At 57.8% G+C, this 113408-nt stretch carries 110 protein-coding genes, 1 pseudogene and 1 riboswitch (2 of these 112 running past the window's edge); of the genes and pseudogenes, 66 read left to right on the top strand and 45 right to left on the bottom strand.

What is annotated here, in order from left to right; genetic code table 11:
* The 3 genes from F6Y09_RS20900 to F6Y09_RS17360 form a co-directional block, all read left to right on the top strand.
* On the top strand, nucleotides 1-197 hold the 3' end of the coding sequence (locus F6Y09_RS20900; RefSeq protein ID WP_425481861.1) for an ATP-dependent DNA ligase. The gene continues 265 nt to the left of window position 1, outside the view; only the last 197 of its 462 coding nucleotides appear in the window; its start codon lies beyond the left edge, outside the window; its stop codon occupies nucleotides 195-197.
* A gap of 65 nt (nucleotides 198-262) precedes the next feature.
* Nucleotides 263-1330, top strand: a complete 1068-nt coding sequence (ligD, locus tag F6Y09_RS17365) for a DNA ligase D (RefSeq protein ID WP_152208197.1) — start codon at nucleotides 263-265, stop codon at nucleotides 1328-1330.
* A 290-nt stretch (nucleotides 1331-1620) separates the two neighbouring features.
* Nucleotides 1621-2115, top strand: a complete 495-nt coding sequence (locus tag F6Y09_RS17360) for a Ku protein (protein ID WP_179959454.1) — start codon at nucleotides 1621-1623, stop codon at nucleotides 2113-2115.
* 427 nt (nucleotides 2116-2542) lie between these two features.
* On the opposite strand, the gene yghU is transcribed toward F6Y09_RS17360, so the two are convergent.
* From yghU to F6Y09_RS17320, 8 genes are all read right to left on the bottom strand, one after another.
* Nucleotides 2543-3412 carry a glutathione-dependent disulfide-bond oxidoreductase gene (yghU, locus tag F6Y09_RS17355; protein ID WP_152208195.1) on the bottom strand — a complete coding sequence of 290 codons (870 nt, stop codon included), beginning with the start codon at nucleotides 3410-3412 and terminating at the stop codon, nucleotides 2543-2545.
* Between the two features lie 108 nt (nucleotides 3413-3520).
* The gene (locus tag F6Y09_RS17350; protein WP_152208194.1) at nucleotides 3521-4825 is read right to left on the bottom strand and encodes a TRAP transporter large permease; all 1305 of its coding nucleotides are present in this window, start codon (nucleotides 4823-4825) and stop codon (nucleotides 3521-3523) included.
* Nucleotides 4815-5309 carry a TRAP transporter small permease gene (locus F6Y09_RS17345; protein ID WP_152208193.1) on the bottom strand — a complete coding sequence of 165 codons (495 nt, stop codon included), beginning with the start codon at nucleotides 5307-5309 and terminating at the stop codon, nucleotides 4815-4817. Before F6Y09_RS17345 ends, F6Y09_RS17350 begins: the two co-directional genes overlap by 11 nt.
* A gap of 81 nt (nucleotides 5310-5390) precedes the next feature.
* Nucleotides 5391-6401, bottom strand: coding sequence for a DctP family TRAP transporter solute-binding subunit (locus tag F6Y09_RS17340; protein WP_152208192.1), 1011 nt, complete (start codon nucleotides 6399-6401; stop codon nucleotides 5391-5393).
* 257 nt (nucleotides 6402-6658) lie between these two features.
* On the bottom strand, nucleotides 6659-7396 hold the full coding sequence (locus F6Y09_RS17335) for a 3'-5' exonuclease (RefSeq protein ID WP_152208191.1): 738 nt from the start codon (nucleotides 7394-7396) through the stop codon (nucleotides 6659-6661).
* Entirely contained in the window at nucleotides 7396-9273 is a 1878-nt protein-coding gene (locus tag F6Y09_RS17330) for a putative nucleotidyltransferase substrate binding domain-containing protein (RefSeq protein ID WP_152208190.1), read from the bottom strand. Before F6Y09_RS17330 ends, F6Y09_RS17335 begins: the two co-directional genes overlap by 1 nt.
* 71 nt (nucleotides 9274-9344) lie before the next feature.
* A complete protein-coding gene (locus F6Y09_RS17325) occupies nucleotides 9345-10730 on the bottom strand; it encodes an ATP-binding protein (RefSeq protein WP_152208189.1) in 1386 nt (461 codons plus the stop codon).
* A complete protein-coding gene (locus F6Y09_RS17320) occupies nucleotides 10721-11410 on the bottom strand; it encodes a response regulator transcription factor (RefSeq protein ID WP_152208188.1) in 690 nt (229 codons plus the stop codon). The genes F6Y09_RS17325 and F6Y09_RS17320 overlap by 10 nt, the downstream gene beginning before the upstream one ends.
* Nucleotides 11411-11566: 156 nt before the next feature.
* Between F6Y09_RS17320 and F6Y09_RS17315 the strand changes: the two genes are divergently transcribed.
* From F6Y09_RS17315 to F6Y09_RS17275, 9 genes are all read left to right on the top strand, one after another.
* The gene (locus tag F6Y09_RS17315) at nucleotides 11567-12256 is read left to right on the top strand and encodes a thermostable hemolysin (RefSeq protein WP_179959453.1); all 690 of its coding nucleotides are present in this window, start codon (nucleotides 11567-11569) and stop codon (nucleotides 12254-12256) included.
* Nucleotides 12240-13757, top strand: a complete 1518-nt coding sequence (locus tag F6Y09_RS17310; RefSeq protein WP_152208187.1) for an AMP-binding protein — start codon at nucleotides 12240-12242, stop codon at nucleotides 13755-13757. The genes F6Y09_RS17315 and F6Y09_RS17310 overlap by 17 nt, the downstream gene beginning before the upstream one ends.
* The gene (locus F6Y09_RS20375) at nucleotides 13744-14427 is read left to right on the top strand and encodes an iron-containing redox enzyme family protein (protein WP_152208186.1); all 684 of its coding nucleotides are present in this window, start codon (nucleotides 13744-13746) and stop codon (nucleotides 14425-14427) included. Before F6Y09_RS17310 ends, F6Y09_RS20375 begins: the two co-directional genes overlap by 14 nt.
* Nucleotides 14414-15199, top strand: coding sequence for an SDR family oxidoreductase (locus F6Y09_RS17300; RefSeq protein WP_152208185.1), 786 nt, complete (start codon nucleotides 14414-14416; stop codon nucleotides 15197-15199). Before F6Y09_RS20375 ends, F6Y09_RS17300 begins: the two co-directional genes overlap by 14 nt.
* Entirely contained in the window at nucleotides 15196-15855 is a 660-nt protein-coding gene (locus F6Y09_RS17295) for a tetratricopeptide repeat protein (protein WP_152208184.1), read from the top strand. The genes F6Y09_RS17300 and F6Y09_RS17295 overlap by 4 nt, the downstream gene beginning before the upstream one ends.
* Nucleotides 15856-15970: 115 nt before the next feature.
* Nucleotides 15971-16176: riboswitch (cobalamin riboswitch) on the top strand.
* Nucleotides 16177-16313: 137 nt separating this feature from the next.
* The gene (locus F6Y09_RS17290) at nucleotides 16314-18134 is read left to right on the top strand and encodes a TonB-dependent receptor domain-containing protein (protein WP_152208183.1); all 1821 of its coding nucleotides are present in this window, start codon (nucleotides 16314-16316) and stop codon (nucleotides 18132-18134) included.
* Between the two features lie 30 nt (nucleotides 18135-18164).
* A complete protein-coding gene (locus tag F6Y09_RS17285) occupies nucleotides 18165-19049 on the top strand; it encodes a cobalamin-binding protein (protein WP_152208182.1) in 885 nt (294 codons plus the stop codon).
* Nucleotides 19036-20010 carry a FecCD family ABC transporter permease gene (locus F6Y09_RS17280; protein WP_152208181.1) on the top strand — a complete coding sequence of 325 codons (975 nt, stop codon included), beginning with the start codon at nucleotides 19036-19038 and terminating at the stop codon, nucleotides 20008-20010. Before F6Y09_RS17285 ends, F6Y09_RS17280 begins: the two co-directional genes overlap by 14 nt.
* Nucleotides 20010-20774, top strand: a complete 765-nt coding sequence (locus F6Y09_RS17275) for an ABC transporter ATP-binding protein (RefSeq protein ID WP_152208180.1) — start codon at nucleotides 20010-20012, stop codon at nucleotides 20772-20774. The genes F6Y09_RS17280 and F6Y09_RS17275 overlap by 1 nt, the downstream gene beginning before the upstream one ends.
* A gap of 39 nt (nucleotides 20775-20813) precedes the next feature.
* Here F6Y09_RS17275 and F6Y09_RS17270 read toward each other — a convergent pair whose 3' ends face one another.
* A complete protein-coding gene (locus tag F6Y09_RS17270; protein WP_246180581.1) occupies nucleotides 20814-21023 on the bottom strand; it encodes a tyrosine-type recombinase/integrase in 210 nt (69 codons plus the stop codon).
* Between the two features lie 42 nt (nucleotides 21024-21065).
* Here F6Y09_RS17270 and F6Y09_RS20895 point away from each other — a divergent pair.
* The 5 genes and pseudogenes from F6Y09_RS20895 to F6Y09_RS17245 form a co-directional block, all read left to right on the top strand.
* Nucleotides 21066-21161 (top strand): annotated as a pseudogene (locus F6Y09_RS20895) (TetR family transcriptional regulator); the annotation flags it as partial.
* 27 nt (nucleotides 21162-21188) lie between these two features.
* Nucleotides 21189-21992, top strand: coding sequence for a methyltransferase domain-containing protein (locus F6Y09_RS17260; RefSeq protein ID WP_152208179.1), 804 nt, complete (start codon nucleotides 21189-21191; stop codon nucleotides 21990-21992).
* Between the two features lie 273 nt (nucleotides 21993-22265).
* Nucleotides 22266-26012 (top strand): AsmA family protein, encoded by a 3747-nt coding sequence (locus tag F6Y09_RS17255; RefSeq protein WP_152208178.1) that lies wholly within the window; start codon nucleotides 22266-22268, stop codon nucleotides 26010-26012.
* Nucleotides 26002-26292, top strand: a complete 291-nt coding sequence (locus tag F6Y09_RS17250; protein WP_152208177.1) for a BON domain-containing protein — start codon at nucleotides 26002-26004, stop codon at nucleotides 26290-26292. Before F6Y09_RS17255 ends, F6Y09_RS17250 begins: the two co-directional genes overlap by 11 nt.
* 50 nt (nucleotides 26293-26342) lie before the next feature.
* A complete protein-coding gene (locus F6Y09_RS17245; protein WP_152208176.1) occupies nucleotides 26343-27563 on the top strand; it encodes a cation:proton antiporter domain-containing protein in 1221 nt (406 codons plus the stop codon).
* On the opposite strand, the gene F6Y09_RS20890 is transcribed toward F6Y09_RS17245, so the two are convergent.
* Nucleotides 27480-27809, bottom strand: a complete 330-nt coding sequence (locus F6Y09_RS20890) for a DUF3135 domain-containing protein (RefSeq protein WP_152208175.1) — start codon at nucleotides 27807-27809, stop codon at nucleotides 27480-27482. The genes F6Y09_RS17245 and F6Y09_RS20890 overlap by 84 nt on opposite strands.
* A 395-nt stretch (nucleotides 27810-28204) precedes the next feature.
* On the opposite strand from F6Y09_RS20890, the gene F6Y09_RS17235 reads away from it, so the two are divergent.
* The 11 genes from F6Y09_RS17235 to F6Y09_RS17185 all read left to right on the top strand — a co-directional run bounded on the left by F6Y09_RS17235 (nucleotide 28205) and on the right by F6Y09_RS17185 (nucleotide 39793).
* Nucleotides 28205-28399, top strand: a complete 195-nt coding sequence (locus F6Y09_RS17235; RefSeq protein ID WP_152208174.1) for a hypothetical protein — start codon at nucleotides 28205-28207, stop codon at nucleotides 28397-28399.
* A gap of 130 nt (nucleotides 28400-28529) precedes the next feature.
* A complete protein-coding gene (locus F6Y09_RS17230) occupies nucleotides 28530-28781 on the top strand; it encodes a hypothetical protein (RefSeq protein WP_152208173.1) in 252 nt (83 codons plus the stop codon).
* A gap of 1 nt (nucleotide 28782) precedes the next feature.
* Nucleotides 28783-29421, top strand: a complete 639-nt coding sequence (locus F6Y09_RS17225) for a cbb3-type cytochrome c oxidase subunit II (RefSeq protein WP_152208172.1) — start codon at nucleotides 28783-28785, stop codon at nucleotides 29419-29421.
* Complete coding sequence (locus tag F6Y09_RS17220; protein WP_152208171.1) at nucleotides 29418-30236, top strand: c-type cytochrome; 819 nt, start codon at nucleotides 29418-29420, stop codon at nucleotides 30234-30236. Before F6Y09_RS17225 ends, F6Y09_RS17220 begins: the two co-directional genes overlap by 4 nt.
* Before the next feature lie 25 nt (nucleotides 30237-30261).
* Nucleotides 30262-31386 carry a c-type cytochrome gene (locus F6Y09_RS17215; RefSeq protein ID WP_152208170.1) on the top strand — a complete coding sequence of 375 codons (1125 nt, stop codon included), beginning with the start codon at nucleotides 30262-30264 and terminating at the stop codon, nucleotides 31384-31386.
* A 12-nt stretch (nucleotides 31387-31398) separates the two neighbouring features.
* Nucleotides 31399-33636, top strand: a complete 2238-nt coding sequence (locus F6Y09_RS17210; protein WP_152208169.1) for a heavy metal translocating P-type ATPase — start codon at nucleotides 31399-31401, stop codon at nucleotides 33634-33636.
* 153 nt (nucleotides 33637-33789) lie between these two features.
* On the top strand, nucleotides 33790-34908 hold the full coding sequence (locus F6Y09_RS17205; protein WP_152208168.1) for an App1 family protein phosphatidate phosphatase: 1119 nt from the start codon (nucleotides 33790-33792) through the stop codon (nucleotides 34906-34908).
* On the top strand, nucleotides 34905-35753 hold the full coding sequence (locus F6Y09_RS17200) for a DUF6544 family protein (RefSeq protein ID WP_152208167.1): 849 nt from the start codon (nucleotides 34905-34907) through the stop codon (nucleotides 35751-35753). The genes F6Y09_RS17205 and F6Y09_RS17200 overlap by 4 nt, the downstream gene beginning before the upstream one ends.
* 54 nt (nucleotides 35754-35807) lie before the next feature.
* Complete coding sequence (locus tag F6Y09_RS17195; protein WP_152208166.1) at nucleotides 35808-36761, top strand: M23 family metallopeptidase; 954 nt, start codon at nucleotides 35808-35810, stop codon at nucleotides 36759-36761.
* Between the two features lie 46 nt (nucleotides 36762-36807).
* Complete coding sequence (tenA, locus tag F6Y09_RS17190) at nucleotides 36808-37476, top strand: thiaminase II (RefSeq protein ID WP_152208165.1); 669 nt, start codon at nucleotides 36808-36810, stop codon at nucleotides 37474-37476.
* Nucleotides 37477-37606: 130 nt separating this feature from the next.
* Nucleotides 37607-39793 (top strand): OsmC domain/YcaO domain-containing protein, encoded by a 2187-nt coding sequence (locus tag F6Y09_RS17185; RefSeq protein WP_152208164.1) that lies wholly within the window; start codon nucleotides 37607-37609, stop codon nucleotides 39791-39793.
* 21 nt (nucleotides 39794-39814) lie between these two features.
* On the opposite strand, the gene F6Y09_RS17180 is transcribed toward F6Y09_RS17185, so the two are convergent.
* Nucleotides 39815-41104, bottom strand: a complete 1290-nt coding sequence (locus F6Y09_RS17180; RefSeq protein ID WP_152208163.1) for a cation:proton antiporter — start codon at nucleotides 41102-41104, stop codon at nucleotides 39815-39817.
* Between the two features lie 135 nt (nucleotides 41105-41239).
* Here F6Y09_RS17180 and F6Y09_RS17175 point away from each other — a divergent pair, with 135 nt between their 5' ends.
* Nucleotides 41240-42418 (top strand): magnesium transporter, encoded by a 1179-nt coding sequence (locus F6Y09_RS17175; RefSeq protein ID WP_152208162.1) that lies wholly within the window; start codon nucleotides 41240-41242, stop codon nucleotides 42416-42418.
* 25 nt (nucleotides 42419-42443) lie between these two features.
* Here the strand turns inward: F6Y09_RS17175 and modC are convergent, their stop codons facing one another.
* Genes modC through modA form a run of 3 tightly spaced genes read right to left on the bottom strand, consistent with a single transcriptional unit; the run spans nucleotide 42444 to nucleotide 44946 of the window.
* Nucleotides 42444-43547: a molybdenum ABC transporter ATP-binding protein gene (gene modC, locus F6Y09_RS17170; protein WP_152208161.1), complete on the bottom strand. Its 1104-nt coding sequence runs from the start codon at nucleotides 43545-43547 to the stop codon at nucleotides 42444-42446.
* Nucleotides 43544-44230, bottom strand: a complete 687-nt coding sequence (modB, locus tag F6Y09_RS17165; protein ID WP_152208160.1) for a molybdate ABC transporter permease subunit — start codon at nucleotides 44228-44230, stop codon at nucleotides 43544-43546. The genes modC and modB overlap by 4 nt, the downstream gene beginning before the upstream one ends.
* On the bottom strand, nucleotides 44230-44946 hold the full coding sequence (gene modA / locus F6Y09_RS17160) for a molybdate ABC transporter substrate-binding protein (RefSeq protein WP_152208159.1): 717 nt from the start codon (nucleotides 44944-44946) through the stop codon (nucleotides 44230-44232). Before modA ends, modB begins: the two co-directional genes overlap by 1 nt.
* An 82-nt stretch (nucleotides 44947-45028) precedes the next feature.
* On the opposite strand from modA, the gene F6Y09_RS17155 reads away from it, so the two are divergent.
* From F6Y09_RS17155 to F6Y09_RS17085, 15 genes are all read left to right on the top strand, one after another.
* Nucleotides 45029-45304 carry a YrhK family protein gene (locus F6Y09_RS17155; RefSeq protein WP_152208158.1) on the top strand — a complete coding sequence of 92 codons (276 nt, stop codon included), beginning with the start codon at nucleotides 45029-45031 and terminating at the stop codon, nucleotides 45302-45304.
* Nucleotides 45305-45489: 185 nt separating this feature from the next.
* Nucleotides 45490-45723, top strand: coding sequence for a hypothetical protein (locus F6Y09_RS17150; RefSeq protein ID WP_152208311.1), 234 nt, complete (start codon nucleotides 45490-45492; stop codon nucleotides 45721-45723).
* On the top strand, nucleotides 45723-47084 hold the full coding sequence (locus F6Y09_RS17145) for a DUF2254 domain-containing protein (protein ID WP_343031149.1): 1362 nt from the start codon (nucleotides 45723-45725) through the stop codon (nucleotides 47082-47084). Before F6Y09_RS17150 ends, F6Y09_RS17145 begins: the two co-directional genes overlap by 1 nt.
* A 237-nt stretch (nucleotides 47085-47321) precedes the next feature.
* On the top strand, nucleotides 47322-48500 hold the full coding sequence (locus F6Y09_RS17140) for an efflux RND transporter periplasmic adaptor subunit (RefSeq protein ID WP_152208156.1): 1179 nt from the start codon (nucleotides 47322-47324) through the stop codon (nucleotides 48498-48500).
* 38 nt (nucleotides 48501-48538) lie between these two features.
* Nucleotides 48539-51676, top strand: coding sequence for an efflux RND transporter permease subunit (locus F6Y09_RS17135; RefSeq protein ID WP_152208155.1), 3138 nt, complete (start codon nucleotides 48539-48541; stop codon nucleotides 51674-51676).
* Between the two features lie 179 nt (nucleotides 51677-51855).
* Nucleotides 51856-53448, top strand: a complete 1593-nt coding sequence (locus F6Y09_RS17130) for a PQQ-dependent sugar dehydrogenase (protein WP_152208154.1) — start codon at nucleotides 51856-51858, stop codon at nucleotides 53446-53448.
* 43 nt (nucleotides 53449-53491) lie between these two features.
* On the top strand, nucleotides 53492-54379 hold the full coding sequence (locus tag F6Y09_RS17125; RefSeq protein ID WP_152208153.1) for a mechanosensitive ion channel domain-containing protein: 888 nt from the start codon (nucleotides 53492-53494) through the stop codon (nucleotides 54377-54379).
* Between the two features lie 40 nt (nucleotides 54380-54419).
* Nucleotides 54420-55811, top strand: a complete 1392-nt coding sequence (locus F6Y09_RS17120) for a sensor domain-containing protein (protein WP_152208152.1) — start codon at nucleotides 54420-54422, stop codon at nucleotides 55809-55811.
* A gap of 101 nt (nucleotides 55812-55912) precedes the next feature.
* Nucleotides 55913-56200, top strand: coding sequence for a YkgJ family cysteine cluster protein (locus F6Y09_RS20370; protein WP_246180592.1), 288 nt, complete (start codon nucleotides 55913-55915; stop codon nucleotides 56198-56200).
* Nucleotides 56201-56526: 326 nt separating this feature from the next.
* Entirely contained in the window at nucleotides 56527-57684 is a 1158-nt protein-coding gene (locus tag F6Y09_RS17110; RefSeq protein ID WP_152208150.1) for a ShlB/FhaC/HecB family hemolysin secretion/activation protein, read from the top strand.
* Nucleotides 57685-57850: 166 nt separating this feature from the next.
* Entirely contained in the window at nucleotides 57851-59404 is a 1554-nt protein-coding gene (locus F6Y09_RS17105) for a glucan biosynthesis protein G (protein WP_152208149.1), read from the top strand.
* Between the two features lie 29 nt (nucleotides 59405-59433).
* Nucleotides 59434-59688, top strand: a complete 255-nt coding sequence (locus F6Y09_RS17100) for a hypothetical protein (RefSeq protein WP_152208148.1) — start codon at nucleotides 59434-59436, stop codon at nucleotides 59686-59688.
* Nucleotides 59681-61834, top strand: coding sequence for a glucans biosynthesis glucosyltransferase MdoH (gene mdoH / locus F6Y09_RS17095; protein WP_152208147.1), 2154 nt, complete (start codon nucleotides 59681-59683; stop codon nucleotides 61832-61834). The genes F6Y09_RS17100 and mdoH overlap by 8 nt, the downstream gene beginning before the upstream one ends.
* Before the next feature lie 48 nt (nucleotides 61835-61882).
* Entirely contained in the window at nucleotides 61883-63463 is a 1581-nt protein-coding gene (locus tag F6Y09_RS17090; RefSeq protein ID WP_152208146.1) for an OpgD/OpgG family glucan biosynthesis protein, read from the top strand.
* Between the two features lie 15 nt (nucleotides 63464-63478).
* Nucleotides 63479-64261, top strand: a complete 783-nt coding sequence (locus F6Y09_RS17085; protein ID WP_152208145.1) for a pseudouridine synthase — start codon at nucleotides 63479-63481, stop codon at nucleotides 64259-64261.
* Between the two features lie 12 nt (nucleotides 64262-64273).
* On the opposite strand, the gene F6Y09_RS17080 is transcribed toward F6Y09_RS17085, so the two are convergent.
* From F6Y09_RS17080 to F6Y09_RS20195, 6 genes are all read right to left on the bottom strand, one after another.
* A complete protein-coding gene (locus tag F6Y09_RS17080; protein WP_152208144.1) occupies nucleotides 64274-64450 on the bottom strand; it encodes a DUF1328 domain-containing protein in 177 nt (58 codons plus the stop codon).
* A 173-nt stretch (nucleotides 64451-64623) separates the two neighbouring features.
* On the bottom strand, nucleotides 64624-65688 hold the full coding sequence (locus F6Y09_RS17075; RefSeq protein WP_152208143.1) for an endonuclease/exonuclease/phosphatase family protein: 1065 nt from the start codon (nucleotides 65686-65688) through the stop codon (nucleotides 64624-64626).
* Nucleotides 65689-65722: 34 nt separating this feature from the next.
* Complete coding sequence (locus tag F6Y09_RS17070) at nucleotides 65723-67015, bottom strand: TRAP transporter large permease (RefSeq protein ID WP_152208142.1); 1293 nt, start codon at nucleotides 67013-67015, stop codon at nucleotides 65723-65725.
* Nucleotides 67012-67557: a TRAP transporter small permease subunit gene (locus F6Y09_RS17065; protein ID WP_152208141.1), complete on the bottom strand. Its 546-nt coding sequence runs from the start codon at nucleotides 67555-67557 to the stop codon at nucleotides 67012-67014. The genes F6Y09_RS17070 and F6Y09_RS17065 overlap by 4 nt, the downstream gene beginning before the upstream one ends.
* Before the next feature lie 168 nt (nucleotides 67558-67725).
* A complete protein-coding gene (locus F6Y09_RS17060; protein WP_152208140.1) occupies nucleotides 67726-68808 on the bottom strand; it encodes a TRAP transporter substrate-binding protein in 1083 nt (360 codons plus the stop codon).
* 165 nt (nucleotides 68809-68973) lie between these two features.
* The gene (locus F6Y09_RS20195) at nucleotides 68974-69186 is read right to left on the bottom strand and encodes a hypothetical protein (RefSeq protein WP_179959452.1); all 213 of its coding nucleotides are present in this window, start codon (nucleotides 69184-69186) and stop codon (nucleotides 68974-68976) included.
* Between the two features lie 27 nt (nucleotides 69187-69213).
* On the opposite strand from F6Y09_RS20195, the gene F6Y09_RS17055 reads away from it, so the two are divergent.
* From F6Y09_RS17055 to arcC, 4 genes are read left to right on the top strand one after another with little or no spacing between them, the layout of a single operon-like run.
* The gene (locus F6Y09_RS17055; RefSeq protein WP_152208139.1) at nucleotides 69214-70662 is read left to right on the top strand and encodes a YfcC family protein; all 1449 of its coding nucleotides are present in this window, start codon (nucleotides 69214-69216) and stop codon (nucleotides 70660-70662) included.
* A gap of 44 nt (nucleotides 70663-70706) precedes the next feature.
* The gene (locus tag F6Y09_RS17050) at nucleotides 70707-71936 is read left to right on the top strand and encodes an arginine deiminase (RefSeq protein ID WP_152208138.1); all 1230 of its coding nucleotides are present in this window, start codon (nucleotides 70707-70709) and stop codon (nucleotides 71934-71936) included.
* Nucleotides 71937-71953: 17 nt separating this feature from the next.
* Complete coding sequence (locus F6Y09_RS17045; RefSeq protein WP_152208137.1) at nucleotides 71954-72955, top strand: ornithine carbamoyltransferase; 1002 nt, start codon at nucleotides 71954-71956, stop codon at nucleotides 72953-72955.
* Between the two features lies 1 nt (nucleotide 72956).
* The gene (gene arcC, locus F6Y09_RS17040) at nucleotides 72957-73862 is read left to right on the top strand and encodes a carbamate kinase (protein WP_152208136.1); all 906 of its coding nucleotides are present in this window, start codon (nucleotides 72957-72959) and stop codon (nucleotides 73860-73862) included.
* Nucleotides 73863-73926: 64 nt separating this feature from the next.
* Here the strand turns inward: arcC and F6Y09_RS17035 are convergent, their stop codons facing one another.
* Nucleotides 73927-75135 (bottom strand): ammonium transporter, encoded by a 1209-nt coding sequence (locus F6Y09_RS17035; protein WP_152208135.1) that lies wholly within the window; start codon nucleotides 75133-75135, stop codon nucleotides 73927-73929.
* Nucleotides 75136-75543: 408 nt separating this feature from the next.
* On the opposite strand from F6Y09_RS17035, the gene F6Y09_RS17030 reads away from it, so the two are divergent.
* Together F6Y09_RS17030 and F6Y09_RS17025 are read left to right on the top strand one after the other, a co-directional pair.
* Nucleotides 75544-75990 (top strand): META domain-containing protein, encoded by a 447-nt coding sequence (locus F6Y09_RS17030; RefSeq protein ID WP_179959451.1) that lies wholly within the window; start codon nucleotides 75544-75546, stop codon nucleotides 75988-75990.
* A 349-nt stretch (nucleotides 75991-76339) separates the two neighbouring features.
* On the top strand, nucleotides 76340-77092 hold the full coding sequence (locus F6Y09_RS17025) for a ParA family protein (RefSeq protein ID WP_152208133.1): 753 nt from the start codon (nucleotides 76340-76342) through the stop codon (nucleotides 77090-77092).
* 97 nt (nucleotides 77093-77189) lie between these two features.
* Here the strand turns inward: F6Y09_RS17025 and F6Y09_RS17020 are convergent, their stop codons facing one another.
* From F6Y09_RS17020 to F6Y09_RS17000, 5 genes are all read right to left on the bottom strand, one after another.
* Nucleotides 77190-77924, bottom strand: coding sequence for a sulfite exporter TauE/SafE family protein (locus F6Y09_RS17020; RefSeq protein WP_152208132.1), 735 nt, complete (start codon nucleotides 77922-77924; stop codon nucleotides 77190-77192).
* A gap of 98 nt (nucleotides 77925-78022) precedes the next feature.
* Complete coding sequence (locus tag F6Y09_RS17015) at nucleotides 78023-79348, bottom strand: DASH family cryptochrome (RefSeq protein ID WP_152208131.1); 1326 nt, start codon at nucleotides 79346-79348, stop codon at nucleotides 78023-78025.
* A 156-nt stretch (nucleotides 79349-79504) separates the two neighbouring features.
* Nucleotides 79505-80254: an SDR family oxidoreductase gene (locus tag F6Y09_RS17010; protein ID WP_152208130.1), complete on the bottom strand. Its 750-nt coding sequence runs from the start codon at nucleotides 80252-80254 to the stop codon at nucleotides 79505-79507.
* A 30-nt stretch (nucleotides 80255-80284) separates the two neighbouring features.
* Entirely contained in the window at nucleotides 80285-81412 is a 1128-nt protein-coding gene (locus F6Y09_RS17005; protein ID WP_152208129.1) for an alkene reductase, read from the bottom strand.
* 68 nt (nucleotides 81413-81480) lie between these two features.
* Nucleotides 81481-82068, bottom strand: a complete 588-nt coding sequence (locus F6Y09_RS17000; RefSeq protein WP_152208310.1) for a TetR/AcrR family transcriptional regulator — start codon at nucleotides 82066-82068, stop codon at nucleotides 81481-81483.
* A 74-nt stretch (nucleotides 82069-82142) separates the two neighbouring features.
* Between F6Y09_RS17000 and F6Y09_RS16995 the strand changes: the two genes are divergently transcribed.
* From F6Y09_RS16995 to F6Y09_RS16975, 4 genes are all read left to right on the top strand, one after another.
* Nucleotides 82143-83255: an S-(hydroxymethyl)glutathione dehydrogenase/class III alcohol dehydrogenase gene (locus tag F6Y09_RS16995; RefSeq protein ID WP_152208128.1), complete on the top strand. Its 1113-nt coding sequence runs from the start codon at nucleotides 82143-82145 to the stop codon at nucleotides 83253-83255.
* A gap of 162 nt (nucleotides 83256-83417) precedes the next feature.
* Nucleotides 83418-84113 (top strand): TVP38/TMEM64 family protein, encoded by a 696-nt coding sequence (locus F6Y09_RS16990; protein WP_152208127.1) that lies wholly within the window; start codon nucleotides 83418-83420, stop codon nucleotides 84111-84113.
* A 55-nt stretch (nucleotides 84114-84168) separates the two neighbouring features.
* A complete protein-coding gene (locus tag F6Y09_RS20625; protein ID WP_246180579.1) occupies nucleotides 84169-84615 on the top strand; it encodes a hypothetical protein in 447 nt (148 codons plus the stop codon).
* 47 nt (nucleotides 84616-84662) lie between these two features.
* Entirely contained in the window at nucleotides 84663-85361 is a 699-nt protein-coding gene (locus F6Y09_RS16975) for an SDR family NAD(P)-dependent oxidoreductase (protein ID WP_152208126.1), read from the top strand.
* A gap of 27 nt (nucleotides 85362-85388) precedes the next feature.
* Here F6Y09_RS16975 and F6Y09_RS16970 read toward each other — a convergent pair whose 3' ends face one another.
* The 7 genes from F6Y09_RS16970 to F6Y09_RS16940 form a co-directional block, all read right to left on the bottom strand.
* Nucleotides 85389-86135 (bottom strand): amino acid ABC transporter ATP-binding protein, encoded by a 747-nt coding sequence (locus F6Y09_RS16970; protein WP_152208125.1) that lies wholly within the window; start codon nucleotides 86133-86135, stop codon nucleotides 85389-85391.
* Nucleotides 86132-86806: an amino acid ABC transporter permease gene (locus F6Y09_RS16965; RefSeq protein WP_152208124.1), complete on the bottom strand. Its 675-nt coding sequence runs from the start codon at nucleotides 86804-86806 to the stop codon at nucleotides 86132-86134. Before F6Y09_RS16965 ends, F6Y09_RS16970 begins: the two co-directional genes overlap by 4 nt.
* A gap of 25 nt (nucleotides 86807-86831) precedes the next feature.
* The gene (locus F6Y09_RS16960) at nucleotides 86832-87587 is read right to left on the bottom strand and encodes an amino acid ABC transporter substrate-binding protein (protein WP_152208123.1); all 756 of its coding nucleotides are present in this window, start codon (nucleotides 87585-87587) and stop codon (nucleotides 86832-86834) included.
* A gap of 68 nt (nucleotides 87588-87655) precedes the next feature.
* Complete coding sequence (locus F6Y09_RS16955) at nucleotides 87656-88831, bottom strand: ADP-ribosylglycohydrolase family protein (RefSeq protein ID WP_152208122.1); 1176 nt, start codon at nucleotides 88829-88831, stop codon at nucleotides 87656-87658.
* A gap of 129 nt (nucleotides 88832-88960) precedes the next feature.
* On the bottom strand, nucleotides 88961-89311 hold the full coding sequence (locus F6Y09_RS16950; RefSeq protein ID WP_152208121.1) for a DUF3147 family protein: 351 nt from the start codon (nucleotides 89309-89311) through the stop codon (nucleotides 88961-88963).
* An 85-nt stretch (nucleotides 89312-89396) separates the two neighbouring features.
* The gene (locus F6Y09_RS16945) at nucleotides 89397-90245 is read right to left on the bottom strand and encodes a sterol desaturase family protein (RefSeq protein ID WP_246180578.1); all 849 of its coding nucleotides are present in this window, start codon (nucleotides 90243-90245) and stop codon (nucleotides 89397-89399) included.
* Between the two features lie 14 nt (nucleotides 90246-90259).
* On the bottom strand, nucleotides 90260-90916 hold the full coding sequence (locus tag F6Y09_RS16940; RefSeq protein ID WP_152208120.1) for an ArsR/SmtB family transcription factor: 657 nt from the start codon (nucleotides 90914-90916) through the stop codon (nucleotides 90260-90262).
* Nucleotides 90917-91017: 101 nt separating this feature from the next.
* Between F6Y09_RS16940 and F6Y09_RS16935 the strand changes: the two genes are divergently transcribed.
* The 4 genes from F6Y09_RS16935 to F6Y09_RS16915 all read left to right on the top strand — a co-directional run bounded on the left by F6Y09_RS16935 (nucleotide 91018) and on the right by F6Y09_RS16915 (nucleotide 94652).
* Nucleotides 91018-91749, top strand: a complete 732-nt coding sequence (locus tag F6Y09_RS16935; RefSeq protein WP_246180577.1) for a GGDEF domain-containing phosphodiesterase — start codon at nucleotides 91018-91020, stop codon at nucleotides 91747-91749.
* A gap of 175 nt (nucleotides 91750-91924) precedes the next feature.
* Entirely contained in the window at nucleotides 91925-92866 is a 942-nt protein-coding gene (locus F6Y09_RS16925) for a DUF3179 domain-containing protein (protein ID WP_152208118.1), read from the top strand.
* 116 nt (nucleotides 92867-92982) lie between these two features.
* Nucleotides 92983-93831: a cytochrome c peroxidase gene (locus F6Y09_RS16920; RefSeq protein WP_152208117.1), complete on the top strand. Its 849-nt coding sequence runs from the start codon at nucleotides 92983-92985 to the stop codon at nucleotides 93829-93831.
* 71 nt (nucleotides 93832-93902) lie between these two features.
* On the top strand, nucleotides 93903-94652 hold the full coding sequence (locus F6Y09_RS16915; protein WP_179959450.1) for a DUF6969 family protein: 750 nt from the start codon (nucleotides 93903-93905) through the stop codon (nucleotides 94650-94652).
* Between the two features lie 24 nt (nucleotides 94653-94676).
* On the opposite strand, the gene F6Y09_RS16910 is transcribed toward F6Y09_RS16915, so the two are convergent.
* The 4 genes from F6Y09_RS16910 to F6Y09_RS16895 form a co-directional block, all read right to left on the bottom strand.
* Nucleotides 94677-94988: an EthD family reductase gene (locus F6Y09_RS16910; RefSeq protein ID WP_152208116.1), complete on the bottom strand. Its 312-nt coding sequence runs from the start codon at nucleotides 94986-94988 to the stop codon at nucleotides 94677-94679.
* A 97-nt stretch (nucleotides 94989-95085) separates the two neighbouring features.
* Complete coding sequence (locus tag F6Y09_RS16905; RefSeq protein WP_152208115.1) at nucleotides 95086-95346, bottom strand: anti-sigma factor family protein; 261 nt, start codon at nucleotides 95344-95346, stop codon at nucleotides 95086-95088.
* Nucleotides 95340-95960, bottom strand: a complete 621-nt coding sequence (locus tag F6Y09_RS16900; protein WP_152208114.1) for an RNA polymerase sigma factor — start codon at nucleotides 95958-95960, stop codon at nucleotides 95340-95342. Before F6Y09_RS16900 ends, F6Y09_RS16905 begins: the two co-directional genes overlap by 7 nt.
* A gap of 168 nt (nucleotides 95961-96128) precedes the next feature.
* Nucleotides 96129-96728 carry a TetR/AcrR family transcriptional regulator gene (locus F6Y09_RS16895; RefSeq protein WP_152208113.1) on the bottom strand — a complete coding sequence of 200 codons (600 nt, stop codon included), beginning with the start codon at nucleotides 96726-96728 and terminating at the stop codon, nucleotides 96129-96131.
* Between the two features lie 175 nt (nucleotides 96729-96903).
* Here F6Y09_RS16895 and F6Y09_RS16890 point away from each other — a divergent pair, with 175 nt between their 5' ends.
* On the top strand, nucleotides 96904-97458 hold the full coding sequence (locus F6Y09_RS16890; protein ID WP_152208112.1) for a carboxymuconolactone decarboxylase family protein: 555 nt from the start codon (nucleotides 96904-96906) through the stop codon (nucleotides 97456-97458).
* A gap of 56 nt (nucleotides 97459-97514) precedes the next feature.
* Here the strand turns inward: F6Y09_RS16890 and glcF are convergent, their stop codons facing one another.
* The 8 genes from glcF to dctP form a co-directional block, all read right to left on the bottom strand.
* Nucleotides 97515-98723 carry a glycolate oxidase subunit GlcF gene (glcF, locus tag F6Y09_RS16885; protein WP_152208111.1) on the bottom strand — a complete coding sequence of 403 codons (1209 nt, stop codon included), beginning with the start codon at nucleotides 98721-98723 and terminating at the stop codon, nucleotides 97515-97517.
* A 15-nt stretch (nucleotides 98724-98738) separates the two neighbouring features.
* Entirely contained in the window at nucleotides 98739-99797 is a 1059-nt protein-coding gene (gene glcE, locus F6Y09_RS16880) for a glycolate oxidase subunit GlcE (protein WP_152208110.1), read from the bottom strand.
* Nucleotides 99790-101268, bottom strand: coding sequence for an FAD-linked oxidase C-terminal domain-containing protein (locus tag F6Y09_RS16875; protein WP_152208109.1), 1479 nt, complete (start codon nucleotides 101266-101268; stop codon nucleotides 99790-99792). Before F6Y09_RS16875 ends, glcE begins: the two co-directional genes overlap by 8 nt.
* A 46-nt stretch (nucleotides 101269-101314) precedes the next feature.
* Nucleotides 101315-101740: a GlcG/HbpS family heme-binding protein gene (locus F6Y09_RS16870; RefSeq protein ID WP_152208108.1), complete on the bottom strand. Its 426-nt coding sequence runs from the start codon at nucleotides 101738-101740 to the stop codon at nucleotides 101315-101317.
* A gap of 33 nt (nucleotides 101741-101773) precedes the next feature.
* Nucleotides 101774-103978: a malate synthase G gene (locus tag F6Y09_RS16865; protein WP_152208107.1), complete on the bottom strand. Its 2205-nt coding sequence runs from the start codon at nucleotides 103976-103978 to the stop codon at nucleotides 101774-101776.
* Nucleotides 103979-104048: 70 nt separating this feature from the next.
* Nucleotides 104049-105593 (bottom strand): TRAP transporter large permease, encoded by a 1545-nt coding sequence (locus F6Y09_RS16860; RefSeq protein WP_152208106.1) that lies wholly within the window; start codon nucleotides 105591-105593, stop codon nucleotides 104049-104051.
* Nucleotides 105590-106294 (bottom strand): TRAP transporter small permease subunit, encoded by a 705-nt coding sequence (locus F6Y09_RS16855; RefSeq protein ID WP_152208105.1) that lies wholly within the window; start codon nucleotides 106292-106294, stop codon nucleotides 105590-105592. Before F6Y09_RS16855 ends, F6Y09_RS16860 begins: the two co-directional genes overlap by 4 nt.
* A gap of 86 nt (nucleotides 106295-106380) precedes the next feature.
* Complete coding sequence (dctP, locus tag F6Y09_RS16850) at nucleotides 106381-107496, bottom strand: TRAP transporter substrate-binding protein DctP (RefSeq protein WP_152208104.1); 1116 nt, start codon at nucleotides 107494-107496, stop codon at nucleotides 106381-106383.
* Between the two features lie 272 nt (nucleotides 107497-107768).
* Between dctP and F6Y09_RS16845 the strand changes: the two genes are divergently transcribed.
* The 7 genes from F6Y09_RS16845 to F6Y09_RS16815 all read left to right on the top strand — a co-directional run.
* Nucleotides 107769-108512 (top strand): FCD domain-containing protein, encoded by a 744-nt coding sequence (locus F6Y09_RS16845; RefSeq protein ID WP_152208103.1) that lies wholly within the window; start codon nucleotides 107769-107771, stop codon nucleotides 108510-108512.
* Between the two features lie 27 nt (nucleotides 108513-108539).
* A complete protein-coding gene (locus F6Y09_RS16840; protein ID WP_152208102.1) occupies nucleotides 108540-108908 on the top strand; it encodes a CidA/LrgA family protein in 369 nt (122 codons plus the stop codon).
* Nucleotides 108901-109632, top strand: coding sequence for an LrgB family protein (locus F6Y09_RS16835; protein ID WP_152208101.1), 732 nt, complete (start codon nucleotides 108901-108903; stop codon nucleotides 109630-109632). The genes F6Y09_RS16840 and F6Y09_RS16835 overlap by 8 nt, the downstream gene beginning before the upstream one ends.
* Nucleotides 109633-109700: 68 nt before the next feature.
* A complete protein-coding gene (locus F6Y09_RS16830; protein WP_179959449.1) occupies nucleotides 109701-110783 on the top strand; it encodes a TRAP transporter substrate-binding protein in 1083 nt (360 codons plus the stop codon).
* Between the two features lie 118 nt (nucleotides 110784-110901).
* Complete coding sequence (locus F6Y09_RS16825) at nucleotides 110902-111306, top strand: DUF4864 domain-containing protein (RefSeq protein WP_246180576.1); 405 nt, start codon at nucleotides 110902-110904, stop codon at nucleotides 111304-111306.
* 316 nt (nucleotides 111307-111622) lie between these two features.
* Nucleotides 111623-112597 carry a TAXI family TRAP transporter solute-binding subunit gene (locus F6Y09_RS16820; RefSeq protein WP_152208305.1) on the top strand — a complete coding sequence of 325 codons (975 nt, stop codon included), beginning with the start codon at nucleotides 111623-111625 and terminating at the stop codon, nucleotides 112595-112597.
* Nucleotides 112598-112680: 83 nt separating this feature from the next.
* Nucleotides 112681-113408 carry the beginning of a TRAP transporter permease gene (locus F6Y09_RS16815; RefSeq protein WP_152208100.1) on the top strand. The gene runs 1459 nt beyond the window's last position, so only the first 728 of its 2187 coding nucleotides appear in the window; it begins with the start codon at nucleotides 112681-112683; the stop codon falls past the right edge of the window.

Below are 113408 nucleotides of genomic sequence, written 5' to 3'. Positions count from 1 at the left end.
GCCGTTCGACCTGGATAAAAACCAAATGTACCCGCCAGGAAGAGTTTGTAGTTGGGGGCTTTACGCGGGCTTCCGGTCGAAGGCAGGGCTTCGGTTCGCTGTTGTTGGGAGCTTATGATGACGACCAGCTCGTGTACGCGGGGGAGTCGGGTCCGGGTTCAGTAGCCGGCAACTCACCGCGTTGTATCAGACCATAGCCGCCATTGAGACCGAAACAATGCCCTTCGTCAGTCTGCCACCGGAGGCGGAAGGTGCCCGTTGAATCGAGCCCCAAATTGTGGTGGATATAGAATTTACCGAAAGAACCGAAAGTGGGGTGCTCCGGCATCCGGTATTCCGGGGCCAGAGAGAGGATAAGACTGCAAGGGAGATCACCATGACCAATCGTCCCCGCGCGTCGGAACCATCTTCCAGGATCGACAAACCGGATAACCAGCCTCTGGTCGCCGATGTGCCGATTACCCATCCCGAGCGACTGCTCTATCCTGACCAGGGTATTACCAAGGCAGACGTTGCCCAATTCTATGAAGATATAGGGCAGTGGATACTCCCCCATTTAAATGATCGGCCCTTATCTTTGCTCCGTTGTCCTGACGGCCTGGCCGGCGAGTGTTTCTTCCAGAAGCACCCTGATAAAAACTTTGCCAAGGACGTTCCTCGCGTGGCGATCCCGGAAAAAAGTGGAGGCTATTCAGATTATGTATACCTGAATTCGGTGACCGAGCTGGTCTGGCTGGTGCAGTTCGGGGTGCTCGAGTTTCATCCTTGGGGTTGCCGAATCGATGATCTCGAGCGCCCGGATACGCTCATCTTCGATCTTGACCCCGATCCGGATTTGCCCTGGAAAGTAATTGCCGATACTGCAACAGGGCTTCGTGAGCGTTTGACAACCCTTGGTCTCACCAGTTTTCTTCAGGCCACCGGAGGCAAGGGGCTTCACCTGATCGTGCCCATTACGCCCAAACTGGACTGGGACAAGGTCAAGGCCTTTGCGCAAGCAGTCTCGCAAGCCCATGCGGGGGATTCACCGAAAACCCTGACCACCAATATGTCAAAGAGCAAACGGAAGGGAAAAGTGTTCATCGACTACCTTCGTAACGGGAGGGGTAGTACCAGTATTGCGCGCTATTCAACCCGGGCAAATGCTCATGCGACTGTAGCGACACCTCTTCGCTGGGATGAACTTAGCCGCGGTGCGTCATCAAATCGATACACGGTTACCAACCTGCGTCGACGTCTCAGTGCCCTTAAAGCGGACCCATGGGAGAGCTATGAGGAAGCCCGGGCTCCCATCACCCGAACCACGCTGAAACGAGTAAATCTGGAGTAAAACGAATGGCAAGAAAAACACCAGAAGAGCAGGCCGGCAGCGGGCCAAGATGGTGGCTGATCGAGGGGTCAGAAATTTGCAGCATTTGTGAGGCAGCCGTTCAGCCCGAAATACTGGAGTTCTGCGCGGCATGCGATCAGGGAATTTGCCCACTTTGTCTCGGCGAAGTTGAGTCGACAGGATCGGTTTCATACCCGGCCTGCGGGGGTGAATATCAGCAGGAAAGTGGCAAGGGGAACGATTGATGACAGCACGGGCGAGCTGGAAAGGCGTATTATCTTTCGCCGACATTGAAGTTCCTGCCCTATGAAGCCATAGACCATCGCTGGTACGACAGACCCTATTATCTGGGCCCTGATGACTCCCTGGATGCTTATACCGCACTTGCCGAAGCGCTGAAGACAACCAGGCGGGAAGGGTTGGCGCACTGGGTTATGCGCAACAAGGAATACCATGGTGCACTTCGACTTTTCCAGGGCTACCCCATGCTGATGTCACCGCGCTCGCAGGAACAGGTTGTGTCTATTGATGAGCTTGAGGCGACGAAAGGTAAACCCCTGGATCAAAGGGAGCTGAACATGGCACGGCAGTTGATCAGTATGTTGGAAGCGCGTTTTGATCCTGAAGAATATCAGGATGAATACAGGGGTCGGGTGCTGGAGTTAATAGAGAAAAAACAGAAAGGCGACCGTATCAAACGCCCCAGGCAAAGACCTGAAAAACCGATGGATGATATCTCGAAGGCGCTTGAAGCCAGTCTGGAAGGAATGGAAAATGGTAGATAGCCAGGGTCAACCCCTACGCTGAGGTTACTTCTGTGAGAAAGAGAATCGGGCGCTTGAGCAGGATGAAATCGTTCGCGAATACCCCGTCGACAAGTCTCAGTTCGTGATTGTTGAAGACGAAGAACTGGAGGACCTGGCGAGCTTGTGGCCCGCCTGGCACTGGGTCTGCAGCATGAGCAACAACATCAGGAACTCCAATCCTCTCAACCTGTCGAGCCCCAAGCCATGGAATGGCTCGATTATGAGGCCGGGTTGGAATTCATGTCTTTTATCGAGGACAACGGCCAGCGTCCCAACGGCCTCCCTCGAAGGGCTGAAAAAAGTAGCTGGTTTCGGCGCATCTTATCTGGAAGCGGACATTAATGGGCTATTACACCTGGCAAGAGGTTCTCAGGGGGACTGAGCCCTCATGCCGGGTAATACCTCACTAACTCCCCTCTACTTTGTCCTGCGTCCGCTTCTCAAAATCACTGGCATCGTGCCGTTCATGTAGCTGCTCGCTGGGTTCGCCCCAGGTGCGGTTTACCATCCGGCCCCGTTTTACGCCGGGCCGCTGGCCGACTTCTCCGGTCCACCTCAATAGGTGCTTGTAGCTGTGCGCTTCCAGAAACTCTGCCGCTTCATACACCTTGTTGGTCACTAACGCGCCGTACCAGGGCCAGATAGCCATATCGGCAATGGTGTACTGGTCGCCGGCGATATACCGGTTATTCGCCAACTGTCGATCGAGCACGTCCAGTTGCCGTTTTACTTCCATGGTGAAGCGGTTGATGGGGTATTCGTACTTCTCCGGCGCATAGGCGTAAAAATGCCCGAAACCGCCGCCAAGGAAGGGTCCGCTGCCCATCTGCCAGAACAGCCAGTTCATGGCTTCGGTGCGTTGGGCGATGTCATGGGGCAGGAACTCGCCAAATTTTTCAGCCAGATAAAGCAGGATGGAGCCGGACTCGAATACCCGGATGGCGGGCTCGGTACTGTGGTCCATCAGGGCGGGAATCTTGGAGTTGGGGTTTACGCCAACAAAGCCGCTACCAAACTGCTCGCCTTCGGTAATCCGGATCGGCCAGGCGTCGTACTCGGCGTCCTTGACGCCTTTCTCCAGCAGTTCTTCGAACATGATGGTGGCCTTTACCCCGTTTGGGGTGGCCAGTGAATACAGCTGAAAGGGGTGTTTTCCCACCGGCAGTTCTTTGTTATGGGTGGGGCCGGCAATCGGTCGATTGATGTTGGCGAAGGTCCCGCCGCTTTCAGCATCCCATTGCCAGACTTTTGGTGGCGTGTAGGTTGGATCGCTCATGAATAAGAGCCCTCGTTGGTCAATGTGTGATTTGAAGTGACTGGAAGGGTAGCGGTTCCAGGTGCGGGTTCCCATGAGTTTTACCCACGACTTCCCGCTGATCTGCGGTTACCACGGCCCCACCACATACCCGAGTTTTTCCGGCAGCCAGAGCGCAATGCCCGGAATCAGCATGACCAGCAACAAACTGACGGTCATGGCGGCGACAAATATCAACGCCCAACCAATAGTGTGCTCCAGGCGGATGTTGGCGATACGGGTGGTGACCATCAGGTTAACAGCCACAGGCGGCGTGAATTGGCCGATCGCAATGTTCATGGCCAGCAGGATACCGAACCAGATCGGATTCCAGCCGAAATGGTTCATCAGGGGTAATACGATAGGAATCAGGATCAGGTAAATCGATATGGCGTCCAGCAGCATGCCGGCAATCAGCACCAGTACCATCACCAGGCCAAGCAGCACCCAGCCATTATCAGACAGCGACAATAGTGCGTCGGCCAGGTGCTGGAAAGTACCAAGGGTGGAGCCTGCCCAGGCGAAAATGCCGGCCAGGGCAATAATGAACATGACAACGCCAGAGGTAACGGCGGCCTCCGTCATCAGGTTCCACAGGTCCTTGAGGCTGAGGTTGCGATATACCAGGCAGCCAATAATCACCCCATAAGTGACGGCGACCACTGCTGCCTCGGTAGGTGTAAACAGGCCGGAGCGCAGGCCGCCAAGAATGATTACCGGGGCAAACAGCGCCGGTAATGCAGCTTTGAAGCTGGGCCAGAAGGGTGGTCGTACGGCGATTTCCGGGTCTTCCCAACGGTATTTTTTTGCGAAGTAAAGTGCGGGGACGAGCAAAGACAGCCCGGCGAGCACGCCCGGAAACAAACCGGCGGCAAACAGTGCCCGCAAATCCACGCCCGGCACCACGATAGAATAAAGAATCAGGGCGATGGAGGGTGGGATCAGGATCGCGGTGGAGGAGGAGGCCGCGATCAAAGTGGCGGAAAACGGCTGCGGATAACCGGCCTTGCGCATACTGGGCAGCATAACCATCGCCACCGCTGCTGCGTCCGCCGGGCCAGAACCACTCATGCCGCCCATAATCAGGCAGACCAGTACCGCCACCACGGTCAGGCCGCCATGTCGAGGGCCGATGATGGCCTGGGCGAAACGCACCAGGCTGGCGGCCACTCCGGCGCGTTCGAAAATCAGGCCGGTGAGAATAAACAGGGGGATCGCAATCAGCGGGTATTTGGCCACGCTGTTGTAGGTATTGGTGCCAAACGTCGCCAACATGTCCGGAGGCAACCCGGTGAGGATGCCAACTGCGCCACCAACGCCCAAGGCAATCGCCACCGGCACCCCCAACAGTAACGCCACCAGGAAGGCACCGATCATCAGCAGGTCAGGATTCATGAATTACCCCTGGCTCTTGCTTGCCCCTGAGGCGATCGATGAGATTCTGGGTCAGCCGAATGATGATGGCGCCAGCCAGTAACGGCAGCCAGATGACGTAAACCCAGTTCGGCAGCCCCAGCCCCGGTGACAGCGACTCCCACTGGTATTCCTGCAGTGTCAGTACGCCGCCATACCAGGCGGTCAGGCCCAGCACGAAGACACCGGCCAGCCACTGCGCCACGTAAACGACTTTTCTCGCCCGTGGCGGCAGGTAGTGCTCGATCAGTTCGATGCGAATGTGCTGGTTATGGCGTGCCGCCACCGCGGCACCGCCAAAGGTGACCAGTACCAGCAAAAACACCGAGAACTCTTCGGTGAAAGCAAAGGAGGCATCGGTGGCATAGCGCACGATTACGTTGCCGAGACTGATCACGCAGATCGCAATCAGTGAAAGGGTCGCCAGCCAGGCTTCAGGCTTGAACTTCGGGGGTCGGGTGGGCATGGGTACTCCGGTTAAGCCGGTTCATCCGGTCCAGACAATAGCGCGCCCGCCGAGGTTGGCGGGCGCCTGGGCCTGTCAGCTTTACTGCCGGCTGTTGGCAACCGCTTCCTGGGCCATTTTCACGAGGTCTTCGCCGATGCGGGGCGTCCACTTCTCATAAACGGATTGGGTCGCCTCTACAAAGGCATCGTGTTGTTCCTGGGTCAATTCGGTGACCTGGACGCCACGTTCTTTAATGCCTGCCAGGGTGGCGTCAAGCTCGGCACGGGATTTCTCGATCTCCCATTCGCCTGCATCAACGGCAGCCTGCTTGAGCAATTCCTGGTCTTCCGGGCTGAACTGGCCCCAGACCTGGTTGCTGACCGCAAACACCAACGGGTCAGCCATGTAACGCCAGAGGGTCAGGTGCTGCTGGCCTACCTGGTCGATGCGGGCCACATCGAAGACCGACAGTGGGTTTTCCTGGCCGTCAACGGCGCCGGTGGTCAACGCTGGCTTGGCATCGGCCCAGCTCATCTGGGTCGGGTTGGCGCCCAGGGCGGTGAAGGTGTCCTGGAACAGGGGCGAGCCGACAACGCGGATTTTCAGGCCTTCCACATCGGAGGGTTCGTGGATCGCCCGCTTGGAGTTGGACAACTCCCGGAAGCCATTCTCACCCCAGGCCAGCGGGGTAACGCCGCGTTTTTCGATGGCCGCGAAGATGGCTTCGCCGGCCTCGCCCTGGGTAATGGCATCAATCGCGTCATAGTCCGGCATCAGGAAGGGCAATGAGAACAGATTCAGTTCTGGCACCTGGGGTGACCAGTTGATGGTAGAGCCCACGGCCATATCAATAATGCCGGATCGCATGGCGGAGAACTCTTTGGTCTGATCGCCTGAAACCAGCTGGGAGTTGCTGTAGATCTTCATATTGATACGCCCGTCAGAGCGCTCCTTCACCAGCTCAACCCACTTGTCGGCAGCTTGTCCCCAGGGAAAAGCCGAGGGCAGCACGGTTGATACGGTGTATTCGTCCTTGTACTGGGCGTGGGCGATGGAAGTGAATAACAGGGTAGCGGCGGCAGCGGCAATAAATGTGCGACGTTTCAGCATATCGGTATCCTTTTTATTGTCATTGGTACGGCAGTGGCCTGATCACAATTGGCATCTGCAGTAGGGGAGTATAGGAGGGGTTTTCCTCCGGCGGCAAAATAAAACCGTCATCACGCCAAACGCTCACCCCGCAATATCCCCACGGCTTGACGGGCATCGCCCAGCGCTTTCGCCAGCGCGGCCAGAATGTCTCTCGAGGCTACTGACCCTTGCGGAGAAAAGCAATCAGGCAGCGGGTGAGGTCAGGGGATGAGCGGTCAGAACCAGAGATCGCCGATGGGGGTGTCCGGACTGAAATGATACTGGATCTGGGCTTGCAACAACTCCGCTGAGGCCAGGGCGTCTGTCAGGGCATGGTGCGGTGGGTAATGGGGTAAACCGTAGCGGCTGCGGCTGTCGCCCAGGCGTATGGAAAGTGGTGCTTTACCGCGCAGACGGCCAAACCAGTTGGGTTGCCGGTTCGGGTGCAGGTGGGCTTCTATGGCCATGGTATCCAGCACCGGGAACTCAATGCCCTCCTTTAAACGCCACCTTAAGGCCACATCCAGAAAAGGTCGCTCAATGCCCCGGTGATGTACCACCACAACCTTACCCGCCAGTGCTGTCAGTAAGTCATCCAGGACCTCGGACAAATCCGGGGCCGCGTTGATGTCGCTGTGGGTGATGCCGTGAATGGTAATGGAACCTTTGTGCAGGGGCAGCGGAGGCCGCACCACCCAGTGTCGGGCGTCACGGCAGCGAATGCGACTGAGCGACATGGGCACCAGACCAATACTGACAATGGAGTGGGTGTGGGGATCAAGCCCGGTGGTTTCAAAATCCAGAGCGACCATGGGCACCTCGGATATTGGCGTTTCCGGTGCCACCGTGCCAGCCTCATAAAACGCTTTCAGGCGGGGGTCCTTCGTCTGCTCGCTGAGCAGCTTCAAACGTGCTGGCCAGTCGATCACTGCCAAACGGTCGATGGGGTTGCCGGAGGTATCAGGTAGCGTCATTACTGGAGGCTTCGTGCTGCTGGGGCATGGTATCGGTAGCGCAAAAATTTCTGGCCACTGCTGAGTATCTGAAAGGCATCCTTGAGGTTGCGTCGCTCGAACGTTGACAGGTCCTCCGGGCGGACGTTGTTGTCCGGTTGCTGGCCGGCCTCGATGGCAGCAGCCTGGTGCCGTATCCGCACGATTGCAATGAACTCCATCGCGTCCCGCAGGTTCTCGACGCTGCCGTGGGGCAGCAGCTGAGTTTCAGCAATGGCGCGCAACCGGGCAAAGGAATTCTGGGCCTTGGAGCCGCAGGCCAGTGCGTGCACGCGGATCAGATCGGATAGCGGCGCGGTGCCGCGACGCTTGAGGTTAATGGTATCGTTCTGTTTGCCGTCCTGCTCCATCACAAAGGTGCGGAAAAAACCCAGCGGCGGAGTGCGGTTCAGGGCGTTGCGGGCCAGTAAAGCGAGAAAACGCTGGCTCTTTTGGGCTTTCTCCGCAACCAGGGTTTTCAATTGCTCGGTGTAAACGGTATTACCGTAGATGCCCTCAAGATCGAAGAAGATGTTGCTATTTAACAGTGCTTCTGCCTTGGGATTGTCAATCCAGTCAGTGAAATAACTCTTCCAGACACTCAGTGGCTGCCGCCATTTGGTGTTGGTGGCCATGATGTCGCCGGTGCAGTAGGTGTACCCACAGGAGGCTAAACCGTCGCTGACAAATTTCGCCAGTGCCTTGAAGTATTCGTCGTGCTCGGCCGGATCAAAGCTGTCGTCCAGCACCATGGCGTTGTCCTGATCGGTAACGACGAGTTGTTCGTCCCGGGCCATGGAACCCAGCGCCATGAAGCAATAGGGTACGGGTGGTGGCCCCAGTTTTTCCTCGCCGAGGGCCAGTAAACGCTGGCAGAAGCTGCGACCGATACCGGCCATCGCACTGCCGATCATATGGGAGTTGGCGTCTTCGTTAACCATGCGCACATAGCTGTCACGGACATCTTTGCTGACCGCTATCAGGCCCTGCACATTCTTCTGACGGAAAATGTTACTGACGACAAACAGGGTACTCTGGGATTCGTACTTTACGATATCCGACAGACCGATAATGCCTCGGGGCTCACCATTGTGCACCACGGGCAGGTGGTGAATGTTGTTATGCAGCATCAACAGCATGGCCTCGAATATAAACGCTTCGGAGTTGATGGTGATCAGGCCTTCGGTCATGATGTCTGCAACGGGCGTTTCTGAAGGCAGAGCTTCCGTGAGTGCTCGGGTACGCAGGTCACGGTCGGTGATGATGCCCTTCATGACCGGCTTGCTGCCGGATTCGTCCATCAGTAGCAGCGCTGATACGCCATGCTCGGTCATGATGCGGGCGGCTTCCTGCAATCTTACGGTAGCAGGTGCGGAAACCGTCTCCCGTGAGAGCAGCCGGGTCACTTTGGCGGTCATCAGATTGCTGGATTTGCCCTGTCGCTCGACTGCTGTGCGCAGGCGGGTGCGGTCTTCGATCTCGACAAAATCCGCGAAGCTGTCCTCGGTCTCCCAGAGTTCCTGAAACTCTGCTGCCGGAATGCAGTAGATCAGCGTGTCTTCCAGAGCCTTGGCGGGGAAACGCACCATCTTGCCCATCATCAGGCCGAACTGGCCGAAGATATCGCCTTCGGTGAGGCGGTTGTAAAGTTCACCGGAGCGCCGAAACACTTCAACTGCGCCGCTGCGAATGTAGTTCAGGTCGGTGCTGGACTGGCCAAATTCCAGAATGGTCGAGCCTGCACGGTAATAGGCGACTTCCACCTGCGTGACAAGTCGGTCCAGAATGGCGTCCGGCAGTTGGTCAAAAGGCTCATGTTGGGCCAGATGGTTGCGGATTTCGATGAGTTCGGCTTGCATGATCCGTCCCTGTTTGGGTGAGCTGGCTTAAATTAACCGCTGCAGTCGGCGAGCGCAAATCGTGCATTCCCTTATGCCAGCGGTAATACTACCCGAACGCAGAGTCCGGAGTGTCCGTCAGCCCGCCCATCCAATACCAGCGAGCCACGGTGCAATTGAGTGATGCGTTGCGCAATGGCCAGCCCCAGACCGGCCCCGCTGCCTTTGCGCTGGTCAAGCCTCACGTAGCGATCCAGGGCACGTGCCCGTTCCGCCTTGTCGATGCCGGGGCCGGAATCACAGATCATCAGCTCGCAGTGTTGTGGAAACTTTTGCAACGAGACGTCGATGGCAGAATTGCAGGGACTGTGCTGGATAGCGTTGGATACCAGGGCGCGGATCAACGAAGCAATAAGGGCCTCGTTGCAGTTTACCCGGCAGGCGGAGGGGGCGTCTTCGAAGGACAGCTCAATGGTATGCGCTATCGCCAGTGGCGCAATGTCGGCAAGCGTGTCTACCACAAGAGCTCCCAGGTCTGTCGGTGTGGTGCTTGATGAAAACTCCGGCTCTACTCTTGCCAGTTGCAGCATTTGCTCGACCAGATGGGACATCCGGTCAACCGACTCCAGCAAAGCACCGAAGGTTTCCGGCTGCACCGGCAGGGCCTGTTCGAGGTTGAGCCGCAGGGCGGCAAGGGGGGTTCTGAGTTCATGGGCGGCGTCGGCCGTGAAACGGCGCTCCCGTTCAAGGGTGTCATCCAGTTTTAGCAACAGCCCGTTAACCGCTCCGACCAGACTGCGCACTTCATGGGGTGCCATTGACTCATCCAGGGGTTGGATGGTTTCCGGTGCCATGGTCCGGACCCGTTGTTCAAGGCGGGCCAGGGGGCGGAAAGACCAGCGTATTGCCAGCCCAATGGCGAGCACCAGAACCGGCAGCACCAGCAACAATGGCAAGGTGTTACCCAGGGCCAGCTCACGGCTCAGCTCCTGACGAATGTCGTCGCGCTGGGCCGAGCGGATAAAAAAGCCGGACTGCGGGTCCTGAATCAGAAACGTGCGCCAGCGGAAGCCCTCGCTTTCTATCCAGCCAAAGCCGGGGGCCAGGCTGGGAGACCCGGCTTCCCTGCGTGAGGATTCCAGCAACGGCTCTCCTGTCGGAGACCAGACCTGGAAAGCTATTTTCTTTTCATATTTATGGCCCCGGCCGTTGGGCAGAACCTCATTGCTGTCCTCCTCATCCGTAACGGGCGTCTGCAACAAAGTGTCCTGCAGGATTTCCCGGAGCTTTTCGGGCGACTGGTCTGTTTGAAGGTCTCGCACCAGACCCTGGACGATGCGGGTATTCTGGGCCAGCTCCGCATCAAAAATTTCCTCCAGCTCGTGGTTACTCTCGATGTAGCTCCAGGCCGCAGCGACCAGTGCCAGCAGAAGCACCAGTACGGTTACCGTAATGGTGAGGGTCCGGGTCATAGACATGATGTGGGATCACACTCGGCCGCTACTTTTGAGTCCAGCATGTAGCCGACGCCGCGAACGGTTCTGATCAGGGGCTTGCCGAGCCGCTTGCGCAGGTGGTGTATATGGACCTCCAAGGCGTTGCTCTCCACGCCTGCATCCCAACCATAGAGCTGATCCTCAAGTCGCCGGCGGGTGGCGACGCGGTTCGGGTGCCGCATGAGGTAATACAATATCTGGAACTCCGTCGGTGACAGCGCCACCGGCCGGGCATCCACCGTCAATTCGCTGGTGGCAGGATCCACCACCAACCTGCCAACGCGCAGGGTGGCGCTGGCGTTGCCGTCGGAGCGTCTGCGTATGGCGCGTATACGGGCGTTAAGCTCGTCCATGGCAAAAGGTTTGGTGAGATAATCGTCGGCGCCCGCGTCCAGGCCAGACAATTTGTCGCTCAGGTCGGCGCGGGCGGTGAGAATGATCACCGGTGTTTTGACGCCCTGGGCGCGGGCACTGTGCAACACCGTAAGGCCGTCCTTGAATGGCAAGCTAAGATCGAGAATCACAATATCAAAGCTTTCATTGAGCAGCGCACTTTCGGCTTGATGGCCGTCATCCAGCCAGTCGACAGTATGGTTCTGGCGCAGCATGGTCGCGATGGTTCGACCCAGCAGCGGGTCGTCTTCAACCAGCAGTATTCTCACGACGAAGTCCTTGGTCTGTGGCGTGTCATCAGAGTGGCCAGTGAAATAGAGCGGCCAGTGCAATCATGAAGGTGTCGATGTTTTCATGCCCACCTTAAGTTTCATTTAAGACAGCAAGGCTAGTCTCGGGGCATGAAACCTGAGGAGCCGTGCCCGATGTTTGACACCCCTGTGCCCTTTATCCTGGATACCGCACCGCCTAACGGTGTGGTTGCCACCACCCGTACCGGGAATCAGACCCTCTATGCCGTGCGGACGCCCGGTGCTGCCCGCAGCCGCATTGAAACATTTATCCGTGAGCGTTTCTGGCAAGCATTCACAGCGACGCCGGTTATTCGTGTGCCCGAACTGGTGGCGTTGTGCGATCCACAGAACACGCTGCTCGCGGCAGTCGGTTTGCGCAGTGCCTCGACTGGCCGGCTATTTCTGGAAGATTACCTTAATCAGCCATTGGATGTGGTCATTTCAGCGCTGAGCCCTTGTCGCCGTGATCAGATTGTCGAAATTGCACATCTGGCGGGTGTTCAGCGTGGGGTAAGCCGCTCTCTGTTTCCTGCCCTTACACTCTTACTCCACGGGCGGGGTGTCCAATGGGTGGCATTTACCGGCACTCGCTCACTGCGTGTCAGCTTCGAGCGCCTGGGAGTGAAAACGCTCAGTCTCGGTATCGCGGACCCGAGCCGACTGCCCGATGGCGGTCAAGGCTGGGGCGATTACTATGAGCATCAACCTGAGGTACTGATTTCCCATCTGCCGTCGGGGTATCAGATCCTGGCGGACAAGGGTCTTTTCCGGGGCGTTGAGCTCCTGGCATCGGAGGACATACCCCATGCACTCATTGCCTGAGGTACTGGAACACCACGCCAGTCAGATCGGGGATCACCCCGCGCTGCAGGACATCCGGACCAGCTACAGCTATTCCGAACTTTGGTACTGGGCAAACCTCCTGGCCGACGAACTGCGTGGCCGAAAGGTGCATCGTCTGGGCCTGGCCGGCGACAACTCCCCGGCGTGGGTTGCCGTGGATATTGCTTGTCGCGTGGCGGGCATCACCTGTGTGCCGATACCGGTTTTCTTCTCATCCCGGCAGGTATCCCACATAGGCCAGAGTGCCGGTTTAGACGCTGTGGTTTCGGATGATCCCGCGCTACTGGCCGGTTTTGAAGCCCCGGTTGAACCACTCACACCCAAGGTCTGGTTTTGTGCGCTGCCAGGTTCAGCGAATGCCACTTCGGACCTGGGTGATATCGCCAGGATTACCTTCACCTCCGGCAGTACCGGTAGCCCGAAAGGTGTCTGTCTGACGGCACAACATCTGGACCAGACGGTTTTTGCGTTGCGTGCACGGCTGGCTGACCTGCGCCTGCAGCGGCACCTGTGCGTGCTGCCACTGGCCACTTTGCTCGAGAATATTGCCGGTGTTTACCTGCCGCTGATGATGGGCGCGACAGTGGTGATCCGAAGACTGTCGGATCTGGGTTTTACCGGCAGCAGCCAGCTGGAGGTTGGTCGCCTGATGGCGGCTTTTGAGGAGGTTTTACCGGAGTCCGCCATCCTGGTGCCGGAAATTGCGCATCAGCTGGTGGCGAGTGTACGGGCCGGGCGCGAATTGCCAGCCAGTCTGCGATTCCTGGCCGTCGGTGGTGGCAAGGTGTCCCCGGCGTTGCTGGCCGAGGCAACCGTTTTGGGGCTGCCGCTTTACGAAGGTTATGGGCTATCGGAGTGCGGTTCTGTTGTCGCTCTGAATGTACCCGGCTGCCATCGCCCGGGCTCGGTGGGCAAGCCGCTGTGCCACGTAGGCGTCACCGTCAAGGACCGGGGCCGGATTGTCGTCGCCGGTAGCGTCTTTGGCGGCTATCTGGACCAGGGCCGCTATCGCGAGACGACAGTGGACACCGGGGATCTTGGCTACCTGGATGCGGACGGCTATCTGTACGTCAATGGCCGAAGCAAAAACCTGCTGATTACCAGCTTCGGCCGCAACATCAACCCCGAATGGCTGGAGAGCGAACTCAAGTGCCTTCCGGACCTGTTGCAGTGCCTGGTGTTCGGCGATGGCGAGCCCCGGCCCCATGGCCTTGTCGTGGTCCCTCCGGGAACGGATATTGACGCGCTGGTGGCTGGCGTCCAAGACCTCAATGCCACCCTGCCGGATTACGCCAGACTTCAGGATATTTACATAGGCACCACCCCCTTCAGTCATGACAACGGCTACCTGACCGCGAACGGTCGTCTCAAGCGCTCGGCCATTATCGAGAATTTTGACGTCATCTTGCCCAGTTGCAAGCGCCCAACGACCAGCCCATTACAAACAACACAAAGAGGTATTCACAATGAAGTTTTTTGAAGCACTGCAAAGCGAAACCCGAGACGCTCGCGGCCACGTAATGACGGCTCCGGTTTTGGCGGCGGTGGCCGGAGGACAGTTTGATCTTGGCGGTTATCAGCACTTTCTGGTGCAGGCTTACCATCATGTGAAACACACAGTGCCGCTGATGATGGCTTGCGGTGCGCGCTTGCCGGAACGGCTCGAATTTGTGCGGGAAGCGCTGGTGGCATACATCCAGGAAGAATATGGCCACCACGAGTGGATCCTGGATGATCTTCGCGCTACCGGTGCGGATGTGGACGCGATCAGACACGGTGAGCCGGAACTGCCCGTTCAGCTGATGGTGTGCTATCTCTATGACCAGATTGCCCGGGGCAACCCCATGAGTTTTTTTGGCATGGTTCAGGTCCTTGAAGGCTCCAGCATTGAACTGGCAACCCCGATGGGGCAACAGGTCCAGAAGCAGCTCAAACTGCCGGACCAGGCCTTCAGTTACCTGTATTCCCACGGTGCCCTGGATATCGGCCATTTTGACTTCTACCGCACCCTGATGGACCAGATCACCTGTCCTGAGGACCAGGCTGCCATTATTGAGTCCGCTCGAGTGGTGTACCGGTTGTACGGTGACATGTTGCGGGGCATACCGCTGCAGCAGGCTGCCGGGGAGCGTCGCCATGCAACTGCGTGACCGGACATTTCTGTTGCTGGGCGGCTCCGGTGGAATCGGCCGGGCTCTGGCGACCCGGTTGGCCGGGGCAGGCGTTAAGCTGGTCATTGCCAGCCGGGAACCTGACAAACTGGAGCCACAAGGCGACGATAGCCATTCGGTAATGCTGGATTTGGCGGCCCCGAATCTCGACCAGCAGTTGCAGCGGGTGTCGGAGCAGTTCCCTGACATAGACGGTGTGATTCACTGCGCGGGCCAAAACCTCTTTCAGCTTCTCGAAGCCACCGATGTGACGTCGATTGACCGGATGCTGGCGGTTAACCTTCGCAGCAATATTCTGGTAGCCCGCCACTTTGTGCCAAAGTTTCGTGCCCTGGGCCGGGGTAACCTGGCGTTTGTAGGGTCAACCTTCGGCAGCATTGGCTTCCCCGGCTATTCTGTGTACAGCGCCACCAAATTCGGGGTGCGGGGCTTTTCGGAAGCCCTGCGTCGGGAGCTGGCGGACAGCCCGATCGGGGTTCACTACATTGCGCCACGGGCCACCCGAACCGGCATGAACAGTGCGGGGGTGGATGCGCTGAATCAAGCCCTGGGCAACACCATGGATCCACCAGAGCGGGTCGCCAGCCAGATCATGCAGGTATTGCTCAAAGACCGGCGCCGGGCTTATCTCGGCTGGCCGGAAAAACTTTTTGTCCACGTCAACGGTTTGCTGCCCCGGCTGGTCGATGCGGTGATGCGCAAACAGCTGCCCACCATTCGTCAATTCCTCACTGCTGGAGATAAATCATGATCTATCGGTTGTTATTGCTGATGCTGGTAAGCGTGCCGGCAGTGTTGGCCCATGGGGCCGATATTGAAACGGACCTGGCTGCGGTGCAGACAGAATGGGCGATTACCCAGTATGAAATCGGGGACGACCAGAAGGACAAGGCATTCGAGAACCTGGTCAGTCATGCCAGGCAAGTTGTGAAAAAGTATCCGGGCCATGCCGAACCGCTGGTCTGGCAGGGCATTGTGCTGAGCACTTACGCGGGCCACAAAGGGGGCCTGGGCGCTCTGGGTCTGGCCAAGGAAGCGCGCCAGGCATTCGAAGCCTCACTGAAGCTGGATGACACCGCGTTGGGCGGATCCGCCCATACCTCGCTCGGGACGCTTTACTCCAAAGTGCCGGGCTGGCCGCTGGGCTTTGGTGATGACGACAAGGCCGAGGCGCACCTGCGGGCAGGTTTGAACATGAATCCGGAAGGGATCGATGCCAACTACTTCTTTGCCGAGTTTCTGAAGGATCAGGGCCAGCCGAAGCGGGCGCTGGTTTATTACCAAAAGGCCTATCAGGCACCGGCCAGGCCTGACCGGCCGCTGGCGGATCGGGGCCGCCGACATGAAATTGAGGCCCGCCTGGAAGAGCTGGGGTACAGCGGACCGCTGACCGGGCAGCTTCAATGAGCTGATAAACTTCGGTATAAGTGCGGGTTGATGTGTGTACCGGAGATTTGACATGGCGCTGAAACACACCCGGCCACTGAGTTTATTGATTGACCACTGGCAGGGCGGTTGATAGCCTTGCGTCACTTTTTCAGGTGCTTTCGCCCAATGCGTGCGCGAGTGAAACGGGAAGTCGGTGATAATCCGACACTGCCCCCGCAACGGTAATTGAGTGTAGGACGGTTGGAAGCGCCACTGTGCCAGCAGGCATGGGAAGGTGACCGCCCCGGGATTTACATCCCCCTCATAAGTCCGGAGACCGGCCTGGAAAACACCAAGCGTTGCGGTGGGCGACTGTGGTGGGTGATATTCCGGTTCCGCGTCCCCGACACCAGTCTACCGCCTGCCCCCTCCTTGCCTGTTCCGCAACACCACCCTGATTCCCGTGCGGGTGCGCACGGTGTGCGGAGCAAAGAATAATGTCTGTTAAGCCTTCCTTTCCTGCCCTGGCCACAGCGGCGTCATTGATAACTCTGCCGGCTCTGGTTTTCGGCCAGAGTGACGGATACCCGGATACACTCGATCCAATTGTTGTGACTGCGACTTTGGGACCAAGGACGGTGGGCGAGAGCCTGTCGTCCGTCACCATGGTCGACGAAGAGGAAATTCGGCGCCAACAACCGAAAGAATTTCGTGAACTGATCGAGTCACAACCGGGCATTACGGTCTCTGGAAACGGCTCATTCGGAAAGCAGACGGGTGTTTTCATTCGCGGGCACTCCTCCGATGCCACGGTGCTATTGGTTGATGGTGTGCGGATTCGTTCGGCGACGGTGGGTGGGCCGGCCTGGCAATACTTACCGCCGCAATTGCTGAACCGGGTGGAGATTGTTCGTGGCAGCCGCAGCAGTTTGTATGGTGCGGATGCGGTAGGCGGGGTTGTGCAGGCATTTACGCTCCCCCGAGCTCGAGGAAACCGGGGCTGGATCGAGGCAGGGGGCGGAAACTTCGACAGTCAGCAGTATGGTGGGGGATTCTCCTCGGTCACTGACCAAACCAGTGTCAGTCTCGGTGCCAATTACTTCCGCACGGACGGTGCGCCAGTGATAGCCGGTGGCGACGATAAGGGCTACGACAACCTGTCTGGCGTCGCCAGTGCACGTCACGAATTCGATAATGGTATCAAGACGGGGCTCAGTTTTCTCAGCGCCGAAGGTAACACTGAATATGAGGGTGGTGAGGAGGATTTCCATTTCCAGACCGCGGGTGTCAATCTGGATGTGCCGATCACTGCCAACTGGCGGACTTCGCTACATCTGGCAGATGCCCGTGATGAGTTGGAGGATTTCAGTTCGTTCCCCGGGATTTTCAATACGCGTACGAGAAGCTCCCGCATTGAAAACTGGTTGACTGCGGGCACCCATGAATTTGTTATCGGCGCAGAGTATCTGGTCGATAAAGTCGAGAGTACTATCGCTTACGAAGAGAGTAGTCGTTCCAATGAAGCCTTTTTTGGCCAGGCATTGCTGAATTTTGGTCGCACTGATTTGCACCTCAGCCTGCGTAGTGACGACAACGAAGCTTACGGAACGGAAGCAACCTGGGGCGCAGCTATTGGTTACAAGTTCGATGCCCATCACCGTGTCCGTGCCAGTGCCGGAACTTCTTTCAAGGCCCCCTCGTTCAATGATCTGTATTTTCCCGATTTCGGTAACCCGGATCTCGAGCCGGAAGAGGCCAGTAGCTATGAGACCGGTATTGAGGGCCGTTACACAAGCTGGTTCTGGGACCTGGCGGTGTACCAGAGTGATGTCGAAGACCTGTCGTTGCCCTCCCAGAATCAGGCCGGGAGTGTCCCCGAAGCCCGGCTGAGAGGTATTGAGCTGAGCAGTGGTTGGGAACAGGATGGTTGGTTTCTGAACGCGGTGGCATCGGCAGGTGATTTTGAAGACGAGGGAACAGGGCGCCAGCTGGCCCGTCGTGCGGAGCGGTCTGTCCGTCTTGACCTGGACAAACAAATTGGAGTGTGGAGCTTCGGTACAACGGTCCGGGCCGAAAGCCACCGATACGAAGATATTTATGACTTTTCATCGATGACCACGATTCGTGAGCGCATTGCCGGTTTCGGAGTATGGGATCTGCGGGCCAGCAAGGCCCTGGCACCTGGCTGGCAGGCATTCCTTACAGTGGATAATGTTCTGGATAACAAGTACGCCACGGCCAAGCGCTTTGATAACACCAATTTTATTGCCGCCGGCCGGACCTTCATGGCCTCCATACGCTATGATTTCCAGCAGTAAGCTTGTTGATCGGAAAGGCGGCAATCTCCCATGAGGCGTCTCGGGCCCGTTGTGCTGTTTGCCCTGGCTGTGCTTGCGCCCCTGTCGGTAATGGCGACGGGCCCGTGTGCCCGCGACGCGCTCGACAGTGAGGTGTGCCTGGCCGGTCCTGCTGAAAGGGTTGTATCGCTCTCGCCCGGCGCCACCGAACTATTGTTCTCCGCCGGCGCCGGGGCAAAGGTGGTCGCGGTCAGTGCCTGGAGTGATTTTCCGGCCGAGGCTGCTGAGTTACCCCGGGTGGGAAACAGCAACCGGCTGGATCTGGAGGCGATCGTTTCACTGGCACCGGATCTGGTCGTGGCCTGGATTGATGGCAACTCCCGCAGCCAGCTTGAGCGGGTGTCGGATCTTGGCATTCCGGTGTTCTGGCTTGCCCCGCGGGCGTTTGAGGACATTGCCCGGGCGGTTGAGAATCTGGCGGCGTTGACCGGTGAACCCGCTTTGGGAAAAACGCGTGCAGAATCTTTTCGTGAAGGGATTGCCAGTATCGAGTCCAGGTATGTCGACGCCCGGCCGGTCCGGGTGTTTTATCAGATCTGGGACCAACCGCTGATGACCGTGAACCGGGAGGAACTGATCAGCAAGGCGATCGAGGTGTGCGGGGGCGTCAATGTCTTTGGGCATTTGCCGAGACTGGTACCCCGAATCAGCCGGGAAGCAGTGCTGGCAGCCAACCCGGATGCCATTGTGACGGCCGGGCAGACCGGCAACCTCCAGTGGCTGGAGGACTGGCAGCAATTCCCCGGCCTGACCGCAGTTGCAGCCGGTAACCTGTTTCTGGAGCCGCCCGATCTGCTGGCGCGGCCAACGCTGCGCATAGTGGAAGGTGCCAGACACCTGTGCCAGACCCTGGAGCAGGCTCGTGCCAATCTCTGACTTCATCAAACCCATGCTGGTCCTTGTGCTGGTGAGCCTGGCGGCGGGTGTGCTGTCGGTCAGCATTGGCAGTACGGCCATTGATCTTGAGGATACCTTGCGAGTGCTGACCGGCGGCGGCGGTGCGCTGCAGCAAACCCTCATTCTCGAGCTTCGGCTGCCCCGGACTCTGGTCGCCTTTGCGACCGGCGGCTTGCTGGCGGTGGCCGGTGCGCTCATGCAGGTGCTGTTGCGAAACCCTCTGGCCGACCCCTATGTGCTCGGGTTGTCCGGCGGTGCCGCTGTCGGTGCGATGCTGGCAATGCTGGCCGGAGTTGCCGGTTTTCTGGTGTCCGGTTCGGCCTTTGCCGGTGCCATGCTGGCGACGCTGCTGGTTTTTGGCCTGGCCCACGGCAGCGGAAGCTGGACACCTTCCCGCCTGCTGCTCACCGGTGTGGTGGTGGCCGCCGGCTGGGGCGCCGTCATTACCCTTATTCTGTCGATGACACCGGCCGGTCGGCTGCCGGGCATGTTGTACTGGCTCATGGGGGACCTTTCCCGTGCCACCACGCCCTGGCCCGGTCTGGTTATTCTGGTTCTGGTCTGCCTGCTGGTGTTTCCACTCGGGCGGGCACTGAATGTTCTGGCCCGTGGCTCATTGCAGGCCGCGGCACTCGGCGTATCGGTCCGGTCCCTGGAATGGTTTATCTATCTGATGGCCAGCCTGCTGACAGCGGTTGCCGTTACCATGGCCGGTGCTGTCGGATTTGTCGGTCTGGTGGTGCCCCATATGCTCCGGTTGGTGCTGGGCAATGATCAGCGGCTGATTCTGCCGGCCTGTGCGTTTGCCGGCGGCACTCTGCTGATGCTGGCGGACACCCTGGCCCGGGTGGTGATAGCGCCGGAACAGTTGCCCGTAGGCGTGATCACGGCATTGATTGGCGTTCCGACCTTTCTGTACCTGCTCTACCGGAGTCGGTAATGGCGATACTGACCACCGAAGAGCTGATTATCGACATTCCCGGGCGTGCTTCGGGTGCGCCCCTTAACCTGTCCATAGAGCCAGGGCAGGTCTGGGGCGTTCTTGGCCCCAACGGTGTGGGCAAAACCACATTGCTGCATACGCTGGCGGGTCTTCGGGTGCCCCGAAGCGGGCTGCTCCTGCTGGATGGCAAACCGCTCACGGACATCCGGCGCAAACTTGTTTCGCAACAGATGGGGCTGGTGTTCCAGGATCGGCAGGACGGCTTCCCGGCTACGGTGCTGGAAACGGCCCTGATCGGGCGTCACCCCTGGCTGTCATCCTGGCAGATGGAAAGTGGTGAAGACCTGGCGATTGCAGAGCATGCGCTGCAATCCCTTGATGTGATACATCTGAGGGACCGGCTGGTCAACACGCTTTCCGGGGGCGAGCGGCAGCGGGTGGCCATTGCCACGCTGATGACTCAGGCGCCGGGTATCTGGCTGCTGGACGAGCCCACCAATCATCTGGACCTGCAGCACCAGACCTCAGTGATGAAGCTGCTGCGCCGCCAGGCCGCATCCGGCCAGGCGGTATTCATGTGCCTGCACGACCTGAATCTGGCCGCCCGCTGGTGTGATCAGATCCTGCTGATGTTCCCTGACGGCCAGGCCTGCTGGGGACGAGCCCGGGATATGTTGATAACCACCGCGCTTGAGAAGTTGTTTGACCAGCGTCTGCTTACTGCAGAGCTGGACGGCTTTCCGGTGTTCGTGCCCGGCTAGGAGACTGCGAGGGTAAACTCCCGGTGCCTGAAATTCCTCTCAAATATCCAGCGGGCTGCTGATACCGCGTTCGTGAGTTCCAACAACATGGGTATATGTCTGTGTGGTGGAAATACCGTTGTGGCCCAGCAACTCCTGAATGCTGCGAATGTCTGTGCCCCGCGTTAGCAGGTTGGTGGCGAAGCGATGGTGGCAGGTATGGCAAATAATTTTAGAGCCATAGTTTAGGGAAGATCGACCGTGGAACATCAGAGCAGACGTTAGGCGTATGCAGAAGAAACCCGCGAAGCCATTCTTGAAACAGGCTATCGGCTTTTTAGCCGACAGCGGTTTAGTGGCACCTCCCTTGAAGCGATCGCATCGCGGGCGAGGGTAACCAAGAGTGCTGTGTACCACCATCAGAGGAGACCTACGATGAGTGAACTAAATCTCCAGGAACTTGAAAAAGTTGCGGAAACTTATGAAAAGCTCCTTGCTCCAGCGCTGTTTTCGGAGTGGGCACATCGGTTAGCCGACGCAGCCGAAATTCGGCAGGGCCAACACATCCTGGATGTGGCTTGTGGTACCGGAATACTCGCGCGAGTCATCGCTGAACGGGTTGGCACTGATGGGTCGGTGTCGGGGGTGGATGCCAATCCGGGTATGCTAGCCGTTGCGAACCGCATCGCTCCAGAGATTGAATGGCGTGAAGGTGACGCTGAGGCGTTGCCCTACGAGGATGCTAGCTTCGATGCTGTTCTCTGCCAGTTTGGGTTGATGCTCTTTTCTTCCCCCAAGACCGCTCTGCAAGAAATGCAGCGTGTCTTAAGGCCCGGGGGTAATCTGACGACAGCGGTGTTTGGCTCTCTGGACGACTTGCCTGACTATGCAGCTGTTGCTGAGGTGTACGAGCGCGTGGTCAATAAGTCAGTGGCGGATGCGCTTCGCATGCCATTTTCGATGGGTGACAGGGACGCGCTTGCGTCTGTGTTCGCCAATGCGGGCATCAGCTCGATAAAAATGGAGACGGAAGAGGGAACGGCCTGCTTTTCGAGCGTGAGGAATATGGTTTTGTCGGATGTAAAGGGATGGTTCCCGTTTGCCGGTATTCTCCTGGACGAGGACACCATCGAAGCCATTACCGAAGAAGCTGAAATAGCGCTGAAGGCGTTTCAGACCTCCGGCGGTACAGTAGAATTTCCGGTGCCGGTACACATAGTGACGGCAACGAAATCATGATCTTGCGGCAAGTCGTCAACATCGAGTGGTTTGCCACCCAATAACAACATGCGGCCGACGCTGGTACCTTGCGCGGCTGATGGCTGGCGTTGAGGCTGTAGAAAAACCCAAAATCCTCACCATCCACTCAACCATCCCGCAGTAACAGCGCCGGATTAAGCCGCAGTGCCCTCAGTGTTGGCCGCAGGCATCCTGGCAAATTTCGACTATGTTGAAAGAAGCATCATCGCAATCCGGTGTGGATAGCCGCCCAACTTTGAGCCCGAACCAGTCATGAATATGACTAACCGCTCCCCCTTACAAATCCTGTTCAGAGTTCTCCGGTGGTCACTGGCAGTTTTCTTCGCGCTAGTGGTCGTTGCGGTACTGGTCATCGAGCTGATGTCATGGAATTTTCTGAAGGGCCCCCTCACCGATCGCGTCGAAGCCATGACAGGCCGTGAAATGGAAATCACCGGTGACATTTCAGTGAGTCTCTTGCCCCGACCTCACCTCGAGGTGGGTCAAATGAAGCTTGCAAGCGCCGACTGGGCCCAGACCCCGGACATGCTGACCGTTGGTGGTCTTGCGCTTAAACCCTCCATCAGCAGTCTACTCAGGGGCGAACTGGCGCTGGATTCTGTGACGATAACGGAACCCACCCTCAACTTGCAAAGCCGCGAGGGGGAACCGGGCAACTGGGTTCTGCCTGCACTGACGGACCAGGGTGCGGGCAAGGAAGAAAGCACCGCTCAAGACGCAAACAGCTCCGGTCTCCCCGTCACCATCCAACAACTCGATGTTTATGATGCGAATATCCGTTACTTCACACCTGAAACGGAGCACCCGCAGATTTTATTACTCGCTTCGTTGAGGCAGGCCGGTGACAGGTTATCCCTGATCGGGGAAGCCGGACTGTGGTCGGCAGGCGAACGTCTGGTGCTGCCCGTCGAACTCTCGGGCGTTACAGATCCGGGATTTGCCGATAGCCAGTGGCGGTTAAGTGATATTCAGGCCAGGGTGGGTGAGGTCCGTATTGATGGCAATATTAGTGTGGATACCGGCTCCAGCCCACTGGCGGTATCCGGAAAACTGCACTCTTCCTCTATCAACGTCACTGATATTCTGGCAGCACTTCCTGAATCACAAGCCACCGACGAGCCCCCGTCGGTGGCCATCCCCGTGCTGCCAGACCTGCGGGGAGACATCCGTTTCGCTGTCGAGCAGCTCATCCTCGAGCCGACAACGTTCAGCAATGTTGAGGTCAGACTGCGCCCGGACCAGCACGAGCTGGTGCTGGAGACTCTGAAATTTGAAGTGGCTGAAGGCCGGGGCGAAGGCAACGCTCGTCTGGTCAGCAACGCCGGATTCATCACCGCCAAAGCCCGGCTCGACCTGCAACAAGTAAACCTGCAGGCCCTGGGCGTGGATGCAGAGCCCAAAACACTCCTTGGCGCCGAACTCGAACTCGGTCTCAACCGGTTGCAGCAGGCGTCTTCCTTCAGTCCGAGGACGCTTCTGGAGCACCTCGATGTGGATGTCGCCAGGGCGTCCTATCGGACGGAAAATCAGGACACGGCGGCCGGCAGTGATCTGGCCCTCAAACTGGAGCAGACCGGAGAACCTAGAACACCTGTGCTCTCGTTAACCGGGAGGTACCAGGGCAAGCCACTGGATGTGACCATCGAGGGGGCGCCCCTGCCGGAACTGGCGGAAGGCCCCGCAAACTACGGGCTAAAGGCCCAGGCCCAAAGCGGTGATCTGATTGCCTGGGCGGATACCCAGCTGGGAGCGCTCCTGACGCCCGCGAATTTCGCCGGTAACCTCGTATTCCAGGGCGATGGTGGCCAGGATCTGGAAACCTGGACAGGCGCTGCATTGCCCGTCCTCCCTGAGTTCCGATTGTTGGGGCGGCTGAGCCGTGACGGGGAACTATGGTCTGTCACCGCCCTCGATGGACACATCGGGGCCAGCAAACTGGAGGGCGAGATCTACTTCCGCAATGGGTCTCGCCCCGTGGTGGATCTTGAGCTTGACGTGGATCGCATTGAACTCGCTGAGTTTACGGAGGAAAACGCACAGCCTGACCCGTCATCAAATGGCAAAGCGGAGCCGGAGGGTGCTGGTTCACCCGTGAAGGCCCTGCGTGCATTCGATGGCCAACTGAATCTGCGCGTAGAAACGCTGGTGCTCCCGGAGGCGCCAGAGGTGACGAACCTGAATCTGTCTGCCAGCCTGGACTCAGGCAGGCTTGAGGTCCAGCCTCTGGATTTCAATATCGCCGGGGGCAGCTTGAGCAGTTTGCTGGCATTGGACGCCACCGGTGAGTCCGCCTCGGGTACCCTTGAGGTTGAGATCAAGACCATCGCCTTGAGCCGGTTCGGAGACACCTTCACACCACTCGAAGAACGTCTGGGCGAACTTTCCGGGCAACTTCATCTCGGCATTACGGAGACCCTTGCGGTCGATCAGAAAGAAGATCTGATACTGCCCTTTATTGGTCGCCTTGTTTTCGAGCCCTCGCAGCTCTCCTTTAGAGATCCGGAAGCCGACACAGACTTGACCTTCAGCCTTCAGACCCGGGGTCTTGACACAGGCGAGCAGGCCTTTCATATCGAGGGCGACGGCGAGTATGACGGTTCACCGTTTTTACTTCGATTTCGCGGCGGTCCCCTGTTAGCCGCCCGGGATCCGGATCGCCCTTATCCCCTCGAGCTGACCAGTGATGTGGTTGATAGCCGCATCCAGGTGCAGGGCACCATTCTACGACCGTTGGCGTTAAAGGGCATGGATCTCGCCCTCGACCTGCAAGGACCCAATCCAAACCGTTTGAGCCGCCTGCTGGGTATACCTCTGCCGGATCTGCCTCCGTACTCCTTATCCGGCGATCTGTCGTTAAAGAATGATCGATGGTCATTCCACAATATCGAGGGTGGAGTCGGTGACAGTGATCTGGGCGGGCAGGTTGCTCTCGATATCAGTACAGACCCTCCGCATCTGACAGGAGAACTACACTCGGAAACCCTTCACTTGGAGGATCTTGGCGTACTGGCGGGTGCGGAACCGGCGTCTCCTGAACTGGAAGACGAGTCGAGCTCAGCAGGTAGTGATGGGGACCGAGACGTACTGCCAGAGCAACCTCTGATCACTGCCGCCTGGCAAGATGTATCCGCTGACGTTCGTTACCGGGGGAAGTCTGTGCAGGCAGCTGACATTCCTCTGAGCAATGTGGTCATCGACGTAGAGCTTGCAGACGGCCACGCCCGCTTCGACCCGGTGGGTTTCGGGGTGGGAGAGGGTCAGGTGGACTTCAACCTTGACATTGATTCCAGACTGACGCCTCCGGAAGGTACACTTCAACTGGAGGTTAAGGCCGTCAATCTCAGCAAGGCACTTAGTGCCTGGGAACTGGCCAAAGACAGCATGGGCACTGTTGCCGGTCAGGGTAAGTTCTGGGTGGCCGGCAACTCCGTCGCCGAGCTGTTCGGCTCGGTCGACGGCGGCTTGGTCATGCTGATGACCCAGGGCAAGCTGAATGCCCTGTTGGTCGAGCTGGCCGGGCTGGATGCCACCCAGTCATTTTTGAGCTGGATGCGCGGGCGGGAGCCTGTCCCGATCGATTGTGCCTATCTTGATCTGCAAGCACGGGACGGTGTCGCCACCATCGACACCCTGGCTATCGATACCACAGATACCAGCTTTACCGGTACCGGGACCGTTAACCTGGCCGACGAGCGCCTGGACATCACCATTACTGCTCACCCGAAGGATGTCAGCGTTCTGTCGGCGCGCACTCCGCTTCATCTCGGTGGCACCTTCAATGAACCGGAACCCGGGCTAGAGACCGAGGATCTGACCATGCAGATAGCCAGCAGTGCTGCCCTGGCTGCCCTGGCCACCCCGGTTGCTGCGCTCTTGCCCCTGCTTGACCTTGGCACAGGGAGTGAAATTCCGTTCTGTGACGGACTGGTAAACCGGTCCGCTGAGTCCATCGATAACAAACAGAAAGACGAAGAGGAGTCCGACAACAATGAAAGTTGAATGTCGTTACCTGGTGCTCTGGCTGATGCTTGTTAGTGGTTGTGCCGGTGTCGACGGGACCGGTATGGCAGAGCAGGATACCCCAGAGGAGGTCCGGCTGAAGGCTGTTCTGTTTGAAGCTGAGGATATCGCCGGTTCTGCCATCAACATAACGATCAACGAGGACGAAATCTTGCTGGAAGGCTTTGTGGAAACGGCCGTTCAGAAACAGCGTGTCGAGGATCTGGTGCGACAGAACAGTGGTAGTGGCAACGTGAACAATCAGATTACGATAAAATAAGCAGTTTATTGAAGACCTTTCTGAGTCCCAAATGAAAAGAGGCGAAAAGCGTGAGCGAGTTCAACATCGCCCTGGTGTTGGTCGGTGCAACGGTACTGGTTATCGGGATGGTTTCCCGGCTGCTGAACCGAAGCATCTTGTCGCTGCCTTTATTGGCATTCCTGCTGGGGGTTCTGGCTGGCCCCGTATTGGGCTGGCTGGACCCCGCCGGGTGGGGCCCGGAGATGAAAATCCTGGAAGAAGTGGCACGGGTGAGCCTGGGGGTCAGCCTCATGGGCATCGCCCTGCGTCTGCCGCCGAGGTTCATTTTCGACCACGGCCGCTCCCTCACGGTCATTCTGGCGCTCGGAATGCCCCTGATGTGGATGATAAGCAGCGGACTGGCACTGGCATTTCTCGATGTGGCGTTAATGACCGCACTCTTGCTGGGGGCTTCTGTGTGCGCCACCGACCCGGTTGTCTCCAGTTCAATTGTCACGGGTGGGGTGGCAACTGATAACCTGCCTGCCCGCTTCCGCCATACTCTGTCAGCGGAGGCCGCCCTTAATGACGGTCTGGCCTTCCCCCTCGTGATGTTGCCGCTTCTGCTGATCAAAAGTTCGGATAGCGCGCTACCGGAATGGTTTGTCCATGTTCTGGGCTGGCAAGTGCTCGGGGCGGTAGTGATCGGCGCCCTGCTGGGGTACCTGACTGGTACAGCCCTGCGCGTGGCGGAAGCCCGCGATCTGATCGACCAACCCTCATTCCTGGTGACAACCCTCGCATTGACACTGCTGGCTCTGGGTGCGGCCAAACTCCTTGGCATGGATAGCATCCTGGCGGTTTTTGCCACCGGCATTGCCTTCGATCAGCGGGTAGGTGGCAAGGATCGTAGTGAGGAAAGCGAAATTCAGGAGGCCGTGAACCTGTTCCTCACCCTGCCGGTATTCATGCTGGTGGGGCTGATGATTCCCTGGTCGGGCTGGCTAAACCTTGGTTGGGCCGGGTTGGGACTGGCTCTGGCGGTGCTGGCGCTGCGTCGCCTTCCGGTGATACTGCTGTTGCGTCCCGCCATCCGGCCATGGCGGGATCTGCCGGTGTCGCTCTTGGCTGGTTGGTTCGGGCCCATCGGTGTGGCTGCGGTATTCTACTCCATGGTGATCTATCATGAGACCGGCAGTGAAACGGTCTGGGTAAGCGCCAGCCTGCTAGTGGCCGCCTCGCTGGTGGTGCATGGCATGAGTGCCGCTCCGGTAGCGAAGTACTATGGTCGTCACTATGAGGCGCGTTAGGGAAATATGAGTGCCGCCTGTCAGCTTCGACACTCGGCTCAACGACATGGGGTTTTGAGCAGTATCCGGACTGCCCGCTCCCCGACGCCTGGCCTCGATCACAAACTCCAGGCCCCGTAGCCGGTGTTGATTGCATCCCGAACTGCGGCGAATACAGTCTTCAATCAATTCCGCACGTAATATTTCAAAGCCTTTCGGGTCACGCCGGGCCAGATCCCTGAGCTCATTGAACGCAGGTATATCCATGACGTTCCTCCTTTCCTGGATTCAAGGAATTCGGGCAGCACAAAAAACCGGGCAGCTCTGATTATATGGGGCCAAAAGCCGCGAAATTTCCTGCTTAACAATCTTCGGAAGCCGGCGATATCAGCTCCCCTTAATATTGCCTTAATCCTCAAAGTCTAGCCTCCGCCGTTCAGCTGCGCTGATATCAATCTCTAACGCCTTTCGATTGCACCGGTGGCCTCGACTCGCGCTGTAATAGCACCAACGGGCAGCGCACCAGGCCGAGCCGACATGTAGCTTGCTCTCAGTGGGTACAAGCTGGTTCAAGGGCCGGACAATTTCGAGCCGGCTGCGCGGGTCACTGACGAGCACAGTCGTCGTAACTATCAACAATGTGAATGGAATAGGCCTTCATAATGATAACAATCGGGTTTCTGCTGACACTCAGCTTTATCGGATCGCTGGCGGCGCTCGGCATTCTGATCTGGGCCATCGCCAATCGTCAGTTTTCCATCAATCAGCAAGACGCGGAGTCCATATTCGAGAAGGGAGAAGTGGGTCAACCGGATGACTCCACCGCTTTTCATGGCGATAAGAGCCAACAACAATAGGGCTTCGACGCGATCCGCGCCCGTATCGACGATTCGGGCCGCAGCGTGGTCATTCTGATGACGGTCGTTGCAGCCATCATGCTGTTACTCGGTTCCGCGTTCGGGGTCCTCGCCTCACTCAAGCTGCACCATGGTCATGTTCGGGGCCTTCTACTATATGCTGCCGTTGCTGACCAAGCGTGAGTGGCCCTGGCCGCGGCTGCTGGTGGTCGGCTTTGCCGTCTACTTCTTCGCGATGTCAATCGGCGGCTGGTTGCAGGGGCTGGGGCTGCTGGAGGTCGGGCATCCGTTCGCCGACATTACCCGGTCGTTGCAGCGCAGTGACGCCGAGGCGGCGCCGACCGGCGCCATCAATCGCCCGGCCTCTGTGGAGGAAGTCTGACATGAATCGTCTGCTTCCCTTGTTCATAGGCGCCATTGCCATCCTGGCCTTAGCCACCCTGATGTTGGTGATCCTGCCGGGTATCCAGATCCATAAGCAGCAACCCTCGGACCAGCTGCAACCCTACACCGAGCGGGAGCTGGCCGGCCGCGAACAGTACGTCAGCCTGGGCTGTGTCTACTGCCACAGTCAGCAGCCCCGCTCTGCCTCCCAGGCCCTGGCCGATGCCGCTCACGGCTGGGGACGGCCTTCCGTGGCAAGTGACTACTACTACTACTACGATGCCCCGCATCAACTGGGCACCATGCGCCCCGGGCCGGACCTGCTCAACGTGGGCGCGCGGCTGCCGAGTGCCGAATGGCACCTTACCCACCTTTACCAGCCCCGGGTGATATTCGACTGGAGCATCATGCCGGCCTACCCGTTCCTGTTCGAGACCAAGGACCAGGCCACGCCAGACGATGTGGTGGTAAAGCTGCCGGTTGAATTCCGGCCAGAAGGGCAGGTGGTGGTTGCCAGACAGGCGGCCCTGGATCTGGTGGCGTACTTGCAGAGTCTGAATCGGAGCTACGCGATCAAAGGCGAATTGAGCAGTATCCGCGACCAAGGCTATGACACGTCGAAGGGAGAGCGGAAATGAAGCGACGTGAGAAGTCGGTCAATCACATAGCCCAGGTAAACGAGAACTTCGAGCCCTGGGAGCCCAACCAGCCGATCCCGATATTCGTGATCGCACTGGTGTTCGCGCTCTCGATCTGGGGCGCGCTCACCTACCTGAGCGAGTTCGGCACCGTCCACGATAAAACCGGGCCGGAAACCAGCCCGGCGGCTCCGTCCACGTCGCCAACGACCGAGGCCCAGGGGCTGGAGAGTGCGTCACCAGAGGTGCTTAAGCTGGTGTACTCCGGCAAAGACAATATGTGGAGCTGCCCATCCTGTCATGGCGCAGCTGGTGAAGGCAGTGCCTCTACCCCACGGCTGGCGGGGCAGGTAGCCGACTATCTCTTTAAGCAGCTGGAGGACTTCCATAACGGCAGCAGGGACGACGCCAGCATGGCATATGTGGTCGATGCGCTCAGAGTGGACGAAAGGCGCGCATTGGCTGACTACTATGCTCAGATCCCGCTACCGTCAGGGGTGGCACCTACCCTGGGTGGCGATCTCGATCGTGGCCAGATCCTTGCCGAGGCGGGCGACTGGGAGCAAAACGTACCGGCCTGTTTCCAGTGCCATGGTGGCAATGGCGAGGGGGTGGAGCCTTCATTCCCGGGCCTGGCCGGACAGCATCCCCAGTACACCTTTGTCCAGCTTGCGAGGTGGCATGCGGGAGCGCGCGGTAACTCACCTCAGGCACTGATGGATGGAATCTCTCAGGCCCTGACCCCCAACGATATGCGCGCGGTAGCGGATTACCTGGCGACATTGCCGTTGGAGCCAGTACAGCAGGCGCACTAGCTTTCCCGGACTTTTGGAGAACCCCGTGACCACGAACTCAACACAAAATGGTGGCCCGAGCCGCACCCTGGGCCGCCTGCTCAAAGCCGGCGCGCTGGGCCTGGTTCTGTTCGCCTTCGGTACGCTGGCGTTTCAGTCTGGTATCTGGAACACGGTTTACAGCAAGGTTAGCGGTATACCGGATACCGATCAGCAAGGGATCGAGGACCAGGCGCTAGCCAACAGGACCGCCATGCAGGCGGCCCGGGAAGCCTGTTTGAAGGACGTCCAGTCCGATCCACCGCCGGTCCCGGTCTCGGCCGACGGCTACTACGCGCCACCGGCGGAGTCGGCCATTCCCGACACGCCGTTCGGCGAGTCGATACGTCGTGGGCGCGATATCTTTGTGAACACCGGCGAACATGCACCCCGGTTCGTGGGCAACAGCCAGTCCTGCGCCAACTGTCACCTGGATGGCGGCCGCAAGGAGCACTCCGCGCCACTCTGGGGGGCCTATCCCCTGTATCCGGCGTTCCGGGGGAAGAATCAGAAAGTGAACACCTTCCAGGATCGGATAAAGGGCTGCTTCACCTATTCCATGAACGCGCAGGCATCGCCCTCCGGCGGGCCTCCACCACTTGGCAGCGACGTCTATGTAGACCTGGAGTCCTACGCCTTCTGGCTCGCCGATGGCGTGCCCACGGGCGCAAAGGTTCCCGGCGCCGGTTATCCCAAGGTGGCAAAAACCGAACTCGGCTATGACTATGAGCGCGGTGAGGAGGTTTTCACAGCGAACTGCGCGCTCTGCCATGGTGATGATGGTCAAGGCCGCCGTGAAGCTGACGGTCGTTTACGCTTCCCGCCGCTGTGGGGAGCCGAAGCCTACAACTGGGGCGCCGGCATGTCGCGTATCAACACCGCAGCGGCGTTCATCAAGGCGAACATGCCGCTGAGCAAGCCCAACAGCCTGACGGATCAGGAGGCCTGGGACGTCGCGGCGTATATCAGCAGCTTTGAGCGGCCCAAGGATCCCCGGCAGACGGGCACCGTGGAGGAGAATCGCGCCAGGTACCATGATGGTGATGATATTTACTATGGCCAGGAAGTGCGCGGCAAGATTCTCGGAGCCGGTGTCAGCCGCGAACAAACTTCCGCTGCCAGCGCCCAGTAGTCGGGTTTTCTGATGGCAAAACCCGCCCCCCTGGATCTGGCCAGCATTCGGCGCGCCCAAAGACTGGTCGTCTCCATTGAAGGCATGTGGTGCGCCGGCTGCGCAATGGCGGTCGAGCGCATCATTGCGCGAACCCCGGGCGTCACCTTTGCCAGTACCAGCTTTACCGGCGGTAGTGCGCTGGTCCGTTGGGAGCGCGAGGACTTCGATCCCCGGGAGATCTTCGAGCGCGTAGCCAAACTGGGCTATCGGGTTGCCCCGCTAATCGAAGTCGACGAGATGGAGCAGCGGATCGACGAACATGCCCGCAAGGTCTGGGTGCGGCTGGCCGTCGCCCTGTTCTTTGGCATGTGGAGCATGCTCGGTTCCATTATGCTCTATGTCGACCCGGTGATTGCCGGCTCTGCTGCCGGCGGGTGGATTGCCCTCGGCGCTGTCGTTGCCGCGCTGCCGGTGCTGACTTACTCGGCCTGGTCCTTCTACCATGCCGGCTGGCGCACCCTGAGGGCAGGGGTGCCGGGCATGGATGCGCTGATATCGTTCGGCGTACTGGCAGCAACTGGCCTCTCGGTCTGGCAGCTTAGCCGTGGCAGCACCGATATCTATATCGATACCGCCACCATGCTGGTGACCTTTCTGCTCTGTGGGCGGTTGATCGAGCTCCATGCCCGGCGCCGCAACTCGGCTGCTGTCAGTGCATTGCGCCAGGCGGTACCGGAAACGGCGCGGCGCCTGCAGGCGGACGGCAGCAGCGAAGAGGTTCGGGCCGCTGATCTTAATCCGGGCGACCGGGTGCTGATCCGTGCCGGCGAGCGTATTGCCGTGGATGGCGTTGTCCTCGACGGCGAGAGCGAAATCGATCGCGCCCTGGTGACGGGACAGTCCCGGCCCTTGCCGATCGTGCCTGGCGCCACCGTGGAAGCCGGGAGTATAAACCTGTCCTGTCAGCTCACTGTCCGGGTCAATGTCGCCTATGGCGGCCGGCTCATCGACCGGATCGGTGTTCGCATGCTCGAACTGTCCGGCGCCAAGAGTACCGTGGCGCTGCAAGCCGAGCGCTTTGCCCGGTGGGTGTTGCCCACGGCACTGCTGCTCGCAATCGCAGCGTTTGCCTATGGCTATGGCACCACCGGCGATGTCTCGGACGCCGCCTTGCGCGCGCTCTCTGTGCTGGTAGCTGCCTGCCCATGTGCCGTGGGGCTGGCCCTGCCGCTTGCCTACGCAACAGCCACCGGAACGGCGGCGCGGCAGGGCATCATGTTTCGCGACCCTGCCTCCCTGGAAGCATTGGCTGGCGCCCGGGAGTTCCTGTTTGACAAGACCGGGACCCTGACGTCTGGTGAGTTGCAGGTGGTGGACATTGTCAGTGATCGCGCCTCCCGCCAGCGCATCTTGCAGCTGGCGGCGCAGGCAGAAACGGGCATAGCCCATCCCATTGCCGATGCCATCAGCCACGCGGCCGAAGACGAAAACGCTGCGGTAGCTGCCAATACCCAGCATGAGGAAGCAGGCCATACCCATCGTCACGCCCGCGGCTCGGTCTGGCAGGACGCCAACGGGGCGCACACGATCATGATCGGTGCACCGAACTGGTTACGGGAGCAGGGTGTGGGGATTCCCGCAGAGAGCAGAGCGTCTTTGCTGGGCACCACCCGGGTGGACCTGGCCCACAATGGCAGTTGGCTGGGACCAATCCTGTTGCGCGACACGCTTCGCCCCGAAGCCCGCCGCGCCATTGAAACCCTCCGGGATGCCGGCCTGACACTGGCTCTGGCAACGGGCGATCAGTTGGACGCGGCGACCGCTTTTGCCTCTGCGGTCGGCCTGGATCCGGAGCGAGTACACGCGGGATGCCTTCCGGAAGACAAGGTCGTGCACCTTGGCAAGGCCGGGAAGCCGGTGGTTTTTGTCGGCGATGGCGTCAACGATGCGCTCGCGCTGGCGGCGGATTGTGGCGTCGCGGTACAGGGCGCCTCGGCCCCCGCGGTCGCCACGGCAGGCGTGGTCATCGCCAGCGGGGGGGTCTCGGGTGTCATCTGTGCCTGGCGCCTGTCGCGTCGGACTCTGGGTATAGTCCGGCAGAATCTGGCCTTCTCGATCGTCTATAACGTCGCCATACTGACCTTCGCCGCCACCGGCACGATTCCTCCCACCGCCGCTGCCCTGGCAATGCTGGCGAGCAGCCTGAGTGTCGTCGCCAATAGCGCAAGGCTCTCCCGCCCCTTGAGGGATGCCTCTTTTAGCAGTTAGCTCGTAACCCTATCGGTTGGCAGGCCCCCCGTACTGGTTTACCATCCTGAGCATGAAATTTGTCATTATTTATTCCTTAGATCCACTGTCATTGGTCTGCTGCGCCAACCCTCAGCCCGGTGAGTTGTTTGCGCCAATCAATGAGAGAGCCTGATGCCGCCGCGTAAACGCTTCCGTGAGTACCTGATTTCCCTGCGCCGGGGGCTGCGTGTGCTGGCAGCGCCGGTAAAAGGCGACAGTGGCCGGGGCGGGTTATTCATCCACCCATATTGCGGCTATGGGTCGAGAAATCGTGTGTTCCTGATGGGGCGGGTGTTCCATCAACCAGGGTTCGGGTCATCCATGCGTGAAGACCGGCTGAAACGCGATCTGGTGGACCTGCTCCGCCGGCTGCTGCGCAAGCCCATTGTAGGTGCGCAGGTGCGGGTAAAGTACAAGGACACCACGACAGTTGTAGTGACGGACCGGCACGGCTTCTTTCGGGTCGATATGAAGCTCGGGGCCATGCCCTCCGACGTAACCTGGCACTCCGTTGAGCTGTCTTTGGACAACCCTGCCGATGAGCGTGCTACAACCACGGGTGAGTTCTTTACGCCCACCCATACCGCTACTTATGGCGTTATCAGTGATATCGACGATACTGTCGTATACACCGGTGTCGCCAATACCGCGAAGATGATGTGGCGACTGTTTGCCCAGGGCTCGGATAGCCGGGTGCTGTTCCCCGGGGTGCCCGAACTGTATCAGGGGTTTTACCAGGGTCGCAGTGGTGAGGATGGCAATCCGCTTGTGTATGTGTCCCGTGCGCCCTGGAGCATCTACCAGGTGCTGGTGGCGCTGTTCCGGATGCACCGGATCCCGAATGGCCCCATTCTGATTCTGCGGGAATGGGGCATGAAGCGTGGCAGCGTCCTGCCCAGACGGGCCCGCGACCACAAACAGGATGCCATCCGTCACGTCCTCGATCTGTATCACACCCTGCCGTTCATACTGGTGGGGGACTCCGGACAGCATGATCCCGAGATTTATACCCGTATTCTCCGGGAGAACCCCGGGCGTATCCTTGCCATCTATATCCGTGATGTCAGCCACGATCCGGCCCGCTCCGAAGCAATAGCAAACCTGGCTCGAGAGGCCGGGATTGATTTTGACGTGATTAGTACAGCGGATAGCGTTCATATGGCTGAGCATGCGGCGGAACAGGGGTTGATCCAGGAGCAGGCCGTGGAGGCTGTGCGGCGTGGTGGAGGGGTGTTTAGAGGATTCCGATGACTTTTCTGCTTACATTACTCCTTCTGGCGGGGTCGGCGCTTCTAGCCTGGCGGTTGCTGGATCACCGGGCTGAACGTAGGGCAATGGCTGAGCTTGTCTCCACGCAACCTTCGCGGCCTCCTCGCTTCTCCCCAGAGATGGTCGCCGAGCTGCCGGAACCCGCGCGCCGCTATTTTCTGTACACCATCGAGTCCGGCACATCACTTTACCCGGTGGCCAGCATCACAATGGCCGGGCGGTTTGGCATGGGTACCAAGGAAACTCCCAACTATCTGGACTTCCGTGCCATGCAGACCCTCGCAATGCCTACCGGGTTCGTGTGGAAAATGCATGCGAATCGTGGTTTGCTGAGACTGTCTGGTTCTGACAGCCAACGCTGGACCCGGTTCTGGCTGATGGGGCTACTGCCAATCGCCCGCGGGGGCAACGACCCCGACCACGCCCGCTCGGCGTTTGGTCGCTATGTGGCCGAAGCCGTGTTCTGGACGCCTGCGGCGGTAGTGCCTGGTCCCGGTATTGTCTGGGAGGGTGTGGGTACCGATTGCGCACGAGTCACCGTAACGTATCGGGGCCTGTCACAATCGGTGGACGTGACCGTCGCGGCAGATGGTCAACCGACACGAGTACGGTTTGAACGATGGAGCAATGCCAATCCTGAGAAGCAGTACGGGCTGCAACCTTTCGGCGGGTATCTCTCCGGATTCCGCTCGTTTGCGGGGTTTCGCCTGCCCACGCAGGTGGAAGCGGGCAATCATTTTGGTACCGATCAGTACTTTCCATTTTTCGTGGCGGAGGTAACCGCTGTAGAGTTTCCCGTTGATAGCTCTTGCCAAGGCCTCGATTAGCGGCGCGTACAGGTCAGATTTCCGCGGTTGGATTTAGGTCAGAGGGAGGGCCTGATGTCCTGGATGGTGATGCTCACGCAGATTCTTCTACCGGTGGCGCTGCTGGGCTGGATCGCGTTTTATCCGGCAGCGGGCTGGCTTGCATGGGGGCTCCAGGTGATCTCGGTCACGGCGGTGCTGCTAGGTATCGGCCTTGCTGCCCTGTGGACCATGCCTCCTTATTGGACGCCTCTTGTCTACGGCCTGGTGTTTGTGGTTATCATCGTCACTCATTTCGTCCGGCGGGTGCACCCAGGCCCGGGATTATGGCGCACTTCAGCTACGAATACGGTTTTGATCCTGATCGTAGCAGCCTTGGGTCTGCTGGGCGGGCACCTTACCTGGCAGGCAATGAAGGGGCGGATGCTGCCGGATGATGAAGTGGTCAATATCGCTCCTCCTTTCGCCCCGGGGCACTATCTTGTCGCCCATGGCGGAAGCACGCCCATGGTCAATGTACATCTCAAGACCCTGGATCAAACAGTCGAGCGTTATCGGCCCTGGCTTGGCCAGAGCAAGGCTCTGGACATCTTCCGGATTACCCGTATGGGGCTTCACAAGGAAGGCTGGCAGCCAACGGACCCCGGAAAATACGAGACCTTTGGCGCGCCGGTTATCGCCCCTTGCTCGGGTGAGGTCGCGCTGGTGGTGGATGGCATAGCGGATATGCCAGTTCCAGACATGGATCGCGATCATATGGCTGGTAACTATGTCGCCATCGACTGTGGTAATTTTTTCGTCATCCTTGCGCATTTGCGCCAGGGCAGTATCGCCGTCGCCACCTCGGACATGGTAGAAACCGGAGATATACTGGCCCGGATGGGTAACTCGGGAAACAGCTCAGAACCGCACCTGCACGTGCATGCCCAGCAGGGGCTACCAGAAGACGCTCCCCTGAGTGGCAAGCCCCTGTGGCTCACCATCAATGATCAGTTTCTCGTACGCAATGACCGACTCCATGTTTTCTAGCATGGCCTGGCTTGCGCCCATCGCTCATATATCGACAGGAGCCTGAATGCCTTACCAATTTGACGACCTGAGAAACGCCTGCCAGTCGGAATGGCGCGCCTACATTGAACACAGTTTTGTGCGCCAGCTCGGAGACGGGTCATTGGCTCCGGAAGCGTTCCAGCATTATCTGAAGCAGGATTATCTGTTCCTGATCCAGTTCGCCCGCGCCTTCGCCCTGGCTGCCTACAAGAGCGCCAATTTATCCGATCTGCGGCAGGCCAAAGAGGGGTTGCAGGCCATTGTGGATGTGGAGCTGGACCTGCACGTCAGTTACTGCAAGGAATGGGGTATATCAGAGGAGGAGCTGGCCCGCCTGCCGGAAGCCCGCGCTACTATTGCCTACACCCGCTACGTGCTCGACACCGGCAACCGGGGCGACCTGCTCGATCTTCATGTGGCGCTTTCACCCTGCATGGTGGGCTACGGCGAGATTGCCAACTGGCTGAACAACCGCGCGGAGACAATCCGGGGCGACCAGAACCCCTACGATGCCTGGATCACAATGTACGAGAGCGATGAATTCCAGCAGGCCATGGCGGCGGAAATAGGCTGGCTGAATGAACGGCTGGCCGATGTTTCCCCCGCGCGGTACGAGCAGCTTACTCGTATCTTCAGGGATGCCACCCGATTGGAGATTGATTTCTGGGAAATGGGGTTGAAGCAGAGTGATTGAAAGAATGACTTGAAGAGTGTTCTGAAGAGTGTCCTGAAGAGTGACTGAAGACGAACGCCCGCAAAAACTGGATAATGGCCGCCATTGAAGGCCATGGCGCGCCAAATTCTTTAATCCGGGTACTCTTGTAATGGAAATCAACGTCAACTTTCTCGACAACCTCAGGCTTGAAGCCAAGTTTGATGATTTCACCGTTGTGACCGATCAGCCCATTCGCTACAAGGGCGACGGTTCCGCCCCCAGCCCTTTTGATTATTTTCTGGCCTCATCGGCCCTGTGTGCAGCCTATTTTGTGCGGGTGTACTGCCTGGCGCGGGACATTCCCACTGAGAACATCCGCCTGTCCCAGAACAACATCGTGGACCCGGAAAACCGCTACAACCAGATCTTCAAGATTCAGGTGGAACTGCCGGAAGACATTTCCGACAAGGACCGGCAGGGTATTCTGCGTTCGATCGATCGGTGTACGGTCAAGAAGGTGGTACAAACCGGACCGACCTTTGAAATCGAACCCGTAGCAAGCCTGGATGCCGATGCCCAGGCTTTGCTGATGACCCAGCCAGAAGGTAGTACTCAAACCTTTATTGAAGGCAAGGACCTGCCCCTGGAGCAGACCATCTCCAACATGACCCGCATCCTCCAGGACCTGGGCATGAAGATCGAGATCGCGTCCTGGCGCAACATTGTGCCCCACGTATGGTCCCTGCACATTCGCGATGCCGCTTCCCCCATGTGTTTCACCAACGGTAAGGGTTCGACCAAGGAAAGCGCACTGTGTTCGGCGCTGGGTGAGTTCATCGAGCGGCTGAACTGCAACTTCTTCTACAACGATCAGTTTTTCGGGGAAGACATCGCCAACCGCGAGTTCGTCCATTATCCGAACGAGAAATGGTTCAAGCCCGGGCCTGACGACGAACTGCCCGAAGGCATTCTGGACGACCACTGTCTGGCGATCTACAACCCGGAGGGCGAGCTGTTCGCCTCCAATCTGATCGACACCAACTCCGGCAAGACCGAGCGCGGCATAGTTTCCCTGCCCTTCGTGCGCCAGTCCGACGGCGAAGTCGTGTACTTCCCCTCCAACCTGATCGAGAACCTGTTCCTCAGCAACGGCATGAGTGCGGGCAACACCTTGCAGGAGGCCCAGGTTCAATGCCTGTCGGAAATCTTCGAGCGGGCGGTGAAAAAGCAGATCATCGAGGAAGAGCTGGCCCTGCCGGACGTGCCTCAGCATGTGTTGGAAAAATATCCGAACATCCTGGAAGGGGTGCAGGCGCTGGAAGCCCAGGGTTTTCCGACCCTGGTCAAGGATGCCTCTCTGGGTGGCCAGTTCCCGGTGATGTGCGTCACCTTGATGAACCCGCGAACCGGCGGCGTATTTGCTTCCTTTGGCGCCCACCCCAGCCTGGAAGTGGCGCTGGAGCGCAGCCTGACCGAACTGCTGCAGGGCCGCAGCTTTGAAGGCCTGAACGATGTGCCACCGCCCACCTTCAACAGTCTGGCAGTGACCGAGCCCAACAACTTTGTGGAACACTTCATTGATTCCACCGGCGTGGTGTCCTGGCGCTTCTTCAGTGCCAGATCCGATTACGATTTCTGCGAATGGGATTTCTCCGGCACCAACGAGGAAGAGGCGGCTGGCCTGTTCAATATCCTGAAAGAGCTGGGTAAGGAATCCTACGTGGCTGTTTACGAGGAACTGGGCGCACCGGTGTGCCGCATTCTGGTACCGGGCTATTCAGAGATTTACCCGGCCGATGACCTGGTCTGGGACAACACCAACAAGGCCCTGGACTACCGCGAAGCAATCCTCAATCTCCACACCCTGGACGATGAGGAACTGGCCAATCTGGTGGAGCACCTGGAAGAGAGCCAGATCGACGATTATACCGACATCATTACCCTGATCGGCATCGAGTTCGATGAAAATACGGTATGGGGCCAGCTAACGATTCTTGAGCTGAAATTGTTGATTAACCTTGCCTTGCAGCAGCATGAAGAGGCCCTGGAACGAGTCGAGGCTTTTCTGCAGTTCAATGACAACACGGTGGAGCGCAACCTGTTCTATCGAGCGGCGAACGCGGTGCTGGAAATCACCCTGGACGATGAGCTGGAGCTGAGCGACTACCTGGTTAACCTCAGACGTATGTTTGGTGAACAGACCATGGATGCCGTGGTTGGCTCAGTGGATGGCTCGGTTCGATTCCACGGCCTGACCCCGACCAACATGCAACTGGACGGCCTCGACAAACATCACCGCCTGATCGAAAGCTACAAAAAACTGCACGCAGCCCGTGCCACTATTGCAACTGACTGACCTTCAGTATGCCCTGGTGACCTATCGGGGCTTTCGCGAAGGCCAGAAGCGGGCAATGGCAGGCTTCACACTTATGCCATGAACCAGGATCGACAACGCCACCACGACCAGGACCAGGTGAATCAATTCCAGCGCTATATCCTCTGGTAGCCCGTGCTGGATGGCGTACATCAGATAGTACAGCGACCCGATACCCCGAACCCCGAACCAGCCTGCCAGGTTACGCAGGCGCATGGGCGCCTTGCTTCCCAGCAAGCCGAGGTGAACGCTGACCGGGCGGGCGACGAAGAACAGGAAAGCCGCGAAGCCCACGGCCCGCCAACTCCAGGAATCCCAGAACAACGAACCGCCGATCATCAGAACAAGCAAAATTTCAGCCAGCCGTTCAAGGTGTTCGTTGAACACCAGAGAGCTTTGGTGGATATGGGCGAACGGTTGGGGTTCATCTCCCGGTTGCGCCTTCCCAGAGGTCGCACCCGAGTAATTCTGTTTGAGACCGGTCATCCTCAGCTCAGTATGCCTCAGAGCGACAGCCGCGCTGAAAACCGCCAGAAAACCCCAGGCCTCCACTAATAAGCTGGTGCCGTAAGCAAAGGCAATAAGTCCGAGACCCAGAAAACTCTCCAGAAACTCAGTGCCGGAAAATGTCTTCCGCATTTTCTGGACTAACCAGCCCACGCCACAGCCGGCCAGAATACCGATACCAATCCCTGCACCACTGGCCCACACCACATCCACGAGCATCCAGCGCCAGCCCGAGTCACCAAGATCGTGCAAGCCCAGCAACCCCAGGCCGAGCATCACGAAGGGGAATGCGCTGCCGTCATTCATGCCGGCCTCGCAGGTAAGTCCAAACCGTAACTGGTCATTGTCATCGGCATGGCGAACCTGTACCTCGGTGGCCAGTACCGGGTCGGTAGGCGCCACCACGGCACCGAGCAACACTGCGGCACCCAAAGGAAGTGCGAGCCAGTAGTAGCCAAAGAGCGTCACCAGGCCCACGGTCAACGTCATGGAAATAACCGCCAGTTGCAGGGGGTTCCGCCAGAGTTTGAACGTAACCGGGGCCGGCATCTTCACCCCGGCACAGTACAGCGAAATCAGTACCGCAATTTCAGTCAGCAGCTCCATCAACGCCGACTCTTGCAGCGGATTAAAATGAAACAGGTTAAAACCCATAGGCCCCAGAACCACTCCGATAAGCAGATACAAGATGGCCGAGGTGGCGGGCACGGTTTTGATAAAGGCGGCGGTAAAGCCCACGATCAATAACAATGAGCCCAGCAAAATAAACCAGGTAGCGGTGGTCATAGCGACTCTGTAATTGATTGTGTTTTCGGGGAGATGCAATGTTTTGAACGTCTTACGATGCACTCTTTACCGCGTCTTTGCCAGCCAAGCGTATAGACTGTTGAGGATGACTCAAGCAATCAGCAGGAGCAGGCGATGTCGAACAACCTTGGAATCACGGAGCGGGTAGAGGAAATCAAACGGATGTCGCCGGTTGATGCGGCCGACTCGTTGGCAAAGTTGGCGCCGGACGATATCCAGTTTGTGCTTTCACGGCTGCCTCATGATCAGGCGATGGAGGTGGCTTCCCATCTGGCGGAGTCGGTCGGGGCGGACGATCTGGCCACCAAAACCGTCCTTTCCGGGGTCGAAGAAACTGTTGGTGAGCTGATGACCCCGGCGCCGGCCATTCTTCCGGCAACCTATACCGTGGCCGAAGCCCTGGCGTTTCTGGTCAAAAGCTCGGACCTGTCGGAGATCAGCTATATCTTTGCCACCGAGGCTGATCGCCTGGTTGGCGTGGTAGGTATGCGTGATCTGATTCTTGCCAAACCCTCCGAGTCCCTGGCGGAAATCATGAGCAAGAATCCGTTTGCCTTTGGCACCGACACATCTATCCAGGAAGCGGTTGGTGAAGTGCTCTATCGCCATTACCCTTTGTACCCGGTTGTTGACGACGCTCACCACGTGGTTGGTGTGGTGCAAGGCTGGAAGCTGTACGAACGCATTGCTTCGGAACTCAGTGGCCAGGCGGGCGCCCAGTATGGTGTCGATAAGGAAGAGCAGGTCAGCACCTCGGTCCTGAAGTCATTCCGGATGCGGCACCCCTGGTTGCAGGTTAATCTGGTGACGGCCTTTGCTGCCGCTTTTGTGGTGGGCACGTTTGAAGACACCATTACCCAGATTGTAGCCTTGGCGGCGTTCCTGCCGGTTCTTGCTGGCCAGAGTGGCAATACTGGCTGCCAGGCCCTGGCCATAACTCTCCGGGGTATGACGCTTGGCCAGTTGCGGGACTACCCGGTCAGAAAGCTGTTACGCAAGGAAATACTGCTGGGGGCTCTCAACGGCGCCGTTGTTGGCCTTATTGCAGGTGCCGCCATGTTCGCCTATGCCACGATGACGGATTCGGTCGAGCCCCTGCTCCTGGGTCTGGTGATCCTGATTGCCATGATCGGTTCCTGCGTTGGCAGTGGTGTATTCGGGGTGCTGGTTCCGTTGACGTTGAAGCGTTTCGGCGCGGATCCGGCAACCGCCAGCAGTATTTTCCTGACCACCTTCACCGACATCCTTGGTATGGGGCTGATGCTGTTTCTGGCGACGGCATTGGTTCTGTAACCTTCGTCCTACCCAAGACAGGTTCTTACTCCAGCAATGCCACCGATTTGATCAGGGCAAAGAGATGTTGCCCTGGCGCCAGGCCGAGCTGTTTGACCGCCCGGGGTGTCACTTCTGCCAGCAGCAGTTGCTGATTGGCGGTGCGGCAGGCCACTACGATGCGGTTGTTATGGGGCGGGTCGATGCGCTCTATGGTCACCAGCAGATGGTTCTGGATGCTGATGCGGTGCGGGTCGTCCAGGGACAGGCTGACATCCCGTGCGAGAATGCGCAGCCTCAAGGTTCGCTGATCGGCGGTTTGCTGATTTTGGGATGGCTGACGTCGAGATTGATCGAAGTCTGGCACCCATAGCTGTGTACCGGGTGAGCCGAACAGTCGTAAGCCATCTTCTACCGTTTCTCCGAGGCATCCCTCCAATACCGACACAGCGCCAGCGTCATCAAACAGTGGGGAGTGGGGCCGGGCCAGGGCGTGGCGTAGCGACTCGGTGAGCTGGATCTGGCCCTCGTGCATAAACGCCACCCAATCCGCCAGGCGCTCAACTTCGTCCGGGGCATGGCTGACCATGATGATCGGCACTTCCGACTCAGTCGCCATGCGTGACAAAAACGGCATGATTTCCCGTTTGGTTTGCGTGTCGAGTGCCGCTAGCGGTTCGTCGAGCAACAGCAGCTGGGGGCTGATGAGCAGTGCCCGACCCAAGGACACGCGCTGGCGCTGGCCGCCTGATAACTGATCGATTCGCCGCTCCAGTAAATCATCAATGCCCAGCATGGCGGTAACCTCGGGCGGGTGCAGGCGGCGCAGCGGCTCGGGCGTGCGCCGGTAGCCGTAGAGCAGGTTTTCCCTTACCGACAAATGCGGCAGCAGGCTGTGTTCCTGGAACACCAGACCAATACGCCGTTTGTGCAGTGGTATGAAATTCCTGCCCTGCTGCCAGTGCTGGTCACCGAATCGCACGGCTGCACCTTGAATTCGCTCAAGGCCGGCGATGATTCGCAGCAGCGTGGTCTTGCCGCAGCCGGAGCGGCCAAACAGTGCGGTGACGCCTTTGAGCGGGAGCTCGCTATCCACCTTGAGTTCAAAATCTTCGCCGTAGCTCAGGCGCGCTCGGATATACAACGTCATAGCTTGGCCACTGCAAAGCGTCGGTTGATGCTGTAGACCACAAACAGGGTGGCAAAGGCGAAGACCAGCAGCATCAACGAGAGGCTGTGGGCGGCGTCGTAGTTCATTGCTTCGGCATGGTCGTAGATCAGCACAGACAGCACCTTGGTCTCACCGGGAATGCTGCCGCCGAGCATCAGAATGACGCCGAATTCGCCCAGGGTATGGGCGAAAGTCAGGGTGGCCGCCACCAGAAAACCGCCCCGGGTAAGCGGAAAAATGACGGTGCGAAAACGATCGACAACGCCGGCACCCAAGCTGCTGGCCACCTCCACCGGCCGTCGGCCGAGGTTGCGGAAGGCTTCGGTCAGTGGCTGCACTGCAAACGGCATGGAGTAGAGTACCGAGGCGACGAGAATGCCCTCAAAGGAGAAGGCCAGGTGGTGAAGGCCAAGATTCTGCAGGGTTTCACCCACCACACCCCGTGGGCCCAGAACAATAAGCAGGTAGAAGCCGAGAACGGTGGGGGGTAGCACTAATGGCAGGGCAACAACCGCCTGAATTATCACCCGAACGGTGGAACGCCCCTGCGCCAGCCACCAGGCCAGAGGCGTTGCCAGGGTCAACAGGATCAATGTGGTATAAAGACAGAGCCGGAAGGTCACACTGATTGCTTGCCATTCCGCTGGTCCGAGTGCGGCCATCAGTCAGGCCCCATGACGAAACCGTAACGGGTCATGATGTCGTGGGCCTCTTCGCTGGCCATATAGTCGGCGAACGCCCGGGCTTGCGGTTTGTTCCCGCCATGCCGGGTGACGACGTAGCCTTGAGTCAGTGGATTATGCAGGCCATCGTCGATCAGGTGGTGGCGGTGTTTTGCCAGCTCGGGGAACCTGGCCAGTGACAGGGCGATGATGCCGACTTGCGCCGCCCCTGACTGGGCCATCTGTGCCGTATGCGCGATGTTCTCACCGAAGACCAGTTTGTCCTGCACCGCGTTCCAGACCCCCGCAGACTGCAAAGCTTCTTTCGCGCGCAGCCCGTATGGAGCATGAGATGGCTGGGCAATAGCGATCCGTCGGATGGTCTCGGAAGTAAGGTCCTCAAGGGTCAGGCTGGCAGCCGCAAGGGTATTGCTCCAGATAACGATACGGCCAATGGCATAGACCGCGGGCTCGGTTGCAGTCAGCCCTTGGGCCTTGAGTTTCTCCGGGTAGCTGATGTCGGCGGAAAAAAAGAGGTCATAGGGCGCGCCATTGATGATTTGTGTTGTCATCTTGCCGGAAGAGCCGTAAATGACCTCAATATCGACATCGGGGTGCTCCTGACGATACATCCCGATAATATCATCGAGTGCGTAACGCAGATCGGAGGCCGCGGCGAGACGCACCGGTTCGCTGGCATGCAGTGACGACGCCATCAGCAGCGGGGCGAGTGCGGTGAGTATCCGGCCTCTCTTTGTAAAGACAGTCGCGGAAAATATTGCAGAAAACGAGGCGAAAATGGACCAGACCCCTACCGACAATCCGCTCACTCTGAAATTGGGCGGCGAAGAACTTGTTATCCGGCGCCGGTATGAAGTGCTCAGCATCATCAATGATTTCTTTATCGCGCTCTGGTTTCTGGGTGGCAGCATACTGTTTTTATATCCCAGTCTGGAAAAAGCGGCCATCTGGTTATTTATCATCGGCAGCTTCCAATTCCTGATCCGGCCGACTATACGGTTAGTCAGCCATATGCATGTTAAGAGGATACCGGCCAGTAACTGGGAGCACTAGACATGATGTTTTGACCTGCCCGTCCTCAACGCACGTGGGTTATTGTTGAGGACGGAAAGAAACCAACAGCAGAGCCACCTTGAGGAGGGCAGGTCATGAATGAGTTTAAACCAGAAGCGCCCCGAAGGTTCAGCGATTGCTGGCGGTCTGCTTAAGTGATGACGGAGATCAGGTCAATGAAGACAATGAGCCATGAACAACTGGATGCCGTCCTCGAGACTATCCCCGATGTCCGCGATGGTCTGACGCGCACGGAGCGGATTATTCTGTACGTGCTGGATAAAACCCAGCGGGAAAGAGCAGGGCGTAACGTTCCGACAGTCATGCTCTATGGGCGGGTGCTGGAGTATGTGAACCTCAGTGAGGCTGAGTTCCATGTTTATCTGGACCGGCTGGGAGTGAGGGGAGATGGCCGTTAATATGCAAAGCCCAAGGGAGAGTACCAATTAATAACATTCGCCAGTTCTGGCTTGAGGTTCGTTCCAGCTTTTGGTTCCTTCCAACACTCCTGGTGCTGAGTGCCGTCATTCTCGCCGTGATCCTGGTCGAGGCAGAGGGATGGCTTTCGTCAGACTTACTGGAGGAATGGCCCCGGGTTTTCGGAGCCGGGGCCGACAGTGCGCGTGGTCTGCTGACCACGATTGCCACAACGATGATCACGGTTGCCGGCGTGGTCTTCTCAAGCACCCTGGTTGCCCTTTCTCTTGCTTCCAGCCAGTACTCGCCCCGGGTTCTGCGCAACTTCATGAGCGACAAAGGAACGCAATCGGTCCTTGGGGCATTCGTGGGAATTTTCGCCTATTGTCTGGTGGTGCTGAGGTCGATTCGTGGCCGCGAGGATGGGGATTTTGTGCCCTCTCTGGCGGTTCTGGGCGGGCTGATGCTGGGTTTTGTCGGCATTGCTGTGCTGATTTATTTCATTCATCACATTGCGCGCGCCATCCAGGCAAACACTATCCTGGCGGAGGTCTCCGCCGACACTATCGAGGCAATTGATAACTTATACCCAGAGAGCGCCGGTGCAAATGGTCCCTTGACAGGGCCCGCGTGGATGGAAGCAACCCAGTGCTGGTATCCGGTTTTAGCTGATAAAACAGGATACCTCCAGAGCACGGATGCCGACGCCCTGCTGGCCTTCGCAAGCGAACGCGAGACGATTGTGCGCATGGAGCGAATGGTCGGCCAATTCGTCATCGAAGGGGTGCCGGTGCTGTCTCTGCTCGGCAGGTCTCCCACGGACGACGACTATCGTGCGCTAGCATGGTTGTATGCGGTAGGCCGCCAACGCACCGTGGAGCAGGATGCGGCCTTCGGGATTCGCCAACTGGTGGACGTAGCACTGATCGCGCTATCGCCGGGGGTCAACGATACGACAACGGCCGTCATGTGTATCGACCATCTGACGGCGATCCTGATTCGCCTGACAGGTCGTAACATCGAGTGCAGTTTTCGTAGTAAAGACGGTGAGGTTCGGCTACTGACTCCCGGCCCTACTTATGCCGATCTGATCAGCGATTCGTTTGATCAGATCCGCCAGAACGCTTCGGCAAATGTGGCGGTTCTTGAGGGTTTGCTGGCTTCTCTCGAGCTGCTGGCAAGCGGAACGACGGACATCGCGCGGCGACGAGTGTTGCTGGAACACGCGCAAGCGCTGGCCGAACTGGGGCAAGCAAGCATCCCGGATCGCCGCGACCGACAGCGCGTTGAAGACAGGTCAGCCCGCCTGACCGCGATGCTGCGAATGAATACCCTTGAAGATGCCGACGTTGGAACACCCTGACCGGTTTGCCCAGGGGCGGCTGCTTGTCAGGCAATAAAAAAAGTCGCATTATTTTAAATTAACCCGCGTTGCGGGCGCTTTTCCTGTGGCTGCTGTAGCGGTAGGGACAGGGGTGGCAACTCCGCCAGTGTTTTCCCCGATTTTTCTTCTGCGTGTCGATTCCAGGTGTCGTCGTCCGACTTCAGGGTGTGGATGGCTCTTTCCTTATTTGAACGATTTCAATAAAGAGGTGCGTTTATGCGAAGGCAACTCCTCTTGGTTCTCATGGGAATAGTGATTGCTATACCCGTCGTTCTGGCCATTATCGGCACCAAGTTTTTCCAGTTCCAGGCCATGGCGGAAGCGGGCGCGCATTTCCAGATGCCGCCGGAGCCGGTCAACGTGTTGGCCGCACGCGAGGAACGCTGGCAGCCGAGGGTGTCGTCGGTGGGGTCTGTGGCGGCAATCAAAGGCACGGTGCTGAGTACGGAGACAGATGGTGTGGTGCGTGCAATCAACTTTCAGCCCGGCTCTGTAGTGGCTGAAGGTGACGTGCTGGTGCAGCTGGACACCGAGGTTGAACAAGCGCAACTGGACGCTGCCAAGGTGGATGCACAATGGGCACAGCTTGCCTACCGACGCGCCCGGGACCTTAGTAAAACCCGGAACATTGCGGCGGTGGAGCTGGACTCGGCAGCCAACAGCGTAAAACAGACCGAAGCTCAGCTTCGTTACCTCAAGGCTGAGATGAATCGCAAAACGGTGCGGGCGCCGTTCGAAGGCCGGCTCGGGGTCGTGCGCATCAGTGTCGGGCGGTTCCTTGCCAAAGGCAGTCCGGTGGTCTCCCTGCAGTCCCTGGATCCGGTTTTTGTGAACTTTTCGCTACCCCAGAAACATCTGGGAGAGCTGAAGGCTGGATTAGTGGTGGAGGTACAGGCGGACGCCTACCCAGAACAATCCTTCATCGGCGTCATTACCGCGCTGGATCCGGATATAGACCTTGAAACCCGAAATGTGAGGGTGCAAGCCACCTTGCCCAATCCGGACGGCCAGCTTCGGCCCGGCATGTTTGTGTCCTTGGATGTGGTCCTCGAGCGTGCCCGGCAGGCGGTGATGATCCCTGCGACTGCGGTGCAGTACGGCCCTCGCGGTAGCACTGTTTTTGTCGTGGAAGAAGAACCGGTGCAAGAACAGGTGGAGGGACAGGTGGGAGAGCAGGTCAAAGGAAACGACGGGGAACAGCACCTGGTGGTTCGTCAGCAACCGGTCACTCTCGGTGCTCGCCGGGGTGATTTCGTGGTGGTGACCGACGGTTTGAGTGGTGGCGAGCAAGTGGTCTCCAGTGGGGTGTTCAAACTCCGGCCCGGTATGGCGGTGGTAATTGATAACAGCCTGGCACCGGAATTCAGCCTGGCACCCAACCCAAGGAACACGTGAGACGGGGTTAAGCCTGCCCTCGGTTGTGGTGGATAACCATGAAAAACTTTACCGATGTTTTTGTCAGACGTCCCATCCTTGCCCTGGTGGTTAACGCCGTCATCATTATCGCCGGGTTGCAGGCCTGGAACTCTCTCAGTGTTCGCCAGTACCCGCTGAGTGAAAACGCCTCAGTGGTGGTGACCACGCCCTACATTGGCGCCAGTGCCGAAGTGGTCCGTGGTTTTGTGACCACCGCCATCGAGCGGGCTATTGCTTCCGCCGACGGGGTCGATTACGTGGAGTCCAAAAGCTTGCTGGGGCTATCGATGGTGACGGCGCGGCTGGAACTTAATTACGATTCCACCAAGGCCCTGGCGGACATCACCGCCAAGGTCAACGAGGTGCGTAACGACCTGCCTCCGCAGGCGGAGGCGCCCGCCATCAGCATCCAGTCGGCGGACTCGGAGTTTGCGGCGGCTTACCTGAGCTTCTCGTCAGACCGGCTATCCCAGAGTGAGATTACGGACTATCTGGTGCGCATGGTCCAGCCCAGGTTGTCGGCGCTGCCGGGTGTTCAGCGGGCCGATATCTTCGGTGCGCGGACCTTTGCCATGCGGGTCTGGCTAAACTCGGACAAGCTGGCTGCCATGGGCATCAGCCCTTCGGAGGTCCGTGCCGCGCTGGCCGCCAATAACTACCTGTCGGCGGTGGGTAGCACCAAGGGCACCTTCGAGCAGGTTTACCTTACCGCCAATACGGACCTCAATACGGTCAGTCAGTTCGAAGAGCTGGTGATCAAACGCCGGAATGACACCATCGTGCGCCTGCAGGATGTGGCGGAGATAGAGCTGGGGGCAGAGGACTACGATACGGAGGTCAGCTTCAACGGTCAGGCGGCGGTGTTTATGGGCATCTTCCCGCTGCCCAGCGCCAATACCATTGAGGTGGTGCAACGCGTGCGGGAGGATCTTGAGGGTATCAATCGCGATTTGCCCCTGGGTATGGAAGCCAGTATTGGCTATGACGCCTCCGAGTACATCAGCAGTGCGATTTCCGAGGTAGTGAGCACGCTTACGGAAACCCTGCTCATCGTCATCATCGTTATTTTCCTGTTTCTGGGCTCGGTGCGGTCGGTATTGGTGCCTGTGGTGGCCATTCCGGTGTCACTTATCGGGGCGATTTTCCTGATGCAGGTGTTCGGCTTCACCCTCAATCTGCTTACCCTTCTGGCGATTGTGCTGTCGGTGGGGCTGGTGGTGGATGACGCCATCGTGATGGTGGAAAACGTGGAACGCCATCTGCGGGAAGGCCGTACGCCCTTTGACGCGGCGAGGGTCGGGGCAAGAGAGCTGATCGGCCCGGTGATCACCATGACGGTCACTCTGGCGGCGGTCTATACCCCCATCGGTTTGCAGGGTGGCTTGACCGGGGCCCTGTTCCGGGAATTCGCCCTGACCCTGGCCGGAGCGGTAACGATATCCGGCATCGTGGCGCTGACCCTGTCCCCGATGATGAGCGCCAAACTGCTGCGCAGTGCTGAAAAAGAAGAGCGCGGGCTGACCGGCTGGATCAACCACCGTTTTGACCACTTGAGAGAAATTTACGGCCGCGTCCTCGATGGCACCCTGAAAGCCCGCCCTGCGGTTTACGCCGTGTGGGGGCTTTTGAGCCTGTTGATAGTGCCCATGTATATGTTCTCCCCCAAAGAACTGGCACCGCTGGAGGATCAGGGCTTCATGTTTGGCATCATCAACAATGCCGCCAATGCCTCTGCCGACCAGAAAATCCACTTTGCCCGTGCCGCCGAGCAGGCGTTTCTTTCTGCGCCGGAGCGTGACCTGACCTTTCAGATCCTGCTGTCCCCATCCGATCCGTTTGCGGCCGCCATGGGGGTAGGGGGATTCAGTGGCATGGTGGTAAAGCCCTGGGACCAACGGGCCCGTTCGATCGGTGAGATCGTGCCGGAGATGCAGGCAAAAATGTCCGCCATTCCCGGCCTGCAGATCTTTGTCGCGCAACCCCCGGCGTTACCGGGTGGTAGCAATTTCCCGGTGGAATTTGTGATTGCCTCCACCGCGGATCTGGAACAGATGCTGGGGTACGCTGAGCAGTTGCAAGCCAGAGCCATGGCAAGCGGAATATTCTATTTCCCACCGGAAATTGACCTGAAATACGATCAGCCCCAGTCCCGGATCGTGATCGATCACCAGAAGGTGGCAGCCCTGGGTCTTACCAATGCCCGGGTTGGCGCGGATCTGAGCGCGGCACTCGGGGGCGACTATGTCAACCGGTTCACCCTCTCCGGTCGCGCCTACAAGGTGATTGCGCAGTTATCGCGAGGGGAGCGGTTAAACCCGGACCAGTTGAAGAACATATATATAGCCGGCCCGGGCGCGGGTGAACTGCTTCCCCTCAGTTCCATCGCCACCATCGAGGACGGAACGGTGCCACGCTCACTGAATCGCTTTCAGCAACTTAATGCCATCAAACTCTCGGGTATGACGGCACAGATTGATGCCGGGCTCAGAGTAATGGAAGAAGCCGCGCAGGAAATCCTGCCACCGGGGTATACCATCAACTACACCGGGGAATCCCGCCAGTTGCGCTCGGAGGGGGGCAAGTTCCTGCCCGCTCTGGGTCTGGCTGTTCTGATGATCTTCATGGTGCTGACGGTACAGTTCAATTCCTTCCGCGACCCGTTCGTTATCCTGTTGGGCTCGGTGCCGCTGGCAATGTTCGGAGCCCTTATTTTCACCGTGATGAAAATGCCCAATCCGGACATGCCCTACTGGACAGACGGCTGGACCACCACCATGAATATCTATGCTCAGGTAGGACTTGTGACCCTGGTGGGGCTGATTGCCAAGAACGGCATTCTAATTGTGGAGTTTGCCAACAAGCTGCAGGAACGGGGTAAGGAAAAACTGATTGCCATCCGGGAAGCTGCTATGACTCGGCTAAGACCGGTGCTGATGACCTCCGTGGCGACGATTGCCGGCCACTTTCCGCTGGTGTTGGTGGACGGGCCGGGTGCCGCGGCTCGGAATTCCATTGGCCTGGTGCTGGTGGGTGGTATGGCGGTGGGCACCCTGTTTACGCTTTTTGTGGTGCCTTCCTTATACATGCTGATTGCACGATCTCATGGGGTCGTGCGGTCCGAGGCGGCAACTGGTGCGCCTGTGCCGGGTGTTTGAGGGAGGTGCCGCTGGAAACCGAGCAAAAACCGAGATAACTCTGCCCTGGACAGCATGGAATTGCACCATAACCAGGACGTGGCTGGTATCATCTCCGGCGCGGTCGATATAGATAAGATAAATCTGATCGGCGATTTTGACGAACCGGAATGGGTGGAGATGCCGCCCGGAGAATCATCATGGAGTTACGCCGCGGTGGCTGGGAAATGGCGGGTGCGTTTATAGCGGCCCTGGTGTTTGGTGCCGTGCTGGGCAGCGTGATTCAAACCCAGTTCAATCTGCTGGCCCTGCAAAACCTGGGTGTTGAGATAGGCATCGGTGAGCGTCTGCAGACCAGCCTTCAGGATATAGTCAATTTTGCGCCCCTGTATGGGGTTTTGTTTGGCGTCAGCTTCTTGTTATCCCAGACCGCAGCGTTGCTGCTTGGCCGGGTTATTGGGGTGCGCTGCCAAGCGCCGGTTTGTGCACTGGCGGCGGCGGTGGGGCTTTGGGTGACCTTCAGCCTGGCGGACGCACTGGCACCGATGCCGACATTGATTGCCGCTACCCGGGGTAGCGGTGGGTTACTGGCCATGCTCGTCGGCGCTGCGCTGACCGGATGGCTGTTTGCGCGCATGATCGGGCTTTCTTCGTCCGGCTCTCACGGTTATGGCAGTGCGATCGTCCTGGCTCTGGCCGGTGGGCTGATGCTGCCGGAAGGGCAGGCCTTGGCACAGCAGTCAACGGCCCAGCAATCACCGGATTATCGGGTTGACGTGGTTGCTGAAGGGCTGGAACACCCTTGGTCCATTGCCTTCCTGCCCGACGGCCGTGCCCTGGTCACGGAGCGCCCTGGTCGGCTGCGTGTGCTGTCTGCGGATGGTACCCTGCAGCCGGAACCGCTGTCCGGTGTGCCCCCGGTGTTCGCTTCCGGCCAGGCGGGGATGAACGAAGTCTCCCTGGCGCCGGATTTCCCGGCCAGCCAGCAGATTTACCTCAGTTACGCCTGCGGCACAGCGGAAGCCAACCACACCTGTCTGGCCCGGGCGCGACTGGGGACCAAAGGCCTGGAGGATATGGAAGAAATTTTCCGGGTCCAGCCGGCCAAAAGGGGGGCCGCCCATTATGGTGGCCGTATTGCGTGGCTGCCGGATGATACGCTGGTGCTTTCACTCGGGGACGGCTTTGATTACCGGGAAGAGGCCCAGAAGCTGACCAGTCATATTGGCACCATTGTGCGACTGAACGGCAACGGATCCGCGCCAGCCGATAATCCGTTCAGGGGCCGGGAGGGCGCGCTGCCGGAAATCTACAGCTACGGCCACCGCAATGTGCAGGGCCTGATCTTTGACAATGAACAGAGCCGTCTGATTGCCCACGAACACGGACCGAAAGGCGGGGATGAACTCAATCTCATCGAGCCTGGCAAAAATTATGGCTGGCCCATCACCAGTTTCGGCCTTGACTATACTGGCGCCCGGGTTACACCGTTCACCAACCGTCCGGGCATGGAGCCGCCGCTGCTTCACTGGACGCCCTCAATCGCGCCTTCTGGCATGACGCTATATAACGGCGAGATGTTTCCTCAATGGCAGGGTGATCTGTTGGTGGGCGCGCTGGCAGCCAAGCGGGTTCATCGCGTAAGCCTGGAGAAGGGCGAGGCCCGGGATGTCGAGGTACTGTTTGAATCCCTGAACGAGCGCATCCGGGACGTGAAAACCGGCCCCGACGGCGCGGTCTATCTGTTAACTGATAGCGCGAACGGTCAGGTATTGCGAGTAACCCCCAGGTAAACTTCGCAGCTCCATAAGAGCCGACGACAACAGGATTTTATCAATGTACGACATGCTCGACCGGTTGCCCGCGAACATCGTGATATCGGATTCAGTTCTGAGATTGCTATTGAGCACTGGCATCCTGATTGTGGTGGTGGTGGTATTGCGGGTGCTGATGGCCCGGTTTATCCGCCAGAAGGTGGCGTCTCACGAACTCCGGCGCAAATGGCTCGTCAACTCCCGCAACGGCTTCCTGCTGCTGATGCTGCTGGGCCTGGTGTTGATCTGGGGCGCTGAACTCCGCACCCTGGCGCTGTCGGTGGTGGCGATTGCGGTCGCCTTTGTGGTGGCCACCAAAGAACTTATCCTCTGTGTCATCGGCTCGATCATCAAAACCGGCGCTCGCTCCTTTGGCTTGGGTAGCCGTATCCAGGTCAAGGATTTCCGTGGCGATGTTATTGACCAGAGCCTGCTTACCACGACGATTCTGGAGGTCGGCCCGGGTCAGAATGTGCACCAGCGCACCGGGCGCATGGTGGTGATTCCGAACGCAATTTTTGTCTCGGAGCCGGTCATCAACGAAAGTTTCACTTATGAATACGGTTTTCATGTGTTCACCGTACCCTTCAAGCTCAATGACGATTGGCGCGGCGCCCAAAAAGTCCTGCTGGAGGTTGCCAACAGGCTCTGTGACCCCTACATCGAGGTGGTGCGCGGGCACATGAGTAATGTCAGCATGTATCGCGGCCTTGAAGTGCCGTCGGTGGATCCCCGGGTGACCATACAGGTACCAAAAGCGGGCGAGTTACATTTGGTGGTGAGGGTGCCGGTACGACCCGGAGAGAAGGGTTTTATCGAGCAGTCGATCCTGTCAGAGCTGTTTACCCATCATGATTTTCAGAATAAGCCCGACAAACCGGGCGATCAGGAAAGCGACAGTGGTAATTGATGCTGGCATATACAGCTTCTAGCGCATTATAGTTAGGCCCATGAACCAAACCCCGCGCATACCTAATGAAAAACTGCTGGATCTTCTGCTTGACGTGGTTTGCGTGGTCGATAGAGACGGTCGTTTTTTGTCGGTCAGTGCAGCCAGTGAGGGGGTCTTTGGGTACACGCCGGAAGAAATGATTGGTCGGACAACCTTTGAGATGATGCACCCGGACGACCACGCTGCCACCCATGCGGTTGTTGAGAGCATTAACTCGGGCCGCCCCTCGTCTGATCATGAAAACCGCTATCTGCGCAAAGACGGTCGCATTGTTCACATCATGTGGTCTACCCGTTGGCTTGAAGCGGAGCAGGTAAGAGTTGGTGTCGCCCGGGATATTACTGAACGCAAACGTGGGGAGGCTGTGCAAACAGCACTCTATGCGATTTCCGAAGCTGCTCACGCGGCCGGAGATCTGCTGGCACTGTTCAAGCGGGTTCATGAGGTTATTGGTAAGTTGCTGCCAGCCGAGAATTTTTTTGTGACGCTTTATGATGATGCCAGTGACCGACTCAGCTTTCCCTATTACGTTGATCAGTACGATGAGGCGCCCTCATCTCAACCGATGCAATCCGGTACCCTCAGTGCTGAAGTTATCCGATCCGGGGAAGCGGTGTTGTTAACACCTGAGACTGCCGAGAAGCTGTTATCGGATATTGGCATGGTGGTCGGGAAGCATGCGCTGGACTGGTTAGGGGTGCCTCTTATCACCGGCGCTGAGACTATCGGTGCGTTGGTGGTTCAGAGCTATTCCGGTGCTGTGCGCTACACGGATCAGGACAAGGAGCTGTTGCAGTTTGTCTCGAGCCAGGTAGCGGCTGCGGTAGAGCGCAAGCGAACACACTCTCGCCTGGAATACCTTGCGCAACACGATCAACTGACTGAATTGCCGAATCGGGCGCTGTTCCTGTATCGCTTGCAAAGCTCCCTGCTGCGGGCGCGAAGGGATTCAACACGGCTGGCGGTGCTCTATCTGGATATGGACAATTTCAAGCAGATCAACGACACCTTTGGTCATACCACGGGCGATAACCTGCTGAGGGAAGTCGCCCAGCGACTCCGGCTATGTGTGCGGGAATCCGATACCATCGGCCGCCTGGGTGGTGATGAATTTGCCATTGTGCTGGATGGTATCACCCGGCCCGAAGACGCCATTATGGTGGCGGAGAAAATTCTTGCCCGGCTGAGCGCGCCCTACGAGCTGGAGGGGACATTCCTGGTTACTGCTCCCAGCCTGGGTATTGCGGTCTATCCTGAGCACGGCCAGGACGATTTGCAGCTGGTTCGAAACGCTGACGATGCGATGTACACGGCCAAACGCAGTGGCGGCAAGTGCTACAGTATGATGGCAGAACCTGTGGACCTGTCAGCCGCCACCCCGGCCGGGTAGCGCTGAAAGCTCCCGGGATGAGCCGAGCCGGCAAACTGTAGAAAAACCGATTTCAGGAGACCTCATTGACCCGTCGACAGGGTGACCACCCTACCTACGAAATACCGACCATTACAGGCTCGGATGAACCCCCAGTAACCTGTTCAACCTGTCTCGCCTGTTGCTGTCGCCTTGAAGTGATGTTGATCACCGACACCGGTGTGCCTGAGCGTTACGTGGATACTGACTCATGGGGTGGCGAGGTCATGGCTCGCCTGGACGATGGTTGGTGTGCCGCGCTGGACCGCGAAACCATGCTTTGCCGCATTTACGAACACCGGCCCTGGGTCTGCCGGGAGTTTGAGATGGGCTCGGAGGATTGCCTGACTGAGCGCGCGGCCCACCTGTAATCCTTCCTTTCTTACTGCATTTTCACCTGCCCTGAACAGCGATATGTTTCGCCCTTTCTGTTCACAATAACGCACCCATTCAGTTTCAGGAATTTACATTCAGTATTATAAGTAGCGTTATGATTTGGCTGTAAAATTAAAATTGTAAGCGTTTGAAACATTGGCCTCCATTTGCTGGATTCACCCGTCGTCTGTCCGTACATTGCTCGTCACATTCAGTGTCAAGAAAGTGTAAAGGGTATGACCGCGTGAGGCCGTTGCTGAAAATAATCGTTTCGAGCTGCCTGTTAAGTGTTGGCACCGCTGCGTGGGCATCGGAAAGCGGCTTGCAGGCATTTGATTTTTCACTCCGCGATTTCCCGGTCAATTCCGAGGCAATGACCGCAGACGAGCCAGACCAAAACACCGACCGGGCGTCCGACCCCCATATCGAAATCCGCCCTGCCGCCCCGACCTGGCTGGGGGATCGAATTTCGTTCGGCGGCGATACCGTCAACACCAACGGCGATTACAGGGGCAGGCTTGATCTTGCTGCCAGCGATATCGCCGGAGGCAACGATGCCCTGTCACTCCGGTACAACCGCTTTTTGGCGGGCCATGCTGAAGGAAGTAACCACGGCTTTGGTTTTGGCTACTCGTTTTCGTCCAGCCTGGGGGCCATTACCATTAATGGCAACATAACTGACTACGAGAACTCTGCCACCGGAGGTGGCCGCAAGTATCAGATCAGTGGTGACCGCCAGGCCGTGGATGCGAGCTTGCGACGCCAGCTGTTTGAGCTGGGCGATCTGCGCTTTAATGCGTTAATGGGGCTGGCGACGGAGGCCAATTCGGCCTTCACCGAGGGTGATCGGGTGGATGATGCCAGTCGGCACCTGTCGTCTTTCTGGTTTGAAACTCGAATGAATTGCGACATTGGCGTCTTTGGCACTTCCGCGTTCAGCAGCGTGTCAGTGAAACAGGGGCTGACTTCGCTCGGTGCTGATAGCGACCCATGGCCCGGCACAGATATCGATGCCGAATATCGCAAATACACCCTTCTGGGCTCGCTCAATCAGCCCCTCGGACGCTGGAACTGGAACCTGAATGGCCAGTATCAGTACAGCCCCGACATATTGCCGGGTTCCCAGTATATGCTGATCGCCGGGCCGTCACAGATCAGCGGTTTTGGCGGTCAGGGAACGTATAGCCAGCAGGGTGGCTGGTTACGTCTGGACGCCAATAGTCCATGGTTTCCGCTGCTCGTGCTGTCGAATATTCACTCCAGTGTGCGGTTGTCATTGCTCAAGGGCTGGGTTGCTCCTACCGAGCATCATCCGGACTTATGGGGCTCAGCCAGTGCAGCTGAAATTGCTCTGCAGTTGAAGTCCAACGGGCTCACCGCTGGCCTTCGGATTGGCCGTATGCTCGGTGAGTCTCTCACTATCATGCAAAAACCCGATACTCCCGATGTGTCTCTGACCCTTTCTATCAGCCTGAAGTAGTCTAAACTCAGGATTGTCTACGTATTTCCTACTGTGTCTTACATAGTTGTCACTTGAAGCAAGGTGAACCATCGTTGTTAGATGGGGGTTCATTGACGAGCTGATGGCGTGGTTACGGGTGTCCTGCTGTTGTTCTTTTTGCGGGTCTGATACTTCTGGAGATGGAATGTCCTTAGCGTTGGTTCGCGGCCTGTTCGGGGCTGGGTTATTTGTTTTGTTCAGTCATGCGGCCCAGGCTGAGGTTTCGTTTGACCTCGGCATTGTGGTCGAAAAAGCGAGAAAGCTGGCGGAGCAGCCCTATCAAGCGCCGCCGGAGGTTCCCCAGTTCTTGCAGGAACTGAGTTATGCTCAGTACCAGGAAATACGCTTCAAACCTGATCTCAGCCTGTGGGGTAATTCGGAATCAAAATTCCGGGTGATGATGGCTTCGCCCGGGACCTATTACAGCCATGCCGTCGCCATCAATGAAATTGATTCCGAAGGCGTGCGGCCAGTGCCCTTCGATAAGTCGAGCTTCAATTACCCGAACGATACCCTGGCCAAGCGGATACCCGCCGACCTCGGTTATGCCGGCTTCCGGCTGACTTATCCGATGGAAACGGCGACGGTACAGAACCAGTTTCTGTCATTTGCAGGCGCAAGCTATTTTCGGGGTGTTGGCACGAACAACCGGTTTGGCGTGTCTGCCCGCGGTATTGCTGTGGATACCGGTTTGCGGACCGGGGAGGAATATCCTGCCTTTATCGAGTACTGGCTGGAACGCCCGGCGGCCAATTCCGATTCAATGGTGGTATTTGGCCTGTTAAATGGCCCCAGCGTGACGGGCGCCTATCGCTTCCGGGTATTCCCCGGGGAAACTACCCGCGTTGAGGTGACGGCCACTCTGTTCATGCGCCGGGAGGTGGGTTTATTGGGCCTGGCGCCTCTGACCAGCATGTTCTATTACGGTGAAAACACGCCCCGGCCCCACGGCGAGTGGCGGCCTCAGGTCCATGATTCGGACGGCCTGCTCATCAATAACGGAGTGTCGGGCGAATGGCTCTGGCGGCCACTGATCAACCCTCACGGCTTGCGGATGAGTTATTTTCAGACCGAAGACATCCGGGGGTTCGGGTTGCTGCAGCGGGATAACGATTTTGCTCGCTTCGAGGACCTTGAAGCCCGCTATGAGAAGCGCCCGAGTGCCTGGGTCGAGACCAAAGACAACTGGGGCAAGGGTGAGGTCGTGTTGGTGGAGATACCCAGCCGAGCGGAAACCAACGATAATATCGTTGCGTTCTGGCGGCCATCAGAGCCGGTGAGAGCAGGTGAAGATATTACCCGGGAATACACGTTGCACTTCGGGGATACCTCTATCACCGGACAGCCTTCCGCTGTCGCTATGCAAACGTTTATCGGCGATGGCAACCGTGTTGGAGGCGGCAATGTGGAGGGTGCTTATCGCATTATTGTCGATTTTGCCGGCGGCCGGCTCGATGCTCTCGATCCCCAGGCCTCGGTGGTTAGTTCCGCTAGCGGCGCAGCCGACGTCGAGATTCTTGAACACTTTGTGGAGTACAGCGAGCCGGACAAGAGCTGGAGGCTTTCGATGCTGGTTCGGCCTGCCCAGGAAGCACTGATGTCAGTTCGGGCCTACCTGAGTATGAACGGTGAGCCACTGACCGAAACCTGGACCTATGAACTGCCACCGAATGCCGGTGTTAGGGGGCAGGGTCGGTAACTCAAAACACGCAAGGACGGAGTATCAGCATGGTAAGAGCATTGTGTCAGCAGGCGCTTGATCGGGTGTTGGCCTATCTGGTGGGTTATGGTATCCCGCCGACCAATGATGTTTGCCGCCGAGCCTTGCAGTTGGTGGATTTGGCCATGGCAGAAGGCAGTGAGGATGCAATAGCCCGCTCGATGGACCTTATTCCCGAGTATTTTTCCCTGCCCGCTATCGAGGTCCCACCGCAGCGCCCGGAGCTGAGCCGCGGCAGTATAGGATACTGGCGCAATGCCTGAACTGGCAGGCTCATCACAGCGCTCGGTAACACCGCTGGCGTCCCGCCCGGAGACGCGCCTGAAATGGCATAGGGTCGCCACAGTGCGACGAGGCCTACTGTCACTTTTTGTCTTCGGTCAAACGTTGGTAGCCTGCTACTTCCTGCTATGGGTACTGCCTTATCATGGTGATACCTGGGTTGAGAAAGCACTGGTCGCGGTATTTTTCCTGTTATACGCGTGGATCGCCGTTGGCTTCTGGACAGCGATGTACGGTTTTGTTTTACGATTGTTTGGTGGTGACCGCTACTCGCTTCTAAAGCGTCACAGTGCTGACCAGCTTGCCGCGACACCGCTGGCGAAAACGGCCATTGTCATGCCGATCTACCATGAGTCCGTCCAACGTACCCTGCGGCGTTTGCGAGCGGTCTACCGGGATCTTGAACGGGTTGGGCAATTGGGGCATTTCGAGTTTTATATTCTGTCGGACAGCAGGGACCCCAATGTCTGGCTCGAAGAACAGGCCGCCTGGCAGAGCATGTGTGACGAGCTGCATGCCGACGGGCGGCTGTTCTATCGCCGGCGCACCCTGAACCAGAACTACAAGAGCGGTAACGTGGCGGACTTCCTTCGTCGGTGGGGCCGTCGCTACAGCTACATGATTGTCATGGATGCCGACAGTTTGTTGAGCGGGCGTACCCTGGTGCGAATGGTGCAGTTGATGGAACTGGAGCCGGCGACCGGCATCCTGCAAACCAACCCCACGGTGATTAATGGCCAGTCCTTGTTTGCCCGACTTCAGCAATTTGCCAATCGGGTCTATTCACCGCTGTTTGCCACCGGCCTGGCTGCTATCCAGATGGGCGACGCCGCCTTTTGGGGCCACAACGCGATCATTCGTGTGGACGCGTTCATGCGGCACTGCGGGCTTCGCAAGTTACCCGGTTTCGGCCTGTTTCGCGGTCCGATCATGAGCCATGATTTTGTCGAAGCCGCGTACATGGGTCGGGCAGGCTACGAAGTGTGGCTGGAACCCGGCCTGGGTGAAAGTTTTGAGGAGTCCCCGCCTACCCTTGCGGACGAACTGACCCGGGATGAGCGCTGGTCCAAAGGTAATCTCCAGCATCTCTGGATCATGTTGTTTGAGCCCAAATTGAGATTTGCCCACCGGATGGCCTTCCTCAACGGCATTATGGCTTACCTGGCGTCCCCGCTCTGGTTCTGTTTCCTGGCCCTGACAACGGTGGAAGCGACGCAGTTGGCGTTATCTCCAATCGACTATTTTCCCGAGGGCCACCAGGCGCTTTTCCCGCTCTGGCCGGAATGGCGCCCGCAATGGGCTATCGGACTGGCATTGAGTACCGTGGTGTTGTTATTCCTGCCCAAGTTTCTGGCTATTCTTTCGCTATTGATCAGTCGTCAGGCAAAACTGTTTGGCGGTTTTTTTCGGTTGCTGGGCAGTGTTTTGGTGGAAATTCTGATCTCGGTTTTGCTGGCACCGGTGCGAATGCTTGCTCACAGCCGCTATATACTGGGGGCGATGTTGAATTTCTCCCTGAGTTGGGCCGGCCAGAACCGGACGGAAGAAACCACCTGGCCGGAAGCGCTGGTGAGCCAGTCCCCCGGTATGCTGGTGGGCCTGGCATGGTCCGGATTTGCTTATTGGCTGGATCCGTTGTTCTTTTATTGGTCATTGCCGGTAGCAATACCACTGGTGCTTGCCGCCCCCACCTCGGTGCTGCTGAGTCGCGTCAATGTTGGTAAGTCGTTGGCGAAGCACCGAATGCTGATGATTCCGGAGGAAGTTCGACCTTCCCCGTTGTTGCAGGATGCCGTTGATGAGCGCCGGTTATTGCCCCAGGTGCAGGGCCTTACCCGATTTGAGGAAGCCGTTCTGTCACCCCGCCTCAACCACCTCCACCAGACTCTGGCCAGAAGACGCGCCAGCAGTGTCCGCCAGAGCATTCATGAGCGATTGGCCCGTCTATGCATGCGAGAAGGTCCGGGGGCGCTGACCAACAGTGAGCTTAGCCATCTATGCCGTGACAAGGAGTCCTTGGAATGGCTGCATCAGAGCGCCTGGCGAGCCAGTCCCGACAGTTTTTGGGGCCGTCGGTTGCTCGTGCTTACGGCAACGGACAGCGAGCGTGATGAGTCTTATCTTTAACTCGCCAGCTTCGGTGAGTAAAACCATCAAACACCCGGAGAAGGTATTATGGATCGGCGTACTGTTTTAAAGATGGCGGCGGCACTGAGTGCTTATGGATTGACAGTGCCCGCGCTGCTGACCAGCCGGCTTGCGATGGGTAAGCCCGTTGGTGAGGCCCAAAAATTCGACTTCGCCTGGCTCAAGGGACATGCACGCACGCTGGCCTCTCAACCCTATCAATCCCGCAAGGGTGACACGCCGGAAAGTCTTAAACAGCTGTCCTGGGACGACTATCAGGCAATTCAGTTCCGATCGGAAAAATCGCTCTGGCAAGAGCAAGGCAGCGCGTTTCACGCCCAGCTCTTTCATCTTGGACTGTATTTCCAGACCCCGGTCAGGATTTATGAGGTGATCGACGGAGAAGCCCGCCAGTTGGGCTATGATCCGGACTATTTCCGCTATTCCGGCGAGCAATCGCTGGAGGATTTACCGGAAGATCTGGGGTATGCCGGCTTCCGGGTGCAGTTTCACACCAACTTCAAACTTGACCTGGCGGCGTTCCTGGGTGCGAGCTATTTCCGTGCCGTTGGGGAGGAGATGCAGTACGGGCTCTCAGCCCGGGGCCTGGCAATTGATGCCGGCATGAGCCGGGAGGAGGAGTTTCCCGAGTTTGTCGCGTTCTGGCTAGAAAAGCCCGCCCCTGGTGACGATAAGCTCACAGTGTATGCTCTGTTAGATTCTCCCAGCATTGCTGGTGCCTATGTGTTTGACCTCTTCCCCGGCCGCAACATGGTGATGAAGATCAGCGCTGCTCTGTACCCCCGTAAAGCCATCGAACGTCTGGGTATTGCGCCTCTGACCAGTATGTATCAGGTGGGCGAGAATGATAGTCGTATGGGGTATGACTGGCGTCCGGAAATTCACGATTCTGACGGCCTTGCGCTGTGGACCGGCGCTGGCGAGTGGATATGGCGACCGCTGGTCAATCCCCGGCAGGTGCGGGTCAACTCATTTGTGGACAATAACCCGAGAGGGTTCGGGTTGCTGCAACGGGACCGGGACTTTGCCAACTATCAGGACGATGGTGTGTTCTATGACCGCAGGCCAAGCCTTTGGGTAGAACCGGGTGAAGCCTGGGGCAAGGGTGCGGTCATGCTGGTTGAGATACCCACCCGGGATGAAACGTTTGACAACATTGTCGCCTTCTGGAATCCGGAGGCTCCCCTGCAGCCCGGCGAAGAGCATTTGATGTCCTACCGGCTGACCTGGGGTGATACCATGCCGGCAGAGCCGTACGAGCTGGCCGTAACCCGGGCTACCCATACCGGACTTGGCGGTGTGGTTGGTCAGGAACGCACCTATTTTTCCTGGCGTTTTGCAGTTGATTTTTCTGGTGGCGTTCTCGATATGCTGGGGCCTGATGCAGAGGTCGAGCCCGTCATTACGGTGAGCCGAGGGGGTGTGGAAATCACCTCAGCCCGTCCGCTGGACGCCATTGATGGTTATCGCGCCATGTTCGATGTGGTACCCGGAGAATCGGAGGCGCCGGTTGATATTCGTTTGTTCCTGAGGCTCGGTGACCAGCCACTCACTGAAACCTGGGTCTATCAGTACACACCACCACCCAAAGCAGAGCAGGGTTTCTAGGAAACGTTTTCGGTTATGACGGCACAGACCAGTACCACCCGACTGAACAAATACATCAGTGAAACCGGCCTCTGTTCCCGACGTGAGGCCGACCGGCTGATTGAGGGCGGATTGGTGCAGGTTAACGGCCAGATTGCCGTGATGGGGCTGAAAGTCGGCCCGGACGATGATGTGAAGGTGCGGGGCAAACCCTTGCGGACCAAACCCAAAGCGGTCTACCTCGCTTACAACAAGCCGGCCGGAATCACCTGTACCACCGATCCGCAGATCCACGGCAACATTGTCGACGCAGTGAAATTCCGGGGTGGTCGTATCTTTCCGATCGGGCGTCTGGATAAGCCCTCTGAAGGGCTGATTCTGCTGACCAACGATGGCGACATCGTGAATAAAATCCTGCGGGCGGGCAACGCCCACGAGAAGGAATACGTGGTAAAGGTGGACAAGGCTTTTGATGATGCCTTCCTGCGCGCTATGGCGGCAGGGGTGCCGATTCTGGATACCGTTACCCAGCCGTGTGAAATTGTGCGCACATCAGATACCACCTTCAAGATTACCTTGACCCAGGGGCTGAACAGGCAAATTCGAAGAATGACGGAGTATTTCGGGTATAACGTGGTGAAGCTCACGCGTGTACGGGTGATGAATATTGATCTGGCAGGGCTTAAAACCGGTCAGTGGCGGGAGCTGAGTCCCCAGGAAATGGCGGAGATTGACGGAATGGTAGCCGGTTCCAGTAAAACAGAGGACGCCAGCGCCTTGGGCAGACGCCAACCCTCTAAGCTGAAACCAGCTCGCTAGTGTCCGGTCTGGCTATAACTTAGGCCCGCGCCCCTTCATGGCGTTCATCACCAGAGTGACCACAAGCAGTATCAGAAAGATAAAGAACAGAATTTTCGCAATGCCCGCTGCAGTGCCGGCGATGCCGCCAAAGCCCAGAACACCCGCGATAATTGCCACGATAAGACATACCACCGCCCAGTAAAGCATAGATTCCTCTCCTTAGAGTCTCAGGTCGTTGCGTCATGGTAGTTACCACAACTAACCCAGGTTAATGTGCCGTTTACCGCTTAACGATCCGCTAAGTTCGGCTAAAGAACAACAACCCAGGTTAATTCTGACGGGGATGTAATCGCGAGGCCAATTATAGCGGACGCGGGTGTTCAGGTTTCCTGATCCCGGGATTTTGCCTCCGTGATGGTCTCTTGGGCGGCCTGGCGTTCTTCGGCATCTGCTTCCGGTGTTTCATGCTCATCCGCCCGGGAAGGCCGAAAGCAGAGTGTGGCTGTAATCGGAAAATGATCAGACCCGATGTCTTTGAGGCGGGACATATTTTTGAGGGTGAAATGTTCACTGGTGAAAACGTGGTCCAGAGGCCAGCGCAGCAGCCTATGATGGGCATGGAAGGTGCTGAACATGCCTCTCCCGCGTCGGGGGTCCAGCATGCCACTAACATGGCAGAACAGTCGTGTGGTGCGGGACCAGGCGACATCGTTAAGATCGCCGACCACCAGAGTAGGCTGGTCGCGTTGATGAATGCCCTGACCAACCAGCAACAGTTCTGCATCCCGCCAGAGGGACTCCTCACTTTCGCTCGGGGCTGGGGGCCGGGGATGCAATGCATGGAGGTAAATACGTTCGCCACAGGGCAGGGTTACCCAGGTATGTATTGACGGTATGTCGTCCTGGATCAGGTATTTAACTTCGGTTTCCGTTAACGGCAGGCGTGAGTAGAGATGCATGCCATAAAGATTATCGAGGGGGATCTTGACCATATGGGGCCAGTCCTTGGCCAGGCTGGCATCAAGGGCTTGTTGCCACCAGTCATCAGACTCAAGTGTAAGCACAAGGTCGGGCTGTAGGTGATGTATTTGCTCCGTCAGGGCCGATGAGTTGCGGTTGGTGGTCAGCACATTCGATATCAGGAGCGTGATGCAACGGTCTTCGTTGCCGGATTCAGCCGGTTGCACCTGAATGGGCCATAGGGGCGTCCATGGCAGGATGCGATAGCACTGAAAGGCAAGTACCGCGGCGCTCATGACCAACGCAGTGGTGCGCCAGGGTTCGGCGGCCCACCAGGACAAAATGAAAGTGATCAACGCAACCGAGGCAATCTGAAGTCGGGGAAACTCGCAAGCCCGTATCCACCAATCGTGCAGTGGCAGTCTGGCCAGCGCCGTGACGGTGACCAGGGTGCAGGCGAGGATCATGACTATCAGGCTGAACAAGATGCGTTGTCTCCTTACAACTGAGCCTGGTGTCTCAGGTCGCCGACATGCCAAAGAACGCCGGAAAGATCAGGATGGAGATCAGAACCAGAATCTGGAGCAGTATGAACGGCGTGACGCCGCGGTAGATGTCGGTGGTTTTGACCTCGGGTGGTGATACCCCTTTCAGGTAAAACAGACTGAACCCGAATGGCGGAGTCAGGAAGCTGGTCTGCAGGTTCATCGCGATCAGGATGGCAAACCAGAGCATATTGATGCCCAGCAGTTCGGCTATCGGGGCCAGGATTGGCACGATGATGAATGAGATCTCGACAAAGTCGATGAAGAAGCCCAGCACCAGAATGATGATCATGGTCAGAATCAGGAAGCCCCACTTCTCGCCCGGCAATTGCAGCATCCAGTCTTCCAGCAGGTAATCGCCGCCGGTGTAACTGAACACCATGGAAAACGCGGTGGCACCCACCAGAATGGCGAATACCATGGCCGTTACCTTGACCGTATCCCGGGAGCTTTCCCACATCATCTGCCAGGAGAACTGGCGATAGGCCACGGCCAGCAACAGAGCGCCGACTGCACCCAGAGCCGAGGACTCAGTGGGTGTCGCAATACCGGTAAAGATTGAGCCAAGTACTACAACAATCAAAGCCAGCGGAGGGAGAATGGCCACCAGGGCTTTGCCTATTTCCTGGGCCCGAGTGTCGTCGTTATCCCGCGGCATGGCAGGTGCCGATTCGGGTGATCTCCAGCTGACAAACAGAATATAAGCGACATACAGTCCCACCAGCACCACACCTGGGACCACCGCTGCCTTGAACAGATCGCCCACCGGCAGACCGAGTACGTCGCCGAGGATGATAAGAATGATCGACGGCGGGACAATCTGCCCCAGCGTGCCGGACGCACAGATAGTGCCGCAGGCCAGCTTTTTGTCATAGCCGTTCGCCAGCATGACCGGCAGTGAGATCAGACCCATAGCCACAACGCTGGCGCCTACTACACCGGTAGAGGCCGCCAGCAGGGCACCAACCACAATCGTCGAAATCGCCAGGCCGCCGGGCAGACCGCCAAACAGACGCCCCATGGACTCCAGCAACTGCTCTGCCAACCGAGTGCGTTGCAGCACAATGCCCATGTAGATGAACAAGGGTATCGCCATCAAGACCGTGTTCTGCATGATGCTCATGATGCGGAACGGCATGAAGGCGAAGAGTTGCGGGCCTTCTGCAATCAGGCCAAAAATCAGGGCGACGCCACCGAAGGTAAACGCAACAGGAAAGCCCCACAACAGCATGAAGAGGCAGACCACAAACATTATCATGCCGATCATGCCAGACCCCCTGCGCCAGTTTGGCCCTCGTAGGTCGATTCTTTAGCAAGGACTCTCAGGGCGAAGGTCGCCATACCGAGACTGGCAACGGCCAGGAAGAACGAGGAAAACGGAATCAGCCCCTTGATGATAAAGCGGTAGGGCAAGCCACCCGGATCCCCGCTGCCTTCACCCATTTGGTACGAGTCGATCATGTAGTCCCACCCAAGCCAGGCAATCAGCGCAGCAATAGGAAGGGCAAAAAGGAGGGCACCGATCAGATTGATCCAGGCCTTGAAGGCTTCTCTGCGGCCGGCATACCAAACGTCCACCCGCACGTGGCCATCCGTTCGCATGGCATAGGGAATGCCCATCAGAAAAACGAAGGAGTACAGGTGCCATTCCATTTCCTGCATGCCGATGGATACTTCGTTAAAAGCGTAGCGGGCAAGCACATCGTAGAAAACATTCAGCATCATCAGAATAAAAGCCACGCTTGCGAGCCAGCCACACGCCTTTGATATGGCTCCCAGCCCGTTGTCCACAGCAATCAACCAACGCATTGTAGCTCCTCATGCCGAAGCTTTGCTCCGGACCGGTCGGGATTGAATAAGAGCTTTTGAAAAACACCCGTATAGTTTAACCAAACGGCGAAGGCTTTTCACAAACTCCTGATAAAAGAATGCCGGGGCTTCTCGCGAAGACCCGGCATCTGTTAATGGGCAATGAACTTACTCTTCCAGTTCAGCCATGGTGTTCAGGTACGCGCGCTCGGAGATGTTGGTGTAAGCGCGTGCCTTCTCTAGGTACTCTTGCTGCGACTTGACAATCCGCTGGCCCTGTTCGTCATCCTTGATATACTCTTTCAGGACCTTCTCGTCGGCCGCAACCATGGCCTGGAAGATTTCTTCCGGGAAGGTTTTGATCTCGATGTTCGGATGCTCTTCACGAATCGTTGCCCAAGCTTCAGAGTTGGCATGCACAGACTGGGTCAGCATGTCGTAGGAGGCTGTGCGCATGGAGACTCGCAGGATTTCCTGAAGATCGGCAGGCAGTTTTTCCCAGACATCCTTGTTCACCAGGAACTGCAACTCGGTGGCAGGTTCGTGCCAGCCGGTGTAGTAGTATTCAGCAATCTGCTGGAAGCCCAGGCGCAAGTCCAGTGCTGGTCCGACCCACTCAACCGCATCAATGGTGTTGCGTTCCAGAGCGGTGTAGAGCTCTCCCGGCGGAATGTTGGTGGGGCTCACGCCCACTTCGGCAAAGACTTCGCCAGCAAACCCGGGGATTCGCATTTTCAGACCCTGGAGGTCTTCCAGAGTTTTGATTTCCTTACGGAACCAACCACCCATCTGGTTGCCGGTATTACCGCCCGGGAACGACAGCATGTTGTGAGGCTCATAGACTTCCTGCATCAACTCCATACCGCCGCCGTGGTAAAACCATGCCCACTGTTCCTGGGCGTTCATGCCGAACGGCATGCTGGTGAAGAACAGGGTATTGGGGACTTTACCCTTCCAGTAATAGGACGCCGAGTGGCCCATATCGTACTGGCCCGCTTTGACCATATCGAACACACCGAAAGGTGCTTTGTGGCGGTTGGCGGAATCGATCCGGATCTTGAGGCGGCCATTCGACATTTTTTCGGCCATTTCGGCCATGTTCTTGGTGGCATCACCGAAAATCGGGAAATTCGGTCCCCAGGTTTCGGCCAGTCTCAGCGTAAAGTTTTCCTGGGCAAGGGCCGGGGTACTTGTCAGCAAGGCGGTGAGCGCCAGCGCTGCCGTGGATTTCAGTAGTGAACGAATCTTCATGGGTAGGCGTTCCTGTCTTTATTTTATTATAGTTGGCGCCTGGGCACTCGTGGAGGTGTTCCACTGCGACTGCCAGGCAGCCAATTCTGCCTTTTGAAATTACCATGCCTGATTCGTGAAATGAACTAAAATGCGGCTATGGTCGACTTAAGTCTGAGAAAGTCGCTACTGTCCCTGGTCGTCATCTTCCATGACTCTTTGCAACGCATTCATGTGCGAGCGTTGGGTGCGAAAGTCCGCCTCTGGCGCGCCCGCAACAGATACCATCATGCATTCCTTATCGTTGTGGCTGTTTTTGCTACTCTTGACCTGAGTCAGTGCTGCCTTCTCCGGTGTTGCTAACCTCAGGGTTTGACGGCCAGGCTTGCCGTTCAGCATCTTTAATTACGGAAAAGGAAATATCCCGTGGCTGCAGACCAAAACCTCCCGCAAGATCCCGAAAAAGATTTGGCCACCCGGTTCCCCACTGCTTACACCATTCTTTTTCTTCTTATTATCCTGGTGGCTGCCCTGACCTGGATTGTTCCGGCCGGAAAGTATGACCGTGAGATGAACGCCAGTGTCGGGCGCGAAGTTGCGGTGCCGGGCACTTATCAAACGGTTGAGTCCAACCCACAGGGTTTTGTGGATGTGATGCTGGCTCCGACGGCGGGGTTCTATGATCCTGACAGTTATGCCGCGAATGCGATTGATGTGGCCTTGTTTGTGTTGTTTCTCGGTGGCTTCCTGGGCGTAATGAACGCTACCGGAGCGATCGATACGGGCATTCGCAGCGCCATGCGCCATCTCAAAGGCCACGAAATATGGATGATCCCCATTCTGATGTCGCTGTTTGCGATCGGGGGCACCACCTATGGCATGGCAGAGGAAACCCTGGCGTTCTACGCCATTCTGATTCCGGTGATGATGACGGCGGGTTATGACGCTGTAACCGGCGTTGCCATCATACTGGTGGGGGCGGGTATCGGCGTGCTCGGTTCCACCATAAATCCCTTCGCAACCGTCATTGCGGCAAACGCGGCAGACATTCCGTTCACTGATGGCATTGTCCTGCGTTTCGTGCTGCTTGTTGGGGGGCTGCTCATCTGCAGTGCTTACGTGATGCGTTACGCCAAGCGGATCAAGGCAGACCCCTCGCGTTCCGTGGTGGCCAGGCAGTGGGATGCCCACCGTAAACTGTTTCTGCAAGGACACGAAGACGACCTCGGGCAAGCGACTCTCAATGGTACCCAGATCATTGCGCTGATCATTTTCGCCCTGAGTTTTGTGGTGATGATCTGGGGGGTGTCGTCCCAGGGCTGGTGGATGGCCCAGATGGGCGCACTGTTCTTTGGCGCTGCCATCCTGATTGGTCTCATCGCACGCTTGGGGGAAAAGCAACTCACCGGCAGTTTTGTAGACGGTGCCCGGGATTTGCTGGGCGTTGCCCTGGTGGTCGGGCTGGCCCGTGGCATTGTGGTGATCATGGAGCAGGGCATGATCGCCGATACCATATTGCACAGCGCGGAAAGCACCCTGGGCGGTTTGCCGGAACTGGCGTTTATCAACCTGATGTTCTGGATTGAGGTGGGGATGAGTTTCTTCGTGCCCTCCTCTTCAGGTCTGGCCGTGCTTTCGATGCCGATCCTGGCGCCGCTGGCGGATTTCGCCAACGTGGGGCGAGACCTGGTGGTGACCGCTTACCAGTCAGCCAACGGCCTGGTCAACCTGATCAACCCGACGTTTGCGGTGGTGGTGGGTGGTCTGGCCATCGGCCGGATTTCCTATGATCGCTGGCTGGCTTTTATCTGGCCCCTGTTATTGATACTGACGGTGTTTATCACGGTGGTGATCAGTGTTGGTGCCTTTATTTAACCGGATCACCGACCCCGAATTCGACCAATGAGAAGGAGTTCAACATGGCTGAATACACGCTCGGCGTGCACTCGGAAACCGGCAGATTGCGACAGGTGATTGTCTGTCGCCCCGGCCTTGCGCATCGGCGACTCACTCCCAGTAACTGCGATGCTCTGCTGTTTGACGATGTGTTCTGGGTCAAACAGGCACAAAAAGACCACGACGTGTTTTCGGGCCTGATGCGAGCACGGGGCGTGGAGGTGCTGGATGTGAATGAGTTGCTGGCGGAGACCCTGGATATTCCGGCAGGTCGCGCCTGGGTGCTCGACCACCGGATCAACTGGAATTATATCGGCGTTGGTATGGTCTCGGACCTGCGGGCCTGGATGGACGAACTGCCCTCTAGCGAACTGGCGGAATTCCTGATTGGCGGCCTTGAGGTCGGTGATTTGCCTTTCGATCCGGTCGGTCTGTTTGGTAATCACCTGGGACGCTACGGATTCGTGTTGCCACCCTTGCCCAATTATCTGTTCACTCGCGACAACAGTGCCTGGATCTATGGCGGGGTCACTCTGAACCCGATGTACTGGGCCGCCCGCAAACCGGAAACTCTGCTGATGACGGCGATCTACCGTTTTCATCCGGTATTTGCCGGCAAAGTCGATGAGCTCTGGGGCGATCCGCTCGTCAATCAGGGGCTGGCGACCCTGGAAGGCGGCGACATCATGCCGGTTGGTGAGGGGGTAGTGCTGGTGGGGATGGGTGAAAGATCCTCCCCGCAGGCTATTGGCCAGCTTGCCAAGGCGCTGTTCGAGCGTGGGGTGGCGAAGCGGGTGGTGGCTTGCCAGTTACCCAAAACCCGCTCAGCCATGCACCTGGATACGGTGTTCACTTTCTGTGGTGGCAATGTGGTGACGGCGTTCAAGGAGGTGGCAGATGAGGTGGTCTGTTATGACCTGCGCCCCGGCAAGGGTAAGAAGCACCTTACTTTCACACAGGATCCGCGCCCCTTGTTCGAGGTGGTCGCGGATGTGCTTGGCTACCCGCAACTCGAGGTGGTTCCTACCGGCGGCGAGAGCCCGGCCGAGCGAGAGCGTGAACAGTGGAATGATGGTAACAACGTACTGGCACTCAGTCCGGGCGTGGTGATTGGCTACGACCGCAATGATGACACCAACGCCGCTCTGGAGGCTGCTGGTATCGAGGTATTGTCGATTCCGGGTGCCGAGCTTGGTCGGGGCCGTGGCGGCGGTCGTTGCATGAGTTGCCCCACCATTCGTGACCCCCTCTGACAGGAAAGGATAGAGTTATGGCTTTTAATCTGAAGAATCGTCATTTTCTGACTTTGCGTGACTTTACCCCGCGGGAGATCAATTTCCTGCTGAAGCTGTCGGCGGACCTTAAAGCTGCAAAATACGCCGGTACCGAAGTGCCTCAGCTTCAGGGCAAGGATATCGCCCTGATCTTTGAAAAGAATTCGACCCGTACCCGGGTGGGCTTCGAGGTGGCCGCGTTTGATCAGGGCGCCCGGGTGACCTATCTCGGTCCTACGGGCACCCATATTGGCCAGAAAGAATCGGTCAAGGACACCGCGAGGGTACTGGGCCGGGTTTACGACGCGATTGAATACCGTGGTTTTGGCCAGACGGTTGTTGAGGAACTAGCCCAATATGCGGGCGTGCCGGTCTACAACGGCCTGACCAACGAGTTTCATCCTACCCAGATTCTGGCGGATCTCCTGACCATGCAGGAACACGTGGACAAACCGCTTCGGGAGGTTGCCTACGTGTTTATCGGTGACGCGGCCAATAATATGGGCGACAGCCTCCTCCTTGGCGGTGCCAAAATGGGGATGGATGTGCGATTGTGTGCGCCAAAAGCCTGCTGGCCGGCAGCGGCGATCCAGCAAGAAGCCCAGTCGAGCGCACGGGAAACCGGTGCCCGGATCATGATTACCGACGACATTGACGAGGCCGTCGCCGGCGTTGATTTCGTTTATACCGATGTCTGGGTCTCCATGGGAGAAGCCAAGGAAAAGTGGCGGGAACGGATCCAGCTACTGATGCCCTATCAGGTCAACAGCGCTTTGATGGAGAAGACTGGCAACCCCCGCGTGCGTTTCATGCATTGTCTGCCAGCTTTTCACAACACGGAAACCGCGATTGGCAAGGAAATAGAGGCCGAATACGGTATTGATGCCATGGAAGTGACCGACGAAGTGTTCGAGAGCCCGGCTTCGATCGTGTTTGATCAGGCCGAAAACCGGATGCACACTATCAAGGCGGTGCTGGTCGCCACCCTGGGAGGTTGACATGCTGGTGGTAGCAGCCTTGGGTGGAAATGCTTTACTGAAACGCGGCGAGCCGCTGACAGCCGAGGCTCAGCGCGGAAACGTCCAGCGTGCAGCCAGGGCCCTTGCGACCATTGTCCGCGCTGGCCACAGCCTGGTGGTTACCCACGGGAATGGCCCTCAGGTTGGCTTGCTCGCCCTGCAGGGCGCAGCTTACAAGCCTGATGAAGCCTACCCGCTGGACGTATTGGGGGCAGAAACCGAAGGTATGATCGGTTACATCATAGAGCAGGAGCTGGAAAACGCTCTAGATCATGATCGCGCGGTCGCCACCCTGCTGACCCAGGTACTCGTAGATCCCGACGACCCCGCTTTTCGCAAGCCCACTAAATTTGTCGGACCGGTGTACGACCGGGCAGAAGCCGAATCCCGTGCCGAGGCCGCCGGCTGGCAGATCGCCCAGGACGGTGACAAGTGGCGCCGGGTGGTGCCTTCTCCCAAGCCCCTGGAAATTCCTGATATGCGGGTGCTGAAACTGCTGCTGGAACAGGGCGTAGTGGTTGTCTGCGCCGGCGGTGGCGGCATTCCGGTGTTGCGGCGCCAGGACGGCAGTATGGTCGGTGTCGAAGCGGTCATCGACAAAGATGCGGCCAGCGCGTTACTGGCACGGGAATTGAGTGCCGAAGCCTTGCTGTTATTGACCGATGTGGATGCGGTCTATCAGGATTTCGGCAAGGATAGCGCCCGGCCACTGGAGCAACTGACGGTGACTGAGGCCCGGGCACTGGATATGCCCGCCGGGTCCATGGGCCCGAAACTGGCCGCAGCCTGCGACTTTGCCGACGCCGGTGGGTTGAGTGGTATTGGAAGGCTGGAAGACGCACTGGCAATACTGGAGGGCCGGGGGGGCACCCGCATCGCCGGATGAAACCCGGAGCAAGTCAGCATTGGTTTGGCCAGCCGGCCCCGATTGAGGCAAGCTGGCCACACTGTTATTCCATAGACGTAGCGCCGATACGGTGAATGCTGACATCCGCACCGTTGAACTCTTCCTCCTCGCTCAGCCGCAGTCCTGAAATGGCTTTGACAATACTGTACACGACCAGGCCGCCGACGAACGCAACAACGACCCCGGCGGTTGAACCAATCAGCTGGGACATCAGGCTGACGCCACCGAGCCCGCCCAGGGCGGACTGGCCGAAGATGCCGGCAGCGATACCGCCCCAGATGCCACAGACCCCGTGCAGCGGCCAGACACCCAGAACGTCGTCGAGACGCTCGATTTTGTTCTGGGCCCACTCGAACAGATAGACAAAAATGGCCCCGGCGATGCCACCGGCGATCAGGGCACCAACAGGGTGCATAAGGTCAGAGCCGGCACAGACGGCCACCAGGCCGGCGAGCGGACCGTTGTGGATAAACCCCGGGTCCTTACGGCCTGCGAGCATGGCAACCAACAGGCCGCCCACCATGGCCATCAGGCTGTTGACCGCCACCAACCCGCTGATGCCATCCAGGGTCTGGGCCGACATCACGTTAAAGCCGAACCAGCCAACGGTCAGAATCCAGGCACCGAGAGCCAGAAAAGGAATGCTGGATGGCGCAAAGGCAACCACTTTTCCGTTGCGGTAGCGGCCTTTGCGAGCCCCCAGCAGCAGTACCGCAGCCAGGGCAATCCAGCCGCCGACGCCATGCACCACAACCGAACCTGCGAAGTCATGAAAAGATGCCCCGAACTGGGCCTCCAGCCAGGCCTGGAAACCATAGTTGCCGTTCCAGATCATGCCTTCGAAAAACGGGTAAACCAGCGCGACAATCAGGGCCGAGGCGATCAGCATCGGGTAAAACCTCGCCCGCTCTGCAATGCCGCCCGACACAATAGCCGGAATGGCTGCTGCAAAGGTCAGTAAAAAGAAGAACTTGACCAGCTCATAGCCCTGGCTGGTCGTGAGTGTTTCGGCACCGCTGAGGAAGTGACCGCCGTAGGCGATGTAGTAGCCCACAAAGAAATAGGCGATGGCGGAAACGCCAAAATCGGTAATGATTTTCACTAATGCATTGACCTGGTTCTTATGCCGGACAGTGCCCACTTCGAGGAAGGCAAAGCCCGCGTGCATGGCGAGTACCATAATGGCACCGATCAGTATGAACAGCGTGTTTGCGCTTTCGGTCAGGGTTTGTACTGCACTGGTGATGTCCACGGTTCGGTCACTCCTGGGTAATGGCTGTTCATGAATGGCGGCTCTGCGCTTTGTTAGAGTGCAGATCTAGCAAGAGATGTTCCAAAAGTGGGCAATATGTGTGCGAATGGGACGTTACGTTGGCAGGAAATAAAAGTTGGTGGCTAATTAATCAGTTATTTTCAGGCATAGGCACTATAAAGGTGCACACTGCAGAGCTGTGCCGTCTATTGGTGCTTCGATGGATGGCCGGTTTATCGCGAACGAGCTTTGTATTGGGTTGGGCAGTACCCGCGGACTACGCCTGGCGGTGAGGTTAATGCTTGGCCACAATACTTGGCGATGCTTTTGTCGTTTAAGGCCCCTGTGGCAGACTGTTAACCAGTGGTTTGCGGACTGCCCCTATTACTGAGGAACGGAGGAATACCCGTGGACAAAGAACGGATTCACTTGTGGATAATCTTGTTGGCCAGTCTGGTTGTTATCGGTGGTTGCGCCTCTGCTCCGGAATCATCATCGCCAGTTTCTGAAGCCAGTCTGACCAATACCTACTGGAAATTGCTGCGGGTAGGGGGTGTAGAGGTCCGGATTGAGGACAATCAACGGGAAGCACACCTTATTTTTCGCGACGACGGTTATGTGGTTGGCCATACCGGCTGCAATAGCCTCAAAGGCCAGTACGGCGTCAATGAGGGCAGGATTGGCTTTCTGGCCATGGCTGCAACGCGTATGGCGTGTTCGGGGGACACCACCGAAGGGCCGATGCTGGATGCGATGAAAAATACAGCAGACATAGTGATCGAGGGTAAGCGCATGACCTTGCTGAACGAGCAAGGCGATTCGCTGGCGATACTGGGGGCAGTCTATCTGAAGTAGTCTACCCTGAGGAGGAGAATCAGGCGGTAAGTGCCCGGGACACATCTGCTGTCGGGGCGGGTGAACAATCCCTGCTGTTTGTTATCTGATGGGTAATGCCGGAGACGTCAAGCCGGTCGAGATTTCATATGCTTACAACAGGCCGGAATGATCGGCCAGGCTAAGTCATTGATAGTCGTGTTTTGTTACATAAGAAATTACAATTTATAGCACTAAAGTCTAGGCTGGATTTGGGACATTCAATCGGTCCTTCGGACAAGTGGGTGCAAAACGTCAGATTAATGCTTCTACTCACGGGGACCAGTAGTGCTAATCTACGCATGGTTTTCCAGGGTCGGGATGTTCTACGGTGAAGGTAATCGCATTTCACAATCTCAAGGGCGGCGTCGGCAAAACTGCGGCTGCGGTCAATATCGCCCAACTGGCAGCGGATGATGGCGTGCCTACCTTGTTATGGGATCTGGATGCGCAGGGTGCAACCAGTTGGTATTTTGCACCGGAAGCCGCAAAAGCCCGTTCACAGCCCAAGGCGGCCAGGGTGGTAAAAGGCAAGACGCCGATTGGCCACCTGATTACCTCTACTGCCACCACCTGCCTTGATCTGATACCCGCCGACCCGAGCTTTCGCAACATCGACTTGCAGCTGGAGAAACACGGCGCCGGCAACACGCTTAGGCAATGGCTGGAGCCGATGGATGAAGATTATGGCCTGGTGATTCTGGATTGCCCGCCGACCTTGTCCAGGCTGGCGGAGGAGATTTTCGCCGTCGCCGACAAAATCTATGTGCCGCTGATTCCAACCTGGCTATCCATGAACAGTTGGGAGCAGGAGCAGGCCTTTATCACCGACAAGAATCTCGACAAGAAGAAATTCGCTCCGTTCCTGTCCATGGTGGACCGCCGAAAAAGCCTGCACCGGGAGTTCCTGGACACCCCGCCGAAAGCCCTCAAACGGTTGTTGGCGGGGTATATTCCCTACGCCAGCGATGTCGAGCGCATGGGCGAACATCGCAGCGCAGTCAGCCATTTCGCCCCCCGTTCCACCGCAGCCCTCGCCTATCAGCTCATGTGGAAGAACATGAAGAAGCAACTCAAACTCTAAGCGAATTGTAGGAGCGACTTCAGTCGCGAAAAAGGTTCAGGGCAACTTTACCGATCGCGGTTAAAACCGCTCCTACAACTACTCCGTCTGCGTGGGATTACCAGTAGGTCCAGATGCCCCTGATTGCCGCGGCGGCGCCGGCCACGGCGGCTATTCCCAGGATGATTGGCCTCAGGCCGCCGAAGGGTACCCGGTTGACCAACAGGCCCGAAAGCAGGAAGCCCGCGAGCACACCGGGAAAGGTGACTACAAACAGCATCAGCTCACGCATCCCCAGATGGCCGGAGACTACCAGGGCGATCGTACTGGCGATGCTGGCGAAGAGAAAAAACGCTGACATGTTGGCCCGCACCAGTGGGCCCAGCTCGTTCTGGTAGATCAGTGCGATGGGCGGCCCGCCTACTGCGGTGATCGTCCCCATGTAACCGGAGGCTGCCCCGGCTATTACACTGTTGCGCGGTGTCAGTGTTGGCCTTAACCCCGCTACGCTGAGCGCCACTGCCGTCAGGATCAGACCGCCGAAAATCAGCCCGAACGCCTGGCTGGACACCACCGCCAGAGTCATGCCCGCCAGCACGGTGCCCACCACATCGCCGCCAATAGCAAACCGCACTTGCCTGAAACTCAGGCTGGCGCGATTGCGGATCAGCATCATGATCGTCAGCAGGACAGCGTTGAGCACCAATGGGCCGGGCACCAATAGCGGGCTGACCAGAAACATCAGCGGTGCTGACAGGGTGCCGATCCCGTAACCCGCCACCCCTTGCAGACAGGCGCCTGCGAGCAGGGCGATATTGGCCAGTAGAATCTGGATCAGGCTGATCTCGGTCACGGTAATCGAAGCTCCTGTTTACATCCGTTTGGTCAGAATGGCTCCGCGAAATCCCGGACGAGCAGTGTTGCCTTGGATTTCTCCGTCCCGCAATACCCTTACAGAAGCGGCCAGTCCGCTGCATCCACCGTGTGAAGTCCGACCGGTTGTTCTGCCTCACCGCCCCAGCGGTCTATGAAGGTACCGAGCGGGTCGTATTGCTGTGTCTGCTTGAGCAGATTGAACTGCCGCAGCCCGCGGGGGTCAGCGCCTACGCCGGCCAGATACTGCCAGTTACCATAGTTACTTGCCACATCATAGTCGATCAGTTGTTCTTCGAACCATGCCGCACCGTAGCGCCAGTCGAGTCCCAGTTCGTTGACATAACAACTGGCCACCAACTGGCGAGCGCGATTGCTCATGTAGCCGGTTTCCCGCAGCTGATTCATGGCGGCGTTCACAATCGGATATTCCGTGTTGCCTTCGCACCAGGCCTTGAACCGATGGCCATAGAATGTTGCCTGGCGACGTTTGCGCTGGACGCCATCCCGGCGGAACAGATTGGCGCCGTGCCTGATGGCGTACCAGTGGAAGTATTCCCGCCACAGCAGCTCGAACCATAACCAGTAGGTGGACTCGTTTTTGGTTTCCCTGTTCTCATAATCCGTCAGGGTTTCCGCCACCTCGCGAACGGAAAGGCAGCCATTGGCCAGCCAGGGGGAGAATTTGGAAGACGCATTCCAGTCATCCAGGGCGTTGCGGGTTTCTTTATACCGGTCGACACTGTGGGTGGTGTACAGAAATTCGTGCAGTCGCGCCAGGCCTGCCGCTTCTCCGCCCGAAAACTCCAGCGGGTGTTGTGCCTCCGGGATGGGCGGGCAGTCGCCCCGATTGTCGTCCGGAAAACCTGGCGGTGGCGGTAAGGCCGTCAGCGTGCGGATGCGCAGGTGTTGCGATTGATGCTCGCCGGCCTTTTCCACCTGTTTTCGGAATTGCGAGAAGGTGTCTGGCAGGTCCGACAATGCCATGGGCAGCGAGCTTTCGGTGAACAGGCTCAGGGTTTCGAATTGCTGAAAGATCGGCCCCGTCGCATTGTCTTTGACTGCTTGCCACTGTCGGGCCTCGTGAGTGCCCGGCTGCCGGGAACGAATGACCCGTGCAATGTCATGGCTGTGAATCAGATCCGGAATTACAGTTTCGGGCTCACCGTAGGCTATGTGCAGGCGCTGGCTCAGGGGCCGGAGGCTGCGCTCCAGCGCCATCAGACTTTGCCACAGGAAACGCCAACGGTGGCCACCCATCGCTTTGCTTTGATGAGGGCCCGGAGCAAACCACCGCGGATCCACCACATACACACACAGCAGCATGTCAGACTTTGATGCGGCCAGCAGGGCAGCGTTGTCATGCAGGCGTAAATCCCGGGTAAACCAGTAGAGAGTATTCAAGGTAGGGGGTTCCCTGTCACTGGGTGTTTGATCGGGGAGTTTACGTTGAGGTTTATACAAGAGATTAAAGGTTGGCGGAACAGTAGCGAAGGTCAACGGGAAATCGGGCGCCGGTGGTCCCACCGGCGCCCGCTCAGGGGTAAGGAAAGCCTGAGTCTAGAGCTCCTGGGCGGTGGGGCGCAGGATGATCTCGTTGATGTCCACGTCGTGGGGCTGTTCGATGGCGTACACAATCGCGCGGGCGACGGCGTCTGCATCAATAGCCACTTTGTAGAGCTCTTCGGCCGCTTCGGCAGCGGTAGGATCGGTGATGGTGCTGGTCAGCTCGGTGGCTATCGCACCTGGTGAGATATTGGTGCTGCGAATCTCGTCACCGGCTTCCATCCGCAAGCCTTCCGACAGTGCCCTGACGGCGTATTTCGTGGCGCAGTATACGGCAGCCCCGGGGAACACCTTATGGCCCGCAACGGAAGACAGGTTGATGACGTGCCCGCTGTGCTGTTCACGCATGATCGGCAGTACCGCTGCGATGCCGTACATCACGCCCTTGATGTTGACGTCGACCATCTGGTCCCACTCGTCCACTTTGAGTGCGTCCAGCGGAGCCAGAGGCATCAGGCCGGCGTTGTTCACCAGCACATCAATGCGACCAAAGGTATCCTTGGCGATTTTGGCCAGGGCTTCGACCTGCTTGCGATCGGTCACGTCGGTAGTTTGCCAGATGGCCTCGCCGCCGTTGGCCTTGAGCTCTTCGGTGAGCTTGACCAGGCGGTCTTCCCGACGTGCCGCCAGAACGAGTTTGGCGCCGCGCTCGGACAACCGGCGGGCGGTGGCTTCACCAAGCCCGCTGCTGGCACCGGTAATGATGACGACTTTGCCTGTGATCTGATCGTTTGCTGTAGTCATGAAGACTCCTTGTTGAAACGTTTTAATGAATTACGCGGTGGCTTTCTGATCGGCCAGCGTCGGGTAGTCGGTGTAGCCCTTTACATCGCCACCATAGAAGGTGCTGTCGTCCCACTCGTTCAGTGGCGCATCCTTTCGGAAGCGCTCTGGCAGATCCGGATTGGCAATAAACGGACGTCCGAACGTGACCAGGTCGCAGCGACCGGCGCTGATGCGGCGTCTTGCTTCTTCGGCGGTGTAAGCCCCGTTGGCGATGTAGCTGCCGTTGAAGTTGGCCTGAATCGCGTCGATAACCGATTCCGGACGGCCATTGGCATGGTTGCCCTGGAACGAATCTTCCACGACTTCGATGTAGGCAATGCCGAGATCGTTCAGATGCCTGGCGAGTACCCCGAAGGTTTCCAGCGGGTCTTCGTCGTACATGGCGTTGAAGCTGCCGGTTGGACTGACACGAATGCCCACGTTTTCCTTGCCCCAGACATCAACAACAGCCTGGGTAACCATCAAGGTCAGTTGGGCGCGGTTCTCGGCAGAGCCGCCGTACTCATCGGTACGCTGGTTGCTGCCGCTCTTGAGGAACTGGTCCAGCAGATAGCCATTGGCAGCGTGTACTTCGACTCCGTCAAAACCGGCCGCTTTGGCGTTCTGGGCGCCGATGCGGAACTGCTCCACAATGCCGGGGATTTCGTCGGTCTCCAGGGCGCGGGGCTCAGGAATATCGACCATGCCGGAATCGGCGCTGACGAAGGTTTTGGCGCCCTCTGGTGCGATAGCAGAGGGTGCGACTGGCTTGCGGCCGTCCGGCTGCAGATCAGGATGGGAAATCCGGCCGACGTGCCAGAGCTGCATATGAATACGGCCACCGGCGTCGTGAACCGCGTCGGTCACTTTTTTCCAGCCGGCAATCTGCTCATCTGAATGAATGCCCGGCGTGAAGGCATAGCCTTTGCCCTGAGGCGACACCTGAGTCGCTTCGCTGATGATCAGGCCCGCACCGGCACGCTGTTGATAATACTCAACGTTCATGTCGTTGGGTACATCGCCGGGCTGGCTGGAGCGTGAGCGGGTGAGTGGTGACATCAGCACCCGGTTTGGCAAGGCAAGGTTGCCAAGTTTGAAGGTTTCGAACAGGACGTCTTGGGGGTGGTCGTTGCTCATGCAAGTTTCTCCTATTGGATCATCTTTAGTTAATTAGACCAGTCTACTAGTCTCAGAGTGAAAAAAATTTACCCGATACGCAGGCACTGTTTGAAGAAGACCTTAACGAACCGTTCCATGGGTTCGGTGGATTTCACCACCTTGGCCCGCAGAATGGCGCCCTCCCAGCCGGACAACAGAAAACTGGCTACTTCATCGGGGTCCAGAGCCGGGTCAACGTCACCGTTGGCCTGGGCTTCTGCGATACAGTGGGAGAACTTCTTCTCCCAGCTCGTGAACACTTTATCCAGCCGGGTCCGGAACATCTCATGCTGGCCAGCCAGCTCCTGCCCCAGATTGCCCATCAGGCAGCCCTGGGAATACTCGCAACTGGTCATGGTTTCCAGCCCGGTGTCGAAATAGGCGTAAAGACGATCGATACACGATCGGCTTGGGTCCGTAAGGATTTGTTCCAGCCTGGTCTCGTATTCCTCTCCGAACGATTCTATGACTGCCAGGCCAAAATCGTTCTTGCTGCTAAAATAATGGTAGAACGAACCCTTGGGCACGCCCGAGGCTGTTAGAACTGCGTTCAGGCCTGTCGCCCCGAAGCCTTTACGGGCGATCAGGTCAGCACCGACCTGAATGATGTGATTGCGAGTGTCGTGTGATGTCATGGTTGTCATATTAGACCGGTCGTCTACAATGAGTCAAGCACGTAAAATCCGAAACCTATTGAAGGAGTCTACCAATGATCAAATCGCGCGCGGCCGTGGCCTTTGGCCCCAACAAGCCTCTGGAAATCGTCGAAGTGGATGTCGCACCACCTCAGAAAGGAGAAGTTCTGGTTCGTATTGTTGCAAGCGGCGTTTGCCATACTGATGCCTTCACCCTGTCCGGCGCCGACCCCGAGGGCATTTTCCCCGCCATTCTCGGGCATGAGGGTGGGGGCATTGTGGAAGCAGTTGGAGAGGGAGTGACCTCGGTAGAAGTGGGGGATCATGTGATACCGCTTTACACTGCCGAGTGCGGCAAGTGTAAATTCTGCACATCCGGCAAGACCAACCTGTGTAGCGCCGTGCGCGCAACCCAGGGCAAGGGCGTGATGCCTGACGGCACCTCCCGTTTCTCTTACAAAGGCGAGCCGATTTACCACTATATGGGCTGCTCCACCTTTTCCGAATACACCGTTCTGCCGGAAGTGTCACTGGCCAAGATCCCGAAAGAAGCACCATTGGATAAAGTCTGTCTGCTGGGTTGCGGCGTGACCACGGGTATTGGTGCGGTGCTGAACACCGCCAAAGTCGAAGAAGGTGCGACCGTCGCGGTCTTCGGTCTCGGTGGCATCGGCCTGGCTGCAATTATTGGCGCGACCATGGCCAAAGCCAGCCGCATCATCGCCATCGACATCAACCCGGACAAATTCGACATCGCCAAGCAGCTTGGTGCCACCGATGTGGTCAACCCGAAGGATTTTAACAAGCCGATCCAGGAAGTCATCGTCGAGATGACCGATGGTGGTGTGGATTATTCTTTCGAGTGCATCGGTAATGTCAATGTTATGCGCTCAGCACTGGAATGCTGCCACAAGGGCTGGGGTGAGTCAGTCATCATCGGTGTCGCGGGCGCTGGCGAGGAAATCTGCACCCGTCCGTTCCAGCTGGTCACCGGCCGGGTCTGGAAGGGTTCTGCCTTTGGCGGTGTGAAGGGGCGTACCGAATTGCCAGGCTTTGTGGAAAAAGCCAAGACTGGTGAAATTCCCCTGGACGTGTTCATCACACACAATATGCCGCTGGAAGACATCAATGAGGCATTTGATTTGATGCATGAAGGCAAAAGCATACGGACCGTCATTCACTTCTGAGCGATTGCGTCGGATGCCCCCGCCGGTTTTCCGGTCAGGGGGCTGCGGTAGGCTCCTGTTCGCAGCTGCCTTCACCATCGGTTAAAGCATCCGATCCGCGACACTCCGGGCGACTACCGTCCCGGTTGTTTATCAGATGAGGGAGGGTCAGCTGGCGCGCCAATGAAGGTATCTTCTGGCTGGTTATTCAGACTGGGCATTGCTGCGACTGTGGCCTTACTCATGGCAGTGTTGTGGCTGGTGCTCAGGGAATTGGGTATGCCAGCGAGCCTGTCGCCGGACGCCCTGTCAGTGTGGCTGAACGGGCAGGGTGTCTGGGGGCCGGTGTTCCTGTTTCTGATGATGGTGCTGGCGGTGGTGGTGGGGCCAATTCCGACACTGCCTGTCAGTGCCGCCTCGGGCCTTGCATTCGGCGTTTTATGGGGCACCTTGCTGGCAGCGGCTGGAGCCTTGGTGGGTGCCATGATCGCGTTTTCTGTTGCCCGGATACTGGGCCGGGAAGCCTTGAAGAAAAAGCTGTCAGCAAACCCGGTCTTCGCCTCCGACGGCTCCCAGCGACTGTTATTCTGGATGGTGTTCCTGACCCGCCTGATTCCGCTGTTCTCTTTTGCGCTGATCAGCTACGCCGCTGGTGTAACGGCGATTCACGGTTGGCGATTTGCGGTGGCATCGTTACTGGGGATGCTCCCGATGACGTTTGTGTTCGCCGGGCTTGGCAATACCTTTGAACTCAACCCATTCATGACGGTCGCCGCTGCCGTTGCCATTCTTGTCGCAATGACTCTGCTGCCCTGGTACCTCGCCCGCAGGCCTGGTTCGACTCTGGTCCGGTGGTTGCAACTAAATTCAAAGCGCTAAGTGTGTAACAGATTCATTATTTGGCCGTCAGTGCTGACAGTATTCATAACGGACCGTGCTCGGATCCATCCATTTACCCTGGTGGCTGGACCAGCCCGGGTTTGATCCGATTCCGCTGGTCAACACCTTCGGTGTCAGCGGCGTGAACATGTCCCAGTTCGAGTTCTGGACCTGGGACTACCCCGCCATGGCCCTGAAGGACTCGGTGCTTACCAACATCCCCTCGGTGATGAACTTCGGGTTGCTGCTCGGTGCCATGTTGGCGGCCGGGTTTCCGGCTGCCAAACTGGTGGGGAGGACTGTTAAAATGGAACGAGCATACAGCCGCGCCCGCATTGTGGTGGTGTTGGGGATTATTCTGGTGCTGATCATGGCGGACCACCTGAGTAGCCCGACCTTTGCGTTCAACTCCGGGCAGGGTAACGTGGAAACGGCGCTCACCCAGCGCGACGAGTCTGCCTGCGCGCCCTGCGGGGCGCCTTGTCCGTCAACACGAGACTGACCCCTTTCTGAGGAACTGGCCGGTGTAACCGGCGGGAGAGACAGCAAATGAATAACGTATGTGTAGTGATGGGTGTGGGGCCAGGCAATGGCACTGCCTTTGTGCGGCGCTTCAGTAACGAGGGCTTTCAGGTGGCGATGCTAGCCCGCAGCGTGGATTACCTGAAGCAGCTGGAGCAATCGGTTACCGGTGCCCATGCCTTTCCCTGTGACATGATGGAACCCGAGCAGATCACCTCGGTGCTGGCGGCCATCGAGAGCAAACTCGGACCGGTTTCAGTGATGCTTTATAACGCCGGTGGCGGCGTGTTCAAGAACGTGGAAGAGGCCAGCCTGGAAGACTTCGAGGCCAACTGGCGCCTCAATGTTCAGGGCCTGGTGGCGGCCACCAAAGCCGCATTACCGCAGCTGCGTCAGCATGATACCGCCAGCATTATCATCACCAGCGCGTCGGCGGCGACCCGGGGCCGGGCCAACACCGCGCCTTTTGCTTCGGCCAAGGCGGCCCAGCGCAGCCTGGCCCAGTCACTGGCACGCCAGCTCGGGCCGGAGAAGATCCATGTGGCGAACGTAGTCATCGATGGTGTGGTGGACCTGCCCCGCACCCGCGAGTGGCTGGCGGACAAGCCGGACGATTTCTTCGTCAAGCCTTCCGCCGTGGCCGATGCCGTCTGGAATCTGAGCCAGCAGGACCCCTCCGCCTGGACTTTCGAGCTGGATATCCGTCCGTTCGGCGAGGCCTGGTAGCAGCCGGCGGAGGAATGGGGATAAGTGTTATACCGGATTGGTGGCCAGGATTTTCTTCAGAAAATTCTTCGTCCGGGGATCCTGCGGGTGATAGAAAATCTCGCTGGGCGGTCCCTGCTCCACAATGCGGCCGCCGTCGATAAAGATCACGCGGTCCGCCACGTCCCTGGCGAAAGACATTTCATGGGTGACCACCATCATGGTCTGGCGCTCTGCTGCCAGCTGTTTCATCAGCCCCAATACTTCCTCCACCCACTCAGGGTCCAGCGACGACGTGGGCTCATCAAACAGAATGACCTCGGCACCGGCGGCCATAGCGCGGCCGATACCAACCCGCTGCTGCTGGCCGCCGGACATGGACGCGGGGTAGGCATCCGCCTTCTCGCCCAGGCCGATCTGGTCAAGGATTTCGCGCGCCCTTCGGTAAGCCTTTTCCCTGGGCCATTTATCCACCACCAGCAGACGCTCGGCGATGTTCTGCAGCGCTGTCTTGTTGGCAAACAGCGCATAGTTCTGGAACACAAATGCGGTTCGCCGCCGCATGGAGAGGATCTCTGCCCGGCTGGCCCGCTTCACATCCACGGTGAGGTCTCCCACAGTCATCGTGCCGGCAGTGGGTTGCTCCAGGAAATTGACGCAACGCAGCAGTGTGGATTTTCCGGTGCCTGAAGGTCCGATGATCACCACAATTTCGCCCTTTTCGATCGTCAGGTCGATTCCATCGAGAACCACCGTCTTGCCGAAATGTTTGCTCAGTGACTCTAACTTGATCATCGGCTATAGGCCTTGTTCAGGCGGATTTCCAGATAGTTCTGAAGCTTGGAAAGTAGTTCAACCACTATCCAGTACATGATGGCGGCCACAATGAACGCTTCGAAGTACAGGAAGCTACCGGCAGCCTCTTTCTGGGTGGCCCCCATCAGTTCCGTGACCCCCAGGGTGAACGCGAGAGAGGTCGCCTTGATCATGTCGATGAAGTAATTCATCAGAGTGGGTAGCGCCACCCGGGTGGCCTGGGGCAGAACAATCCGCCGCATCATCTGGCCATTGGTCATGCCAATCGACAGCGCGGCTTCAGTCTGGCTTCGGTCAACACCAACGATAGCGGCACGGATTGATTCGGCCATGTAGGCGGAAAAGTGCATGGTCAGACCCATGATGGTCGCTGTGACACCGTCGATGACGGTCAATGCACTGACCAGTTGCGGTAATCCATAGTAAAACAGGAACAGTTGCACCAACAGTGGCGTGCCCCTGAAAAAAGAAATGAACACGATAGTCAGTTGGTTGAGCACCGGGATGCGAAGCACCCGGACAATGGCGAACAGGCAGGCAAGGATAAGTGCAAGCACCATCCCGATGCCGGCCAGTTGCAGGGTAAGGGGCAGGTACGTGAGCAGCACAGGTACCAGCCCAAGCATATACTCGACGTTCAACACGTCCATAGGGCGTCAGGCCTTGGTATGCCCCTCAGGGCTGGGTGATATCCGTGCCGAACCACTTCTCTGAAATGGAGGCCAGGGTTCCGTTGTCACGCAGGGTCGCCAGGGCCTTGTTCACTTCGTCCCGCAGGGCCCGGCCGGTATCAGTGTCGCGGAACGGGTAGGCGTTGGTGATCTGCGAGAAGGTGGGGCCGGCCAATTCAAGGGGCAGGGGCTTCTCCTTGATGATCTGGCTGGCGCTGACTCTGTCCATCACGAAAGCATCTACACGGCCCAAGGCAGTGTCCCGCTCCAGGTTGCTCTCATAGGTCTTGATATCGATCTGATCGGCGTAAGGAAGTTCCCGCAGGAGTGCCTCGAAATTGGAGCCCAGGTTCACAGCGACGGTCTTCCCCTTCAGATCTTCCACTCCCCGGATTTCGGTGTTGCCTTTTTTGGTCACCACCTGTGCGCCGTCATAGACGTAGGGATCAGTGAAAATATAGGCCTTCTTCCGCTCTTCGGTAATGGTGATCTGGTTGGCAACGGTGTCGATACGCCCGGATTCCAGCATGCCAAACAGGCCCGAGAAGTTGGCGGTTTCATACTTGATGTCACGCCCCATCTCCTCGCCCAGAGCGTTCATGACATCGACGTCGAAACCTTTGAGCTCATCCTGCTCTACAAAGGTAAATGGGAAATACTGGCCGGACATCCCAACCCTCAACGGATCATCCTGTGCAAGCAAAGATGCGCTTGTGAATAGTGAAATCGTTAGTAACACGTTGATCAGTAGCGTTTTCATAAAACCTCCTTCCGTATTGCATCGTAACTGAAGCATAGTCGGCAGTGAAAATTGGGCAATGATACATATCATCGGCAATTAACCAGACTCTCAATATCCGTGAGGATATCAGGGGCATCGGTTACGCGCGCCAACCAGCTCAGAGGGATGCCGCGCCCGCCGCCCACGCCATGGAGCGCCGCCATGGCTGGCCCGATAATCCAGGCCCGGCCACAGGAATCACCCCCGCAATGGATGTTGGCCCGGACAGCTCCGGTATAACTGTCGGCATGTCTGAGGATGTGAAAGATCACCGGCATAGCCTCGTGCAGATAGCAGGTGCGGCCATAGGTGTCACCGGCGCCTGCCGCATCCAGAAGGGAGCCGGACCGGGCTTTGTTGAGGGTTTCCGGGTCTGGTGCTTCCGGGGTAGCAGCGTCCAGTGCTGCCGACATGGGTTTGCCCTGGAAAAGCTGGTTCAGGAGTGTCGCGGCGCATTTTGCCCAGGCTACCGCTTCGTCATTATGATTGGTGATCCGGACACCGGTTTCGGTGACTTCCATCAGTTTGTCGCTGCCACAATAGCAGGCCACCAGTGGCGGCAATTTGGAGACTGCCGGCAGTTGCATGTCATCAGCACCACTTTCAGGCAGTAAGTGTCGGTCGATGGTTTCGGCCAGGTGTACGCCCGCATTCTGTATCTCCGGTTGCTGGTAGGTAAGGCTGATGGCCCGACGAACCGGTTCTGCCAGTTGCTCGCCACTCAGGCGCCGGGTGTAGGGCAAAACCTTCTGCACCAATATCCGCTTCTGCTTTTCGGTCAGTTCGGCTGTGGTGGTCGATTGCGCCTGTTCAATGGCTTTCTTCTCGATGGTGTTCAGGTTGTCCAGGGTCACCCGGGTAGGGTTGTCGATGTAGCCCCGCCAATGGCCACCGGGCCCGAAGAATGCCCGAAAGCGCCGCTGGTAATCCCGGACATCCAGTTTGCCCTCATTGGCCAGAAGACTGTCGGTCAGTACCCCCGTGGCGGCACCGTAGTGGCTGATATCTCCGGGCTGTTTGCCGCCGTGGGCAAAGTAACCGACGCCGCCTTTGAAATAGTCGGGCTTCGGTGGCAGAAATTCCGGCGACTGCCCGCCCACCTCATGGATACGCTGGCTGTCGTAAAGCCAGTGCAAGCCTAGGCTTGCCGCATCCGCCACCCAGCCACCGGCCAGGGCGGCGATTATGGCGGGTTTTCTGTCGCTGGACAGGTTGCTGGTCATTGGAAAACCTCTTTGGTCATGTTCAGAATTCGGGGCCGAGAAAACGTACGTCTAATGCCAACTTTACGCACTCGCCCGATGCCAGTCACTGGCCCTCAGTTTCTTGTCGGAGAGGATCTAAACAAACCGCTAAAGCAGATCAATTCCAAACCGCCTAACCACAATTGCCAGGAGGCCAAAACAGGTCACTGTGATGGCAGCGCTGGATAATAGGGACAGCCAAAACCCGATCCTGGGCAGCAGGAATGGAAAGACCAGAAACATGGGTAGCGTCGGCAGTACGTACCAGAAGGTGTACCAGGCGTGGTTGCCGATTTTCTCCGCGGACTGGTTTTCCACATACAGCCAGATCATTGCCAATACCGTCACAGTTGGTAATGCGGCGATCAGTGCGCCAAGTTTGTCACTGCGTTTAGCCACTTCCGAGATCAGAACGACCAGTGCAGCGGTGATTGCGTATTTGACGATGATCCAGGTCATTGGCGGTTCCTGTTTTCGATTTTTATCTTCGATCACCCAGAGCCGGTCCCGGCCCCAGCAACCGTGTTTGCCAGCGTGCTAATGGTCATATAGGTCCATTACTGCTTGTTTTCAGGGTTGATGTTTTGGTGGGCCTGCGACGGAATGGTTGCATCAGCATCCTGTCCAGACGCAGATCCTGCACGGTACGAAAGTCCTCGATGCCGATGGTCATGCCCAGATGGCCCTTTTCCGGCTGGGCGCGGTAGGTGCCGAACAGCCGATCCCACCAGGGCAGGTTGAAGCCGAAGTTGCTGTCGGTTTCCCGCACAATGACCGAGTGGTGGACCCGATGCATGTCGGGTGTCACCACGAACAGCCGCAAATAACGATCGAGCCGGAGGGGCAGCCGCACGTTGCCATGGTTGAACATGGCCGTGGCATTCAGCAATACCTCAAAGATCACCACCGCCAGCACCGGGGCACCCAGTGCCAGAACCATGGTCAGCTTGATGGCCATGGACAGAATAATCTCGATGGGATGGAAGCGCAGGCCGGTGGTCACGTCAAATTCCAGATCCGCGTGGTGCATCCGGTGCAGGCGCCAGAGCCAGGGTACGGCGTGGAACAGCCGGTGCTGAAAGTAGATGGCGGCATCCAGCACCAGGACCGAGACAATCACCGCAAGCCAGGCTGGCAGGGTCACCAGATTCAGCAGCCCCCAACCGTTTTCCGATGTTATAAAGGCAGTACCAACCGCCGCCACCGGAAACACCAGGCGCACCGCCAGCGTGTCCAGACCAACAATGAACAGGTTGTTGGGCCAGCGGGTCAGGCGACCGATTTTTTGAGGCCTGCGTGGCGCAAACACTTCCCAGAGGGCCATCACAGTCAGCACCGAGAGGAAAAAGCTGACCCGGATGAGGGGTTCATGTTCAAGCAGTGTGTCGGTCACAACAGTGCCTCAGGCTAATGGATGGGTAACCCGGCTGCTTTCCATTCGGGAAAGCCTTCGTCAAAACGCCGTACCTGATACCCCAGCTTTCTCAACAGCTGGGCCGCTTCGTGGGACAGCACGCAATAGGGGCCGCGGCAGTAGGCGACAATCTCCCGATCTTTTGGCAGTTCCTCCAGCATGGATTCAAGCTGCGCCAGCGGAATGTTGATGGCCTCGGGCAGGTGGCCCGCTTCGAACTCGTCTTCCGAGCGCACGTCCAGCAGTGCCACCGAACCGGCCTTGAGGCCGGCCAGCAGCTCATCCCGGGATATTGCTTCCAGGGCTCCGTCGAAGTTGTCATTGGCAAACAGTCGGCTGACCAGGCGCTCCATTTCCGCCAGGTTGGTTTCTGCGACTTCGCGGAGCAGGCTCATCAGCGTCACAATCCGCTGATCGGTAAGCCGGTAAAGCATCTGCTTGCCGGAGCGGGTGGCCGTTACCAGCCCGGCTCTGCGCAGATGTTGAAGATGCGCCGACGCGTTCCCCACTGTCAGGTCAGCCGCGCTGGCGAGGGCTTCGACGGAAGCCTCACTCTGGGCAATACGCTCCAGCAGAACGAGGCGATGGCCACTTCCCAGAGCCTTTCCAACCTGAGCCAGGGTGTCGAACAGATCCTGTCTGGATGTCATTGCTGTTTTGATCTCCATCAAATACTCGAATTTGGTCGCTTGACACATAACGGCACTATTTTATTCTAACAATCATTAGAATGTTAGCAAGAGGAAAGGCTATGAAAACGCTGATTATCATCAACGATCCTCCTTATGGTTTTGGTCTTGATGATTTTCAGGCGCTCAATGGGCTTGCGGGCCATCAGGCCGGTGACCGGGTATTGCAGGAGGTGGCACGCAGGCTTGGCGGTTTCAGCCGGGAGCCGGGTTTCGTCTCCCGCCTCGGCGGCGATGTCTTCGGTTTGTGGTTAACTCCCCGCGAGGGGAAGCAAGAGGTGCACCTGGAGTTCAAGTTCTATTATCAATCCCAGTTTGACCGGTCACAGTGTTGTGTAGGCTATGAGGCCCCGCTGCGCTGGCGTCATCCGGAGCATGGCATGGTGTCGCCCGCCGAATTCATACCGGTCGCTGAAGAGGCCGCGCTGATGGAAGATGTCGCACTGGCACTGGAGATTCTGGAGGGCTTTCGTTCGCTGGGCGTGTTGCTGGCAGTGGACGACTTCGGCACTGGTCATTCCTCGCTGGTCTACCTGAAGGCATTGCCGGTCAAACGCAGCATGATAGATCGCGCGTTTGTGATCGGGCTGCCGGACAACGAGCAGGACGAAGTGCTTTGCCGCACAATGATCTCCATGGCTCACAGCCTTGGCTGTAAAGTCATTGCAGAAGGTGTGGAGACAGAAGCCCAGGCCGACTGGCTGCTGGCCTCAGGGTGCGACGAACTCCAGGGCTTTCTGCTCGGTCGCCCGGCGCCTGAGAATCACTGGTCCTCCCAGTCGATGGCCCGGTAATTGAAATCGCCTTCATTGGTGGGTTTGATAATCCGGAAATAGGGTGAGCCATCAAAGTCCCTTGGTGTGAACAGGGAGGTTCCATAGAAGGCCTATAGTTTGTAACGAATCGGGTATCCCCGGGTCTCCTTTGTTAACACATGGCAGGAATTTGTCCCTGCAAAGGGGGGTGACGATGAGAAAGCTTGCTCGAGTGATTTACCTAACGGCCGCTTTGCTGGCGGCTATGGCGCAACCGGTTGTGGCGGAGCAAAAAAACGGCTTTGATGTCAGTAACGCTATCATACCGCTTGACCAGATCCTCCGCGGTGGACCTCCCCGAGATGGCATCCCCTCAATAAATACGCCCAAATTTGAAGATCCCGGCGAGGCGTCGCTGTGGCGTCCCGATGACCTGATGCTGACCTATGATGACGGGGATGCCAGTTTTGCCTACCCCGTCGGTATCCTGAACTGGCATGAAATCGTCAATCATGGCCTCGACGGTGCACCCTTGCTGATCACCTTCTGCCCGCTCTGCGGAACCGGCATGGCATTCGATCCCCGGGTGGAAGGTCGCCATCTGAGTTTTGGTGTGTCGGGTCTTCTGTACAACAGTGACCTGCTGATGTACGACCACCAGACCGAATCCCTGTGGTCCCAGATTGAAGGTCGGGCGGTTTCGGGCCCCCTGGCCGGAACGGAGCTGAGGCCGGTCGCCATTCGCCACGAACTCTGGCAAGGCTGGCGGGAACGGGTTGGCTCTGACGGACAGGTGCTTTCGACAGACACCGGCCACCGCCGCAACTACCGGATGTCGCCTTACGGGGCTTATGACCACTCTGAGCGGCTCTACTTTCCGGTCACGCACACCAGCCGGAAATATCACCCGAAAACCTGGGTGCTGGGCTGGACCCACAATGGCGAGAGCAAAGCCTGGCCTTTCCCCGAACTGGAGGATTACGGTGCTGTTCTCGAAGACCGGGTCGGCGGTAAGGCGGTGTGGATCCATTATGATCCGGAGGTGCCGTCGGCGGAGCTGCGGGATGAGTCTGGCAAGCTGCTGCCGGCCACGAGAGCCTTCTGGTTTGCCTGGTACGCCTTTCATCCCGACACCCGGATTTTCGCAGCTGATTAATTTCGCAAATGGATGTAATAGTTCCGGAACTCATGTGTCTCTGATCTGACCGCCCCTTCAGACGGTTACGGGCTTTGAGAGCCTGACTTATCACTCCGTGATCAGGGAGAAAGACAATGTCCACGATACACCCTCTGAGAAAAGCGATTCGCACTTCCTTCGAACAGCGGGGCACCGCCTGGTGGTCTGCTGCCTTAATAACGGCAGTGCTGGGGACCAGCGGGCTGGCAGCTGCTGCCTGTAATCCCTGTTCCCCCTGCAAAAACAAGTGCAAGGCGGGGCAACACTGCAAGGCCGGATGCAACCCGTGTGCTGCCAAGAATCCCTGTGCCACCAAGAACCCCTGCGCCACCAAGGGCTGTAATCCCTGTGCCGTGAAAGGTTGTAACCCCTGCGCGGCTGCGGGCAAATGCGGGGCCAAACCCAATCCTTGTGCCGCGAAAAAAGTAACCCGACCGGCCAACTATGAACCCTATGCGGGCAATCCCTGCAAGCTGATGGCGCTGGGCGAGAAGCTGTTTAACGATCCCTCCCTCAGCAGCAACGGCCTGTCCTGTGCCACCTGCCATAACGATGGCGCGGGCTACAACGCAACCTTTGCCAATGCCTATCCGCACTCCGTGGCCATGGCAAGGGATGTGTTCGGTATGGACTCGGTTTACCTGGATGAAATGGTGCAGATCTGCATGGTTCAGCCCATGGCGGCCGAACCTCTGGAATGGGATGGTGAACAGCTGGCAGCACTCACCGCTTATATGGCCAAGGTTCGGGAGCAACTTGCGGCCAATCCCTGCGCCTTCAAGGGTGGGAAATGCGGTGCCTGTAACCCTTGCGCCGGCAAAAACTCCTGCGCAACCAAGAACCCGTGTGCAACCAAGAACCCGTGTGCAACCAAGAACCCGTGTGCAGCGAAGAACCCCTGTTCCGCCAGGGCCGGGGAATCTCTGGCCGGTGTTGCTGCCTGAGTTGATGCACGGGAAGATGAGAGCGGCTTCCGATGATTGTCGGGGGCCGCACCGGCAGGAGATGAAGGATTATGACAGAGCTTCGTATTGCCAAACTGACGAGTCTGACCGACGAGCAACTGCGGACGAGTCTGGTGGCCATTGAGGACATCCGGGAGTGCTACCGGGTGCTGAAGAAGGGCGGGTTAAACATTGTCGGTGAAGTGCTCAAGGGCCAGGGCCCGTTTTACGAAATGGATCATTACCCGAAAGAGGACGTTTATGACCGGGAGACCGCGTCCCAGTACTACTATCACGCGCACCGGGAGGATCACGCCGAACACGGTCATTTCCATCTGTTTCTTCGCAGCGGGGCGTTACCTGAAGGGGTGGAGCCACTTATGGGACCCACCGGTGAGGACAGGGTGGCGCACCTGGTTGCGATTTCCATGGACGCCTGGGGGTATCCCAAAGACCTGTTCACTGTAAACCGCTGGGTGACAGATGAAAGCTGGCTGCCGGCAGAGGCGACGGTGACAGCGCTGGATCGGTTTACCATTGATCACGCCTATCCCAGTTGGCCGGTGAACCGCTGGCTGACGGCCATGGTGCGTTGTTTCCGGCCCCAGATCGAAGCGTTGCTTTACCACCGGGACGAGGTTGTGGGCCAACGGCAGACAAATGGCCTGGAGCCGGTGCTTGAAGATCGTGCTCTGGAGATCACCGGGACCATCCCGATTGATGTGGAGAGCTGGGCAGACAAACTGGAGGCGGAACAGAGGAGGCGGCGGGCCTCGCAAGTCCAGCCGCACCAAAGCTCGGGAGTGACTCAGGGGCGATAGTGCCGCCCCGGTAATAAGCGGTGCCTATTCGATGACTTCGCTGATCTGAATGGTGGGCTGCATGTTGGTGAAATTTGGAATGTCACCCAGAATTTCTTTCGCATGGGGGCCGAAAGCCGTTTCGAACTCACTGGTCGAGTCAAAATACAGGTGCCCCATGGCAATATAGGTGGGCAGGTCCCCCGGCGCACCTCCGGCCAGGCCTGAGTCGATGGCGGTACGCTTACAGGCGTCGCCGAGCTTTTCCCGTACCAGCGCCATATGGACGTCCCGGTAATAGGCGATATCGAACGTGCTATCGGCAGTCTGTGGGTAAAAAACGCTGACCTTTATCATTGTTAGAGTCTCGGTATGGATTGTGGGGTCATCGGATCCCTATGGAACCGTCTCCGGCGTGGGTGGCCAATGACACTTTAGAATGAAATGTGAAAGCTCACTCATTTTTGCTGTCGTGGGAATCCCGCGTTTGTAGTGCCTCCGCCACCCGCTCATCAATGCGGCGAATCAGTTCCGGGTCCGGTTTGCCAGAGGAGTGCGCCCGCATCAGGTCGGTACTGGCGCGAAGATTACCGATAAACGAGCGACAATCCTTGCACATCATCAAGTGCATTTTGACTGACAGCTTCTGCGTTGTCCCCAGCTCGCCATCAATGTAGTCACTGGCAATTCCGGCCAGATCTCGGCACATCAGCATTCGCCAGTCTCCTGGAAGGTTTCCACCATAAGAAATATCCTTTGCCTCGCACGGTGTAAAAGTACACGAAGGTTAGAGGTACTGACATCCAGAATGTTACAGACGTCTTCGGATTTATGTTGGTGGGCTTCATAGAGCATGAGCGCAGAACGCTGGGTTTCCGGTAAGAAAGAGAGATGTTTATCCAGGCAGTCACTGAGCGCGTCGTTTTCCATCAACGCATCGGCGGAATCGTGGAACTGCAGTTTGGGTGGCACGGCCCAACGGCCGGAGGCATTGAAACGGTCGGCCAGCTCCGGGTCCAGAGTTGCAGAAAAATCCGTTGCTACTTCCTTTTTGTTCGAGCGCAACTTGTTTTTGCACCGGTTGGCGACAATACGGTGAAGCCAGGTTTTAAGCCCTGAACGCCCTTCGAATTTCTGAATGGCGCCAATTACTGATACCCAGCAATCCTGAACGACCTCCTCGGCATTGGCATGATCGAGATAGAACCGGGCGACTGCCAACATGCCCGGGGTGTAAAGCCGAACGGCTTGCTGAAAATCGGCTTCGTTGCCAGCTTGAAGACCAGTGATCAGGGCCTCTTCGTGCCCTTCAAGTTCCGCAGTTTTCATTCCTTGCGCCCTTAAAAATGTGAATGATTAAGCGGACCACACCCCAGGATATAACCCCGTCAAAACTCTAGAGTGTTCCGAGCGAGGAAAAGTTCCCTGTTACTGATCGATCATTCAAAAATATCAGGCGGCGTGTGCCGTTCCGGCAAATCAAAGGGAAGGGCAATGTTAAAGCCGGTAATGGTCCAGAATGCCAGCCATATCCTCGCCCAGCTCGACCACGTTGGGCGCACAGGTCTCCCGCTGTGCGAAGGAGCGTAAACCAATGATTTGCGCCTGGAGGAGGCGGGCAAGACGTTTGCAGTCCACGTCCGGTTTCAGCTCGCCATTGCTTTTGGCCTGCTCCAACACCTCTCCGAGCCGATGCTCGATGGCATCAAGTACCCGATTCACCTCCTGGTTAATCGGCAGATGGGTGTTGCTGGTTTCCAGCAGGGTCTTTACCACCATGCACGCACGTGACGGTATTGGACCGCCGGGCTGACAGGCCAGTGCGATTTCTCTCAGGTAATCCTGCAGACCATCAATAATGGAGGAGTATTTTGCCAGGTGACTGGAAAGTTGGTCACTGGACTCTTTGGCATAGCAGGCCAGTGCTTCCAGAAACAAACCGTCTTTGCTACCAAACGCCGCATAGATGCTTCCCGGGCGCATGTCGAGAGCATGCTCGATTTGTTTGATGGAGGCGTTGTAATACCCCCTCTGCCAGAACAGCACAACGGCTTTGTCCAGTGCAGTTTGTCTGTCATAGAGCGCAATTCTTGCCATAGTCTTCAACTTCTCATCGTGGCTGTGCAGTCTGGCTCGGCGGCTTTTCGGCACGGCACAATCATTAAAGGATCCTCATACGCTGTAATTATATATTGAATGATCACTCAAAAATAGATACGCTGGAGTTGTTGAGTGATCAATCAAAAATATTTCTTATCAGGAGGATTCATCAATGGTCAAATTTACGCTGCATGACAAACAGTCCGCTCCAGAGCAATCCAAGCCGCTTCTTGACGGTTCGGTCCAGGCTTTCGGCATGATTCCGGGCTTGCACGCGGTTATGGCGGAATCTCCGCAAGTGTTGGAAGGCTACAAGAAATTGCACGAACTGGTACTGGCCAGCAGTTTTGATAACGATGAGACCACGGTGGTGTGGCAGTCGATAAACGTGGAGCACGAATGCCACTACTGCGTTCCTGCGCACACGGGTATCGCCAAAATGATGGAAGTCTCAGACGACATCATAAATGCGCTCAGAGATGAAACGCCGCTGGCGAACGATAAGCTCGAGGCCTTGCGAACGTTCACTCTCGCGGTTGTTCGCAAGCGCGGAGAAGTCAGCTCTGACGAAATAAAAGCTTTCATTGATGCCGGCTATACACAACGTCAGGTATTGGAAGTGATGTTGGTGTTGTCCCAGAAGGTGATGAGCAATTACATCAACCACATTGCTGAAACGCCAGTGGATGAGCCATTCAAGAAGTTTGAATGGAAGAAGGCCAAGTAAGATCGGCCTGCGGTGAGGGGACCAGGTAACCCCCGGTGGTACCTGGCCTGAATATACTACCGATCCAGCAGTTCCACCCAATGCTGTACCGGCACCTGAGCCTTGGTTTCCAGGTGTAGCTGGCAACCGATGTTGGCGGTGACGATACGGTCGGGTTGTTCAATGGTGAGCGCTTCGAGCTTGTTTTTCAGCAGCCGCTGGCTCATCTCCGGTTGCATGATGGAGTAGGTGCCAGCGGAGCCGCAACAAAGGTGTTTGTCCTTGGTTTTGGTGAGGTTCACGCCGGCCCTGGCCAGTACTTGCTCCACCAGACCGTCTTTCTGCATCGCATGCTGCAAGGTGCAGGGACAGTGGAACGCGACTTTCTCCGGAGTTGTCTGCAGGTTGAGTCTGGACAGGTCCTCGGCCAGCAGCACCTCGCTGATGTCTTTCATTAATTCACTGACCCGTTGCGCCTTGTTGGCATAAACCGGGTCGTGGCGCAGCAGATGGCCGTAGTCCTGCACCATGGCGCCGCATCCGGAGGCGGTCATCACGATGGCTTCGGCGCCTGCTTCGATGGCCGGCCACCAGGCGTCGATGTTACGGCGCATGAAGTTGAGGCCTTCCTCATGGGCGGACAGGTGATAGCTCACTGCCCCGCAGCAACCCGCTTCTGGTGCTTCCACCAGGGTGATTCCGAGCTTGTCCAGCACCCGGGCAGTAGCGGCGTTGGTGGTGGGTGCGGCGGAGGACTGGGCACAACCGGCAAGCGCCATCATCACCCTCGAATGGCTGGTTGAGGGCCAGGGTGAGGCTTTGCGCCGGGGTGGCACCTTGGTCTTCAATCCTGCGGGCAGTAGCGGTCTGAAGAATTGTCCCAGATACAGCAAGGGCCCGAAACGTTCGCTATAGGGCAGAATTTTACGCAGCGCCAGACGCAGCAGGCGCTCCTGGCGGGGACGCTCCAGCTTCTGGTCAATCACGCCACGGCCGATGTCCACCAGGCGGCCGTATTCCACTCCGGAGGGGCAGGTGGTTTCACAGGCGCGGCAGGTCAGGCAGCGGTCCAGGTGATCCCGGGTCTTGCTGGTCACTTCTGCGCCTTCAAGCATTTCCTTGATCAGATAGATACGACCCCTCGGGCCGTCGCGCTCGTCATTGAGTTCCTGATAAGTCGGGCAGGTGGCGGTACAAAAACCGCAGTGCACGCATGCCCGCAGTATTTCTTCGGCTTCGCGGCCTTCCGCAGTGTTCTGGAATTCGGCAACAAGATTGGTTTTCATGGAGCACCCGTTAGGTTACAGCCAGCTATAGAGTCGCCCGGGGTTAAACAGGGCGTCTGGATCAAATGAATGTTTCAGTCGTTTCTGGATAGCCTGCAACGCGGGCTGCTGGCGATGCATCACTTCGCCGGTCCGGTCTCCGCCCCGATAGAGGCTGACCTGTCCGCCCGCCTTTTCGGCATGGTCTTCCATGTCCGCCATCTGACCTTCGCCGCGATACCAGCGTTGGGACCCGGCCCAATCCAGTAACCAATGGCCTTTCAGGGCTGGTGTTGGCGCCGTGGAGTTGATGGAGAAACGCCACAATGGCTGCTCACCAGCAAAGAACTCCAGCTGCTGGTCACGCAGTTGTTGCCAGAACGTTTCGCCGTCCGGCATTATCGGGATGTCCCAGTGCCTGGCGGTGGCTTCGACGGCAGACCGTGCGCCGGAGAGGCGCAGATACAGGGTGCCATCAAGCCAGCAGGCGCCCGACAAAGGCTTGGGCTCGGCGGCACGGGCGTTCATGAACCGGATGGCTTCGGCGTGGTCCATTTCCCGTGCCAGGGTCTTGGTCATGTCAGGCCGGGGGAGAACCTTGAGGCTGATTTCTGCCAGTACTCCGAGCGTGCCCATGGCACCAGCCTGGGTGCGGGAAACGTCGTAACCTGCGACGTTTTTCATAACCTGGCCGCCAAAGCGCAGTTTCTCGCCCTTACCGTTGATCAGGTTGACGCCCAGCACCTGGTCCCGAACCGAGTTCCACCAGGGCCGGCCAGGGCCGGACTGGTTGCAGGCCAGGGTGCCGCCGATCGTGGAGCTGTCACCGAAGCGGGGCGGCTCGAACGACAGCATCTGGTTCTTCTCGGCCAGAGTTGCTTCAATTTCGCTTAACGGCGTACCGGCGCGGACGGTCAACACCAGTTCTACCGGTTGGTAGTTGACGATACCGCTATGGCCGCCAACATCCAGTCGCTCCGCGCTGATGTCGCGGCCCATGAACTGCTTGCTGCCACCTCCGACGATGGCCAGTTTACGGCCGTCGTTGCGGGCTGCGTTGATTTGTTGCTGAAGGTGCTCGGTGATATCAGGCATGGTGTACTTCCGGAGCCTGTGGCTTGGCGTTGATGGCTCGGTACTCCTGACAATTGCGCAGGGTGGGCACACCCTTGCCCGGGTTCAACGTACCCTGGGCATCGAAGGCGCTTTTGACGGCATTGAGCTGTTCAATTTCGGGGTCAGTAAACTGCATGGGCATCTGGCGGATTTTCTCCACGCCCACACCGTGCTCGCCGGTGATGCAGCCGCCCACCTCCACGCAGAGCTTGAGGATGTCGCTACCGAAGGCTTCGGCCCGCTCCAGTTCACCTTCCTGATTGGCATCAAACAGGATCAGCGGGTGCAGGTTGCCGTCACCGGCGTGGAATACGTTGGCAACTCTCAGGCCAAACCGTTTTGACATGTCCTGCATGTCGTTCAGCACCCGCGCCAGATGTGCCCTCGGAATGGTGCCGTCCATGCAGTAATAGTCGGGAGAGATTCGGCCCATGGCAGGAAAGGCGCTCTTGCGGCCTTTCCACAGCAGCACCCGTTCGGCCTCGTCTTTCGAAGTCCGAATGGAGGTGGCGCCAAAATCCCGGAACAGGGCTTCGGCCTTTTCGATGTGTTCCTGCACTTCTTCCCGGGTACCATCCACCTCACACAACAGTAGAGCAGCGGCGTCTACAGGGTAGCCCGCGCCGGTAAAAGCCTCTACGGCCTTGATGGCATGGCTGTCCATCATTTCCAGCCCGGCCGGAATGATACCCTGGGCGATGATGCCGCCAACAGCGTCACCGGCGTCATCCACGGTGCCGAACCCGGCCATGATGACCCGTGCAATTTCCGGTGTTGGCAGCAGCTTCACCTGCACTTCGGTGATCACACCCAGCAGGCCTTCGGACCCGGTAATCAGCGCCAACAGATCCATGCCGCAGCTGTCCAGACCGTCGCTGCCGATCACTACTCGCTCACCTTCGACGGTGACCATCTCGACACTGAGGATGTTGTGAGTGGTGAGTCCGTATTTGAGGCAATGTACACCGCCGGAATTTTCTCCCACATTGCCACCGATGGTGCAGGCGATCTGGGAAGAGGGGTCCGGGCCATAGTAGAGGCCATAGTCCGCAGCGGCCTCGCTGATAGCCAGATTGCGCACGCCGGATTGCAGGCGAGCCGAGCGCGCCACCGGATCAATATCCAGAATGCGGTTGAACTTGGCTAGCGACAGCACCACACCACCGGCATCCGGCATTGCCCCGGCACTCAGGCCGGTGCCTGCCCCGCGGGCAACCACCGGAATCCGGTAGCGATGACAAAGGCGCATGACCTGTTGTACCTGATCGACGGTTTCCGGCAGCACCACCAGCAGAGGCATGACGCAGTACATCGACAGGCCATCGCACTCGTAGGGCTTGAGTGTCTCTTCGTCGGTAATGACGAACTGGGGATCAATAAACGCCCGGAACATGGCCGCCAGTTCGGCCTTGCTCACGGCGGTGTTTACCGGTTTGCTGTCAGTGTTCATAGCGCGACTCCGGCCCTTACGGGGCAGTTCTATTTATTGGAAGCTCCTAGGCACGATCAAGATTGAGGTAATCAATGCCGGCCTGGGCGCAATCCATATCCTGTTGCGGTGTGCCGGAGCTGAGGCCGATGCCGCCGACCACCTCACCATCAATTACGACAGGCAGGCCGCCACCGACCACGCATAACCGGCCCCCCTGGGAGGTGTGGATGCCAAATACCAGGTTGCCGGGTACACAGGCTGCGTTGTACTCGTGGGTGGCCTTGCGAGCTGCTGCTGCAGTGTAGGCTTTGTCCTGGGCGACGGTAATGCTGGTGATCTTGCCACCGTCCATGCGCTCGAAGGCAATCAGGTTGCCGGACTCGTCGGTGATGGCGATACACATCGGGATGCCGATTTCCCGGGCCTTGGCGGCGGCGCCTTCGATCAACAGGCGGGCGTCTTCCTGGTCCAGTCGTTTCAGTGTCATCATGATGAGTGCTCCGTTAAATGGGTAAGTTAGCCGTTAATGGCTCTGGTGTCCTTGCGCGTCGGCCAGTGCCTTGACTTGCCGGCGATAATCATGAAGCAGCGGTTCGGTGTAACCATTCGGCTGTTCACAGCCTTTGAAAATCAGGTCATGGGCGGCTTTGAAGGCCAGACTCTTGTCAAATTCCCGGGCCATTTTGCGATAGGCCGGGTCTGTCGCGTTCTGGCTGTCGACAACGACAGCCATGAATTCCAGGGTATCGAGTACCTGGTCGTCAGTACATATGCCGTGGTAAAGCCAGTTCGCCAGCAACTGACTGGAGATTCGCAACGTCGCGCGGTCTTCCATCAGGCCGACATTGTTGATGTCCGGCACCTTGGAGCAGCCAATGCCCTGATCCACCCAGCGCACCACATAACCGAGGATACCCTGAACGGCATTGTCGATTTCCGTCTGAATGCGCTCAGGTGGCAGCCGGACGGCGCCAAGCAACGGCGGCGTCAGCAGCTCATCGAGGCTGGCTCGCGGACGATGTTTCAGTGCTTGCTGGCGTGCGCGAACATCCACCTGATGATAGTGAATTGCGTGCAGGGTTGCAGCAGTTGGCGATGGCACCCAGGCACAGCTTGCACCGGCGTCAGGATGAGCGCGCTTGGTGTCCAGCATTTTACGCATCTCGTCCGGCATCGGCCACATGCCCTTGCCGATCTGGGCCACTCCGCTCAGCCCGCATTCCAGGCCGATATCGACGTTGCGGTCTTCATAAGCTTTGATCCACGGTTGCGCCTTGATGTCGTCTTTCGGCATAACCGGCCCGCCCGTCATGCAGGTGTGGATTTCATCGCCGGTCCGGTCCAGGAAACCGGTGTTGATGAAAGCCAGTCGCGCCTGCACCGCACGAATGCATTCTTTGAGATTGGCAGAAGTGCGCCGCTCCTCGTCCATTACACCCACTTTTACGGTATTGGGGACCAGGCCAAGGGTTTTTTCCACCCGGATAAACACCTCGTTGGTGAAGGCAGCTTCGTCCGGCCCGTGCATTTTGGGTTTGACAATGTAGATGCTGCCGGCCCGACTGTTGCGACAGGCGCCCTGTCCGTTCAGGTCGTGCAGGGCGCAGAGCACTGTGACCATGGCGTCCAGCAGGCCTTCGGGAACCGGTTGGTCATGATTGTCCAGCACCGCATCGGTGGTCATCAGGTGGCCGACATTGCGCAACAACAACAGGCTTCGACCGGGCAGCGTCAGGGTGCAGCCGGCGGGGGTTTCATAGTGGCGGTCCGCGTTGAGTTGCCGGGTCACTTCCCTCCCATGTTTGAGGAAGGTGTCGCACAGGGTGCCTTTCATTAACCCCAGCCAGTGGCGGTAAACGCGGGTCTTGTCCTCGGCATCGACCGCCGCCACGGAATCCTCACAGTCCATGATGGTACTGACCGCTGATTCGAGCATGACGTCCCGAACGCCGGACGCGGTCATCGCGCCAATGGGATGTTCACGGTCAATCACCAGTTCCACGTGCAGGCCATGGTTGCACAGCAGGATCGTAAGCTCGTCCGGCTCACGCCGAAAGCCAACGAACTGTTCCGGATACTTGAGGGCAGAGGTATCACCGCTGGCCAGGGTCACCTCAAGAACCGTCGTCCCGTGGACGGACTCCAGCCGATACTCCACCACATTACGGTGCAGGTCCGACACAAGCGGAATTGTCTGGTCGAGGAAGTCCGCAGCCCAATGGATAACCTTTTCACCCCGGACAGGATTGTAGTCTGCGGTTTTTCCAGCCCCGTCCGTCCCGGGAATCACATCGCTGCCGTAGAGCGCATCATAAAGGCTGCCCCAGCGGGCGTTGGCGGCGTTCAGGGCGAACCTGGCGTTGCTGACCGGTACCACCAGCTGCGGACCCGCAATGTGGGCAATCTCATCGTCGACGCCGGTGGTCGAGATTGTGAAAGGTTGACCTTCGGGTACCAGGTAGCCGATATCCAGGAGAAAGCTTTTATACTGCTCCAATGCAATGGTTTCGCCTTTATGGGCGTCATGCCATTGGTCCAGTTGGATTTGGAGGTCGTCACGCTTTGCCAGCAGGGCCCGGTTTTTTGGGGCCAGATCCGTCACCAGGGCCTCAAACGCCGCCCAGAATTCGTCCGGTTCAATGCCTGTTCCCGGGGCAGCCTCGTTGGCGACCAGTTCGTAGAGCGGTCGCGCAACCTTCAATCCGTTGATCGTGATTCGAGAGTTCATCTGTTTCTCTCAGGTTGTGAAAACTGCGCCCGGTTCGTCATGGGGAAAACGAACCGGGCGCTACAGGCCATCAGCCATACACAAGGTTGGGCAGATAGGTGACGATGGCCGGAAAGACTATGCACAGGAACAGGCCGAGTGCCTGCAGACCCAGGAACACCAGTGCTGACCGGAAGATGGTCGCCATGGATATTTCCGGCGGGCACACTCCGCGGATATAGAACAGCGCATATCCGAAGGGTGGACTCAGGAACGACATCTGCATATTCACCAGATACAGCACCCCGAACCAGAGCACGACGTCTGGCCCATCGATACCGGGAAGGCCGAACAAACCGTCAAAAGGCAGTGCCTCAACGATCGGAATGAAAATCGGCACTGCCAGCAGCAGAATCCCCACCCAGTCCAGGAACATGCCCAGAACGACCAGTAGCAGCATCAGCAGGAACAGCACGGCGTAGGGCGACAGGCCAATGCCCAGAATGGTCTCGGTGATGAACACCTGGCCACCTTGCAGGATGTAGAAGCCGACAAACACCGAAGCGCCGAACATGATCCACAGCACCATGGCAGAGGCTTTGGTGGTGGTGACCGAGGCATCCCGCAGCGCTGCAATGGAGAGCGCACCGTGTTTCCAGGCCACAATCATGGCGCCGAACGAGCCGATACCCGCCGCTTCCACCGGTGTCGCAACACCGCCGAACAACAGGCCCAGCACCAGGAATACCAGGATCAGAGGTGCAATCAGGCTTTTCAGCAGCCGCAGTTTTTCAGCCATGGAAATGCGCTCTTCCATGGGCACCGGAGGCCCCAGTTTCGGATTAATCCAGCTGCGGATCAGCACATAACCCACGTAAGTCGCAGACAGCATCAGGCCGGGGATGATTGAGCCCAGGTACAGTTCGCCGACCGATTGCTGCGCAACCACAGCGTAGAGAATGGCCAGAATCGAGGGCGGGATCAGGATGCCGAGGGTGCCGCCAGCCATGATCGAGCCAATTGCGATCTGGTGGTCGTAGCCACGTTTGAGCATGGCAGGCAGGGCAATAATGCCCATGGTAACCACCGCAGCGCCGATAACACCGACCATCGCGGCCAGAATCGTGGAGGCCAGAATGGTGGCCACCGCAAGGCCGCCGCTGAGACCGCCCATCCATTTGTAGACCACACTGAACATTTCCTCGATCAGCCCCGCCCGTTCCAGCATCGAGGCCATGAAGATGAACAGTGGAATTGCCGCCAGGTCGGAGTTGGTCATCATCGGGAAGATACGGCTTGGCACAATGTTGAGCATCGCCGTGTCGCCGACCAGATAGACAAACATCACCCCGAGGCCGCCGGTCACAAAGGCCAGCGGCAGGCCCATCATCAGAGCCACCAGCAGGGAGCCGAACATCAGGTACGTCAGCGGTCCGATGCTGACTCCTGAAAGAGTGCCGGCGAGTCGGAATAGGAAGTAGTCATCGCTGTAGGGGTCGTAGAACACGATGTTGATAACTTCGACACAGATGACCAAGCCAATCCCGACAGTAGCGAGGACCATCAGCCAGGTGCCGAGTTGACCGATCAGGCGATTCTTTGCGGTAGTAGCAGTGTTGGCAACTTGAGTGCTCATTCAGATGCCTCCCGGCCCAGACGGATAAACACGGAAATGTCTTTCAGCAGCTTGGAAATACCTGCAAGCAGTAACATCAGTGAGCCCAGAAGCATGATGCCTTTGACCGGCCAGTATTGGATGCCCCAGGTCTCAACAGTGGTTTCACCCATGGCATACGCGTTCTCGAAATAGGTCCAGGACGTCAGCACCAGCACCAGTGCAAACATGAAGAAGAACATGGAAGTAAAGATGTCCATGCCGACGCGCCCGCGCAGGGGCAGAAAGTTGTAAACCACATCGACCCGGACGTGGGCGCCGTGTAGCAGTGCAAAGCCACCGGCCAACAGGTACTGCATGCCCAGCAGCAGATAGCTGGCCTCATGCACCCAGATGGTCGGGGTATTGAAGACGTAGCGCATGATTACTTCGAAGAAGTAGAAACAGACGGCATTGACGGTCCAGAACGAAATAAACAGACCGGTCTTGTCGCTCATCCAGTCTACCGCCCGGGTAAACAGGTTGGCATCCGAGCTCTGGTATTCGACGGTCGGCGGCTCGTCCTGCCCTTCACCGATTGGTGGGACAATGGCCTCCGCCTCGGGCTGCGTATCTGAACTGCGCCAGCGGTCGAGCGCAATCATGATCAGTGGCATGAACGCCAGCCAGCCCCAATACAGCCAGTGGGGCATTACAAAACCAAAACCTTCCAGATCAGACATGATGTACTACCTCTGGTTTGGACCAGAATAAGTAATGGGAAAAAGGGGAGAGCGAATGCTCTCCCCCGGATTGGACGCTAAGGGTGTTACTTCATGCCCTTGATGTCTTCCTCGGTGATGTAACCGACGGTGTCGTTCATCATGTACTTCAGTTGCATGTCGAAGATCTCACGGGCGTCTTCGTTCTTGTCCGCCCAGCGGTACCAGACCGGAATAGCGGCGCGGCGGAATTCCTGCAGATCAGCCTGGCTCAGGCGGGTGACCGAGGTGCCCGCTTCCTTGAACTTTTCCATTGCTTCAATGTTGCGCTTCTGGATGGCCAGGTAGTGCTTCTGGGAGTAGATACGGACTTCGTCTTCCACCAACTGCTGCAGCTTGGGATCCAACGCGTTCCAGGCCCGCAGGTTGACAGTCAGGTCCATCAGGTCAACCGGCTGGTAGACCGACATGACGCCCGGAGGTCCCATGAGGATGTATTTGGTGACCTGAGAAAACCCCAACTCCCAGTTGACTGCAGGTCCTACATAGTCAGCAGCGTCGATGGTGCCTTTCTCCAACGCCGGGAAGATGTCAGAGCCGGGCAGGCTGACAGCCGACACGCCGAATTCAGCAAAGACTTCTGCGACCATACCGCCAGGCAGGCGCATTTTCAGCCCCTTCAGGTCGTCCAGGCTGTTAATCGGTTTCTTGGAGTGAATGATGTTGGCGTCGTGCTGAATCGGCCCGACGTAGAACAGGCCGAATTTCTTGTAAATTTCGCGGGTTTTTTCCAGCATGCCCAGGGAATAGAACATGGTGTCCCACTGGTGCGGCTGATCGGGACCGGCCGGGTAGGAAGACAGGAAAACGGAAGCCGGAATCTTGCCGGACCAATACAGAGTGAAGGGGTTCATGCCCTGCAGTACGCCGTTACGCACGGCATCAAACAGACCGTTGTTGTCAGCGGCGACCGCTTTGGCAGGGAAGCAGGTGAATTTGAGCTCACCAGCGCTTTTGTCTTCAATGCTGTCACACCAGTCTTTGAACAGGTCGTAACCGACGGTGCCGGCGTCCCAGACCGACTGGATTTTCCAGGTGGTGGCGGCTTGCACGCTGCTTGCCATCAACGTTGCGCCAATGGCGGCGGACACAGCGAGGGTTTTCAGGAAGCCGCGACGGGGTGTCACGCCCCGTTGCTCGATCTTGTGAATGTTATCAGTCATCGCAGAAACTCCAGATGCAGTGCTTTGTTGTTGTTGGAGCCACTCTGTAGTGGTCTCCGCTTGGCGAGTTATTCGCAGGCGCGACGCTCTACAGGAGGCAATCATTTTAAAATTTGGTTCGAAATGGCAATCAAGTCCAGTGTTTTGCTGGCTGGTCTGACCAGTTTTTGTAGACAGATCGGTGGGGGTGGGCCATATTCTTTGTCAGAAGTGCTGTCCGCTATCAGGATTTATTTATCACGGAGAACTGGTCTGACCAGTCATTTTCAGCCATGCAGGAAAAACCGATACCGATGTCCCGGGCGGTGGCCCATCGCCTCGAGCAACTCATACTCGACGGCAGTCTTGCGCCGGAGCAGATGATTCCCTCCGAACGCCAGTTGGCAAGCCGCCTGGGGGTGTCCCGGGCTATTGTTCGGGAGGCCCTCCACGAATTACAGGGCAGGGGGGTCATCAAGACCCGCCACGGCAAAGGTTCTTTTGTATCGCACATGGTGCCTGAGCCTGCTGATAACAGCCCGATGATGCAGATGTTTATGGAGCATTCCCGCACACTCTATGACCTGTTCGAGGTGCGACAGGAGCTGGAAGGGAAGGCGGCCTATCTGGCAGCAGAGCGCGCCACAGAAATGGATCAGTATCAGATTACCAAAGCTTTCGAGGCGATGGAGAAAGCCGACCCGCTCACCAACGCGGAACTTGATCATGCCTTCCATCGCGCCATTGTGAATGCCTGCCACAATCCGGTGCTGATTCATGTGCTCAACAGTCTGAAGGAGCTGATGCTGAATTCGGTGCAGGCTTCGGTTGCCAATCTCAGTCACCGGGATGCATTCAAGCGGCAAATCGACAAACACCATCGTCAGATCTACCATTCGGTCATCAGCCGGCAGGCCAAATGGGCCCAGAAAGCAGCCATGGCGCATGTGGCGCATGTCAGCGAAGCACTCAGAACCATTGAAGAACAGGAGCATGGGCTGATCAGGTCCTCGATAACGAACCAATCTCCTGGTTAACTTCCGCATATACCTGGATGTAATTCAATGCAGTTGATTAACGGAATGACTATGCTCCTGATCTATCAGCTTATAGGTGAGGTCAGTGTGCGGTTGCTGGCGTTGCCGGTGCCTGGTCCGGTTATGGGTATGGTGATGTTGTTCCTGACGCTGATGATCCGGGGCGCGCTGGTCAGGGCTGTGGAGCCCGCGTCCAGCGCTTTGCTGAGTCACCTTTCACTGCTTTTCGTGCCCGCCGGCGTCGGGCTTGTTGTTCACTTCAGTCGGCTTGGGAATGAGTGGCTGCCCATAGGTGTGACCCTGGTGCTCAGCACGATTATTACCATGGCGGTCACCGCACTGGTTATGCAATGGATGACCCGGCTAACCGCAAAACGTAAGCCTGGCCATGATTGAACCGGACCTGTCCCGTATATGGGTTTATCTGTCTGCGTCTCCGCTGCTGGGGCTGACTTTGACTCTGGTTGCCTACAGCCTGGCTCACCGACTTTACCTCCGCACAGGCTCCAACCCTTTGCTGAACCCGGTAGTCACCTCGGTGACGGCGCTCATCCTGTTTCTGCTGGTGACCGACACCTCCTATGATGATTACTTTGATGGCGCCCAGTTCGTGCACTTTCTGCTGGGCCCTGCCACCGTGGCACTGGCCATCCCGCTGTATCAACAGTTCAATAAACTGAAACAGGTGTGGCTGCCGGTCACAGTTGCGCTGGTGACCGGAGTGATCGTTGGAGCTTTCAGCTCGGTGGGGATTGCCCGACTGCTGGGTGCCAGCCTCGAAACCCAGTTGTCACTGGCCCCGAAATCGGTGACGGCGCCGGTGGGGATGGCGATATCCGAACAGATCGGTGGGCTGCCCTCGCTGACAGCCGCCCTGGTAGTGGTCACCGGCATTATCGGCGCGGTCATCGGCTCCAAGCTGTTCGATCTGATGGGCGTTCGGGACGACAGTGTGAAAGGTATTGCCATGGGCATGACCTCCCATGGTATCGGTACTGCCAGAGCTTTCCAGGTCAGCGCACAGATGGGTGCATTCTCCGGTCTGGCGATGGCACTGTCGGCTTTCCTTTACTCGGTTTTTCTGCCCTGGCTGTTAAGTCTTACCGGTGTGCTTGCCTGAACCTATTGGCCAGCTATCATGATAGAGTTGTGACGACTCAAACAAAAACTGTCAATGGATCGCCTATTATGAGATTTCGCCTGCTGCCGGCAATAACCGCCGCCTTTATGCTATTGACCTTCGCGAGTGCTCAGGCACAAACCGAGGACAAAACCTACACGCTCCGCCTGGCCGAAACCTGGGGGCCGAATTATCCCATTCTGGGAGATACCACCCGCAGCATGGCCGCCATGGCAGAAAAAATGTCCAACGGTCGCCTCAAGATTCGCATCGACTCCAGCAACAAGCACAAAGCACCGTTCGGTATCTTCGACCTGGTAAAAGCTGGCCAGTACGACATGGGTCACACCGCGTCTTATTACTACAAAGGCAAAATTCCCAACGCCATGTATTTCACCACCGTGCCGTTCGGGATGATTGCGGCCGAGCAATACGCCTGGTTCTATTACGGCGATGGCATGGAGCTGATGCGTAAGGTGTATGAGCCTCACGGATTGTTGTCGTTTCCCGGTGGTAACACCGGCAACCAGATGGGTGGCTGGTTTAGTGAGGAAATCAAATCTCTTGAAGATCTGCAGGGTTTGAAAATGCGTACCCCGGGCTTTGCCGGTGAAGTCATGGCAGAGCTAGGCGTTGCGGTCACCAATGTGCCACCGGGCGAACTGTTTACCGCGCTTGATCGTGGCACCCTCGACGCACTTGAGTGGGTGGGGCCGGCGCTGGATCTACCCATGGGCTTCCATCAGATCGTCAATTACTACTACTCCGGCTGGCATGAACCCGGTGCAGAAGTCCAGTTCCTGATCAATGACAAAACCTGGAGCAGCCTGCCGGAGGACTTGCAGGAAATCCTTCGGGTGGCGATGCGTACGGCAGCTTACGATATGTACGCTCAAAGCATGCACATGAATGGTCAGGCCTGGAGCACCATGAAGGAAAACTATCCCAATGTGCAGGCCAAGGTTTTTCCGCCTAAGGTGATTGATGCATTGCGCACAGCGACTGAAAAATTGCTGGCAGAAGCCGCCGAGAACGACCCCCTTGCTCGTGAAATTATTCAGTCACAGGCCAACTACATCAAGACCATCCGGCCCTGGACGGATATTTCCGATAAGGCTTACCTGAACAGTGTTTCTCCCAGCGCGGAGTAATTTTTACCCCCGCCCTGGTACGGGAGAAAAGGCAGCCCGATCCGCCGTTGTATTCATGACGTAAACTGATACAAAGGTATTGGAGAACGTCATGGAACCTCGGCGGTTTGTATGTGTAATGTTGGTGATTTTTGGTTGTCTTCTCGGTACTGGCGTTGGCTTGGCTGAAAGTTCGAACGAAACCGCGGGGTCCGAAATCAGGGAGGTCATCATTGCGCAAATCGTTGCTTTTGCCTCGGACGATGCCGAAGCGGCCTGGCAATATGCCAGTGAAGATATCCAGCAACAGTTTTCCTCTCCCGACGCTTTCATGGGGATGGTGGGATCCCGCTATCCGGCGGTCTATCGTGCCGGTTCAATCGAATTTCTCTCCCTGGTACCGCACCCCGGCTTTATGATTCAGACCTTGAGAATAAAAGGGCCGGATGGCCGTTTCTGGGATAGCGCATATACTTTGACCGATACCGATGAGGGCTGGCGCATCGGCGGGGTGGTGGTTAAAGAGGCAGAATCGGGTATCTGAATTTCCTGTCCCACCGTTTTTGCCGTCAATGGGCTTGGGGGTGGATTCACCCTTTATTTTTCAAAATGGGTAGGTTTTCACCCAAATACAATGCTCTCCCGACGTGCATCTGCTGCCAAATATGCGCAGCAGGAGACTCTCGAAGGTGCTCTCCAGGCAGTTCCAGGCAATATCCAGGATACATCCCAAAGTACGCTAAACAGGTGGCCCAGGCATTGCATCCAGGTTAGCCCAGGCACGGACGTCTGAGATGTCTCAAGTGGGTGTCTGGACAACCATTACAATAAAGATAACGACTGTGGAGTTAATAATGACTATGAAAAAACCCTTTACTCTGGCTGCAATGGCCGCTGCCCTTGTGGTGTCCGGCAATGCGGTTGCGCAGGATAAATCTGACTGGCCCTCCAACTTTACGGTAGGGACGGCCAGCCAGGGCGGCACCTACTTTGCGTATGGCGCTGGCTGGGCCAACTTTGTTGCCGAGAACCTCGGTGTTTCCGGTGGTGCTGAAATCACCGGTGGCCCGATGCAGAACATGGCTCTCGTTCATACCGGAGATATCAACTTCGGTCTGACCACCATGGGCCCGGCCCGTGAATCGATGGAGGGCAACAGCTCGCTCGCTCCCGGTATGAAGATGGATAACGTGTGTGCGTTGTTCCCGATGTACCAGACGCCGTTCTCGGTAACCGTACTGTCCAGCTCCGGCATTGAGTCCATCTCTGACATTCCGGATGGCGCGAGCATCGGCTTCGGCCCGGCGGGCTCCACCTCGGACACTTATTTCCCGAAAATGATGGACTCCCTCGGTGTTAACTATGAGCGTCGAAATGGCAGCTGGTCTGACCTCGGCGGTCAGCTTCAGGACGGCCTGATCGATGTGGTTGCGTTTGCCGCGGGTATCCCGATCCCTGCGGTGAGCCAGCTGGAAGTACAGACGGATGTGAACATCCTCGAGTTCACTGAAGACGAAATGAAGAAAATCACCGAAGCGTTCCCGGTCTCCGAGTTCACTATTCCCGCCGGTACGTACAGTACCCTGACGGAAGATGCCCGCGCTGTCTCCATGTGGAACTTTGCCATTGCAAACTGTGATGTGTCGGAGAGCTTTGTCTACGAGATGACCAAGCTGACCATGGAAAACAACGACAGAATGGTGTCCATCCATAAGGCCGCCACCACCAGTGTTCCCGAGAACTACGACAAGAACTCCTTTATCCCGTGGCATCCGGGTGCGGCTCGTTGGTTCAACGAGAATGGCTACACCATCGAAGAAAGCCTGATCAAGTAAGCCATTCGGGGCTCGTTGAGCCCCGCCTATGATGTGCGGTCAGCAGCCGGCTGGCCGTTTTTCTTACGGGATTCAATTTCATCATGACGACTGAAAATAAGGGCAAGGATCTGGCATCGGATCTGCCTACTGACGGCCCAGTGCTGGCACAGGGCGTGGACGAGGAGCCGGTCGAGACCAACCGCCGCCTGTTCGGAGGCTTGCTATTACCGGCTATGACGGTGCTGGGTATTGCCTACGCAGTTTTTCACCTCTACACACTGAACATTGCGCCGCTGGAGACCTGGTCGTTCCGGATTATTCACGTCTGTGGTGCACTTATTCTGGGTTTTCTGCTGTTTGCAGGTGCCCGTTTTACCGATTCCGAGGCACCGTCCTCCCCTCGCAGCTGGACTACGATCGCAGCCTGGATTCTGCTGGTGCCCGGAGTTTATGCCCTGGTGCAGACCATACTGATGTATCAGATGGTGCTGGATGGCGCGCTGCGAATTCCGCCGGATATCGAGACCTGGCATTTCGGCTGGCCGCTGCTCGCTGCGACCGGTCTGGGTATTATCGTGAGCTGGTTCCATCAGCGCGCAAGATCCGCTTTCAGCATGCCGGACCTGGTGCTGATTGTGTGCTCCATTGCCTCGGCAGCGTACTTTCTGGTGGCTTACAACACCTCCATGCGTATGAGTACCGGAACCTCCTTTGCACCGGTGGGCATCTCGTTCGCTGCTGTTGCGGGGGTGGCGCTGATCATGGAGTTGACCCGGCGTCTGACCGGTCTTGCACTTGTGGTTATTTCTTTGATCTTCCTGATTTACGT

The sequence above is a fragment of the Marinobacter changyiensis genome (assembly GCF_009193265.1).
Lineage (GTDB): Bacteria > Pseudomonadota > Gammaproteobacteria > Pseudomonadales > Oleiphilaceae > Marinobacter > Marinobacter changyiensis.
This window is presented reverse-complemented; position numbering and strand designations above follow the sequence as displayed.

Excerpts from the sequence above, each read along its gene's own strand:
- F6Y09_RS16995 (WP_152208128.1), top strand. The coding sequence starts at position 82,143 with ATGATCAAATCGCGCGCGGCCGTGGCCTTTGGCCCCAACAAGCCTCTG.
- F6Y09_RS17085 (WP_152208145.1), top strand. The coding sequence starts at position 63,479 with ATGACGGCACAGACCAGTACCACCCGACTGAACAAATACATCAGTGAA.
- F6Y09_RS17350 (WP_152208194.1), bottom strand. The coding sequence starts at position 4,825 with ATGAATCCTGACCTGCTGATGATCGGTGCCTTCCTGGTGGCGTTACTG.
- F6Y09_RS16905 (WP_152208115.1), bottom strand. The coding sequence starts at position 95,346 with ATGCTGATGTGCCGAGATCTGGCCGGAATTGCCAGTGACTACATTGAT.
- F6Y09_RS20890 (WP_152208175.1), bottom strand. The coding sequence starts at position 27,809 with ATGGATATACCTGCGTTCAATGAGCTCAGGGATCTGGCCCGGCGTGAC.
- dctP (WP_152208104.1), bottom strand. The coding sequence starts at position 107,496 with ATGACTGATAACATTCACAAGATCGAGCAACGGGGCGTGACACCCCGT.
- F6Y09_RS17210 (WP_152208169.1), top strand. The coding sequence starts at position 31,399 with ATGGCAAAACCCGCCCCCCTGGATCTGGCCAGCATTCGGCGCGCCCAA.
- F6Y09_RS16960 (WP_152208123.1), bottom strand. The coding sequence starts at position 87,587 with ATGAAAACGCTACTGATCAACGTGTTACTAACGATTTCACTATTCACA.
- F6Y09_RS16830 (WP_179959449.1), top strand. The coding sequence starts at position 109,701 with ATGAGATTTCGCCTGCTGCCGGCAATAACCGCCGCCTTTATGCTATTG.
- F6Y09_RS16855 (WP_152208105.1), bottom strand. The coding sequence starts at position 106,294 with ATGTCTGATCTGGAAGGTTTTGGTTTTGTAATGCCCCACTGGCTGTAT.
- arcC (WP_152208136.1), top strand. The coding sequence starts at position 72,957 with ATGCTGGTGGTAGCAGCCTTGGGTGGAAATGCTTTACTGAAACGCGGC.
- F6Y09_RS17345 (WP_152208193.1), bottom strand. The coding sequence starts at position 5,309 with ATGCCCACCCGACCCCCGAAGTTCAAGCCTGAAGCCTGGCTGGCGACC.
- F6Y09_RS17205 (WP_152208168.1), top strand. The coding sequence starts at position 33,790 with ATGCCGCCGCGTAAACGCTTCCGTGAGTACCTGATTTCCCTGCGCCGG.
- F6Y09_RS17125 (WP_152208153.1), top strand. The coding sequence starts at position 53,492 with ATGTACGACATGCTCGACCGGTTGCCCGCGAACATCGTGATATCGGAT.
- F6Y09_RS17130 (WP_152208154.1), top strand. The coding sequence starts at position 51,856 with ATGGAGTTACGCCGCGGTGGCTGGGAAATGGCGGGTGCGTTTATAGCG.
- F6Y09_RS20195 (WP_179959452.1), bottom strand. The coding sequence starts at position 69,186 with ATGCTGAACGGCAAGCCTGGCCGTCAAACCCTGAGGTTAGCAACACCG.
- F6Y09_RS20375 (WP_152208186.1), top strand. The coding sequence starts at position 13,744 with ATGAAGTTTTTTGAAGCACTGCAAAGCGAAACCCGAGACGCTCGCGGC.
- modC (WP_152208161.1), bottom strand. The coding sequence starts at position 43,547 with ATGACGTTGTATATCCGAGCGCGCCTGAGCTACGGCGAAGATTTTGAA.
- F6Y09_RS16965 (WP_152208124.1), bottom strand. The coding sequence starts at position 86,806 with ATGGACGTGTTGAACGTCGAGTATATGCTTGGGCTGGTACCTGTGCTG.
- F6Y09_RS16940 (WP_152208120.1), bottom strand. The coding sequence starts at position 90,916 with ATGACATCCAGACAGGATCTGTTCGACACCCTGGCTCAGGTTGGAAAG.
- modA (WP_152208159.1), bottom strand. The coding sequence starts at position 44,946 with ATGGCGTCGTCACTGCATGCCAGCGAACCGGTGCGTCTCGCCGCGGCC.
- F6Y09_RS17295 (WP_152208184.1), top strand. The coding sequence starts at position 15,196 with ATGATCTATCGGTTGTTATTGCTGATGCTGGTAAGCGTGCCGGCAGTG.
- F6Y09_RS17260 (WP_152208179.1), top strand. The coding sequence starts at position 21,189 with ATGAGTGAACTAAATCTCCAGGAACTTGAAAAAGTTGCGGAAACTTAT.
- F6Y09_RS16910 (WP_152208116.1), bottom strand. The coding sequence starts at position 94,988 with ATGATAAAGGTCAGCGTTTTTTACCCACAGACTGCCGATAGCACGTTC.
- modB (WP_152208160.1), bottom strand. The coding sequence starts at position 44,230 with ATGGCCGCACTCGGACCAGCGGAATGGCAAGCAATCAGTGTGACCTTC.
- mdoH (WP_152208147.1), top strand. The coding sequence starts at position 59,681 with ATGCCTGAACTGGCAGGCTCATCACAGCGCTCGGTAACACCGCTGGCG.
- F6Y09_RS17220 (WP_152208171.1), top strand. The coding sequence starts at position 29,418 with ATGAAGCGACGTGAGAAGTCGGTCAATCACATAGCCCAGGTAAACGAG.
- F6Y09_RS17005 (WP_152208129.1), bottom strand. The coding sequence starts at position 81,412 with ATGAGCAACGACCACCCCCAAGACGTCCTGTTCGAAACCTTCAAACTT.
- F6Y09_RS16870 (WP_152208108.1), bottom strand. The coding sequence starts at position 101,740 with ATGATGACACTGAAACGACTGGACCAGGAAGACGCCCGCCTGTTGATC.
- F6Y09_RS16860 (WP_152208106.1), bottom strand. The coding sequence starts at position 105,593 with ATGAGCACTCAAGTTGCCAACACTGCTACTACCGCAAAGAATCGCCTG.
- F6Y09_RS17335 (WP_152208191.1), bottom strand. The coding sequence starts at position 7,396 with ATGACGCTACCTGATACCTCCGGCAACCCCATCGACCGTTTGGCAGTG.
- F6Y09_RS16925 (WP_152208118.1), top strand. The coding sequence starts at position 91,925 with ATGAGAAAGCTTGCTCGAGTGATTTACCTAACGGCCGCTTTGCTGGCG.
- glcE (WP_152208110.1), bottom strand. The coding sequence starts at position 99,797 with ATGCCTGATATCACCGAGCACCTTCAGCAACAAATCAACGCAGCCCGC.
- F6Y09_RS17080 (WP_152208144.1), bottom strand. The coding sequence starts at position 64,450 with ATGCTTTACTGGGCGGTGGTATGTCTTATCGTGGCAATTATCGCGGGT.
- F6Y09_RS17255 (WP_152208178.1), top strand. The coding sequence starts at position 22,266 with ATGAATATGACTAACCGCTCCCCCTTACAAATCCTGTTCAGAGTTCTC.
- F6Y09_RS16895 (WP_152208113.1), bottom strand. The coding sequence starts at position 96,728 with ATGGCAAGAATTGCGCTCTATGACAGACAAACTGCACTGGACAAAGCC.
- glcF (WP_152208111.1), bottom strand. The coding sequence starts at position 98,723 with ATGAAAACCAATCTTGTTGCCGAATTCCAGAACACTGCGGAAGGCCGC.
- F6Y09_RS16835 (WP_152208101.1), top strand. The coding sequence starts at position 108,901 with ATGATTGAACCGGACCTGTCCCGTATATGGGTTTATCTGTCTGCGTCT.
- F6Y09_RS16820 (WP_152208305.1), top strand. The coding sequence starts at position 111,623 with ATGAAAAAACCCTTTACTCTGGCTGCAATGGCCGCTGCCCTTGTGGTG.
- F6Y09_RS17105 (WP_152208149.1), top strand. The coding sequence starts at position 57,851 with ATGTCCTTAGCGTTGGTTCGCGGCCTGTTCGGGGCTGGGTTATTTGTT.
- F6Y09_RS16825 (WP_246180576.1), top strand. The coding sequence starts at position 110,902 with ATGTTGGTGATTTTTGGTTGTCTTCTCGGTACTGGCGTTGGCTTGGCT.
- F6Y09_RS16935 (WP_246180577.1), top strand. The coding sequence starts at position 91,018 with ATGAAAACGCTGATTATCATCAACGATCCTCCTTATGGTTTTGGTCTT.
- F6Y09_RS16845 (WP_152208103.1), top strand. The coding sequence starts at position 107,769 with ATGCAGGAAAAACCGATACCGATGTCCCGGGCGGTGGCCCATCGCCTC.
- F6Y09_RS17045 (WP_152208137.1), top strand. The coding sequence starts at position 71,954 with ATGGCTTTTAATCTGAAGAATCGTCATTTTCTGACTTTGCGTGACTTT.
- F6Y09_RS17330 (WP_152208190.1), bottom strand. The coding sequence starts at position 9,273 with ATGCAAGCCGAACTCATCGAAATCCGCAACCATCTGGCCCAACATGAG.
- F6Y09_RS16970 (WP_152208125.1), bottom strand. The coding sequence starts at position 86,135 with ATGATCAAGTTAGAGTCACTGAGCAAACATTTCGGCAAGACGGTGGTT.
- F6Y09_RS17275 (WP_152208180.1), top strand. The coding sequence starts at position 20,010 with ATGGCGATACTGACCACCGAAGAGCTGATTATCGACATTCCCGGGCGT.
- F6Y09_RS16915 (WP_179959450.1), top strand. The coding sequence starts at position 93,903 with ATGACAGAGCTTCGTATTGCCAAACTGACGAGTCTGACCGACGAGCAA.
- F6Y09_RS17060 (WP_152208140.1), bottom strand. The coding sequence starts at position 68,808 with ATGAAGATTCGTTCACTACTGAAATCCACGGCAGCGCTGGCGCTCACC.
- F6Y09_RS17315 (WP_179959453.1), top strand. The coding sequence starts at position 11,567 with ATGTTTGACACCCCTGTGCCCTTTATCCTGGATACCGCACCGCCTAAC.
- F6Y09_RS17230 (WP_152208173.1), top strand. The coding sequence starts at position 28,530 with ATGGTCATGTTCGGGGCCTTCTACTATATGCTGCCGTTGCTGACCAAG.
- F6Y09_RS17000 (WP_152208310.1), bottom strand. The coding sequence starts at position 82,068 with ATGACATCACACGACACTCGCAATCACATCATTCAGGTCGGTGCTGAC.
- F6Y09_RS17200 (WP_152208167.1), top strand. The coding sequence starts at position 34,905 with ATGACTTTTCTGCTTACATTACTCCTTCTGGCGGGGTCGGCGCTTCTA.
- F6Y09_RS17010 (WP_152208130.1), bottom strand. The coding sequence starts at position 80,254 with ATGACTACAGCAAACGATCAGATCACAGGCAAAGTCGTCATCATTACC.
- F6Y09_RS16975 (WP_152208126.1), top strand. The coding sequence starts at position 84,663 with ATGAATAACGTATGTGTAGTGATGGGTGTGGGGCCAGGCAATGGCACT.
- F6Y09_RS16955 (WP_152208122.1), bottom strand. The coding sequence starts at position 88,831 with ATGACCAGCAACCTGTCCAGCGACAGAAAACCCGCCATAATCGCCGCC.
- tenA (WP_152208165.1), top strand. The coding sequence starts at position 36,808 with ATGCCTTACCAATTTGACGACCTGAGAAACGCCTGCCAGTCGGAATGG.
- F6Y09_RS16890 (WP_152208112.1), top strand. The coding sequence starts at position 96,904 with ATGGTCAAATTTACGCTGCATGACAAACAGTCCGCTCCAGAGCAATCC.
- F6Y09_RS17185 (WP_152208164.1), top strand. The coding sequence starts at position 37,607 with ATGGAAATCAACGTCAACTTTCTCGACAACCTCAGGCTTGAAGCCAAG.
- F6Y09_RS17310 (WP_152208187.1), top strand. The coding sequence starts at position 12,240 with ATGCACTCATTGCCTGAGGTACTGGAACACCACGCCAGTCAGATCGGG.
- F6Y09_RS17140 (WP_152208156.1), top strand. The coding sequence starts at position 47,322 with ATGCGAAGGCAACTCCTCTTGGTTCTCATGGGAATAGTGATTGCTATA.
- F6Y09_RS17155 (WP_152208158.1), top strand. The coding sequence starts at position 45,029 with ATGGACCAGACCCCTACCGACAATCCGCTCACTCTGAAATTGGGCGGC.
- F6Y09_RS17290 (WP_152208183.1), top strand. The coding sequence starts at position 16,314 with ATGTCTGTTAAGCCTTCCTTTCCTGCCCTGGCCACAGCGGCGTCATTG.
- F6Y09_RS17270 (WP_246180581.1), bottom strand. The coding sequence starts at position 21,023 with ATGTTCCACGGTCGATCTTCCCTAAACTATGGCTCTAAAATTATTTGC.
- F6Y09_RS17300 (WP_152208185.1), top strand. The coding sequence starts at position 14,414 with ATGCAACTGCGTGACCGGACATTTCTGTTGCTGGGCGGCTCCGGTGGA.
- F6Y09_RS17235 (WP_152208174.1), top strand. The coding sequence starts at position 28,205 with ATGATAACAATCGGGTTTCTGCTGACACTCAGCTTTATCGGATCGCTG.
- F6Y09_RS17180 (WP_152208163.1), bottom strand. The coding sequence starts at position 41,104 with ATGACCACCGCTACCTGGTTTATTTTGCTGGGCTCATTGTTATTGATC.
- F6Y09_RS17070 (WP_152208142.1), bottom strand. The coding sequence starts at position 67,015 with ATGATCGGCATGATAATGTTTGTGGTCTGCCTCTTCATGCTGTTGTGG.
- F6Y09_RS17195 (WP_152208166.1), top strand. The coding sequence starts at position 35,808 with ATGTCCTGGATGGTGATGCTCACGCAGATTCTTCTACCGGTGGCGCTG.
- F6Y09_RS17285 (WP_152208182.1), top strand. The coding sequence starts at position 18,165 with ATGAGGCGTCTCGGGCCCGTTGTGCTGTTTGCCCTGGCTGTGCTTGCG.
- F6Y09_RS16865 (WP_152208107.1), bottom strand. The coding sequence starts at position 103,978 with ATGAACTCTCGAATCACGATCAACGGATTGAAGGTTGCGCGACCGCTC.
- F6Y09_RS16990 (WP_152208127.1), top strand. The coding sequence starts at position 83,418 with ATGAAGGTATCTTCTGGCTGGTTATTCAGACTGGGCATTGCTGCGACT.
- F6Y09_RS16840 (WP_152208102.1), top strand. The coding sequence starts at position 108,540 with ATGCAGTTGATTAACGGAATGACTATGCTCCTGATCTATCAGCTTATA.
- F6Y09_RS17135 (WP_152208155.1), top strand. The coding sequence starts at position 48,539 with ATGAAAAACTTTACCGATGTTTTTGTCAGACGTCCCATCCTTGCCCTG.
- F6Y09_RS17090 (WP_152208146.1), top strand. The coding sequence starts at position 61,883 with ATGGATCGGCGTACTGTTTTAAAGATGGCGGCGGCACTGAGTGCTTAT.
- F6Y09_RS17150 (WP_152208311.1), top strand. The coding sequence starts at position 45,490 with ATGAGCCATGAACAACTGGATGCCGTCCTCGAGACTATCCCCGATGTC.
- yghU (WP_152208195.1), bottom strand. The coding sequence starts at position 3,412 with ATGAGCGATCCAACCTACACGCCACCAAAAGTCTGGCAATGGGATGCT.
- F6Y09_RS16950 (WP_152208121.1), bottom strand. The coding sequence starts at position 89,311 with ATGACCTGGATCATCGTCAAATACGCAATCACCGCTGCACTGGTCGTT.
- F6Y09_RS17050 (WP_152208138.1), top strand. The coding sequence starts at position 70,707 with ATGGCTGAATACACGCTCGGCGTGCACTCGGAAACCGGCAGATTGCGA.
- F6Y09_RS17340 (WP_152208192.1), bottom strand. The coding sequence starts at position 6,401 with ATGCTGAAACGTCGCACATTTATTGCCGCTGCCGCCGCTACCCTGTTA.
- F6Y09_RS17120 (WP_152208152.1), top strand. The coding sequence starts at position 54,420 with ATGAACCAAACCCCGCGCATACCTAATGAAAAACTGCTGGATCTTCTG.
- F6Y09_RS17100 (WP_152208148.1), top strand. The coding sequence starts at position 59,434 with ATGGTAAGAGCATTGTGTCAGCAGGCGCTTGATCGGGTGTTGGCCTAT.
- F6Y09_RS17225 (WP_152208172.1), top strand. The coding sequence starts at position 28,783 with ATGAATCGTCTGCTTCCCTTGTTCATAGGCGCCATTGCCATCCTGGCC.
- F6Y09_RS17175 (WP_152208162.1), top strand. The coding sequence starts at position 41,240 with ATGTCGAACAACCTTGGAATCACGGAGCGGGTAGAGGAAATCAAACGG.
- F6Y09_RS16875 (WP_152208109.1), bottom strand. The coding sequence starts at position 101,268 with ATGAACACTGACAGCAAACCGGTAAACACCGCCGTGAGCAAGGCCGAA.
- F6Y09_RS17325 (WP_152208189.1), bottom strand. The coding sequence starts at position 10,730 with ATGTCTATGACCCGGACCCTCACCATTACGGTAACCGTACTGGTGCTT.
- F6Y09_RS17065 (WP_152208141.1), bottom strand. The coding sequence starts at position 67,557 with ATGCGTTGGTTGATTGCTGTGGACAACGGGCTGGGAGCCATATCAAAG.
- F6Y09_RS17250 (WP_152208177.1), top strand. The coding sequence starts at position 26,002 with ATGAAAGTTGAATGTCGTTACCTGGTGCTCTGGCTGATGCTTGTTAGT.
- F6Y09_RS16920 (WP_152208117.1), top strand. The coding sequence starts at position 92,983 with ATGTCCACGATACACCCTCTGAGAAAAGCGATTCGCACTTCCTTCGAA.
- F6Y09_RS16900 (WP_152208114.1), bottom strand. The coding sequence starts at position 95,960 with ATGAAAACTGCGGAACTTGAAGGGCACGAAGAGGCCCTGATCACTGGT.